At 65.7% G+C, this 115343-nt stretch carries 89 protein-coding genes, 1 pseudogene and 3 riboswitches (2 of these 93 running past the window's edge); of the genes and pseudogenes, 30 read left to right on the top strand and 60 right to left on the bottom strand.

Features of this window, described 5'->3' with window-relative positions:
• Both MB901379_RS12235 and MB901379_RS12230 read right to left on the bottom strand, forming a co-directional pair.
• Positions 1 to 2248, bottom strand: partial view of a CoA transferase gene (locus MB901379_RS12235; protein WP_158016940.1) — the 5' portion only. It extends 170 nt beyond the left edge of the window; only the first 2248 of its 2418 coding nucleotides appear in the window; its start codon is at positions 2246 to 2248; its stop codon lies beyond the left edge, outside the window.
• Between the two features lie 129 nt (positions 2249 to 2377).
• Positions 2378 to 2887 carry a GNAT family N-acetyltransferase gene (locus tag MB901379_RS12230; RefSeq protein ID WP_158016939.1) on the bottom strand — a complete coding sequence of 170 codons (510 nt, stop codon included), beginning with the start codon at positions 2885 to 2887 and terminating at the stop codon, positions 2378 to 2380.
• Between the two features lie 195 nt (positions 2888 to 3082).
• On the opposite strand from MB901379_RS12230, the gene MB901379_RS12225 reads away from it, so the two are divergent.
• The 4 genes from MB901379_RS12225 to MB901379_RS12210 all read left to right on the top strand — a co-directional run bounded on the left by MB901379_RS12225 (position 3083) and on the right by MB901379_RS12210 (position 8119).
• Positions 3083 to 3931: an SDR family oxidoreductase gene (locus MB901379_RS12225; protein ID WP_232021818.1), complete on the top strand. Its 849-nt coding sequence runs from the start codon at positions 3083 to 3085 to the stop codon at positions 3929 to 3931.
• Positions 3932 to 3977: 46 nt separating this feature from the next.
• Positions 3978 to 6437, top strand: a complete 2460-nt coding sequence (locus MB901379_RS12220; protein WP_158016937.1) for a phosphoketolase family protein — start codon at positions 3978 to 3980, stop codon at positions 6435 to 6437.
• Positions 6438 to 6455: 18 nt separating this feature from the next.
• Positions 6456 to 7121: an MOSC domain-containing protein gene (locus tag MB901379_RS12215; protein WP_158019126.1), complete on the top strand. Its 666-nt coding sequence runs from the start codon at positions 6456 to 6458 to the stop codon at positions 7119 to 7121.
• A 251-nt stretch (positions 7122 to 7372) separates the two neighbouring features.
• Entirely contained in the window at positions 7373 to 8119 is a 747-nt protein-coding gene (locus MB901379_RS12210) for a CPBP family intramembrane glutamic endopeptidase (RefSeq protein ID WP_197717895.1), read from the top strand.
• An 11-nt stretch (positions 8120 to 8130) separates the two neighbouring features.
• On the opposite strand, the gene MB901379_RS12205 is transcribed toward MB901379_RS12210, so the two are convergent.
• From MB901379_RS12205 to modA, 6 genes are all read right to left on the bottom strand, one after another.
• A complete protein-coding gene (locus MB901379_RS12205) occupies positions 8131 to 9159 on the bottom strand; it encodes a zinc-binding alcohol dehydrogenase family protein (protein WP_158019125.1) in 1029 nt (342 codons plus the stop codon).
• A 66-nt stretch (positions 9160 to 9225) separates the two neighbouring features.
• Positions 9226 to 9528, bottom strand: a complete 303-nt coding sequence (locus MB901379_RS12200) for a GlsB/YeaQ/YmgE family stress response membrane protein (RefSeq protein WP_158016935.1) — start codon at positions 9526 to 9528, stop codon at positions 9226 to 9228.
• 156 nt (positions 9529 to 9684) lie between these two features.
• Positions 9685 to 10683, bottom strand: coding sequence for an alanine and proline-rich secreted protein Apa (locus tag MB901379_RS12195; protein WP_158016934.1), 999 nt, complete (start codon positions 10681 to 10683; stop codon positions 9685 to 9687).
• Positions 10684 to 10771: 88 nt separating this feature from the next.
• Positions 10772 to 11908, bottom strand: a complete 1137-nt coding sequence (locus MB901379_RS12190) for a sulfate/molybdate ABC transporter ATP-binding protein (RefSeq protein WP_158019124.1) — start codon at positions 11906 to 11908, stop codon at positions 10772 to 10774.
• A gap of 256 nt (positions 11909 to 12164) precedes the next feature.
• Positions 12165 to 12959 carry an ABC transporter permease gene (locus MB901379_RS12185; protein WP_158016933.1) on the bottom strand — a complete coding sequence of 265 codons (795 nt, stop codon included), beginning with the start codon at positions 12957 to 12959 and terminating at the stop codon, positions 12165 to 12167.
• A gap of 9 nt (positions 12960 to 12968) precedes the next feature.
• Positions 12969 to 13727, bottom strand: a complete 759-nt coding sequence (gene modA / locus MB901379_RS12180) for a molybdate ABC transporter substrate-binding protein (RefSeq protein ID WP_158016932.1) — start codon at positions 13725 to 13727, stop codon at positions 12969 to 12971.
• Between the two features lie 287 nt (positions 13728 to 14014).
• Here modA and MB901379_RS12175 point away from each other — a divergent pair, with 287 nt between their 5' ends.
• From MB901379_RS12175 to MB901379_RS12165, 3 genes are all read left to right on the top strand, one after another.
• Positions 14015 to 14692: an SDR family oxidoreductase gene (locus tag MB901379_RS12175; RefSeq protein ID WP_158016931.1), complete on the top strand. Its 678-nt coding sequence runs from the start codon at positions 14015 to 14017 to the stop codon at positions 14690 to 14692.
• Between the two features lie 49 nt (positions 14693 to 14741).
• Positions 14742 to 15665, top strand: a complete 924-nt coding sequence (locus tag MB901379_RS12170; protein ID WP_158016930.1) for an LLM class F420-dependent oxidoreductase — start codon at positions 14742 to 14744, stop codon at positions 15663 to 15665.
• Between the two features lie 147 nt (positions 15666 to 15812).
• Positions 15813 to 17198 (top strand): NAD(P)/FAD-dependent oxidoreductase, encoded by a 1386-nt coding sequence (locus tag MB901379_RS12165; protein ID WP_158016929.1) that lies wholly within the window; start codon positions 15813 to 15815, stop codon positions 17196 to 17198.
• On the opposite strand, the gene MB901379_RS12160 is transcribed toward MB901379_RS12165, so the two are convergent.
• The 7 genes from MB901379_RS12160 to MB901379_RS12130 are packed head-to-tail and all read right to left on the bottom strand — an operon-like array spanning position 17195 to position 22039.
• The gene (locus MB901379_RS12160; RefSeq protein WP_197717796.1) at positions 17195 to 17872 is read right to left on the bottom strand and encodes an urease accessory protein UreD; all 678 of its coding nucleotides are present in this window, start codon (positions 17870 to 17872) and stop codon (positions 17195 to 17197) included. The two genes, MB901379_RS12165 and MB901379_RS12160, sit on opposite strands and share 4 nt — an antisense overlap.
• A gap of 9 nt (positions 17873 to 17881) precedes the next feature.
• Entirely contained in the window at positions 17882 to 18577 is a 696-nt protein-coding gene (gene ureG, locus MB901379_RS12155) for an urease accessory protein UreG (RefSeq protein ID WP_158016928.1), read from the bottom strand.
• Positions 18578 to 18587: 10 nt separating this feature from the next.
• The gene (locus MB901379_RS12150; protein WP_158016927.1) at positions 18588 to 19223 is read right to left on the bottom strand and encodes an urease accessory protein UreF; all 636 of its coding nucleotides are present in this window, start codon (positions 19221 to 19223) and stop codon (positions 18588 to 18590) included.
• Positions 19223 to 20944, bottom strand: a complete 1722-nt coding sequence (locus tag MB901379_RS12145; RefSeq protein WP_158016926.1) for an urease subunit alpha — start codon at positions 20942 to 20944, stop codon at positions 19223 to 19225. Before MB901379_RS12145 ends, MB901379_RS12150 begins: the two co-directional genes overlap by 1 nt.
• A complete protein-coding gene (locus MB901379_RS12140; protein WP_158016925.1) occupies positions 20944 to 21255 on the bottom strand; it encodes an urease subunit beta in 312 nt (103 codons plus the stop codon). The genes MB901379_RS12145 and MB901379_RS12140 overlap by 1 nt, the downstream gene beginning before the upstream one ends.
• A complete protein-coding gene (locus MB901379_RS12135; protein WP_158016924.1) occupies positions 21252 to 21554 on the bottom strand; it encodes an urease subunit gamma in 303 nt (100 codons plus the stop codon). Before MB901379_RS12135 ends, MB901379_RS12140 begins: the two co-directional genes overlap by 4 nt.
• A 47-nt stretch (positions 21555 to 21601) precedes the next feature.
• Positions 21602 to 22039 (bottom strand): PaaI family thioesterase, encoded by a 438-nt coding sequence (locus MB901379_RS12130; protein WP_158016923.1) that lies wholly within the window; start codon positions 22037 to 22039, stop codon positions 21602 to 21604.
• 421 nt (positions 22040 to 22460) lie between these two features.
• On the opposite strand from MB901379_RS12130, the gene MB901379_RS12125 reads away from it, so the two are divergent.
• The 8 genes from MB901379_RS12125 to MB901379_RS12090 all read left to right on the top strand — a co-directional run bounded on the left by MB901379_RS12125 (position 22461) and on the right by MB901379_RS12090 (position 34342).
• Positions 22461 to 22877 carry a BlaI/MecI/CopY family transcriptional regulator gene (locus MB901379_RS12125; RefSeq protein ID WP_158016922.1) on the top strand — a complete coding sequence of 139 codons (417 nt, stop codon included), beginning with the start codon at positions 22461 to 22463 and terminating at the stop codon, positions 22875 to 22877.
• A 14-nt stretch (positions 22878 to 22891) separates the two neighbouring features.
• The gene (locus MB901379_RS12120; protein ID WP_158016921.1) at positions 22892 to 23842 is read left to right on the top strand and encodes a M56 family metallopeptidase; all 951 of its coding nucleotides are present in this window, start codon (positions 22892 to 22894) and stop codon (positions 23840 to 23842) included.
• 113 nt (positions 23843 to 23955) lie between these two features.
• A complete protein-coding gene (gndA, locus tag MB901379_RS12115; RefSeq protein ID WP_158016920.1) occupies positions 23956 to 25407 on the top strand; it encodes an NADP-dependent phosphogluconate dehydrogenase in 1452 nt (483 codons plus the stop codon).
• A gap of 34 nt (positions 25408 to 25441) precedes the next feature.
• Positions 25442 to 26878, top strand: a complete 1437-nt coding sequence (locus tag MB901379_RS12110) for a GuaB1 family IMP dehydrogenase-related protein (RefSeq protein WP_158016919.1) — start codon at positions 25442 to 25444, stop codon at positions 26876 to 26878.
• A 196-nt stretch (positions 26879 to 27074) separates the two neighbouring features.
• On the top strand, positions 27075 to 28454 hold the full coding sequence (locus MB901379_RS12105) for a hemolysin family protein (protein ID WP_158016918.1): 1380 nt from the start codon (positions 27075 to 27077) through the stop codon (positions 28452 to 28454).
• Positions 28454 to 29503, top strand: a complete 1050-nt coding sequence (locus MB901379_RS12100; RefSeq protein ID WP_158016917.1) for a hemolysin family protein — start codon at positions 28454 to 28456, stop codon at positions 29501 to 29503. The genes MB901379_RS12105 and MB901379_RS12100 overlap by 1 nt, the downstream gene beginning before the upstream one ends.
• Positions 29504 to 29912: 409 nt before the next feature.
• Entirely contained in the window at positions 29913 to 32108 is a 2196-nt protein-coding gene (locus MB901379_RS12095) for a malate synthase G (protein WP_158016916.1), read from the top strand.
• A gap of 50 nt (positions 32109 to 32158) precedes the next feature.
• Positions 32159 to 34342, top strand: coding sequence for a substrate-binding domain-containing protein (locus tag MB901379_RS12090; RefSeq protein ID WP_158016915.1), 2184 nt, complete (start codon positions 32159 to 32161; stop codon positions 34340 to 34342).
• 81 nt (positions 34343 to 34423) lie between these two features.
• On the opposite strand, the pseudogene MB901379_RS23990 reads toward MB901379_RS12090, so the two are convergent.
• Positions 34424 to 34594, bottom strand: a pseudogene (locus MB901379_RS23990) (alpha/beta hydrolase); the annotation flags it as partial.
• 48 nt (positions 34595 to 34642) lie between these two features.
• Between MB901379_RS23990 and MB901379_RS12085 the strand changes: the two are divergent.
• The 3 genes from MB901379_RS12085 to MB901379_RS12075 all read left to right on the top strand — a co-directional run bounded on the left by MB901379_RS12085 (position 34643) and on the right by MB901379_RS12075 (position 38499).
• Positions 34643 to 35515 carry a haloalkane dehalogenase gene (locus MB901379_RS12085; protein ID WP_408632291.1) on the top strand — a complete coding sequence of 291 codons (873 nt, stop codon included), beginning with the start codon at positions 34643 to 34645 and terminating at the stop codon, positions 35513 to 35515.
• A gap of 4 nt (positions 35516 to 35519) precedes the next feature.
• A complete protein-coding gene (locus tag MB901379_RS12080; protein WP_158016914.1) occupies positions 35520 to 36572 on the top strand; it encodes a DNA polymerase IV in 1053 nt (350 codons plus the stop codon).
• 361 nt (positions 36573 to 36933) lie between these two features.
• Positions 36934 to 38499 (top strand): PE family protein, encoded by a 1566-nt coding sequence (locus tag MB901379_RS12075; RefSeq protein ID WP_158016913.1) that lies wholly within the window; start codon positions 36934 to 36936, stop codon positions 38497 to 38499.
• Positions 38500 to 38521: 22 nt separating this feature from the next.
• On the opposite strand, the gene gcvP is transcribed toward MB901379_RS12075, so the two are convergent.
• The 12 genes from gcvP to MB901379_RS12015 form a co-directional block, all read right to left on the bottom strand.
• The gene (gene gcvP / locus MB901379_RS12070) at positions 38522 to 41347 is read right to left on the bottom strand and encodes an aminomethyl-transferring glycine dehydrogenase (protein ID WP_158016912.1); all 2826 of its coding nucleotides are present in this window, start codon (positions 41345 to 41347) and stop codon (positions 38522 to 38524) included.
• A gap of 64 nt (positions 41348 to 41411) precedes the next feature.
• Positions 41412 to 41537, bottom strand: a riboswitch (glycine riboswitch).
• Positions 41538 to 41636, bottom strand: a riboswitch (glycine riboswitch).
• 42 nt (positions 41637 to 41678) lie between these two features.
• Positions 41679 to 42299 (bottom strand): MerR family transcriptional regulator, encoded by a 621-nt coding sequence (locus MB901379_RS12065; protein WP_197717795.1) that lies wholly within the window; start codon positions 42297 to 42299, stop codon positions 41679 to 41681.
• A gap of 287 nt (positions 42300 to 42586) precedes the next feature.
• Complete coding sequence (locus MB901379_RS12060; RefSeq protein WP_158016910.1) at positions 42587 to 43081, bottom strand: bifunctional nuclease family protein; 495 nt, start codon at positions 43079 to 43081, stop codon at positions 42587 to 42589.
• Positions 43082 to 43195: 114 nt separating this feature from the next.
• The gene (gene ftsR / locus MB901379_RS12055) at positions 43196 to 43951 is read right to left on the bottom strand and encodes a transcriptional regulator FtsR (protein ID WP_158016909.1); all 756 of its coding nucleotides are present in this window, start codon (positions 43949 to 43951) and stop codon (positions 43196 to 43198) included.
• Positions 43948 to 44424 carry a glycogen accumulation regulator GarA gene (gene garA / locus MB901379_RS12050; RefSeq protein ID WP_408632378.1) on the bottom strand — a complete coding sequence of 159 codons (477 nt, stop codon included), beginning with the start codon at positions 44422 to 44424 and terminating at the stop codon, positions 43948 to 43950. The genes ftsR and garA overlap by 4 nt, the downstream gene beginning before the upstream one ends.
• A 274-nt stretch (positions 44425 to 44698) precedes the next feature.
• Positions 44699 to 45097, bottom strand: a complete 399-nt coding sequence (gene gcvH / locus MB901379_RS12045) for a glycine cleavage system protein GcvH (RefSeq protein ID WP_158016907.1) — start codon at positions 45095 to 45097, stop codon at positions 44699 to 44701.
• Between the two features lie 55 nt (positions 45098 to 45152).
• Positions 45153 to 45917: a DUF881 domain-containing protein gene (locus tag MB901379_RS12040; RefSeq protein ID WP_232022116.1), complete on the bottom strand. Its 765-nt coding sequence runs from the start codon at positions 45915 to 45917 to the stop codon at positions 45153 to 45155.
• 133 nt (positions 45918 to 46050) lie between these two features.
• Positions 46051 to 46383: a small basic family protein gene (locus tag MB901379_RS12035; RefSeq protein ID WP_085158732.1), complete on the bottom strand. Its 333-nt coding sequence runs from the start codon at positions 46381 to 46383 to the stop codon at positions 46051 to 46053.
• 61 nt (positions 46384 to 46444) lie between these two features.
• Entirely contained in the window at positions 46445 to 47365 is a 921-nt protein-coding gene (locus MB901379_RS12030) for a DUF881 domain-containing protein (protein ID WP_158016905.1), read from the bottom strand.
• Positions 47358 to 47987, bottom strand: a complete 630-nt coding sequence (locus MB901379_RS12025) for a CDP-alcohol phosphatidyltransferase family protein (protein ID WP_158016904.1) — start codon at positions 47985 to 47987, stop codon at positions 47358 to 47360. Before MB901379_RS12025 ends, MB901379_RS12030 begins: the two co-directional genes overlap by 8 nt.
• A 104-nt stretch (positions 47988 to 48091) precedes the next feature.
• Complete coding sequence (secA2, locus tag MB901379_RS12020) at positions 48092 to 50428, bottom strand: accessory Sec system translocase SecA2 (RefSeq protein WP_158016903.1); 2337 nt, start codon at positions 50426 to 50428, stop codon at positions 48092 to 48094.
• Positions 50429 to 50532: 104 nt separating this feature from the next.
• The gene (locus MB901379_RS12015) at positions 50533 to 52185 is read right to left on the bottom strand and encodes an acetolactate synthase (protein ID WP_158016902.1); all 1653 of its coding nucleotides are present in this window, start codon (positions 52183 to 52185) and stop codon (positions 50533 to 50535) included.
• 94 nt (positions 52186 to 52279) lie between these two features.
• On the opposite strand from MB901379_RS12015, the gene MB901379_RS12010 reads away from it, so the two are divergent.
• From MB901379_RS12010 to MB901379_RS12000, 3 genes are all read left to right on the top strand, one after another.
• The gene (locus MB901379_RS12010) at positions 52280 to 54199 is read left to right on the top strand and encodes an ABC transporter ATP-binding protein/permease (protein ID WP_158016901.1); all 1920 of its coding nucleotides are present in this window, start codon (positions 52280 to 52282) and stop codon (positions 54197 to 54199) included.
• Positions 54200 to 54816: 617 nt separating this feature from the next.
• A complete protein-coding gene (locus MB901379_RS12005; protein ID WP_158016900.1) occupies positions 54817 to 57417 on the top strand; it encodes a PE family protein in 2601 nt (866 codons plus the stop codon).
• 689 nt (positions 57418 to 58106) lie between these two features.
• Positions 58107 to 60794, top strand: coding sequence for a PE family protein (locus MB901379_RS12000; protein WP_158016899.1), 2688 nt, complete (start codon positions 58107 to 58109; stop codon positions 60792 to 60794).
• Positions 60795 to 60910: 116 nt separating this feature from the next.
• Here the strand turns inward: MB901379_RS12000 and MB901379_RS11995 are convergent, their stop codons facing one another.
• The 4 genes from MB901379_RS11995 to MB901379_RS11980 form a co-directional block, all read right to left on the bottom strand.
• Complete coding sequence (locus MB901379_RS11995) at positions 60911 to 62386, bottom strand: FAD-binding protein (RefSeq protein ID WP_158016898.1); 1476 nt, start codon at positions 62384 to 62386, stop codon at positions 60911 to 60913.
• A complete protein-coding gene (locus MB901379_RS11990) occupies positions 62383 to 62883 on the bottom strand; it encodes a VOC family protein (protein ID WP_158016897.1) in 501 nt (166 codons plus the stop codon). The genes MB901379_RS11995 and MB901379_RS11990 overlap by 4 nt, the downstream gene beginning before the upstream one ends.
• Before the next feature lie 197 nt (positions 62884 to 63080).
• Entirely contained in the window at positions 63081 to 63749 is a 669-nt protein-coding gene (locus MB901379_RS11985) for an Rv1815 family serine proteinase (protein ID WP_158016896.1), read from the bottom strand.
• 120 nt (positions 63750 to 63869) lie between these two features.
• Positions 63870 to 64853 (bottom strand): sterol desaturase family protein, encoded by a 984-nt coding sequence (locus MB901379_RS11980; RefSeq protein WP_197717794.1) that lies wholly within the window; start codon positions 64851 to 64853, stop codon positions 63870 to 63872.
• Between the two features lie 66 nt (positions 64854 to 64919).
• Between MB901379_RS11980 and MB901379_RS11975 the strand changes: the two genes are divergently transcribed.
• Positions 64920 to 65828: an alpha/beta hydrolase fold domain-containing protein gene (locus MB901379_RS11975; RefSeq protein ID WP_158016895.1), complete on the top strand. Its 909-nt coding sequence runs from the start codon at positions 64920 to 64922 to the stop codon at positions 65826 to 65828.
• Complete coding sequence (locus tag MB901379_RS11970; protein ID WP_158016894.1) at positions 65825 to 67024, top strand: NAD(P)/FAD-dependent oxidoreductase; 1200 nt, start codon at positions 65825 to 65827, stop codon at positions 67022 to 67024. Before MB901379_RS11975 ends, MB901379_RS11970 begins: the two co-directional genes overlap by 4 nt.
• 20 nt (positions 67025 to 67044) lie before the next feature.
• Here MB901379_RS11970 and MB901379_RS11965 read toward each other — a convergent pair whose 3' ends face one another.
• The 22 genes from MB901379_RS11965 to MB901379_RS11860 form a co-directional block, all read right to left on the bottom strand.
• Complete coding sequence (locus tag MB901379_RS11965; RefSeq protein ID WP_158016893.1) at positions 67045 to 67773, bottom strand: MgtC/SapB family protein; 729 nt, start codon at positions 67771 to 67773, stop codon at positions 67045 to 67047.
• A gap of 138 nt (positions 67774 to 67911) precedes the next feature.
• Positions 67912 to 68229, bottom strand: a complete 318-nt coding sequence (locus tag MB901379_RS11960; protein ID WP_158016892.1) for a DUF732 domain-containing protein — start codon at positions 68227 to 68229, stop codon at positions 67912 to 67914.
• A gap of 350 nt (positions 68230 to 68579) precedes the next feature.
• Positions 68580 to 69986 (bottom strand): PPE family protein, encoded by a 1407-nt coding sequence (locus MB901379_RS11955; protein ID WP_158016891.1) that lies wholly within the window; start codon positions 69984 to 69986, stop codon positions 68580 to 68582.
• Positions 69987 to 70073: 87 nt separating this feature from the next.
• Complete coding sequence (locus MB901379_RS11950) at positions 70074 to 71354, bottom strand: PPE family protein (RefSeq protein ID WP_158016890.1); 1281 nt, start codon at positions 71352 to 71354, stop codon at positions 70074 to 70076.
• A 1224-nt stretch (positions 71355 to 72578) separates the two neighbouring features.
• Positions 72579 to 73787 carry a PPE family protein gene (locus MB901379_RS11945; protein ID WP_158016889.1) on the bottom strand — a complete coding sequence of 403 codons (1209 nt, stop codon included), beginning with the start codon at positions 73785 to 73787 and terminating at the stop codon, positions 72579 to 72581.
• 557 nt (positions 73788 to 74344) lie between these two features.
• A riboswitch (M-box (ykoK) riboswitch) is annotated at positions 74345 to 74519 on the bottom strand.
• A gap of 167 nt (positions 74520 to 74686) precedes the next feature.
• Complete coding sequence (locus MB901379_RS11940) at positions 74687 to 75910, bottom strand: PPE family protein (protein WP_158016888.1); 1224 nt, start codon at positions 75908 to 75910, stop codon at positions 74687 to 74689.
• A gap of 111 nt (positions 75911 to 76021) precedes the next feature.
• A complete protein-coding gene (locus MB901379_RS11935) occupies positions 76022 to 77290 on the bottom strand; it encodes a PPE family protein (protein WP_158016887.1) in 1269 nt (422 codons plus the stop codon).
• An 842-nt stretch (positions 77291 to 78132) separates the two neighbouring features.
• The gene (gene eccA5 / locus MB901379_RS11930) at positions 78133 to 79965 is read right to left on the bottom strand and encodes a type VII secretion system ESX-5 AAA family ATPase EccA5 (protein WP_158016886.1); all 1833 of its coding nucleotides are present in this window, start codon (positions 79963 to 79965) and stop codon (positions 78133 to 78135) included.
• Positions 79962 to 81173, bottom strand: a complete 1212-nt coding sequence (eccE, locus tag MB901379_RS11925; protein ID WP_158016885.1) for a type VII secretion protein EccE — start codon at positions 81171 to 81173, stop codon at positions 79962 to 79964. The genes eccA5 and eccE overlap by 4 nt, the downstream gene beginning before the upstream one ends.
• Positions 81170 to 82918 (bottom strand): type VII secretion-associated serine protease mycosin, encoded by a 1749-nt coding sequence (gene mycP, locus MB901379_RS11920; RefSeq protein WP_158016884.1) that lies wholly within the window; start codon positions 82916 to 82918, stop codon positions 81170 to 81172. The genes eccE and mycP overlap by 4 nt, the downstream gene beginning before the upstream one ends.
• A complete protein-coding gene (gene eccD / locus MB901379_RS11915) occupies positions 82896 to 84410 on the bottom strand; it encodes a type VII secretion integral membrane protein EccD (protein WP_158016883.1) in 1515 nt (504 codons plus the stop codon). Before eccD ends, mycP begins: the two co-directional genes overlap by 23 nt.
• A 270-nt stretch (positions 84411 to 84680) precedes the next feature.
• A complete protein-coding gene (locus MB901379_RS11910; protein WP_158016882.1) occupies positions 84681 to 85583 on the bottom strand; it encodes an ESX secretion-associated protein EspG in 903 nt (300 codons plus the stop codon).
• Between the two features lie 107 nt (positions 85584 to 85690).
• The gene (esxN, locus tag MB901379_RS11905; RefSeq protein ID WP_158016881.1) at positions 85691 to 85975 is read right to left on the bottom strand and encodes an effector; all 285 of its coding nucleotides are present in this window, start codon (positions 85973 to 85975) and stop codon (positions 85691 to 85693) included.
• Between the two features lie 50 nt (positions 85976 to 86025).
• A complete protein-coding gene (locus tag MB901379_RS11900) occupies positions 86026 to 86322 on the bottom strand; it encodes a WXG100 family type VII secretion target (protein ID WP_158016880.1) in 297 nt (98 codons plus the stop codon).
• Positions 86323 to 86676: 354 nt separating this feature from the next.
• Positions 86677 to 86976: a type VII secretion system ESX-5 target PE19 gene (locus MB901379_RS11895; protein ID WP_012394388.1), complete on the bottom strand. Its 300-nt coding sequence runs from the start codon at positions 86974 to 86976 to the stop codon at positions 86677 to 86679.
• A 411-nt stretch (positions 86977 to 87387) separates the two neighbouring features.
• Positions 87388 to 88602 carry a PPE family protein gene (locus MB901379_RS11890; RefSeq protein ID WP_158016879.1) on the bottom strand — a complete coding sequence of 405 codons (1215 nt, stop codon included), beginning with the start codon at positions 88600 to 88602 and terminating at the stop codon, positions 87388 to 87390.
• Positions 88603 to 89011: 409 nt separating this feature from the next.
• Positions 89012 to 90187, bottom strand: a complete 1176-nt coding sequence (locus MB901379_RS11885; protein WP_158016878.1) for a PPE family protein — start codon at positions 90185 to 90187, stop codon at positions 89012 to 89014.
• A 674-nt stretch (positions 90188 to 90861) separates the two neighbouring features.
• The gene (locus MB901379_RS11880) at positions 90862 to 91188 is read right to left on the bottom strand and encodes a DUF732 domain-containing protein (RefSeq protein ID WP_158016877.1); all 327 of its coding nucleotides are present in this window, start codon (positions 91186 to 91188) and stop codon (positions 90862 to 90864) included.
• Positions 91189 to 91246: 58 nt separating this feature from the next.
• Positions 91247 to 92467: a PPE family protein gene (locus tag MB901379_RS11875; RefSeq protein ID WP_158016876.1), complete on the bottom strand. Its 1221-nt coding sequence runs from the start codon at positions 92465 to 92467 to the stop codon at positions 91247 to 91249.
• Positions 92468 to 92478: 11 nt separating this feature from the next.
• On the bottom strand, positions 92479 to 92778 hold the full coding sequence (locus tag MB901379_RS11870) for a PE family protein (RefSeq protein ID WP_158016875.1): 300 nt from the start codon (positions 92776 to 92778) through the stop codon (positions 92479 to 92481).
• Between the two features lie 178 nt (positions 92779 to 92956).
• Positions 92957 to 94219: a PPE family protein gene (locus MB901379_RS11865; protein WP_158016874.1), complete on the bottom strand. Its 1263-nt coding sequence runs from the start codon at positions 94217 to 94219 to the stop codon at positions 92957 to 92959.
• Positions 94220 to 94757: 538 nt separating this feature from the next.
• The gene (locus MB901379_RS11860; RefSeq protein ID WP_158016873.1) at positions 94758 to 94952 is read right to left on the bottom strand and encodes a ferredoxin; all 195 of its coding nucleotides are present in this window, start codon (positions 94950 to 94952) and stop codon (positions 94758 to 94760) included.
• A 249-nt stretch (positions 94953 to 95201) separates the two neighbouring features.
• On the opposite strand from MB901379_RS11860, the gene MB901379_RS11855 reads away from it, so the two are divergent.
• The gene (locus tag MB901379_RS11855) at positions 95202 to 96377 is read left to right on the top strand and encodes a cytochrome P450 (RefSeq protein ID WP_158016872.1); all 1176 of its coding nucleotides are present in this window, start codon (positions 95202 to 95204) and stop codon (positions 96375 to 96377) included.
• Between the two features lie 43 nt (positions 96378 to 96420).
• Here the strand turns inward: MB901379_RS11855 and eccCa are convergent, their stop codons facing one another.
• Positions 96421 to 100596: a type VII secretion protein EccCa gene (eccCa, locus tag MB901379_RS11850; protein WP_158016871.1), complete on the bottom strand. Its 4176-nt coding sequence runs from the start codon at positions 100594 to 100596 to the stop codon at positions 96421 to 96423.
• The gene (eccB, locus tag MB901379_RS11845; protein ID WP_158016870.1) at positions 100593 to 102113 is read right to left on the bottom strand and encodes a type VII secretion protein EccB; all 1521 of its coding nucleotides are present in this window, start codon (positions 102111 to 102113) and stop codon (positions 100593 to 100595) included. The genes eccCa and eccB overlap by 4 nt, the downstream gene beginning before the upstream one ends.
• A 325-nt stretch (positions 102114 to 102438) precedes the next feature.
• On the opposite strand from eccB, the gene malQ reads away from it, so the two are divergent.
• From malQ to MB901379_RS11825, 4 genes are all read left to right on the top strand, one after another.
• Positions 102439 to 104613, top strand: coding sequence for a 4-alpha-glucanotransferase (malQ, locus tag MB901379_RS11840; protein ID WP_158016869.1), 2175 nt, complete (start codon positions 102439 to 102441; stop codon positions 104611 to 104613).
• A 25-nt stretch (positions 104614 to 104638) separates the two neighbouring features.
• Complete coding sequence (locus MB901379_RS11835; protein ID WP_158016868.1) at positions 104639 to 105562, top strand: LLM class F420-dependent oxidoreductase; 924 nt, start codon at positions 104639 to 104641, stop codon at positions 105560 to 105562.
• A gap of 17 nt (positions 105563 to 105579) precedes the next feature.
• Positions 105580 to 106068: a nuclear transport factor 2 family protein gene (locus MB901379_RS11830; protein WP_158016867.1), complete on the top strand. Its 489-nt coding sequence runs from the start codon at positions 105580 to 105582 to the stop codon at positions 106066 to 106068.
• 142 nt (positions 106069 to 106210) lie between these two features.
• On the top strand, positions 106211 to 106417 hold the full coding sequence (locus MB901379_RS11825; RefSeq protein ID WP_232022057.1) for a LapA family protein: 207 nt from the start codon (positions 106211 to 106213) through the stop codon (positions 106415 to 106417).
• A gap of 44 nt (positions 106418 to 106461) precedes the next feature.
• Here the strand turns inward: MB901379_RS11825 and MB901379_RS11820 are convergent, their stop codons facing one another.
• Both MB901379_RS11820 and MB901379_RS11815 read right to left on the bottom strand, forming a co-directional pair.
• The gene (locus MB901379_RS11820; protein ID WP_158016866.1) at positions 106462 to 106890 is read right to left on the bottom strand and encodes a type II toxin-antitoxin system Rv0910 family toxin; all 429 of its coding nucleotides are present in this window, start codon (positions 106888 to 106890) and stop codon (positions 106462 to 106464) included.
• A gap of 150 nt (positions 106891 to 107040) precedes the next feature.
• The gene (locus tag MB901379_RS11815; protein ID WP_158016865.1) at positions 107041 to 107625 is read right to left on the bottom strand and encodes a hypothetical protein; all 585 of its coding nucleotides are present in this window, start codon (positions 107623 to 107625) and stop codon (positions 107041 to 107043) included.
• Positions 107626 to 107846: 221 nt separating this feature from the next.
• On the opposite strand from MB901379_RS11815, the gene MB901379_RS11810 reads away from it, so the two are divergent.
• Together MB901379_RS11810 and MB901379_RS11805 are read left to right on the top strand one after the other, a co-directional pair.
• Positions 107847 to 109670, top strand: coding sequence for a DUF4407 domain-containing protein (locus MB901379_RS11810; protein WP_158016864.1), 1824 nt, complete (start codon positions 107847 to 107849; stop codon positions 109668 to 109670).
• Between the two features lie 70 nt (positions 109671 to 109740).
• Positions 109741 to 110190 (top strand): DUF6941 family protein, encoded by a 450-nt coding sequence (locus tag MB901379_RS11805; RefSeq protein WP_158016863.1) that lies wholly within the window; start codon positions 109741 to 109743, stop codon positions 110188 to 110190.
• A 128-nt stretch (positions 110191 to 110318) separates the two neighbouring features.
• Here the strand turns inward: MB901379_RS11805 and MB901379_RS11800 are convergent, their stop codons facing one another.
• Positions 110319 to 111533, bottom strand: coding sequence for a cytochrome P450 (locus MB901379_RS11800; protein WP_158016862.1), 1215 nt, complete (start codon positions 111531 to 111533; stop codon positions 110319 to 110321).
• A 230-nt stretch (positions 111534 to 111763) separates the two neighbouring features.
• Positions 111764 to 115343, bottom strand: the 3' portion of a protein-coding gene (locus MB901379_RS11795) for a PE family protein (protein WP_158016861.1). 698 nt of this gene lie beyond the right edge of the window; the window shows 3580 of its 4278 coding nt (coding positions 699-4278); its start codon lies off the right edge, out of view — the gene reads right to left on this strand; its stop codon occupies positions 111764 to 111766.

Genomic DNA, 115343 nt, shown 5'->3' with positions numbered 1-115343 from the left:
GCGCCGGACCGGTCTCGGTTGGCAGCGGATGGTCGATGAGCGGATGCGTCATCTCATCCAGCACGTTTCGCTCGACCAACTGGGGGTCTTCTAGGAGGTCTGCCGGCCGGTTCATCGGTCCGGCCGGAACGCCCGCGGCTTGCAGTGTTTGGGCCGCCTGCGCGGGGGTGCGCGTGCTGGTCCACGCCGACACCCGGGCCACCAACTCCGCGCGATTGGCCACACGCTGCTCCCCGGCGCCGAAGCGGGGGTCGTCAGCCAATTCTGGCTGGCCAATCGCCTTTGCCGCGCAACGCCAATCCCCATCAGATCCGATCGACACGACGCACCATTCGTCGTCGCCGGAACAGGGAAAGACGCCATGCACGCTGGTGTCGTTGCGGATCGGGGCAATTTCGGCCGCCAACGCAGCCTCGGTGACGAAGAGGGTATCCAACTGGTTGACCACCACCTCGGCCTGGGAGATGTGGACGTGGGCTCCATGACCACTTCGATCGCGGCGAATCAACGCGGCGAGCGCTAGCACCGCGGCGATGCGCCCAACGACATGATCGGGAAAGATCGTCAGCGAATCGTAGAACGCATGCCTGGCGTTGTCCGGGTGCGCTTCGGCGGAGGTCCACAGTCGGGTGACACCGGTGGCGGCGCGGACCAACGGTCCGTAACCCATTCGGGCGCTCCACGGTCCCCTGTTGCCGAACGCACTGCTGCCGGCCAGTATGAGCCGAGGATTCACGGTATGGAGCACGTCGTAGGGAAACCCGAGGGAGGTCAGGGTTCCCGGTTTGAAATTGGCGAAGACGGCGTCGGCCTCCCCCACCAGTCGTTCGAAGACTTGTTTGCCGGTCGCGCTGCGCAGGTCCAGGCCCAGTCCCAGATGGTTGCGATGGGTGCGAGCAAAGGAATCGCTGATAGCCTCGCCGACTCCGGCTTGCCGCAGTCCGTCCGGGTAGTCGGCACTTTCCACCTTGATGACTTCTGCGCCCAAGTCGCCGAACAACCTGCTCAGCTCGCCACCGGCCACGATGATGCCCAGATCCAGGATTCGCAGCCCGGCCAGCGGGTAGCCTCCGACCGGGCGCGTTGGGGCCGGCGGACCCGCAGGTTGGGCCAGCCAGCGCGGCTCGTCTCGCCCGGCCGCGGGTGCGGGCATCCGAAAGCCGCAACGCTGCCCGTCGACGACGAAGTAGCCCGTCGGAACCGTCGTATGCACTCCGGGGACCAGCTCGGCTTCGGTGATGGCGCCCACCGTCTGGAAGTGCTCGGAGGCCAGGATCCGGGCCGGTGTCAACACCGCCGCGATCGGAACCCCGAAGGCCTGGCCTGTGGTCACCAAATCCTTCATGGTCTGTGCGGCGAACAACGCCTCGACAAACCCGCTGATCTGTGGCCATGCGGCAAGACGTGCGCCGATCACGTCGTATGTGGGGTCCTGCAACGCTTCCGGCTCGCCTAGCCAACGGCGCAGGCCACGCCACTGTCGCGGCGCCATCACACACAACCGGACATAACCGTCCTTGCACGGGTAGATCGGGTAGGCGTCCTGGTTTCGCGGGCGGCCCCGCCATTGCCCGGTGCTGCGCCGCCCGGCAGCGACCTGCCCGTGTGACCCGAAGGCCGGGTCGAGCGCCATGACCACCGCATCGAATCTGGAGAAGTCGATGTAGTCGCCAGCGCCGCAACGTAATCGGTTGTAGTAGGCGACGAGTAGGGCCCAAGCGGCCTGCACCGCGGCGGTCGCCGAGGCGATGCCGGTCGGGGGAAGTACCGGCGTTCCGACGGCCGGACCCGATCGCGACAGCGCACCGGACATTGCATACAGCACGGCATCGGTGGCGCGCCACGATGACCGGGGACCCGTTGCACCAAAGTCGGTGATCGACATGGCCACCAGGTGGGGGTAGCGATCGGTGAGATCGGCGCACGATGTCCCGTAGGCGGCGGTTTGGCCGGCGACACCGCCGTCGACGACGATGTCGGCAGCCTCGGTGAGGTCGAAAAACCGTTGCCGATCGTGCTCGTCGAGCGGGTCGAGCACCGCGCTGCGTTTGTTGGCGTTGTGCACGGCGAACGCGATGCTGGCACCGGCCAGCGTGGGCTGCGCTTGGCGTCCTGGGCTGCCCCCGGGGGGTTCTATCTTGAGGACGTCGGCGCCCAGGTCGGCCAGCAGCCGGGTCACGGTATCGATGTCCGGCGAGCCATCGGACAGGTCGAGCACGCGTACGGCATCGAGCAACCGTTCGGGCATTGGCACACCGTACTAGCCGCTTCTGCGAAAACCCTGCCGGTGAGGGTGCGGCAGGTGTTCTGGCCGCCGGGCGCTGGCCCAGCAGCAATCGGCGGCCGCATGGGTCGCCGGACAAACCGTGGATTACCGCTAGACGGGTGTGCGCCGATAGCGCACTTGCGTCGTCGGCGCTCCGCCGATGAACTCCGTGCGGTGTGTTCCGTCGCACCGCCACCCGTCGTGTTCGTAGAACTTGCGGGCGCCGGCATTTCCCTTCAGGACCCAAAGTGCGGCGCTGGTGACTCCCACGCGCCGCAGCCGCTCCCGGGCCGCGGTGATGAGCAGCCGGCCAACCCCGGTACCCAGGTAGGTTGGGTCGACGTACAGGGCGATCAGCTCACCGAAATTTGTCAGGTCTTGATCCCGACACAGACCCGTCGTAGCCAGCCCGCAGATGGTCGAACCGTCGACTGCGACCAGGGTGGACGGCAGGTGAAGTCCCATCCGCCCGAAGGTGTATCTGCGGGCCCAAACGCGGGGTTCGAGGCTGTCGAGGTAGTCCTGAGGGAGTAGTCCGCGGTATGCCGACTGCCAGGATCGGACGTGGACCCTGGCCACCGCAATCGCGTCCGCTGGGACGGCCGCCCGCACCTCCGCCATCGTTGCAGTATCGACGCGATTCGGCCGTCCTGCCCATCCCGCCCGGCCCGATGTCGCGGCAGGAGATGCGTCATGCTCGTTGCGCGGCCCGACGTCGGGTGCTGTGCTTAGCAAATCGGATGGTCCGGCTCGATGTTCGGTCCGCGCCGGATCGGCGCTGTTGGTGATGTTTTCTTGGCAACCGGAGGGACGCAAGTGGCAGACAACGCATCTATCGGAGTCAGGGTCCGGGGCAAGGTCATCGTGATTACCGGTGGTGCGCGCGGAATCGGGTTAGCCACCGCCACTGCATTGCACAAGTTGGGTGCCAAGGTTGCCATCGGCGACATCGACGAGGCGAAAGTCAAGGAGTCCGGGGCCGATCTCGGTCTTGATGTGTACGGCAAACTCGATGTCACCGACCGGGATTCGTTTGCGGAGTTCCTCGACCAGGTCGAACGGCAATTGGGCCCGATCGACGTGCTGGTCAACAATGCGGGCATCATGCCGGTCGGCCGAATCGTCGACGAGCCGGACGCCGTCACCCGGCGCATTCTGGACATCAATGTCTACGGGGTCATACTGGGCAGCAAGCTGGCCGCGCAACGTATGGTGCCCCGCGGCCAAGGGCACGTCATCAACGTCGCCTCACTGGCCGGCGAGCTCTATGCCGTTGGTTTGGCCACCTATTGCGCCAGCAAGCACGCGGTAGTTGCGTTCACCGATTCGGCCAGGCTGGAATACCGCCCCGCCGGGGTCAAGTTTTCCATGGTGCTGCCGACATTCGTCAACACCGAGCTCACCGCGGGCACCGCCGGAGCCAAGGGATTCAGGAACGCGGAGCCGACTGATATCGCTGAGGCCATCGTCAAACTGGTGGCCCGTCCCAAGCCGCGGGTACGGGTCACGAGGGCGGCCGGCGCGATGGTGGTGTCGCAGAAGTTCATTCCTCGCTGGGTGGCCGAGGGCCTGAACCGGATGGTCGGGGGCGAGCATGTCTTCACCGATGGCATCGACGTCGAGCAGCGCCGTGCCTACGAGGCGCGAGCGCGTGGCGAAGAGTGAGCCGCGTGCGCGGCGGTGTTCATCCGAGGTGTGCACAATCGGCTAGGTGAGCGCAGAAAGCCAGACCACCACCGAAGCCTCGGTTCGCCACCCCCTTTCCGACGATGAACTGGCCCTCATCGATGCCTATTGGCGTGCCGCCAACTATCTTTCGGTCGGCCAGATCTACCTGCTGGATAACCCGCTGCTGACCGAGCCGCTGGCGCCGCAGCATGTCAAGCCCCGCTTGTTGGGGCACTGGGGCACTACGCCGGGACTGAACCTGCTTTACGCGCACCTGAACCGGGTAATCCGTGGCCGCGACGCCAACGTCATCTACGTCACCGGGCCCGGCCACGGCGGTCCCGGCTTGGTAGCCAACGCCTACCTCGAAGGCACCTACAGCGAGGTGTACACCAGCATTACCGAAGATGCCGCGGGATTGCGGCGGCTGTTTCGCCAGTTTTCTTTCCCCGGCGGCATTCCCAGCCATGTGGCGGCGCAGACTCCAGGTTCCATCCATGAAGGCGGCGAACTCGGATACGCGCTGGTGCACGCGTTCGGTGCCGCGTTTGACAACCCTGATCTGGTGGTTGCCTGTGTGATCGGCGATGGTGAGGCCGAGACGGGACCATTGGCGGCCAGCTGGCACTCGAACAAATTTCTTAACCCGGCCATCGACGGGGCGGTGCTGCCAATCCTGCATCTCAACGGATACAAGATCGCCAACCCGACGGTGCTGGCCCGCATCCCGCAGGTGGAGCTGGAATCGCTGCTACGCGGCTACGGCTATCGTCCGATCACGGTAACTGGGGACGATCCGGTCAGCGTGCACCAGCAATTGGCCGGTGCGCTGGATGATGCGTTCGATGACATCGCCGCGATTCAGCAGGGCGCCCGCAACGGCAAACGTGTTGACCGACCGGTGTGGCCAGTGATCGTGTTGCGCACGCCCAAGGGCTGGACCGGACCGAAGGTGGTCGACGACAAGAAGGTCGAGGGCACTTGGCGATCGCATCAGGTTCCGCTGGCCGACACCTACGTCAATGCCGAGCATCGCGGCCAGTTAGAGGCATGGTTGCGCGGCTACCGGCCCAACGAGCTTTTCGACGCCAACGGCACGCTGCGGGCCGAATTGCGGGCGCTGGCTCCCCACGGCAATCGGCGGATGAGCGCCAACCCGCACGCCAACGGCGGACTCTTGCTGCGCGACCTCGAATTGCCCGACTTCCGCGATTACGCGGTGCCGGTGCACTACCCCGCCACCGAAATCCATGAGGCCACTCGGGTACTCGGGACGTTTTTGCGGGACGTGATTCGGCACAACCCGGATCGGTTCCGGCTCATGGGTCCGGACGAAACTGCGTCGAACCGGCTCAGCGCGGTATTCGAAGTGACCGGTCGGACCTGGCTATCCGAGACCACGACCGACGACGACCACCTCAGCCCCGATGGCCGGGTGATGGAGGTGCTGTCCGAGCATCTATGCCAAGGCTGGCTGGAGGGGTACCTGCTGACCGGACGGCATGGCATGTTCGACTGCTACGAGGCGTTCGTGCACATCGTCGACTCGATGTTCAACCAGCACACAAAATGGCTGTCGACCAGCCGGGAACTGCCCTGGCGGCGGCCGATCGCCTCGCTGAATTACCTGCTGAGTTCCCATGTGTGGCGCCAGGATCACAATGGCGCATCCCATCAAGACCCTGGATTCGTCGACCTGGTGGCCAACAAGCGCCCTGAGGTGGTGCGGGTATATCTGCCTCCCGACGCCAACACGCTGCTTTCGGTTGCCGACCATTGCCTGCGCAGCCGCGACTATGTCAACGTCATCGTCGCCGGCAAGCAACCCGCACTGGCCTACCTGACCATGGACGAGGCGATCGCGCACTGCACCCGGGGACTTGGCATTTGGCAGTGGGCGGGCACGGCCAGTGGTCAGCCGGATGTGGTGCTGGCGTGCGCCGGAGACATCCCGACGCTGGAGACTCTGGCGGCCGCCGACATCCTGCGGCGTGAGCTGCCCCAGTTGGCGGTGCGAGTCGTCAACGTGGTCGATATCATGCGGCTGCAGCCGGAGTCGGAACACCCCCATGGCCTGCCGGATCGGGAGTTTGATGCGTTGTTCACCCGCGACAAACCGGTCATCTTCGCCTACCACGGCTATCCATGGTTGATTCACCGGCTGGCTTACCGTCGCGCCAACCACGCCCGCATGCATGTCCGCGGGTTTAAGGAGCGCGGCACCACCACGACACCGTTCGACATGGTGATGCTCAACGATTTGGATCGCTTCCATCTGGTCATGGATGTCATCGACCGGGTAGACGGGCTGGCCAGCCGGGCGGCGTTGCTACGCCAGCGGATGGCTGATGCCCGCCTCGCCGCGCGGCGCTACACGCGGGAGCACGGCGAGGACGACCCGCACATCGCGGAATGGACGTGGCAGTCGAGCGAACGCACGCCGTCAGGGCAACAAGGCGAACGACGCCCAACCGACTCTTCGGAAGGCAACGACACGCTCTAGCCTGTGCGGGTGGCGAATGTGGTGTCGGTCAATGTTGCTCGTGTCCAAGCAAACCCTGATCCGCGCGCGCAGTCGAAGCTGACGGGCATCGACAAAGTAGCGGCAACTGGAGAGGTCATGGTGCGTGCACCGGGCCCGATGTGCGCCGGTCTGGGCAGCGGACTGGTGGGCGACACGATCGGCAACCAGAGTGTGCATGGCGGTGATGACCAGGCCGTTTATGCCTATGCCCGAGAAGACTTAGACGCGTGGGAAGTTCAACTTCAACGCGCTCTTACCAACGGAATCTTCGGGGAGAACCTGACCACCCTGGGCGTCGACGTGACCGAGGCGCGGATCGGCGAACGGTGGAGCATCGGCACCGACGGACTGGTGCTGGAAGTCTCTGCGCCCCGGACGCCGTGTCGGACGTTTTCAGCGTTCTTGACGTTGGCCCATTGGATCAAGACCTTCACCGAAGCGGGTAAACCCGGTGCCTATCTACGGGTGATCTCACCGGGAACGGTGCGCGCGGGCGATACGGTCACCATCGACCATCGCCCCGACCACGACGTGACCATCGGGCTGGCATTTCGCGCCCGAATGTCGCAACCGGAGCTGCTCCCGCAACTGCTGGTGGCCGAAGCCCTGCCGGCCGACTTCAAAGCCGACGTGCGCCGCCGGCTAGCCCCGCGCGAGGGCTAGCGCAGCGTGATCCGGACCGGGGGACCAAACCCCGCGCGCTGCCCAACCGGCCGGCCGGTGGCGGTCGCCTTGCGGTAACCGGTGCTGCGCCTGGTTGGTGTGCGGCCGAGAGAGCGGCCCGGTTCCGCCGGCACGCCAGCGGCGCCGAGGAGCAAACCTTGGTGCCCGCTGGGTAGTCGCTGGCAGAACTGGCGAGGTCGAGGTGCGTGCCGCAGGTAGAATCCATCACCATGTGTGACCAAGCGGTTGGTATGGCCGCGCATCCGGACCCGCTGGCGGCGCAGCTGTCCGAACTCCCCCGGTTCCGGATCCATCTCGATGTCGCTGTGGTCGTGGCGATATTGGTGTTGACCAATGTGATCGCGCACTTCACCACCCCGTGGGCAAGCATCGCCACCGTCCCGGTGGCCGCGATCGGTCTGGTGTTGTTGGTGCGCAGTAGGGGTCTGGGCTGGGCGGAACTGGGTCTGGGGCGCGAACACTGGAAGTCCGGGCTGGTCTATGCGCTTGCGGCCGTCGCACTGGTAGTCGCGGTGATCTCGGTGGGTGTCCTGTTGCCGATGACCCGGCCGATGTTCATGAACCACCACTACGCCACGATCTCTGGCGCCGTGATCGCCTCGATGGTGATCATTCCGCTGCAAACCGTTATCCCCGAGGAGCTGGCTTTCCGCGGCGTGCTGCACGGGGCACTGAATCGGGCTTGGGGATTTCGGGGAGTCGCCTTGGCGGGTTCGTTGCTGTTTGGCCTGTGGCACGTCGCGACGTCATTAGGGTTGACAAGCAGCAACGTCGGCTTCACCCGGCTGTTCGGCGGCGGGATCTTCGGGATGATGGCGGGCGTCGCGCTGGCGGTGTTGGCCACGGGCGCCGCCGGGTTCGTCTTCAGCTGGCTGCGTCGGCGCAGTGGGAGCTTGATCGCACCGATCGCCCTGCATTGGTCGCTGAATGGGATGGGCGCCCTGGCCGCCGCCTTGGTCTGGCACCTGTCAACCTGAACCTAGTCGCGTCACGTCAGCAGCACCGCTGCGCCCGCGATGTGGCCGGCCCTGAGGTCGGCCAGCGCACGATCGGCCTGCCCGAGTGGGTATTCCGGGGTGGTGACCTCGATATGGTGTCGGCCCGCGAAATCGAGGAAGGCGCGCGCGTCGCCGCGGGTGTTGGAGGTGACCGACCGAATCTCGCGTTCCTGGAACAGATGACGCTGATAATTCAACACGGGAATGTCGGAGAGGTGGATGCCGGCGATCGCCAAGGTACCGCCACGATCCAGCGCCTCGCACGCCGGCAGCACCAAGTCTCCGACCGGGGCGAACAATATCGCGGCGTCCAGCGGCACCGGCGGCGGATCTGCGGCTCCCTGGGCCGAGGCGGCGCCGAGGTCGAGAGCCAGCTCGCGCGCTTCGGCCCCACGGGTCATCACATGCACCTCGGCGCCCTGGACCAGCGCGACCTGGGCGGTGATGTGGGCGCTGCCGCCGAAGCCGTATAGACCAAGCCGACCACCCGGCGGCAGTTCGGCACGCAGCAATGAGCGATATCCGATGATGCCGGCGCACAGTAGCGGCGCGAGTTCGCTGTCGCGGTAGCCACCGGGCAGGCGATGCGCAAAAGCCGCTGGAACCGTGGCGAATTCGGCATATCCGCCGTCGGCATCCCAACCGGTGTAGCGGGACTTCGGACACAGGTTTTCGGCGCCGTGCACGCAGTACTTGCACACCCCGCAGGTGTGACGCAGCCAGGCGATACCGACCCGGTCTCCGACGTCGAACTCGTCACCGGCGTCGGCGCCCACCTGGATGACCTCCCCCACCACCTCGTGTCCGGGTGTCACCCGCTCACGGTGCACGGGAAGGTCGCCTTCGGTGACGTGTAGGTCGGTACGGCAAACCCCGCAGGCGTGCACCGCAACTAGCAGCTCGGATGGCTCGGGTCGTGGCACCGCGGTGCGGACTTGCTCGAGCGGGCCGGTGCTGACCGGGCCGGGGTGACGTACCTGCCACGCGGTCATCGTCGGGGGTATCGCCGCTGCGGCCATCATTCCATCATGCCGCTAGCGCCGGCCGATCGCCCGATCTGCCACGGCCGCAACGGGTTCCGCCGGCTAGGACCTGCGCTGCACCATCCCGACCAGCCACAGCAGGATTACCGAGCCGAGGATCGCGCTGAACAAGGTGAACCACCAGCCGCCAGCTGCGGTGTCGACGAAGAAACTCAGCAAGAAACCGCCGATCAACGCGCCCACGACACCGATCACGATGTTCATCAGAATGCCAGAGCCAGCGCCCTTGACGATCTTTCCGGCAATCCAACCCGCAATTGCGCCAATGATGATGTAGCCAATCCAGCCCACGCTGGTCAGCGTGGTTGAGCGAGCTAGCAATTCGGTCGCTGCCATGACGTCCATCGGGATCTCCTTGTAATCACCGGCAAAGCCCAACTCCAAATGCTGGACCTTGATTTCGGTATACCCCCTCGATGTAACGATGGGAATGCAATTCTGCGGCGCAAAGCCAATCCCGGCGTGACTGCCGGGGACTGCTGAGCGGATCTGGGCGGCCGGTCAGGCCGGTTGTGTCCGCTGCGGAGCCGGAGTGGCCGTAGGCGTCACGCCCGCGGCCGGGGCCGGGGCCGGGGCCGGTGCGGGGGCAGGTTCCGGTGCGCCCGGCGCGGGAGCCGGCTGCCCGGGTGCGGGCGCCGGTGCCGGCGGTGGGTTCCAGGCTCGAATCGACTCCGCCAGGACCTTCGCCGCGCCCTTGTCCACCGGGTCGTTCGACGTTCCTAGCCACACCACAAACCAGCGCTGAGGAGGGCCGCCGTCGGGCGCACCGGTTGCCGGCGCACCGATTACCCCGGTCCAGATCTGGCCGTTCGGCTTGGCCGGATCACTGAACTTGACTTCGTAATAGGACGCGCTCCCGGACAATCCGTTGGCGTTGAGCGGAATGGTTTCCTGGTTGAGTCGGGTACCGGGATAGGGCATGAAGAATTCGCCCATGTCCGAGCCCAGGCGGACCGCGGCCTTGGGGTTGGTGGGTTCGGCGCTGGCGTAGAGCTTCTGGTCCAACCGGCCCAGCACGATGCGAGTGTCGTTGGCGACCGGTGGTGCCTGCCCGGGCAGTGGCGGCTCCCCAATTGTCTTGCTGAGCAGCGCGGACCCGTAGTCGAGGTGGGAGGCGTCGGACTCCACCCAGCCTGGGGGCAGGACAAAGCTAAATCCGCCGATGGCGTTGGTCACCCGGCCGGGCTCGGGCGCGTTGGGGTCAACCACCGGTGGTGGTGGCGCGTTGGGATCCGCCGGTGGCGGCGGCGGTGGCGCGTTGGGATCCGCCGGTGGTGGCGGCGCCGCGTTCGGATCGGCCGGCGGGGGTGCCGCGTTGGGGTCGGCCGGTTGGGGGTTGGGCGTGGCGGTGGTCGCCGGTGGCGGGGGCGCTGGCTCGGGGTCGGCGCTGGAGGTCGCCGGCAGGGCAATGGTGAAAACGCTGGCACTGCTCACTGTGGCGATCGCCAGCGTTGCCCACAGTCCTTGGCGGCGTCTCGTCTTGGGGTCCACCTGATGCATGGCGACGAACCTACCGTGTTATGGCCGTGAAGCAAGGATGGGCCGCCCAGTGTCTGCGCTGTTCCTAGCGAATTGGCCGAATATCGTCCTACCTGGGCTGCTGGTGGTGCTGGGCCGGGTGCAACGCCACTTCGTGAGCTTTGATGCTGAACCACACTTGCGCCCCGGGCGTCAGCCGCAACTCCGAGGCGGCCTCGATGGTGATGGTCGCGGCCAGGCCCGGCGCACCATCGGGTTGGTCCTGTCCGCGAACCAGCACCGTGCCTCCGCGGGTATGTAGCTCCGCGACCGTCACCTCGACGGCGTTGCGGGGGCTGCCATGCGGTTGGTTGAGATGCACCGCGACCGCGGTCGGCAGGAATACTGCCACCGCGTCCTGGCCCGGGCGGAATTGGCTGCCGAGATCCCTGCCGAGTTCGGAAGTCCCGTGCCAGTGAACGCCGGCCCGGGTGCGCAGCGCGCCGTCGGTGTCGATGGTCCCGCTGACCAGGTTGACTCCCGCGATGCGGGCACCGAAGTGACTGCGGGGTGCGGCGAGTACCTCGGTGACCGGACCGATTTCGGAAATCGTCCCGGACTCGAGGACCAATACCCGATCCGCCAGCGCGAACACATCGAGCAGGTCGTGCGTGACCACAACGGCGGCGTAGCCGCTGCCGGTCACCACGTCGCGCAGCAGCGTTCGGATGGCGGCGGCCGCGGCCACATCGAGCCCGGCAAGTGGCTCGTCGAGCAGCAATGCATTCGGCTCGGCGGCCAACGCTCGCGCAATCGCGACTCGCTGGGCCTGGCCGCCCGACAACTGTCGTGGCCTACGTCCAGCGAGCTGGCTGGCCTCCACCTTGCTCAGCCAGCCCAGGGCCGGCTTGATGCGCCGACCGCGACCGATCCCCAGCATTGGCAAGGCCCGGTGACGGCTCTGTGGGCCGAACGCCACGTTGTCGGCCACGTTCAGGTGCGGGAACAGCAACGGGTTCTGTAGGAGCAGACCGACGCGGCGATCATGGGTCGCGACGTTGATCCCGGCGGCGGTGTCCGTCAACACCCGGTCTCCCAGACGCACCACACCGCTGTCCGGTTGAACCAGGCCGGCGATGACATGGAGGACGGTGGATTTGCCCGCGCCGTTGGGGCCGAGTACGGCCAGCACCTCGCCTGTGGCCACCGAAAACTCGACGTCCACTCCGCGATCGCGGACCAACGCGCGAAGATGCAATGCGCTCACGTTCGACGGTCTCTTGCCCGCCTTGGTGATTCGGCGGGCACCCATGACCGACACCTTGAGTGGCGCCACCGTAGCGAGGACGACAACGGAGCCGCCGGCACTACATCGGGTAGCAGCCGCTGCCGGTGGCAGCGCCGCCCCCCGATCGGCCCTGGCTGGGCCGCACACCGGGCTGCCGCCACCCCCCTGCCATCGGTATCGCTGCGACACCGTCACGCACACCGTCGCGACCCATGGTTGACACCTTAAGGCAGGACTACCTGGCGTCAGCCCCGGTCAACCTGCGAGCGCCCAGACCCAATACCACCAGCGCCGCCACCGCGACGAGCACCAGTGACAGCGCCACCGCCGCATCCGGGTCGTTCACCCGCTGTAGGTAGATCTCCAGCGGCAGGGTGCGAGTCACCCCCTGCCGCGACCCGGCAAACGTCAGTGTTGCGCCGAACTCCCCGAGCGACCGAGCAAATGCCAACACCGCTCCAGACGCCATGCCCGGTAGCAGCAGCGGTATCGTGACTCGCCACCAGACGACGCTGGGCCGGGCACCTAGCGTCGCCGCCACCACCTCGTAGTCGGCCCCCACGGTGCGCGCCGCTCCCTCGAGGGAGATCACCAGGAAGGGCAACGAGACGAATGTCTGGGCCAACACCACTGCCGTCGTACTGAATGCGATGCTGACGCCGGCGGCCTGTAGGTACTGCCCAAGCAAGCCGAGCCGGCCGAACGCGTAGAGCAGCGCGATGCCGCCCACCACCGGCGGCAATACCAGCGGAAGCAGGATCAGCGGCCGCAGCAATCGCACCAAGCGTGCCCGGCTGCGGGCCAAAACCAAGGCCATCGGGACCCCCAGCAGCACGCACAGCAGCGTGCTGGCCGAGGCGGTCTTCAGGCTTAGAAGCAGCGCCGTCGTCGACGAGTTGCTGGTGATCAGCGACCAGAAATTGGGCCAGTCGACCTTGAGCGCAACGGCCAACAGCGGCAACACCACAAGGGCCATGCCGACGGTGGCAAACGCGAAGACCCAGCGGGGCGGATCTGCAGGCCGGCGCATGTCAGCTCATCAGGGCTGGGCAAACCCGGACTGGTCGAGGATCTTGCGTCCCGCCTCAGCGGTCACGATCGCCACGAACTGCTGGGCTAGCGCGGGATGGGATGCCTTCTTCAACACGGCGATGGGGTAGATATTCACCGCGCCGGCGGCCTCGGGAAACCGGACGGTGGTCACCTTGTCTCCGGCGTTCATCGCGTCGGTGACGTAGACCAACGCGGCATCGGCCTGTCCGGTGGTGACCTTGCTGAGCACGTCCGTCACGCTGAGTTCCTCACTGACCGGGCTGAGCTGGATGCCCGTAGCGACTTCGATCCGCCTGGTGGCCGACCCGCACGGCACCGGCTGCTGGCAGATGACCACGCTCAGGTCCGGCCTCGTGAGGTCGCCAACCGACCCGATCTGCTTCGGATTACCCGGGGCGGTGACGATGACCAGGGTGTTGGAGGCAAAGTTCGCGGGGTTCTGGGCCACCAAGCCAGCTTGGGAGACCCTGTCCATTTGCGCGATGTCGGCCGAGGCGAAGACATCCGCCGTCGCCCCCTGGGCCAGCTGAGTCGCCAGCTCCGAGGAACCCGCGAAATCCCACTCGACCCGCACGCCGGGATTGTCTGCCTGGAATCGTTCACCGATCTTGGTGAAGGCCGGCTTCAGCGACGCGGCCGCGAACACCGTGATCGAACGAGACTGTTGGGCCGACCGTGAATTGCACCCGACCAACGTCCAGACCAGCAGCGATCCCAAGCTGGCCAGCATTCCGATCCGACGCATTCGTCAAACCTAGCAGCGGGCCCGGTCGGCCAGCGGCGACCAGAAATCGGTTCCCCACGACGCCCGAATGGTTACTGAAATCGACTACGCGTCGTGACGGCGCGGAGTTTCGCCGAATAGCTACTGTCCAGTAACATGGACCTTGATTGACGCCATAACACGCTGAGATCCCAGGTGACAATCCTGCGGTGTGTGACCATCGGAACGATGCTTAGAACGCGCCGAGCGGACGCATAAGCGCTGGTGAGCTGCCAGGGTCTGGGTTCAACGTTGAACACGAGGAGGTCATGGCAGTGGAGGTGCTGGTCACTGGTGGGGATACCGATCTGGGGCGTACGGTAGCCGAGGGTTTTCGCGACGACGGTCATAAGGTGACCCTCGTGGGGGCCCGCCGTGACGACCTCGAGGTTGTCGCCAAGGAACTCGACGTCGACGCCATTGTCTGCGACACCGTCAACCCCGCCAGCCTCACCGAGGTTCGCGGCTTGTTCCCGCATCACCTGGACACCATCGTCAATGTGCCGGCGCCGTCCTGGGACGCCGGTGATCCACGCACCTACTCGTTGTCGGACACCGCCACCGCCTGGCGCCACGCGCTGGACGCGACCGTGCTCTCAGCGGCGCTGACCGTGCAATGCGTCGGCGATCATCTGCGCTCCGGCGGTTCGATCATCAGCATTGTGGCGGAAAACCCGCCGGCCGGCAGCGTCGACGCTGCCATCAAAGCCGCCCTCGCGAATTGGGTCGGGGGGCAGGCCGAGACGTACGGCACCCGCGGCATCACCGTCAACGCCGTTGCCTGCGGGCGCAGCGTGACCGCCGGCTACGACGGCTTGTCTCGCACCCCGGCACCCATGGCGGCAGAGATTGCCCGGCTGGCACTGTTTCTCACCACCCCCGCCGCTCGTCACATCACCGGCCAGACATTGCACGTGAGCCACGGTGCTCTGGCTCGGTTCTCCTGAACCTGGCTGAAATCTTTACTCCTGTGGACCGGTCGCTACGGTAGATACCGTGGCTATCAGGCTTGGTTTTCAGATTCCTAACTTCTCCTACGGCACGGGTGTGGAGAAGCTCTTTCCGTCGGTGGTTGCGCAGGCGCGCGAGGCCGAGGCCGCCGGCTATGACTCGCTTTTCCTGATGGACCACTTCTACCAACTGCCCATGTTGGGCACGCCGGACCAGCCGATGCTGGAGGCCTACACCGCCCTGGGCGCGCTGGCCACCGCGACGGAGAAGCTGCAACTGGGCACCTTGGTGACCGGCAATACCTACCGCAACCCGAGCCTGCTGGGCAAGGTCATCACGACGTTGGACGTGGTCAGCGCGGGGAGAGCGATTCTCGGTATCGGCGCTGGTTGGTACGAACTCGAACACCGTCAGCTCGGGTTCGAATTCGGTACCTTCACCGACCGGTTCCACCGGCTTGAGGAGGCCCTACAGATCCTTGACCCGATGGTGAAAGGTGAGCGGCCCACCTTCTCCGGGAATTGGTACACCACCGAATCCGCGATGGCTGAGCCCCGCTACCGGGACCGAATCCCCATCATGATCGGCGGCGGCGGCGAAAAGAAGACCTTCGGCATCGCGGCCCGGTGGGCCGACCATCTCAACATCGTCGCAGCGCTGGATGAACTACCCCGAAAAATGGACGCCGTCGCTGCCCGCTGTGAAGAGGCCGAGCGCGATCCGTCGACACTGGAAACCAGCCTGATGTTGACGGTGGTGATCAGCGAGGACGTCAAGCCGGATCAGATTCCCGCCGAGACCAGTAGTCGCATGGTCATGGGTAGCCCCGAACAGATCGCTGAGCAGGTGCAAACCAAAGTGCTCGACGCCGGCGTGGATGGCGTCATCATCAACCTGGCTGCGCACGGCTACACCCCTGGTGTCATCACGACGGCCGCCGAGGCGCTGCGCCCCCTGCTTGGTCAGTAAATCCGGCGTGGGTGGCCCGCTCGTTGTGGGTGTGGCTGATTACACACGCTCGCGCCTGGGTATCTGGGCGGCGGCTTGACTACCCTGAAGAGCGCCAGTAGCTAACTATAGTCGCCCGTCGATGAGCCCCCTCAGGAGCAACGAAACATGAGTCCCCAGCAGGAAACCACAGGTGAGGCGCGTCGAAGGCATCGAGTTGTCATCATCGGTTCCGGGTTCGGCGGACTCAATGCGGCAAAGAAGCTCAAACGGGCCGACGTCGACATCAAGCTGATCGCTCGAACCACCCATCACCTGTTCCAGCCGTTGCTCTACCAAGTGGCCACCGGGATCATCTCGGAAGGCGAAATCGCACCGCCAACCCGCGTGGTGCTGCGCAAACAGCGCAACGTGCAGGTGTTGCTGGGCAATGTCACCCACATCGACCTGGCCAACCGGCGCGTCGTTTCGGAGTTGCTGGGGCATACCTACGAAACCGCCTACGACAGCCTTATCGTTGCCGCCGGGGCCGGCCAGTCCTACTTCGGCAACGACCATTTCGCGGAGTTCGCCCCGGGCATGAAGTCGATCGACGATGCGCTGGAGTTGCGTGGGCGGATTCTCAGCGCATTCGAGCAGGCAGAGCGATCGAGCGATCCTGAACGACGGGCCAAACTGCTGACATTCACCGTCGTTGGGGCGGGTCCCACCGGCGTTGAAATGGCCGGACAGATCGCGGAACTCGCCGAACATACGTTGAAAGGTGCTTTCCGGCATATCGACTCGACCAGGGCGCGGGTGATCTTGCTCGATGCAGCCCCTGCGGTGCTTCCGCCCTTCGGCGAAAAGCTGGGCGAGCGGGCGGCGGCACGGTTGGAAAAGCTCGGGGTGGAGATCCAGTTGGGTGCGATGGTCACCGACGTGGACCGCAACGGCATCACTGTCAAGGACTCCGACGGGACCATTCGGCGCATCGAGTCGGCCTGCAAGGTGTGGTCCGCCGGTGTGCAGGCCAGCCGGCTTGGCCGGGACCTCGCCGAGCAGTCCGCCGTTGAGCTCGACCGGGCCGGCCGGGTTCAGGTGCTGCCCGACTTGTCGGTCCCCGGGCATCCCAACGTGTTCGTCGTCGGTGACATGGCCGCGGTTGAGGGTGTGCCGGGTGTGGCGCAGGGGGCCATTCAGGGCGCAAAGTACGTCGCCAGCACGATCAAGGCCGAACTCGACGGCGCCAACCCCGCAGAACGTGAGCCGTTCGAATACTTCGACAAGGGCTCCATGGCGACGGTCTCGCGGTTCTCTGCGGTAGCGAAGATCGGTCCGCTGGAGTTCAGTGGCTTTATCGCGTGGCTGATCTGGCTGGTGCTGCACCTGGTCTACCTGATCGGGTTCAAGACCAAGATCACCACGCTGCTGTCATGGACGGTGACCTTCCTAAGCACCCGGCGTGGTCAACTGACCATCACCGAGCAGCAGGCCTTCGCCAGAACACGTATCGAACAGCTAGCCGAGCTGGCCGCCGAGGCGCACGGTTCAGCGGCGGTGAAAGCCAGCTAGAGCAAGTTCGGTTGCCACGGCGCCAGGGACGAACCGGTCAACAGATCGGATTGCCAGGTGCTCAGCGTTCCGCCGCCGGCCAACGTCAGCACCGTTGTGCCACATTCCAGCTCGGCGTTGAATGGAGTTGCGGGATAACGCAGCTCGTTGACGGTGGCGCGCGGCGCCGAGATCACGTCGTCGGCCAAGGATCCGGCGCCAAGTTCGACTCGGTGTCGCAATAGCGGGCGGCCGTGCCGGTCCGCACACAGCGATCCTGACCAGAATCCCTCGCGCTCACCGCATCTGCCGATCTGGACGCGTTCACGGAAACGGACCTCAGCGTTGTCGTGCAGCCGCAGGACAACGGCTGACACGTGCCGGGCAGCGGCGGCGACGACCGTGGGCTCGAGGTCCACATCGAGGGTGCCCGTAACGTCGATTTCCCAGTTGGCGTGCGACATCACTGTGTCGGCGCCGGGCAGAGCTACGGCTGCGGCCGCGCTGCGCAGCCGCAACCGTGAGCCCTCCTCAACAATCATTCGGATATCCAAAGTGTCCCCGCCCAGCGGGTTTGCCGCCGCCGACACTAGATAGACCGTGTCGGGCGCGGTGCAACGGGCGGCGACACCGCCCCGACACTCAATGCGGGGCAGCCGTCTCCGCGATGACACCAGCAGGATCTCGGAGTGCACTGCAACGGACTAGCTGTGGGCGGCCAGTTGTGTGCGGACCCAGTCGAGTACCTTGGTGGCGGCCGGGTCCTCGGTGAGCGATTGCAACACGGTGGGTCGTCCGTCGCGCACTGCCTCGGCGTCGCGGGCCATCACCTGCAGGTCGGCGCCGACCAACGGGGCCAGGTCGGTCTTGTTGACCACCAGCAAATCGGAGAAGGTCACGCCGGGCCCGCCCTTGCGCGGCACCTTGTCGCCGCCGGCCACGTCGATCACGAAGATCTGCACGTCTACCAGGCCAGACGAGAACGTTGCGGTGAGGTTGTCGCCACCGGACTCGACCAAAATTAAATCCAGCGATGCGTGCGCGGCGATCAAATCGTCGATCGCGTCCAGGTTCGCGGTGATATCGTCGCGGATCGCTGTGTGCGGGCAGCCGCCGGTCTGCACGGCGGTGATCCGATCGTCTGGCAGCACGGCATGCTTACGTAAGAAATCTGCGTCCTCGGTGGTGTAGATGTCGTTTGTCAGCACCGCCAAGGAAAGCTCGCTTCGCAGTTGCCGGCAAACCGCCGCGACCAATGCTGTTTTCCCGGAGCCCACTGGGCCGCCAACCCCGATTCGCAGCGGCTCGCCTGGCCGTCGGACCCGGCGCGGACGATCGGCGTGGGTGTGCGGGTGACTGTGCGAGTGGGAGTGGCTTTCGGACCGGTTTAGTGTTGACACGAGATACCTTTCAGGAGGCGAACAATGGCCGTTCGCGTGCGGCGTGGCGCTGCGCGAGCGTGTCGAGCAAAGGGTCGGATAGGTCGGCCAGGCCAGCATTGGCCTGGACAGCGGTCGATTCGCACAGCTCGGATAGCCGGAAGGTCAGGACCGCGACGTCGGCGGGATCTAGCGCCAACAGTCGCTGGGCGGCGGTAGCTGAGCTGGTCATTGTCGTGTAGACGATGTGTAGTGCACTGTGCTCAGGCTTGAGCGCAGTGATCGCGCCGATGCGGCCAGCGACCACCGCCAGATGCGGTCGCGGGCCAAGAATGTCCCAACCCGCGTCGGGCCACACCGCGCGGGCAAGCCGAGCCAGCCCGCGTCCCTGGGCGCGCGAGGTGTCTCGGGCCGCGGGGGCCGGTGTGCGTGCATCGGTTTCAAGATCGGCGTCTTCGATAGACAGGTCATTCCGGTGCACCGCCGCCGCGATCGACCCCATCACCAAGCCCTGGCTGCGGATTCGTCGGCGCAGAAACGCTTCCAGGGTGCCCAGATTGGCCACCATACCGCCGGTGACCGCCTCTTCGACGCCGCCGGAGTGCACGTGCGCGCCAGTGGGCAGCCGCGAATCGGCCAGCGTGAGAAGCATGGCGAGCTGGGTCATTAGAACAGGAAATAACGTTGTGCCATTGGAAGTTCGGCGGCCGGCTGCTCGTGCCATACCTCACCGTCGATACGTACGGTGAAGGTATCAGGCTCGACCTGGATGATCGGCAGCGCGTCATTGAGCGGCAAGTCGGCCTTGCCGATCGCCCGGACATTAGCCACCGGAACCAGTGTCCGGTTGACCGCTAGCCGATCGGCGAGGCCCGCATCGATCGATTGTGGTGCGACGAAGTGTACCGAGGTGGCCGCGGCCGTGGACGGCGCGGCGCCGAACATCGGTCGGGCAAAGACGGGTTGGGGTGTCGGTATCGATGCGTTCGCATCACCCATCGCCGCAAAGGCGATCGCACCGCCCTTGAGCACGGCGTGTGGCCGTACTCCGAAAAACGCTGGCTCCCAGATGACCAAGTCCGCCAGCTTGCCCACCTCCACCGATCCGACTTCCTGGTCGAGCCCATGTGCAACCGCCGGACAGATGGTGTACTTGGCAACGTAGCGCCGCACTCGGTTGTTGTCAGCAGAACCGTCGCCGGGCAGCGGCCCGCGGCGGGCCTTCATCACATGCGCGGTCTGCCACGTGCGCATCACGACTTCGCCGACTCGGCCCATGGCCTGCGAGTCGCTGCCGATCATCGAGATCGCGCCCATGTCGTGCAGCAGGTCTTCGGCCGCCATGGTGGATGGGCGGATCCGACTCTCGGCAAAAGCCAAGTCTTCCGGGATCCGCGGGTTGAGATGGTGGCACACCATCAGCATGTCGAGGTGCTCATCGAGAGTGTTGATGGTGTGTGGGCGGGTCGGATTGGTGGAACTGGGCAGCACATTCGGGTGTGCCGCGACCGTGATGATGTCCGGTGCGTGGCCGCCGCCCGCACCCTCGGTGTGGTAGGTGTGGATGGAGCGTCCGGCGATTGCGCCAAGGGTGTTTTCGACAAAACCCATCTCGTTGAGCGTGTCGGTGTGCAGCGCTACCTGAATGCCGGCGGCCTCGGCGACTGTCACGCAGGCATGGATTGCTGCGGGCGTGGAACCCCAATCTTCGTGCAACTTGAAGCCCGCTGCGCCGCAGCGTAATTGTTCCCACAGCGCCTCGGGGTTCACGGTGTTGCCCTTGCCCAGGAGGGCGAAGTTGACCGGCCAGCTGTCCAGCGATTCCAGCATTCGGGCCAAGTGCCATCCGCCGGGGGTGACGGTGGTGGCTTTGGTTCCCTCGGCAGGTCCGGTGCCGCCGCCGATAATCGTGGTGGTGCCCGCCCCCAGGGCCTCGGGCATGAGTTGCGGGCAGATCAGGTGTACGTGGCAATCGATGGCGCCCGCGGTGACGATTCGTCCATTGCCCCCGATGATCTCGGTAGCAGGCCCGACCACCAGGTCGGGGTGGATACCGGCCATGACGTCGGGGTTGCCGGCCTTACCGATGGCGACGATGCGACCATCCCGGATTCCGATATCGGCTTTGACGATTCCCCAATAGTCGATGATGACCGCCCCGGTGATCACCGTGTCGGGCGCACCCTCGGCTCGGGTGGCTCGGCCCTGACCCATCGACTCACGCAATACCTTGCCGCCACCGAATACCGCCTCATCACCGGCCAGTCCCGGTCCCCCACAGCGATCTTCGGTAACTTCCACCAACAGATTGGTGTCCGCTAACCGGATACGGTCGCCGGTGGTGGGGCCATATAACTGCGCATAGCGCTCCCTCGACAGCGCCGTCATCAAATATCCAGCTCTCCGGGCGGATCCAAGGTCAACCCGTGTACCTCGCGACGTCCGCTCAGCGGAACCAACGAGACCAGCTGCGGCACACCCGGTTCGAAGCGGACCGCGGTGGCCGCCGCAATGTCCAGGCGATAGCCGTGCGCGGCAGTACGATCGAACGACAGCGCCGGATTAGCCTGGGAAAAGTGCACGTGACTGCCCACCTGCACCGGACGGTCGCCGGTGTTGACGACCTGGACTTCGAGACGCTGTGCACCCGCGTTGATGTCGATATCCCCACTGCCGTAGAGGATCTCGCCGGGGATCATTGGATCGGGAGATGGACCGTGACCAACTTGGTTCCGTCCGGGAACGTCGCTTCCACTTGCACATCGTCGAGCATCTCCGGGACCCCCTCCATGACGTCATCGCGAGCCAGCACCTCGCACCCGCTGGCCATTAGCTCTGCCACGGTACGGCCATCGCGTGCGCCCTCCAGGACGTGGTCGGAGATCAGCGCAACCGCTTCCGGGTAGTTCAGCCGTAAGCCGCGGGCCCGCCGGCGGCGGGCCAGCTCAGCGGCGTAAGACACGAGCAGGCGTTCCTGCTCGTGCGGCGATAGACGCATGAGGGTCGATCCTGCCACGGCACAGCGATGTTGACATCTTGGCGGCCTCACCCGCCGGCGGGCGGAGGCTCCAAATTCTGCAGCCGCACCTGACCCCGCGCCACCGGGCGACCGGCCTCGTCTGTGATCACAACCAACCACAGTTGTTGCCGATGACCGCGGTGCAGTGGTTCGGCGGTGCCGTACACCATCCCCGACCCGATGGCGCGCAGGAAGTCGGTGTTGTTGTTGACGCCGACCACCGCCCCGCCGCCATGGGCGTTGAGCCATGTGAACGCGGCCATGCTGGCCATGCTCTCCACCATCGAGCAGTACACACCGCCATGGACGAGGCCCATGGGCTGCAGCAGCTTGGGTTTGACCTCGAGTTGCGCTCGAGCGCGATCTGGACTGAGTTCGGTGAACTGTAGACCCAATTCGGTGTCGAACGGCGAGGTGAATATCGGCGGGTTGAACCCGGTGCCCGGGTCCTGGGGCGATGGCACGTTGTTGTGTCTACACCATGAGGGTTGTGTCGACACATGGCGGCCGGCGGCGGATCTGGGCGGCCGCCGGCGACGGAAACCGGATCGGCAACAAAAACGGGCGAGCCCCGTGCAACCAGGCACGGGGCTCGCCGATCGAGTAGACCGGGGGTCACTGCAGCCCTCAGGACTCCGGCACGGTCATTTGTTGCTCGACCGGCTCAAGCATAGGCAAGGCTGCCCTAAGATCGCAAGCATCGAAGAGCACCGTGTTGTTTACCCGTCGGCCTTGCCGATTCCGGGCATGAGCGGTGGCGACTGCCGCCCGACTCGAGGTGTGGTGTGCGCGTGCGTGGCAAACGTCACATTTGGTACGACGGTCGGTAGTAAGCCGGAGTAGTGTGGTTGGCAAAGATACAGAGCCGATGGAGCTGAACAAATTATGGCCAAGCTGACGCGGCTGGGGGATCTGGAACGCGCCGTGATGGATCACCTGTGGTCCATGACGGAACCTCAGACCGTTCGCCAGGTCCACGAAGCGTTGTCGGTGCGACGCGATCTGGCGTACACGACCGTGATGACCGTGCTGCAACGGTTGGCCAAGAAAAATCTGGTCTCTCAGATCCGTGACGATCGGGCCCACCGCTACGCACCTGTGCATGGTCGCGACGAACTGGTCGCCGGATTGATGGTCGATGCGCTGGCCCAGGCCGAGGATTCCGGTGACCGACAGGCCGCCTTGGTGCACTTCGTGGAGCGTGTCGGTGCCGACGAGGCGGACGCACTTCGGCGGGCCCTCGCCGAATTGGAAGCGAGCCACCGCATTCCGCCATCTACTGGCGCTGCGGCGGACGACTGAGGGAGACTGGCAGCGTGTCCGCGCTGGCCTTCACCATCCTCGCGGTGCTGTTGGCCGGTCCGACGCCGGCCTTACTGGCACGAGCGAAGTGGCCGATGCGCGCCCCGCGCGCCGCGATGGTGCTCTGGCAGGCGATCGCGCTAGCCGCCGTCCTGTCGGCCTTCAGCGCCGGTATTGCGATCGCCAGCCGGTTGGTCATGCCGGGGACCGATGGCCGGCCGACAGCGGGCATCGTGGACGCGGAAAGCCGGCTGGGCTGGGCGCTGTGGGCGGCATACCTCGCTGTCCTGATGCTCACGGTGCTGGTCGGGGTGCGGCTGATGGTCGCGGTGGTGCGGGTGGCCATCGCCACGCGTCGCCGGCGAGCCCACCACCGCATGGTGGTAGACCTGGTCGGAATCGGACACGACGTGGCGCACGGCCAGCCCGGCACCATGGCTCGCGATCTACGTGTCCTGGAGGTCGCGCAACCACTTGCTTACTGCCTGCCAGGAGTGCGCAGTCGCGTCGTGGTTAGCGAGGGAACACTGAACACGCTGACCGACAACGAAGTGGCGGCGATCCTCACCCACGAGCGTGCTCACCTACGCGCCCGCCACGACCTGGTATTGGAGGCGTTCACCGCCGTGCACGCGGCGTTTCCGCGGTTGGTCCGCAGCGCCAACGCCCTGCGCGGGGTGCAATTGCTCGTCGAACTGCTGGCCGACGACGCGGCCGTGCGCGCGGCCGGGCGCGCGCCGTTGGCCCGGGCTCTGGTCGCCTGCGCATCGGGTCGGGCGCCGGTGGGTGCGCTGGCCGCTGGGGGCCCCAGCACGGTGCTACGGGTGCGGCGCCTGTCGGGCCGTGGAAACAGCATGGCGGTATCGCTGTCCGCGTACCTGGCCGCGGCCGCGGTGCTGGTGGTGCCCACTATCGCCCTGGCCGTGCCGTGGCTGACGGAGCTGCAGCGGCTGTTCGGCCTCTGACGCCGGAGCACAACACCTTTGGCGCGTCGCCAGGCCACTGTGCCACAGTGTGTCGGACTAGCTTTGGCAGGAGTCTTCCCAACTGGAGGGTAGGTCCCACGGAAAGGCAGGACATGAGTTCGTCGGAATCGAGCACCGCCAGCGCGCAGATCGGTGTCACCGGCCTGGCCGTGATGGGTTCGAACATTGCCCGCAACTTCGCTCGGCACGGATATACCGTGGCGCTGCACAATCGATCCGTTGCCAAGACCGATGCGCTGCTGAAAGAGCACGGGCCGGAGGGAAAGTTCGTGCGCAGCGAAACAATCGCGGAGTTCCTCGCCGCGTTGCAGCGCCCGCGCCGGGTGCTGATCATGGTCAAGGCGGGCGACCCCACCGATGCGGTAATCAACGAGCTTGCCGACGCCATGGAACCGGGCGACATCATTATCGACGGCGGCAATGCGCTTTATACCGACACTATTCGCCGCGAGAAAGCGATGCGCGAGCGTGGCCTGCACTTTGTCGGCGCCGGCATCTCTGGCGGCGAAGAGGGCGCGCTGAACGGGCCGTCGATCATGCCCGGAGGGCCCGCTGAATCCTATAAATCGCTGGGGCCGCTGCTCGAGGAGATTTCCGCGCATGTCGACGGTGTGCCGTGTTGCATCCACATCGGCCCCGACGGATCCGGTCACTTCGTCAAGATGGTGCACAACGGCATCGAATACTCCGACATGCAGCTCATCGGCGAGGCCTATCAGCTGCTGCGTGACGGGCTGGGTTTGACCGCACCGCAGATCGCCGACGTGTTCACCGAGTGGAACACCGGCGAGTTGGATAGTTATCTGGTCGAAATCACCGCCGAGGTGTTGCGACAAACGGACGCCAAAACCGGAAAGCCGCTTGTCGACGTCATTCTCGACCAAGCCGAGCAAAAGGGCACCGGGCGCTGGACGGTGAAGTCCGCCCTGGACCTCGGCGTACCCGTCACCGGCATTGCCGAGGCGGTGTTCGCCCGCGCGCTGTCGGGATCGGTGGAGCAGCGTGCGGCCGCTCGCGGGCTGGCGTCCGGGCGGCTCGGCGATAAACCCGCCGACCCCGACACCTTCACCGAGAACGTGCGGCGGGCCTTGTACGCATCGAAGATCGTGGCCTACGCCCAGGGTTTCAACCAGATTCAGGCGGGTAGCGCCGAATTCGGGTGGGACATCACACCGGGCGACCTGGCCACCATTTGGCGCGGTGGCTGCATCATTCGGGCAAAGTTCCTCAACCGCATCAAGGAAGCGTTCGACGCGGAACCCAATCTGGCCAGCCTGCTGGTGGCGCCGTATTTCCGCAGCGCGGTTGAGTCCGCGATCGACAGTTGGCGACGCGTGGTGTCCACCGCGGCTCAGCTGGGTATACCCACCCCAGGCTTCTCGTCGGCCCTGTCGTACTACGACGGGTTACGCACCGAGCGACTGCCTGCCGCACTCACGCAGGCCCAGCGCGACTTCTTCGGCGCGCACACCTACGGGCGGATCGATGGGCCAGGCAAGTTCCACACCTTGTGGAGTGCAGACCGCAGCGAGGTGCCGGCCTAGCCGGGTTAGCAAAGGGCTTCAACAAAGGCGAGCCATGAGATTTCTAGACGGGCACCGGCCCGGGTACGACCTGACCTACAGCGATGTGTTCATCGTGCCGAATCGCTCCGAGGTCGCGTCGCGGTTCGACGTTGACCTGTCCACCGCCGACGGCTCCGGGACCACCATTCCGGTGGTCGTTGCCAACATGAGCGCGGTGGCTGGGCGCCGGATGGCCGAAACGGTGGCTCGCCGTGGCGGCATCGTGATGCTGCCGCAGGATCTGCCTATCCCCGCGGTGCAGCAGACCGTCGAGTTCGTCAAGAGCCGCCACCTGGTGCTCGACACCCCAGTGACGCTGTTGCCGGAGGATTCCGTGTCCGACGCAATGGCGCTCATCCATAAGCGCGCGCACGGGGTTGCGGTCGTGGTATTCGAGGGTCGCCCGATTGGTGTGGTCGGTGAGTCGTCTTGCGTGGGCGTGGACCGTTTCACCCGGGTGCGCGATATCGCGGCGTCGGACTTTGTGACCGCGCCGGTAGGCACCGACCCGCGCAAGATCTTCGACCTGCTTGAGCACGCCCCAATCGACGTTGCGGTGGTAACCAGCGCCGATGGGACGCTGGCCGGAGTGCTCAGCCGCACTGGCGCCATTCGCGCGGGCATCTACACGCCGGCCACCGACAGCGTCGGTCGGCTGCGCGTGGGTGCTGCGATCGGGATCAATGGCGACGTGGCGGCCAAGGCCCGCGCTCTGGTCGAGGTCGGCGTCGACGTGCTGGTCATCGATACCGCGCATGGGCACCAGGTCAAGACGCTGGACGCGATTGAGGCGGTTTCGTCCCTGGACTTGGGGGTCCCGCTGGCAGCAGGCAACGTGGTCTCGGCCGAGGGGACGCGTGACCTGCTCGGCGCCGGGGCGAGCATCGTCAAGGTCGGTGTTGGCCCCGGCGCCATGTGCACCACTCAAATGATGACCGGCGTCGGCCGTCCTCAGTTCTCCGCCGTGGTCGAATGTTCCTCTGCAGCTAAGGAACTCGGCGGGCACGTATGGGCCGACGGGGGGATCCGCCATCCGCGTGACGTGGCATTGGCGCTGGCAGCTGGAGCGTCGAACGTCATGATCGGATCGTGGTTCGCCGGCACCTACGAATCCCCCGGTGACCTGATGCGCGACCGTGAAGACCGGCCGTACAAGGAGAGCTACGGCATGGCGTCCAAGCGGGCGGTGGTCGCCCGTACCACCACCGACAGCGCATTCGACCGCGCGCGCAAGTCTCTATTCGAGGAAGGCATCTCGACCTCGCGGATGGGTCTTGACCCCGACCGGGGCGGTGTTGAGGACCTGATCGACCACATCACCTCGGGTGTGCGCAGCACCTGCACCTACGTCGGTGCCGCGAACCTCGCCGAGCTGCATGAGCGGGCCGTGATCGGTGTGCAGTCAGCGGCGGGCTTCGCCGAGGGCCATCCCCTGCCCGCCGGCTGGTGAGAACCACCACAGGCGCAGGACTATTCGTGGGGGGCAGTTTCGCTACCATATTGACTTCAATCCCGCAGCGCCGGGCTGTGCGATCGAGCGAAAGGGATGACGTGCCGCAGGCACCCGGCGGGGCCGTTGACTTCCGGGGCGGACGGTCCCCCGCAGTCGCGTCGGGCGCTCCGGCCTCACGACAGCCGAGGCGCCCATGATTGTGTCCGGCACCGCCGCGAGCGTGCTGGCCATCTTGGCGCTCACCCTGGGCACCGCGGTTTTCGTGGGAGCCGAATTCTCGCTGACCGCCCTCGATCGCAGCACCGTCGAAGCCAATGCCCGAAGTGGCGACAGCAGGGACCGTTTCATTCGACGCGCGCAGCGCAGGCTGTCGTTTCAATTGTCGGGAGCTCAGCTGGGGATCTCGATCACGACGTTGGTGACCGGCTACCTCACCGAACCGCTCGTTGATGCGTTGCCCCATCCGGCGCTGACCGCGATCGGAATATCGGATCGGATGTCGGACGCGATTACGGTCTTTCTGGCGTTGGTTGTCGTGACGTCGCTGTCGATGGTGTTTGGCGAACTGGTCCCGAAGTACCTCGCCGTGGCGCGCCCGCTGCAGACCGCCCGCGCAGTAGTGCTGCCCCAGTGGCTGTTTTCGGTGCTCCTCACCCCAGCTATCCGAGCCACCAACGGGGCCGCGAACTGGATCATGCGTCAACTCGGCATCGAGCCGGCCGAGGAGCTGCGGTCGGCCCGTACCCCACAGGAGCTGGTGTCGCTGGTGCGTGCTTCGGCGCGCCGTGGTTCCCTCGATGACGCCACCGCGTCACTGATGCGCCGGTCGTTGCAGTTCGGCACCCTGACGGCCGAGGAGCTGATGACCCCACGATCGAAAATTGTGGCGCTGCAAACCGACGACACCATCGCCGACCTCGTCGCGGCGGTCGCCGCATCCGGATTCTCCCGGTTTCCGGTCGTCCGCGGTGATCTCGACGAGACCGTCGGCATCGTGCACGTCAAGCAGGCGTTCCACGTTCCGCAGGCGGACCGGGCCCGCACCTTGCTGACTACGGTCGCCAAACCGGTCGCCGTGGTGCCGTCGACGCTGGACGGAGACGCGGTGATGGCCGAGATCCGTGCCAGTGATCTGCAGACCGCGATGGTCGTCGATGAGTATGGCGGCACAGCAGGGATAGTCACCCTCGAGGATCTGATCGAGGAAATCGTCGGCGACGTCCGCGATGAACACGACGATGCGACCCCCGACGTGGTCGCGGCTGGTACCGGATGGCGGGTGTCGGGTCTGCTCCGCATCGACGAGGTTGCGTCGGCAATCGGCTATCGAGCTCCCGAAGGGCCATACGAGACGATCGGCGGTCTGGTATTGCGCGAACTCGGACATATCCCGCAGGCAGGCGAAATGGTCGATCTTCCCGCGTTGGACGAAGATCGGTTGCCGGCGGAGTCCGCGCACTGGCGGGCCGCCGTGGTGCGCATGGACGGCCGTCGGATCGACCTACTCGAGCTGACTGACCTGAGCGATCGCCCGGATGGCCAGGAAGAATCCGGTACCGGACGGGACCGCTGATGAATCCGCTGCTGGCTTTGCTGCTGGCCTTGCTGTTGATCCTCGCCAACGCCTTTTTCGTCGGAGCCGAGTTCGCATTGATCTCCGCCCGTCGTGACCGGCTCGAAGCATTGGCCGAGCAGGGCAGGGCGAGCGCGGTCACGGTGATCCGGGCCGGCGAACAGCTGCCGTCGATGTTGGCCGGCGCCCAACTGGGCGTCACGGTCGCCTCGATCTTGCTCGGCCGCATTGCCGAGCCGGCCGGCGCCCAAGTGCTGCAGGGATTGTTCGGCCTGACCGGCATCGATCCACGGCTGCTGCACACGCTGTCGTTTGTCGTTGCGCTGGCCATTGTGGTGACTCTGCATGTGCTGCTGGGCGAGATGGTGCCCAAGAACATCGCCCTGGCCGGTCCGGAGCGGACTGCGATGTTGTTGGTGCCGGCGTACCTGCCCTATGTGCGCGCCGCGCGTCCGGTGATCGTGCTGTACAACAAGTGCGCCAACACCATCCTGCGGATGCTCGGGGTAGAGCCCAAGGACGAACTCGATATCACCGTTTCCACGGTCGAGCTGTCCGAGATGATCGCCGAATCGGTATCCGAAGGCCTGCTGGATTCCGAGGAGCACACTCGGCTGACTCGCGCACTGCGGATTCGTACCCGAGTCATCGCCGACGTCGCGGTGTCGTTGTCCGACATCCAGGCCGTGCCGGTTGCCGCAGCGGGCTCGGGTCCCACGATCGTAGCCATCGAGGAGGCATTGGCGCAGACCGGTTATTCGCGGTTTCCGGTGCAGGAGCCAGACGGCAAGCTCATTGGCTATCTGCATATCAAAGACGTGCTGGCGTTGGGCGACAATCCGCAGGCCGTCATCGATCTGGCGGTGGTTCGGCCGCTGCCGCGGCTGCCGAAATCGCTGCCGCTGCCCGATGCCTTGTCGCGTATGCGCCGCAGCAACAGCCACCTGGCGTTGGTGACCGGCGACGACGGCGCCGTCGTGGGGATGGTGGCACTGGAGGATTTGGTGGAAGACCTGGTCGGCACTATGCGGGAAGGGCAGGACAGCTGACGCCCGGGCCGAGTACCCGCCAATCTCCGGGGGCGTCAAATGGTCGCTGCCCGCCGCTGTTGGCGGTGGTGTCGGTGGTGAGGCCGGGGTCGTTGGGGACCGCTGGGCTCGCGGGCCTGGCAACTCCGGTGAGCCGGTGGCGCGCCTGCGCGCGCCGATCGGGTGGGGCGGCTTCGACGGAGCTAACTCACGCCGCGGTCACCCGGCCGGTCGGCTTAGCCCGTATGATCTCAGCGGCTGCGGCAACACATCGGTACCAGCTGAGTTGCCAGAGTGCGACCGCCTAGCGCCGGGCGCCACCGCGCGTGGCCCAGCTAAGCCATTGTGACCTGCAGCTGTGTGTCGCCGAATGCGGTTATCGAGCTGTCGGCCGGTAGTCTGAGCTAATTGCCAGTGAGGGAGGAAATAAATGACGGATCGTGTGTCGGCGGGCAACTTGCGCATCGCTCGGGTGCTCTACGACTTCGTGAACAACGAGGCGCTACCCGGCACCGACATCGACCCGGACAGCTTCTGGGCAGGCGTGGACAAGGTGGTCACCGACCTCACCCCGCAGAATCAGGATCTGCTGAAAGTCCGCGACGACCTGCAGGCCCAGATCGACAAGTGGCATCGGCATCGTGTGATCGAGCCGCTGGATGCGGAGGCTTACCGGCAATTCCTCGCCGAAATCGGGTACCTGCTGCCCGAGCCCGATGATTTCACCATCGGCACGTCCGGGGTCGACGATGAAATCACCACCACCGCCGGCCCGCAACTGGTGGTGCCGATCCTCAATGCGCGGTTCGCCCTGAATGCGGCCAACGCCCGCTGGGGCTCCCTCTATGACGCGCTGTACGGCACCGACGTCATCCCGGAAAGTGACGGCGCCGAGAGAAGCGGTGGCTACAACAAGGTGCGCGGCGACAAGGTGATCGCCTATGCACGGAGATTCCTCGACGGCAGTGTGCCGTTGGCGGACGGTTCCTACACCGATGTCACCGGTTTCGCGGTGCAGGACGGCCAGCTGGTGGTGTCGCTGGCGGACTCGTCCACCGCCCTGGCCGATCCGGGCCAGTTCGCGGGCTATACGGGCACGGCGGAACGCCCGAACTCGGTGCTGTTGGCCAACCACGGGCTGCACATCGAGATCCTGATCGACCCCGAATCGCAGATCGGCGCCACCGACCGCGCCGGTATCAAGGACGTGATCCTCGAGTCCGCGATCACCACGATCATGGACTTCGAGGACTCGGTGGCCGCGGTCGACGCTGACGACAAGGTGCTCGGCTACCGAAACTGGCTTGGCCTGAACCGGGGCGACCTGACCGAGGAGGTCACCAAGGACGACAAGACTTTCACTCGGGTGCTCAATGCCGACCGCACCTACACGGCCCCGCATGGTGGTGAGCTGACGCTGCCCGGACGCAGCCTGTTGTTCGTCCGCAACGTGGGCCATCTGATGACCAACGACGCGATCGTTTTCGACGCTGACGGCTCCGACGGCCCCGCGGTGTTCGAGGGCATCATGGATGCGTTGTTCACCGGTCTGATCGCGATCCATGGCCTCAGGACGGGCGAAGGCAACGGGCCACTGACCAACAGCCGCACCGGATCCATCTACATCGTGAAACCCAAGATGCACGGGCCGACCGAGGTGGCCTTCACCTGCGAACTGTTTAGCCGTGTCGAAGACGTGCTCGGGTTGCCGCAGGGCACCATGAAGGTCGGCATCATGGACGAAGAGCGACGTACGACGCTGAATTTGAAGGCGTGCATCAAGGCCGCCGCCGACCGGGTGGTGTTCATCAACACCGGGTTCCTGGACCGCACCGGAGACGAGATCCACACCTCGATGGAGGCCGGTCCGATGATCCGCAAGGGTGCGATGAAGAACACCACCTGGATCAAGGCCTACGAGGACGCCAACGTGGACACCGGGCTTGCCGCCGGCTTCACCGGCAAGGCGCAGATCGGCAAGGGCATGTGGGCGATGACCGAACTGATGGCCGACATGGTTGAGCAGAAGATCGCCCAGCCCAAGGCGGGCGCCACCACCGCATGGGTCCCGTCGCCGACGGCCGCCACTCTGCACGCCATGCACTACCACCAGGTGGACGTGTTCGCGGTGCAAGAAGAGCTGCGGGGCAAGACCCGCACGACCATCGACGAGTTGCTGACCATCCCCCTGGCCAAGGAACTGGCCTGGGCTCCCGAGGAGATCCGCGAGGAAGTCGACAACAACTGCCAGTCCATCCTGGGCTATGTGGTGCGCTGGATCGACCAGGGCGTCGGCTGTTCCAAGGTGCCCGACATACACAATGTGGCGCTCATGGAGGACCGCGCCACCCTGCGGATTTCCAGCCAGCTGCTGGCCAACTGGCTGCGCCACGGCGTGATCACCAGTGAGGACGTGCGCGCCAGCCTGGAGCGGATGGCGCCGTTGGTGGACAAGCAAAACGTCGGAGACCCGGCATACCAGCCGATGGCACCCAACTTCGATGACAGCATCGCTTTCCTGGCCGCGCAGGAGCTGATCTTGTCCGGCACGCAGCAGCCCAACGGCTACACCGAGCCGATTCTGCATCGTCGTCGTCGCGAAGCAAAGGCGCGTTTAGGTGGCTGATCCCCGATTGCCGTGGGGTGATATCCGATGGAGAGGACGCAGACACCGGAATGGGTAGGCACAGCAAGCCCGACCCCGAGGATTCCGCGGATGAACCGTCTGACGAAAATGCTGCGGAGCACCAGTTCTGGGGCGACGAAGTAGCCGACCGCCCCGGTGGTCGGCATCCCGAAGGCGATCAAGCGGAGCAGTCGACCGCGCCGCCGGTCGGCGAGCACCAGAGCGACTACGGCTACCCATGGCCGGACCAGCAAAGCGATTTCCCGCCGCGCGCTGATGATCGGGCCGCAACGGACGAGTTCGCCGGGGAAGGCCATTACTGGACCGAAAGCCAAGACGCCGACGACGATCCCTACCCGGCCGTCGAGGACTACTCGGTACCCGAGGCAGACGAATACCCCGATTTCGGTTCCCATCTCCGCGGCCCAGAGCCGACGGCGTCCGGCTCGCCGGGGACTCCCCCGCCGCCGTTCAGTGTCGGCGGCCAACGGGGGCTTCGCGATTGGCGGGGCGGCCACCGTAGCGCCGGAGGACGGCGTGGCGTCAGCGTCGGCGTGATCGTGGCACTGATCACGGTCGTGGTGGTGGTTGGCGGCGTGATCGTGTGGCGTTTCTTCGGCGACGTGCTGTCCAACCGATCGCAAACCGCGGCGGCGCGTTGCGTAGGCGGCAAGGATACCGTCGCCGTCCTTGCCGACCCGTCAATCGCGGACCGAGTCAACAAATTCGCCGAGAGCTACAACGCATCGGCCGGTCCGATTGGCGACCGGTGTGTGGCCGTGACTGTTAGGGCTGCCGATGCCGACGCCGTGCTCAATGGCTTTATCGGCAAGTGGCCGTCGCAGCTGGGTGGCCGGCCAGGTTTGTGGATCCCGGGTAGTTCCGTGTCGGCGGCGCGGCTGGCCCAAGCGACCGGAAAACAATCCATCAGCGATAGCCGGTCATTGGTGACCTCACCGGTGGTGCTCGCCGTCCGGCCCGAACTCGCTCCGGCGCTGGCCAAGCAGACCTGGGCGGCGCTTCCCGGCTTGCAAACCGATCCCAACTCGATGGGCGCCCTGAACCTGCCAACGTGGGGGTCGCTGCGTCTAGCCCTGCCCATCGGCGGCAACGGTGACGCCGCGTTTTTGGCTGGCGAAGCCATTGCCGCGGCGTCGGCGCCCGCGGGAGCAGCACCAACCGCAGGAATCAGCGCGGTGCGCACGCTGGTGGCCGCACAGCCCAAGCTGGCCAACCCATCGCCGACCGAAGCGATGAATGCCCTGCTCAAGGCCAGCGATGTCGCGGCCGCTCCGGTCCATGCCGTAGTCACCACCGAACAGCAAGTGTTTCAGCGTGCCCAATCGCTGCCGGATGCCAAGAAATCACTGAGCTCGTGGCTGCCGCCCGGGCCGGTGGCCGTCGCCGATTATCCAACGGTGTTGCTCAGCGGTTCGTGGCTATCGCAGGAACAGACCACGGCGGCCAGCGCCTTCGCCCGCTACATGCACAAGCCCGAACAGTTGGCAGTGCTGGCCGAGGCGGGCTTTCGGGTTAGCGACGTCAAACCCCCAGACAGTCCCGTCATCGGCTTCCCGACGTTGCCTGCCGCATTGTCGATCGGTGACGATGCGATCCGGGCCACGCTCGCCGACGCCATGGCCACACCGTCGCTCGGAGTGGCCGCGACGATCATGCTCGACCAGTCGTTGCCCACCGACGACGATGGCAAGACTCGGCTGGCCAACGTCGTTGCCGCGCTGCAAAACCGGATAAAGTCGCTTCCGCCCAACGCCGCCGTCGGCCTGTGGACATTCGACGGGCACGAGGGCCGCAGCGAGGTGTCGACCGGACCGCTGGCCGACCCCGTCAACGGGCAGCCCCGTTCGGCGGCCCTGCTGGCCGCACTCGATAAGCAGTATTCGTCGAATGGCGGTGCGGTGTCGTTCACCACACTGCGCATGATCTATCAGGATATGCAAGCCAACTTCCGTGCCGGCCAAGCAAATTCGATTCTGGTGATTACCGCGGGGCCGCACACCGACCAAACCTTGGACGGGCCGGGCCTGCAGGAATTCATCCGCACCAGCACGGACCCTGCCAAGCCCATCGCGGTCAACGTCATCGATTTCGGCGCCGACCCAGACCGGGCCACTTGGGAAGCGGTCGCGCAACTCAGCGGCGGTAGCTACCAGAACCTGTCGACGTCGGCGACCCCCGAGCTCGCGACCGCCGTCGACATCTTCTTGAGCTGAGCCCTCCGGGCGCCGTTGGCCGGCTAGCGCACGAGCAGTGCGAGCGCCGCGTCGGCAACTGCATTGGGGTCCTCCACGTGGAGGAATCACTGCCCAAGAGTCGAAGGAACTGGACGGATAGCCGTGCAGCAGCAGGATAGTCGGCACTCGCCCCGATCCGGACCGCACGAACACCTTTTGCGTTGACTTGCCCGTCGAGAGATGCGGCCAGCGGCCACCGCTACGCCAATCTCGCACACTCGGTGATGTCACACTTCGGACATACCATCGTGAACACCGTCGAAGGAGGGTAACGCCGGTATGAGCCCCTACATCAACCCCGAGTTCAAGCCGAATCCGCACCTGTACCCGTTTGAATCACGCTGGTTCGACAGTTCGCGGGGCCGCATGCACTACATCGATGAGGGGGCCGGTCCGCCGATCCTACTGTGCCACGGCAACCCCACCTGGAGCTTCTTGTACCGCAACATCGTGTTGGCGCTGCGTGACCACTTCCGCTGCATCGCACCGGATTATCTAGGTTTCGGGTTGTCGGAACGCCCAGTCGGATTCGGATACACCATCGAGGAGCACGTCGGGGTGGTCGGTGAGTTCGTCGATCACCTCGGCCTAGATGGTTACCTAACCATGGGTCAGGACTGGGGTGGGCCGATCAGCATGGCGGTCGCGGTGCAACGCACCGAACGGGTGCGCGGCATCGTGTTGGGCAACACCTGGTTCTGGCCCGCGGACGCGCTGGTGATGAAGGCATTCAGCAAGGTGATGGCCAGCCCGCCCCTGCAGTACGCAATACTTCAGCGAAATTTTTTCGTCCAGAGATTGATCCCGGCAGGCACGGCGCACCGGCCCAGTGGCGTGGTGATGCGGCACTACTCCGCCGTGCAGCCCACGCCGGCGGCCAGGGCGGGGGTAGCCGTGATGCCCAAGCAGATCTTGGCTGCCCGTCCCCTGCTGGCACGACTCGCCGGTGAGGTGCCGGCCAAGCTGGGAGCCAAGCCGGCCCTGTTGGTGTGGGGAATGAAGGACTTCGCCTTCCGGCCCGGCCAGATGATTCCCCGCATGCGTACGACGTTTCCCGATCACGTCCTGGTCGAGTTGCCCACGGCGAAGCACTTCATCCAGGAGGACGAACCCGAGGAGATCGCCGCGGCGATCATGCGGCGGTTCGGCTGAGCCTGTGACCACGCCGCGATGGGTGCTCCATGTTGACCTCGACCAGTTCCTGGCATCGGTTGAACTCCGCCGCCGTCCCGAACTGGCGGGTTCGCCGGTGATCGTTGGGGGTAGCGGTGATCCCAGCGAGCCGCGCAAGGTGGTGACGTGTGCCTCATATGAGGCCCGGGAGTTCGGTGTTCGTGCCGGTATGCCCTTGCGGACGGCGGCCCGCCGGTGCCCGGACGCCGTCTTCTTGCCGTCCGACCCCGGCGCCTACGAGGAGGCGTCCGAACAGGTGATGGCCTTGCTGCGCGACCTGGGACATCCGGTCGAGGTGTGGGGCTGGGATGAGGCCTATATCGGGCTGACTGACCAACCCGATGCCCCCCTTGATCCCACTGCCGTAGCCGAACACATCCGCACCGTCATCTTCACCGAAGCCGGGCTGTCCTGCTCGGTCGGCGTCAGCGACAACAAACAACGGGCCAAGCTAGCCACCGGACTGGCCAAGCCGGCCGGAATATTTCAGCTCACCGACGCAAACTGGATGTCGGTGATGGCCGATCGGCCGGTTGACGCGCTCTGGAGTGTTGGGCCGAAGACCGCGAAAAGACTTGCGAACATCGGAATTTGCACGGTTCGTCAACTGGCGCAGGCCGACGTCGAGCAGCTGACATCGACATTCGGCCCGCGCACCGGATTGTGGCTGCTGTTGCTGGCTCGCGGTGGTGGAGACACCGATATCAGCGCCGAGCCCTGGGTGCCGCGCTCCCGCAGCCACGTCATCACGTTTCCGCGCGATCTCACCGATCGTGCCGAAATGGAATTGGCGGTAGCACAATTAGCGCGGCGCACGTTGGCTGACGTGGTGGCTTCGGCGCGGATTGTCAGCCGAGTGGCGGTCACCGTGCGGACCTCGACGTTCTACACGCGCACCAAGATCCGCAAGCTGGATACACCCACCACCGACTCCGATGTGATCACCACTGCGGCACTGCACGTGCTGAGTCTGTTTGAGCTGGACCGGCCGGTCCGATTACTGGGCGTTCGCCTAGAGTTGACCGAGGTCACATAGCAGTTGTTCCCGCCCAGTCGGGTCCGGTGCCGACAAACTTGCCAAGTTAGTACAATCCCCATTTATTCCGTGCGCAATGAATTGGATTCCAACCACTGGTGACGCGCCGATCTGAATGAATAGTAAATTCACCGGAATACGAATTAAGAAATTGGGTATGTGCAATCGATTTGGGCGGGACATCCCGTAGAGTTCCGGTTCAACACCGTTTGCTTCGAAGGCAATTCGGCGCTACCGGCGTTGCGTCTTCGGCCGGGAGGTGCGGTGGGGATCTGAGTTGGCACCGTGTCTTTGGCGCTGTGTAGCTGGCGCTCGGATCGCGTGACTCTTTGTTCGTACGTAATGGGTGAGAGGAATCGTGATGTCGTTTGTAGTTACAGTGCCGGAAATGGTGACGGCGGCAGCAACGGATTTGGCGAACATTGGCTCGACGATGAGTGCGGCTAATGCGGCGATGGCGATTCCCACGACCGGGATATTGGCGGCAGGCGCCGACGAGGTCTCGGCGGCGATCGCGGCGCTGTTCGGTGCCCATGCTCAGGCCTATCAAGCCCTGAGCGCGCAGGCCGCGATGTTTCACGAGCAGTTCGTGCGAGCGATGAGCGCGGGCGCGGGGGCCTATGCCAGTGCCGAAGCCGCCAACGCCTCGCCGATGCAGACCGTGCTTGACGGGGTGAACGGGCAAACCATGGCGATATTCGGGCGTCCGTTGATCGGCGACGGCGCCAACGGCGCACCGGGCCAGGCCGGCGGGGATGGCGGGTTGTTGTTCGGTAACGGCGGTAACGGCGGCGGCGGCCTAGCCGGCCAACCGGGTGGGGCCGGCGGGGCCGCGGGGCTGATCGGCAACGGCGGCAACGGCGGCGCCGGCGGTTCGGGGTCGAACGGACTGGTTGGCGGCAACGGCGGCGCTGGTGGGTGGCTGATCGGCAACGGCGGCAACGGCGGAGTCGGTGGCGTCGGCTCCGCCGCCTTAGGCAACGGCGGGGTCGGGGGTGCCGGCGGCGCAGCTGCGGGGCTGTTCGGCAACGGGGGCATCGGCGGGGCCGGTGGGAGCGCCGAAGGCCTCAGCGGCGGCGCCGGCGGCGTCGGCGGCATCGGCGGCAGGATATACGGTGACGGCGGTGCCGGCGGGTTCGGCGGGATCGGCGCCGCCGACCCCAACGCGGCCGGTGGGGCCGGCGGGGCCGGCGGATCCGCTGTCGGGTGGTTCGGTCAGGGCGGGGCGGGGGGCGCCGGCGGGCCGGTAGTGCCCACCGCGGCCCTGGGCGGGTTCGGTGGGGCAGGTGGTGCCGGCGGCCATGGCGGACAACTGTGGGGCGACGGTGGCGCCGGCGGGCTTGGTGCATTCGGTATGCACGGCGGCGGTTCCGGCGGTTCCGGCGGCAATGCGGGAATGGTCGGTAACGGTGGCGGTGGCGGCACCGCTCTGGGCCTCGGCCACGGTGGCAACGGAGGCACCGGCGGCACGCTGATCGGCGACGGTGGCGCGGGCGGCGGCGCGACCATATCGGCCGCCGGTCACGGCGGTGATGCCGTGGGCCTCATCGGTAGCGGTGGCGCGGGCGGCGTCGGTGGGTCCTCCCCTGGCGGCGGCACCGGTGGGACTGGCGGGGATGGCGGCCACGGCGCCAAGCTGTTGGGCAACGGCGGCGCCGGTGGGGCCGGCGGAGCGGCCGGGGGCGGACTCGGCAACGGTGGCAACGGTGGCAATGGCGGGGACGCCGCGCTGTTCGGCAACGGCGGCGCCGGCGGTGATGCGGGCGAGTCCGGGAGCAGCCGGAACTTCGGCAACGGCGGTAACGGCGGTGACGCACAGTTGATCGGCAACGGCGGCAATGGCGGGCGCGGCGGCGTTAACGGGGCCGGGGGCAGCGGCGGCAACGGCGGGACGGTGGCCGGCGCGCCCGGGACTGACGGGGCCTAGCCGGCCCCGCTACGGTTTGCCGTTAGGCGAACGCCTCCACCGGCGGGCACGAGCAGATCAAGTTGCGGTCACCGTAGGCCCCGTCGATACGGCGCGTCGCCGGCCAGACCTTGGGCCGGAACGCAGCACCGAGCGGGTAGGCGGCCTCTTCGCGGGTGTACGGGTGATCCCAGTCGGCGACCAACAGCGACTCGGCGGTGTGCGGCGCACCGCGCAGTGGATTGTCGTCGGCTGGCCACTGCCCGGATCCCACCCGGTCGATTTCGCGGCGGATGCTGATCATCGCGTCGCAGAATGCGTCGACTTCGGCGAGACTTTCGCTCTCGGTCGGCTCCACCATGAGCGTGCCGGCCACCGGAAAACTCATGGTCGGAGCGTGAAAGCCGTAGTCTGCCAACCGTTTCGCGACATCGTCGACGGTCACGCCGGTGGACTTGGTGATGCCGCGCAGGTCCAGGATGCATTCGTGAGCGACCATGCCGTTCTCGCCGGTGTACAGCACCGGGAAGTATTCGTCGAGCCGCCGGGCAATGTAGTTGGCCGACGTGATCGCGGTCTGCGACGCCGTCCGCAGGCCGTCGGCGCCCATCATCCGGATGTAGGCCCACGTGATAGGCAAAATCGACGCCGACCCGTAGGGCGCCGACGCCACCGGATACCCCTGTGGCAGCTCCGGGGCGAACGGATGGCCCGGCAGAAACTGAGACAGATGGGAACGCACCGCCACCGGCCCCACTCCCGGACCGCCGCCGCCGTGTGGGATGCAGAAGGTCTTGTGCAGGTTCAGGTGACTCACATCGCCGCCGAACTTGCCGGGCCGGGCCAGGCCGACCAGCGCGTTGAGGTTGGCGCCGTCCACGTACACCTGGCCGCCGGCATCGTGCACGGCCGCGCAGATCTCGGCGATGTCGTGCTCGTACACGCCGTGCGTGGACGGGTAGGTGATCATCAACGCCGACAGCCGATCGGCGTGGTCGCTGATCTTGGCGCGCAGATCATGGAGATCGACGTCGCCGTTGTCATGACAACCCACCACGACCACCCGCATCCCGGCCAGCGCGGCCGAAGCCGCGTTGGTGCCGTGCGCGCTGGACGGGATCAGGCAGATGTCGCGTTGCGGCTCTCCCCTGCTGGCGTGGTACTCGTGAATCGCCAACAGCCCGGCGTATTCGCCCTGCGAACCCGCGTTGGGCTGCAGCGAGACCGCGTCGTAGCCGGTAATGGCCGTCAACCAGCTTTCCAGGTCGGCGATGAGCCGCCGCAGCCCCGGCGTATCCGATGCCGGCGCGAACGGATGCTGGCGTCCGAATTCCGGCCAGGTGATTGACTCCATCTCGGTAGCGGCGTTGAGCTTCATGGTGCACGAACCGAGCGGAATCATGCTGCGGTCCAACGCAATATCTTTGTCCGCCAGCGCGCGCAGGTACCGCATCATCGATGTCTCGGTGCGGTACTGGGTGAACGCAGGATGGGTCAAGAACTCCGAAGTGCGCGTGGCGATGTCGGCGCTGGCCGGTGCGGCGGCCGACACCCCGAAGGCATCCAGCACAATGGCCACCTGGGTGTCGGTGGTGACCTCGTCGCAGGCCACCGACACATGGTCGGCATCGACTCGCCACACGTTGACGCCACTGGCCTTGGCCGCCGCCAACACCTCGTCGGCACGCCCCGGCACCCGCGCCAGCACGGTATCGAAAAACCTGTCATGCACCACCGCGTCGCCCAGCGCGCCGGCGATGGTCTCGGCATGACCATGCACTCGTCGTGCAATGCCGACCAGCCCATCGGCGCCGTGATAGCTGGCATACATTGCGGCCATTACCGCAAGCAGCACCTGGGCGGTGCAAATATTGCTGGTTGCCTTGTCCCGACGGATATGTTGCTCACGGGTCTGCAGCGCTAGCCGGTAGGCCGAATTGCCGTCGCTGTCGACCGACACACCGACCAGTCGTCCGGGTAGCTGACGGGCGTGCTTGGCGTGCACGGACAGATAGCCGGCGTGCGGGCCGCCGAAACCCATTGGGACACCGAAACGCTGGGTGGTACCGAATGCGACATCGGCGCCAATCTCCCCCGGCGGCGCAACCAGGGTCAGGGCCAACAGGTCGGCGCCGATGGCCACCAGCGCGCCGCGGTCGTGGGCCTGCTCCACCAGCTGGGTCCAGTCGGTGAGCCGGCCGCTGGCTCCGGGCAGCTGGGCGATGACGCCGAAAAATTCACCCTCGGGCAGCCCATCCCGCAGATCGGCGGTGACGATCTCGATACCCAACGGCTTCGCGCGGGTGGCCAACACCACCGCGGTTTGCTCAAACACGTCGACGTCAACGGCCAGCCGCTTTGCCGGGCCGCGGGTTGCGCGCTGCATCAGGGTCATGGCCTCAGCTGCGGCGGTGCCTTCGTCGAGCATCGATGCGTTCGCGATCTCTAGGCCGGTGAGATCGGTCACCATGGTTTGGAAATTCAGTAAGGCTTCCAACCGACCCTGACTGATTTCGGGCTGGTAGGGCGTATACGCCGTGTACCAGGCGGGGTTTTCCAGGATGTTCCGCAGCAGAACCGGTGGGGTGATGGTGTCGTAGTAGCCCTGCCCGATCATCGACACGGCCACCGTGTTGGCGTTGGCCAGCGCACGCAGCTCGGCCAACGCCTCCGCCTCGCTAGCGGCCGGCGGGAGTCGGTCCAGGCCCGGTGCGGTGCCGGCGTCGGCGAGTTTGTCCAGGATGCCCTTCGGCACCGCCTTGGCGGCCAGGTCGTCGAGAGTATCGACGCCGATGACCGCAAGCATCGTCGCGACAGCCTGGGGGTCCAAGCCTATGTGGCGGTCTGCGAACGTGGAATTATCGGACACGGTGAACTCCTGACTGGGCACCAAGTGGCCTGCTAGAGGCCCTACAAGGCAGAAGGACTAGGGACCCTCTCCCTCTGTCTCTACCCGTACGTCAGGCGCCTGAGAGATTCGGCGCCGGGAGCTAGCCGGCACCTTTCCCCATCGGCGGGTGAGGACCGCTGCCGGTCACCACCGCTTTCCAGAGGCATCATGATCTCGCGCGGTCCCGGGTGCCTGAGAGGTTGGCGGAGAGGTCTTGCTCCTTCGGCGTCTGTAGCTGGCGGCTACAGCACTCTCCCGCGCGGGGTGATGCGGCGTCCAGTTTACTCGGCCCGCCGTGGGCCGCGCGCGTTCAGCCGATCTTGCGGTCGCGATGCTTGCGCCGCGATGCCAGTTCGTCTTCCGGTGCGGCGATCGATTCGCCGCCGTCAGCGCGTTCACCGTGGAAGTCCGCGATGACGCCGGTCAGCTCACGCATCGCGCCCGAGACGGCGATACCGAATACGCCCTGACCACCCTGGAGCAGATCGACGACTTCCTCTGCCGATGTGCACTCGTACACCGTCGTGCCGTCGGAGAACAAGGTGATGTTGGCCAGGTCCTGCACACCGCGTTGACGCAAGTGGTCGACGGCAACCCGAATGTTGTGCAGCGAGATGCCGGTGTCAAGCAATCGCTTGACGATCTTGAGAACCAAAATGTCCTTGAACGAGTAGAGCCGTTGGCTTCCGGAACCTGCCGCACTGCGGATCGACGGAACAACCAGCGAGGTGCGTGCCCAGTAGTCGAGTTGACGGTAGGTGATGCCGGCGATCTGACAGGCGCTCGGCCCGCGGTAGCCCACCAGCTCGTCGGGCACCGAATCATCGGGGAACAGCCCCGGCTGCACCGGCGCGTTCGCCGGCTCGCCGTTGGTTGTGTTGGTTGCGTGGCTCGCCAGATCCAGCTGTTCTTGACGTGGCTGCTCGCTCACGGTGCTTCCTCTCGCCGATCGCGCTCTTGTCACTAGCTGCGTCAATGGCTGCCGCTGCAACCACGTTTGCTCAGGCCCGAGTGCTTGAGAGCATACGCTGTTGGACCAAATCGGTCCGCCAGTTGGTCATCAAGTCGCCATCAAAGTATGGCCGGTGGGTGGCGTCGCGGGCGCTATCCGGCAGGCGTGTCGAGGTCGCATTCTGCGAGATGAGACCTGTCCGTAACGTTGGTGGCCCCGACGACATGCCGGTGGGGCCCCGCGCCGGGGATGCACCCGTGCGAAGCCTAGGTGGCCTTGAAATCGTCGGGTGACACGCTGTCGAGGAACTCTTTGAACTTCTCCACCTCGTCCTCGCGGACAGCGCTGCCGGTGTCTTCGTCGCCCTCGTCCGGAATCAGCAGACCGGCCTGGGCCAGCACCGCTTCCTCGACGTAGATGGGAACCCCGACGCGCAGCGCGATCGCCACCGAGTCGGAGGGACGAGCCGAAACCTTGACGTTGCGGTCGAAGATCAGATCGGCGTAGAAGGTGCCTTCCTGAAGGTCGACGATGCGCACTTCTTTCAGTGAATGCCCGAGCGCGGCAATGACATCCCTGATCAGATCATGCGTCAACGGTCGGGGCGGCTCGACGCCCTGTTGCTCCAACGCAATGGCTGCGGCCTCGGACTGTCCGATCCAGATTGGCAGATACCGGTCGCCGTTGGCCTCGCGCAGTAACAGCACCGGCTGGTTCTGCGGTTGCTCGACGCGAATGCCGACAACACGTACTTCGCCCATCTGTGTCCGCCCTCCGCACATGCCGCCGTGTCAGACCGTCGCTTGGAGCGACGACACGGTGCTGGCATAGCCGCCGAAGTCGTCGACACCAAGCGATTGGAGAAAGTCTAATCCTCAGCGGTGCAATACGTCGCGTACTGCCGACTTGATCAACGAGGTGTGCAAAGTTATGGCGAGCGCGGCGACCTCACGCGCCAAGTCGTCGGCCCGGTCACGCGCGCCGGTTTTGTCGGCCTTGACGAGCGGGCCGGCGATCTGGGCGATGAGGTCGGACTGACGGTCTGCTGCCGACCGGAAGGCACGCAGGTGCCGGGGCTCCACGCCGTAGTCGGCCAGCGCCCGAGCACATTGCAGGATTACCACGGCGTGTTCGTCGAAGAAACCGCCCGGTCCGGTGGTGATCACCCCCGCCTTTACCAGAGCGGTCAGTAGCTCATCGTCGACTCCGGAGCGTTCCAGCAGGTCTTCTCGGCTGAGCCGAATGCGGGTGGGCGATACCGACGCCGGGTCAGCACTGGCGTCGGATCCTGCTGTCCCAGTGCCGCTACCGGCGAGCGATACCAATCGCGGTACGCCGTAAGGAGATCCGACGGCCGGTAACTCGCCGTCAGGCAGGGCGTCAAGCTGCGCCCTGATGACCTTCAGCGGTAGGTAATGATCACGCTGAGCAGTGAGAATGAAGCGTAGCCGCGCACAGTCGTACGCGGTGAACCTCCGGTAACCAGATGCGGCGCGTTGCGGCGTCACCAGCCCCTCGGCCTCCAGGAAACGGATCTTGGAGATCGTGATGTCGGGATAGTCCGGTCGCAGCAGGTCCAAGACCGCCCCGATCGACATCCCGGCCAGCGCGGGGCTATCGGGTGCGCTCACTGGCCTCCGGTGCCCCCATCTTCACCCTGCCTGGGCCCGGTCAAGAAGACCAGGCGGAACTTGCCGATCTGAACCTCGTCGCCGTTTGCCAGAACGGCCGAGTCCACCGGCTCGCGGTTGACATAGGTGCCATTGAGGCTCCCCACGTCAACGACACTGAACTCGTTGCCTTCCAACCGGAATTCGGCGTGGCGCCGACTCACGGTCACATCATCGAGGAAGATGTCGCTGTCGGGATGGCGGCCCGCAGAGGTGATTGGCTGATCGAGCAGGAAGCGTGAACCTGCATTCGGTCCCCGTTTGACAACCAGCAACGCCGAGCCTGCCGGAAGCCCCTCCACCCCGGATACCGAACTCTCGGAACCCGCCTGTGCGGGAGCGTCCAATTCGTTGAGGAAGTCGGCGCGGAAGACCGAAGTCGTCTCCACGGTAACTTCGTCAGAAGTCTGGTCCCTGTCTCTTGCTGCGTCCATGTCCGTCACCCGCTGCTCCTCACTCGCCGCCGTGGCGTTGTCTGCCGGGCCGGTCGGCCGGTTTCCGTCTCTGTACTACCTTCAAGCTCGGTACTACCTTCAATAACGTTTCTTACCTGCTAACGCCGATGTCTCGACCGTACCGCGCAAAGTTCGGGTTCGGTCGGCAACGTGCCCACCACTGCAGGATCGTAAGCCCGAAACGTCGGCTTCTCTACGTTCGGGGCGCGGTCGGAATACAACCACGCAACGTTGGCAGGGACCTTAGCAATCGTCATTCGGTGACTGTGCCGCGGTAGGCCTCAGCGTCGAGCAGCGCCGCCAGGGCCGCCTCCAGCGCGGCCGGACTTTCGACCTGAAGGTCGAGCAGCCAGCCGGCCCCGTACGGATCCGAGTTCACCAGCTGCGGAGTGCCTTCCAGATCGCCGTTGACCGCGGTCACCTTGCCCGACAGCGGGGCATAGAGGTCCGAGACGGATTTCGTCGATTCCACCTCGCCGAACGCCTCCCCGGCGGTCACCTCGGCGCCGACGTCGGGCAACTGGACGAACACGACGTCGCCCATCGCCGACTGCGCGAAGTCGGTAATCCCGATCCGCAGACTATCGTCTGCGGTGCGGCGAACCCACTCGTGTTCGGCGGTGTAATGCAGATCCGGTGGGATATCGCTCACGGTAATCCTGTTCTGTTGGGTTTCGGTGAAGGCCGGTTGGCGTCGGTTGGGGTTCTCACTTAACGGGCTGAGCGTATTGGTGCGGTTTTGGTTGCCGCAAGGCGGTCACGTCTACCCGGTCCGCCTGCTGCACCGACATTCTGCCGCCGACACGTTTGATGCTGTCCTGGGCACCACCGGGAATGTTCATCGCCGCAGCTAACGTCGGCGGATCACCAATCGCCAGAATCGAATAGGGCGGAGCCAACGACTTGGCGTCGACGATCAGCGCGCCGGGACTGCCGACGACCCAGGTATCCACTCCTACCCGCACCGACTGCTGCGCATCGCTGATCTGGATCGCCTCGGCTCCGGCGGCGCGCAACTCGTTGACCACGTCAAGCATCGCTTCGGGCGCCACCCCTGGTCCGGGGTCATCGATCGTCACGATGACACCGGGCCCGGTGGCACCCACGGCACCGACCAGGATGGACAATGCGGCCAATCTGGCCTGGGCGCTTTCGATAGCGGCCTGATCGTTATTCCCGGACGCCTGCAACGCGTTCAGGGTGTTTTGTAGGTCGGCCACTTCGGTGTTGAGCGTGGCCTCGCGTTGCCGCAACGAATCCAGCAGCACCAACAGGTCGGCGGGACGCGCCGTTTCCAGCGAATCGCCGGACTCGGTCTGGCGAACCTGGGTCACAATGGCGACCCCCAAAACCAGGCATAGCAAGATCGCCAGCGTCCCGAACAGCACCCGGGACCGACCACCTCGCACCGACGTGGATACCCCCCGTTGTCGCAGGCGCCCGACCCTGGGGCGGGGATGATCGGCGGGCAGCTCGTGGCGACCTCGACCCGTCGGCTCGGGAGTCTTGGGCTCGGCCTTGGAGCGCCCGTGCTCGGTTGGCGCGCCATCGTTTTCGTCGTTGACGCCATCGAAATGGCCCTGGTTCACCCTGACCTCGTCTCCGTCATGCCCCGAACAGCCGGCGCCGCAGCGCCGCCGTATTGCCGAAGATGCGTATGCCCAGCACAACGATGATCGCCGTGGACAACTGCGTACCAACGCCCAATTGGTCGCCGACGTAGACGATCAGCGCCGCCACCAACACGTTGAACACGAATGACACCACAAAGACCTTGGGGTCGAAGATCCGCTCGAGGTAGGCGCGCAACCCGCCGAACACGGCATCAAGCGCGGCAACCACCGCGATCGGCAGGTACGGCTGGATGACCTCGGGCACGCTGGGGTGAAAGACCAAGCCGAGCACAATCCCCACGGCAAGGGCCGCGATACCGATCATGCTTTCCGGATTCCGATCTGCGTCGTTCCCATCGGGAGAACTCTCAGCAGCACTTCGCTCACTAGGGCCCAATCTGTTTGGCGAACTTGACATCTCGGTTCGATCCCGCCGGCAGCGCCAGACCGTCGCCAACGTCTACCCGGACGCCCACACCATAGGAGATCTCCAACAGCTTGAGACGACGCATACCTGGGCTTCGGTCGAAGACGTCTTGCATCGCGTGTGGCGGTCCGACCGCGAGGATTGTATAAGGGCTGCTGATCGGATTGTTGTCCACAAGGATCGCTCCCCCCGCCTGCCGGATGGTCACATTGGGTCCGATCCGGGAGTCATCGACCGAAATCGCCTCCGCGCCGCTGGCCCACAACGAGTTGACCACGAGCTGCAGGTCTCGGTCGAGAATGATTTGTTGGCTGCCGCTGACTCGCTGCTTGGACGCGTCGGAAAGGTTGGGGCTCACACCCGGGTCAGTGACGGTAACGGTCAACCCCGGCCCGATGACCGGGGTGCTGGCGCCCGCCAAGCTGAGTGCGTCGAGACCCGTCAGCAGCCGCTGGCCTTCGGCGTCGTCGGCAAGCGCGAGCCGCCGGACGTCGTCGACTTGGGCCGACAGCGCGGTGCGTTGTCGCGCCAACTTGGCCGCGGCGGCCTGCGTGGAACGCACGCTCGTGGTGAGCAGCTGCTGGGCGGCATGCACGCCGGGGGCTACCGAGCGGGCCTGCGCGACCGCGGCCGCGAATACCGCCGCGACCAGGGTCGCGGCCAACGCTTGCCACAGCCACCCGAACGCGCGAGCTCGGCCACCCCGGGGCTCTGCGGTTTGAGCACGCCTGGCGGCGGCCGCAGCGTATCCGGGATCGAGATGTTCCGATAGCAGCGCACGCAACAGCGACGGCACCGGAATGCGTTCGGGCCGTGGGGCGTGGGCGCGGTATCCGGCGTCGGGGTCATAACCACCGAGCAGCCGGCCTGACTCAGCCACGGTCACCCGCTCTACCGGCGACCGGCTGCTCAGTGCGGTGTTTGAGCTTGGGCATGCGACGCACCACCATCGTCATCTGCACCACATACAGCACAAATGCCCACAGATATGCGTACATGCCCCAGATCAGAAATGCCCAACCGCAGGCCTCGAGTACGTGGCTCCACAATGAATTCCACTGCCCCAACAACAGCACCGGGAACCCGACCATCAGTGCAAACGTCGCCGCTTTGCCGACGTAGGTGACTGGAAGCGCCGATAGCCCGCGGCTCCACAGCAGCGGCAAGGTCAGGGCCAGCGCGGCGTCGCGGGCCAGCAATGTCACCACGAACCACCACGGCACGATGCCGCTCAGCCCCAACACGATAGGCACGGTGATCATGTAGAGCCGATCGACGGCTGGGTCCAGCAGTACGCCTAACCGTGACGACTGGTTGAGCAGCCGCGCGATCTTGCCGTCGGCCCAGTCGGACACCCCGCTGAACACCAAGATCGCCACCGCCCAACCATTCGCATGAGCGACCAGCATCACGTAGACGAACACCGGGATCAGCCCCAGGCGGATGACGCTCAGCGCGTTGGGCACCGTCAGTACCCGATTCTGTGCGACCACCGGCTCCATGAGCGGTGACCTTAGCCCGGCGACGATACGGTCCGGTAAACAGACCGGTGCGGGGTCCTTCCGGCCGCCCTCCGGCGAAGAGCGCAGCGGACGATCGGGCCGGCTCAGCGGAAAACGCCGGGCAGGCTCAGCGTGGACAGGGTGTCATCCGACAGCGGGTTGTCGTTGACCATGTAGGTCCACGTCGAGGTGGGCCGGGCCAGTTTGGACAAATCCAGTCCCGGCTCGTCTTCGAGGACGTTCGCGGTTTCGAAGGTCTGCTGAGCCGCCTCGATCGCATCGGCGGCCAGCGAGGCGAACGCGTCTACCGCCATCCGGTGGAACTCATCGAGCGGGTTCTGCCGACCCAGCGCCCGCAAGTGGATGCTCTCGCGGATGTCGGCCAGATACGCCAGGTGATCGGCCCAGCCACGGTCGAGGTGATACAGCATGATCAGCCGGCAGATTTTCTCCAGACGATCCTCGGATAGTTCCTCGGACAACTCCTTGTACCGCTGCGGTGCCAGTTCGGCGAGTTCCGCACGCGCGGTTGGGGTACGCAACAAGGCGTCTCGTCGGTCGACGATGATGGCACGTTGCTGAGCGATCAACTGGTTGTACCGCCAAGTGTTTGCGTGCACGTCCAACATCCGGCCCTCGGCGACGCGCTGGGCGTGGTCGAGCAGCCCGGCGGCCTTCGGGCTGACAATCCGGCCGTCCTCGTCGGTTTCGGTGGGCAGCTTGTTCTGGTCGAGGTTGGCCGCCACCACATCGTCTTCCCAACTGGAAAAGAAAACCGACGAACCTGGATCCCCCTGGCGGCCCGCCCGCCCGCGCAATTGGTTGTCCAAGCGCTCGGTGTGATGGCGACCGGTGCCGACCACGTGGAGGCCGCCCAGCTCGGCGACCCGATCGTGGTCGGCCTCGTCGGAACCACCCAGCCGGATATCGGTGCCGCGCCCAGCCATCTGGGTTGACACCGTGACGGCGTCGAACTTGCCGGCCTCGGCGATCACGCCGGCCTCTTCGGCATCGTTTTTGGCGTTGAGCACCACCGCGGGAATGTTGCGGCGCAGCAGTCGCTCGTGCAACTCCTCGGACTCGGCAACGTCGCGAGTGCCGACCAACACCGGCTGGCCAGTCTCGTGCACCTCGGCGATGTGGTCGACGATCGCGTCATTTTTGGCCGCGGCCGTGATGTACACCCGGTCGGATTGGTCCTCACGAATGTTGGGAGTATTCGGGGGTATCGGCGAGACACCGAGCTTGTAGAACTGGCGTAGCTGCTCGCCGGCGGCCAGCGCGGTACCCGTCATGCCACATACGGTCGCGTAGCGGTTGATCAGCGCCTGCACGGTAATGGTGTCGAGCACCTCGCCGGTCTCGGTGGTCTCGATGCCTTCCTTGGCCTCCACGGCGGCCTGCAGCCCGTCCGGCCAGCGCTGCAGCTGCGCGATGCGCCCGCGCGATGAGTTGATCAGATGGACCGCGTCGTCGCGGACGATGTAGTGCACATCGCGCTGCAGCAGCACATGCGCATGCAGGGCGACGTTGACCTCGGTGAGCGTGGTACCGACGTGTTCCTCCGAGTACAGGTCAATGCCGCCCAGCGCCTTTTCGACTTTGCGTGCTCCCGCCTCGGTCAGATGGACATTGCGGCTGTCGGCGTCGGTGGCGAAGAACTCGTCGGCGTCCTTGTCGCTGACCAATTCACCGACCAGTTTGATGATCTCGAGCCGCGGTGTCTCGCGGTGGGTGGTTCCGGCCAGCACCAGCGGCACCAACGCCTCGTCGACCAGGACGGAGTCGGCTTCATCGATGAGCGCAACATCCGGATTGGGCGACACCAAGTCGTCGACGTCGGTCACCAATTGATCGCGCAGCACGTCGAAGCCGATTTCGTTTACCGAGGCGTAGGTGACGTCGCTGTCATAGGCCGCCCTGCGGGCTTCGCTGGTCGACTCCCCGGTTATCCAGCCCACCGTGAGGCCCATCGCTTCCAACAGCGGGGCCATCCATTCCGCGTCGCGGCGGGCCAGGTAGTCGTTGATGGTCACCACGTGGACATGCCGTCCGGCCAGCGCATACCCGGCGGCGGCGATCGCGCCGGCGAGGGTCTTGCCCTCGCCGGTTGCCATCTCGATCACATCACCGGCGAGCATGCGCAGCGCACCGAGCAGCTGCACGTCAAACGGCCGCAGCTCGGTGGTGCGCTCGGCTGCCTCTCGGGCGATCGCGAGGAACTGCGGAATGTCGGCCGAGTCTGCTAGATCGTCGAGGTTGAGCAGTCCCGCCGCCTTACGCAACTTTTCGTCACTAAGGTCGGCGGCTTCGCCGTCGTAGTCCGCTGAAGCGGTCACCTGAGCCAGGGACCGGTTTTGGTTCTTTTCCGTACTGGCGCCGAGCAGCCGCCAGAATCGGCCGCTCAGGCGGCTGGCCTGAGCGCGGGTGGTCTTGGGCACAGCCCAACGGTACGCGACCCCGGCAGGGTGTGAGCGCGTGCGTGTTTCGGCTGCGACAGGTTGGCCGCCGGCGTGCGTATGCCCGCGTGCGCGGGCCCGACAAGTCAGGCGAGGTTGGATCTGCGCGGGTAGGCGATGCTGGGGTCGGTGAGGACGTTGATCACCGAGGGCAGACCACTGGCGAAGGCGCGTTCCAGCGCCGGACGAAGCTCCACGGGAGCCGCCACCAACTCGCCGTGGCCACCCAACGCCCGCGCCACCTCGTCATAGCGGGTCCCCGGTCGCAGCTCGGCCACCACCGAATACCCGTACAGCGCCTCCATCGGATGTTTCTCCAAGCCCCAGATCCCGTTGTTGCCGACCACCGACACCACCGGAATGTTATGCCGCACCAGGGTGTCCCATTCCATCCCGCTGAACCCGAATGCACCGTCGCCTTGCAACAGCACAACCTGACGTTCGGGTCGCGCCAGCTTTGCTGCCAGGGCGTAGCCGGGACCGGAACCAAGGCAGCCGAACGGGCCGCTGTCCAACCAACAGCCCGGCCGATAGCTATCGATCACTCGGCCTGCGTAGGAGCCGAAATCGCCGGCGTCGATAACGACGATGGCATCGCGGTCCAGCAGCGGCGCCAGTTCGGCGTACACCCGCATCGGATGCAGCGGGACGCGGTCGTCTGCCAGCTCGGCCTTCTCGAGAGCGCGCGCCGCCGTCTCGGCCGTCCGAAGTTCTTCCACCCAGCCCCGCTGGTTGTTTCCAGCCGATCCGACCAGGGCAGCCAGGATTGCGGCCAGATCTCCGTAGAGGCCGGCCGCAAGCTGCCGCGGATGCGGGCGTTCGGGTTGCACACGGTCAACCACGACGAGCTGCGTCTGCGGTCCGAACACGGACCCGAATCCCAGCCGAAAATCCATGGGCACGCCGACGATCAGCGCGACATCGGCTTCCCGCAGCGCTGTTGACCGGGCCCGAGAGAACGCCAGCGGGTGGTCGGCGGGCACCGCCCCACGGGCCATTCCGTTCATCAGCACCGGGATTCGGCGCTCCTCGGCAAGCCGCAACAGCGCGTCCTCGGCCTGTCCCCACCAGACGTTGGTGCCGGCCATGATGACCGGGCGCTGGGCCTGGGACAGCAATTCGGCCGCCCGCTGGAGATTCCGGCCGTCGGGGGCCGGTGTGGGCGGCCGCTGTGCCAGGGCGCCTGGCCGGCCGTCATCTTCCGACATCGAAAACACGTGATCCATTGGAAAATCGATGAAAGCCACGCCGGACGGGGCACTCACCGCGGCTCGCAGCGCCTCGTCAATGAGCCTGCCCGCGTCCTGGGCGGACTGTGCGGTGGCGGCAAAGCGGGTCAGCGGCGCGACAAAAGGTACGTGGTCGATCTCCTGCAGGGAGCCCATCCCCCACCGCGATGCCGGTGCCCGACCACCCAGGATCACCAAGGGCGACTGGTTCTGCTGCGCGGCGGCCATCGCGCTCATCCCGTTGGTGACGCCTGGACCTGCGGTCAATGCGGCCACGCCGGGCACCCTGGTCACCTTCGACCAGCCTTCCGCGGCGAAGGCTGCGGTCTGCTCGTGGCGGGTGTCGATCAACCGGATGCCTTCCTCGCGGCAGCCGTCATAGACCGAAAACAAGTGGCCGCCCGACAGGGTGAAGACGGTGTCGATACCGCTGGCCTTGAGCCTGCGGGCGATTAGCCGGCCGGCATGAATGGTCGCAGCGGCGGTGACCTCGATGCTCGTATCCCTCATATTCGGAAAGCCTAGCTAGCTCCTTCGGGTACCTTCGCCGAAGGATTTCTGTTGCGCAATACGCCAAACACCTCGACCGTGAGGAGTATCGACCTTGGGTCCGACGCCGTTTTCGCCCTCCATCGACTGGTCCAGGGCAATCGTGGATTCCCTGTTCTGGGTCGGTAAGGCCTGGGCCATCAGTGCCGTATGCTTGATCGTCGCGCTGGTTTTGTTCAAATATTTGACGCCGTGGGGCCAGCAATTCTGGCGCATCACTGCCCAGTACTTCATCGGTCCCAACAGCATTCGGGTGTGGTTGATGCTCGGCGTGCTGTTGTTCTCGGTGGTGCTAGCCGTGCGCCTGAACGTGTTGTTCAGCTATCAGGGCAACGACATGTACACCGCCTTGCAGAAGGCGTTCCAGGGCACCGCGGCCGGCGATGACGCGGTGAGACGTTCGGGCGTTCGCGGATTTTGGATGTCCATCGGGGTTTTCAGCGTTATGGCCGTGATACACGTGGCCCGGGTGATGGCCGATATTTATCTGACACAGCGCTTTATTATCGCTTGGCGGGTGTGGTTGACCGACCACCTCACCAAGGACTGGCTCACCGGCAAGGCCTACTACCGGGATTTGTTTATCGACGAAACGATCGACAACCCCGACCAGCGTATCCAGCAGGACATCGATATTTTCACCGCAGGAACCGGTGGCGGCCCGAATCAGCCGTCCAACGGGACGGCTAGCACGCTGCTGTTTGGGGCCGTGCAATCGATCATCTCGGTGATTTCGTTTACCGCCATCCTGTGGAACCTGTCCGGGACGCTCACGCTTTTTGGCGTGTCCTTCCCGCGCGCCATGTTCTGGACCGTGCTGATCTACGTCTTGGTGGCGACCATCATCTCCTTCGTCATCGGACGTCCACTGATTTGGCTCAGCTTCCGCAACGAAAAGCTCAATGCCGCTTTCCGTTACGCGCTGGTGCGGTTGCGGGATGCCGCCGAGGCGGTGGGCTTCTATCGCGGTGAGCGGATGGAGGGTGCGCAGTTGGCGAGGCTGTTCCGGCCGGTCATTCTCAACTACCGTCGTTATGTTCGGCGCAGTATCGCGTTCAATGGCTGGAACTTGTCGGTGAGTCAGACAATCGTTCCCTTGCCGTGGGTGATCCAGGCGCCTCGACTGTTCACCGGACAGATCGATTTCGGCGATGTGGGCCAGACGGCGACCGCCTTCGGCAACATCCACGATTCGTTGTCGTTCTTCCGCAACAACTACGACGCGTTTGCGTCTTTCCGGGCCGCGATCATCCGGTTGCACGGTCTGGTGGACGCCAATGAAAAGGGCCGCGCGCTACCGGCGGTGTTGACCCGGGCGAGTAACGACGAGTCCGTTGAGCTGACCGATGTCGAGGTTCGTACCCCCGCCGGCGACCGGCTGATAGATCCGCTCGATGTGCGGCTCGCCCGTGGTGACTCGTTGGTGATCACCGGGCGTTCAGGATCGGGTAAGACCACGCTGTTACGCAGCCTGGCGGAATTGTGGCCGTACGCCACGGGAACCTTGAGTCGCCCGGATGGCGACAACGACACGATGTTCTTATCGCAGTTGCCCTATGTGCCGTTGGGCACGCTGCGAGGCGTGGTGTGCTACCCGAATTCGCCCGACGACATTGCGGACGAGACCGTGCGGGACACGCTGACAAAGGTTGCGCTTGCTCCGTTGTGCGACCGACTCGACGAAGAACGCGACTGGGCCAAAGTGCTCTCCCCCGGTGAGCAACAGCGGGTTGCCTTTGCCCGCATCCTGTTGACCAAACCCAAAGCGGTCTTCCTCGACGAAAGCACGTCGGCGCTGGATACCGGCCTAGAGTTCGCGCTGTACGAGCTGCTGCGCAGCGAACTGCCGGACTGCATTGTGGTCAGCGTCAGTCATCGACCCGCGCTCGAGCGGCTGCACGACCAACAGCTCGAATTGCTTGGCGGCGGCCCGTGGCGGCTGCACCCGGTGGAAAAGGAACCCGCACAGGTCTAGCTGGCCGGCGCGGGCACTGGCCGACCGGCGGAGTGCTGGCGGCCGGAGCCGATGAGGTGTCGGTTGTGGTGTATGCGCATTGTTCCGTCGCCGCACGCACCAACCTCGGTGATCGGCCATAGCCAGTGACGGACACTGCCAATCGCGATTGGAGTTCGGGTGTCCGTAACCGGAATTATTCGCCGCCCTACGAATTGCTGCCGACTCTGATGCCGAATCCCGTTTAATCGGTTATCGACGTGAGGGGCTTCCTGGACCTTTGCGATTCACATGAATTGCGGATGACCGGCCGGTCGCCGCAATGGGATCTCGGGAATGCACCAGCACTCATCAATGCGTTTGGTATGCCGTGTTTTTTGGGGCAGTGCGTCGTGTCGCGGCGCCGTGTCCGAGCATGTCAGACCCCGACATAGGGCGCCCGAACGGGTGACTCGATAGCTGCTAATTAGCGCGCCGACGACACTACGATAATTCAGTCGGAAGTGAATTTATCTCCGCGCTCGATTTGAATCGAATTGGTGTATTGGCGCGTACGGTGGTGTCTCAATAGGGCGAAGGTGTATTTGGCCTGTCTGGTCGTGGGTATTTGTTGGGTTTGTTGGTGGGAGGAGTGTGGGATGTCGTTTGTGGTGGCGGTGCCGGAGATGGTGGCGGCGGCGGTGTCGGATGTGGCTGGTGTTGGGGCGATGATCGATGCGGCGAATGCGGCGGCGGCTGGGGCGACGGTGGGGATTGCGGCTGCTGGTGGGGATGAGGTGTCGGCGGCGATTGCGGCGTTGTTTTCCGGGCATGCGCAGGCCTATCAGCGGGTCGGTGCTGAGGTGGCGGTGTTTCATGCGCGGTTTGAGCAGGCGTTGTCGGTGGGTGCGCGGGCGTATTCGGGTGCTGAGGCGGCTAATGCGGCGTTGTTGCAGGATCCGTTGCAGGGCTTGGTTGCTGCGGTTAATGGGTCTGTTGAGCAGTGGACTGGGCGTCCGTTGGTTGGCAATGGTGCTAACGGTGCGCCGGGGTCGGGGGCCGATGGGGCTGCGGGTGGGTGGTTGTTGGGTGATGGTGGGGCTGGTGGGTCGGGGGCTGTGGGTCAGGCCGGTGGTAATGGTGGGGCGGCCGGGTTGATCGGTGGTGGGGGTGCCGGTGGCGCCGGCGGCAACTCGCCATCGGGCGACGGCGGTGCCGGTGGGACCGGCGGTGCCGGTGGTTGGTTGTGGGGCGACGGCGGCGCTGGTGGGACCGGCGGTGCCGGTCAATTTGCCGCTGGCGGCAGCGCGATCGGCGGGGCCGGCGGGGCCGGCGGCGCTGGTGGGTTGTTCGGTGCGGGCGGGCACGGCGGCGCCGGCGGGAGCGGTTTTGCCGCCGATGGGTTGGGTGGTGCCGGCGGAGCCGGCGGGGATGGCGGCGCCGGTGGGGCGTTGGGCGGGCTAGTCGGTGCCGGCGGCGGGCTTGGTGGCGCCGGCGGGGCCGGTGACACCGACGGTGGTGCCGGTGGCGCCGGCGGCATTGGGGGTCTGGTGGGCGGCCGGGGTGGGTCCGGTGGTGCGGGCGGGTTCGGCGACCTCGGCAATGCGGGGCGGGGCGGTGCCGGCGGTGATGCAGGTCTCTTGTTCGGCGCCGGCGGCGCTGGTGGGGCCGGTGGAACCAGCATCGCCGGCCTTGGCGGGGCGGGCGGTGCCGGTGGCGACGCCGGGGCACTGTTCTCCAGCGGTGGTGCCGGTGGAAACGGCGGCTACGGGGCCACCGACGGCGGCGCCGGCGGGGCCGGCGGCAATGCGGGCTGGGTGGGCAACGGTGGGATCGGTGGCTTTGGCGGCTTCGGCCAGACCGTACACGGCGGCGCCGGCGGGTCGGGCGGCGCCGGTGGTCAGCTGATTGGCAACGGCGGTGCCGGCGGGTCGGGCGGGGACAGTGTCGCAATCAGCGGGGTTGGCGGTGCCGGTGGAAATGGGGTGCTAATCGGTAATGGCGGCAATGGCGGTATTGGCGGCGCCGGTCCGACGCCAGGCGGAGACGGATCCGGCGGAACCAGTGGCCTACTGCTGGGCCTGGATGGGTTCAACCCCCCAGCCAGCAACTCACCCCTCCATGACCTGCAACAACAGGCGATCGCAGCGATCAACGCGCCGTCCCAGGCACTCACTGGACGCCCGCTGATCGGCAACGGCACTCCGGGGGCGGCCGGCAGCGGGGTCGACGGCACGGCGGGCGGCTGGCTACTCGGTGACGGCGGGGCCGGCGGATCGGCAGCGGCAGATACAGCCCTGCCCGGTGGGGCAGGCGGGGACGCCGGGCTGATCGGCACCGGCGGCACCGGTGGAGCAGGCGGGGTCTCGCTCATCGGTGATGGCGGGGCCGGCGGGTCCGGTGGAGTCGGCGGATGGCTGCTTGGCGACGGCGGGGTTGGCGGGGCGGGCGGGTTTTCCGCGGCCGGCGCGGGCGGTGCCGGTGGGTCCGGCGGTGCGGGTGGACTGCTGGGCGCCGGTGGGCCCGGCGGCGTCGGCGGAGCCGGCTTTGGTGCAACAGGTGGGGCCGGCGGGCCCGGCGGATCTGGTGGGCTGTTGAGCGGGTTGGCTGGCGCTGGCGGAGGTGACGGCGGGACCGGTGGATTTGGTTCCGGCAACGGAGGACATGGTGGAACCGGCGGTGCCGCGGGCCTATTCGGCGTCGGTGGTGCCGGTGGGAGCGGAGGAGTCAACAAATTCTCCGGGTTCGCCGGGGGCGCCGGCGGCGCCGGCGGAGACGCCGGCTTGCTGCTCGGCAGCGGCGGGGTCGGTGGGGTCGGCGGAACCGGATTCAAGGGCGACGGTGGCATGGGTGGGATGGGCGGCGCGGCCGGTCTGCTGCTCTCCGATGGCGGGTCAGGAGGGTTCGGCGGACTCGGTGCCAACGGTGGGGGTGCGGGCGGGCCCGGCGGCAAGGCGGGGATGCTCGGCTACGGCGGGAGTGGCGGCGCCGGCGGAGTCGGTCTTATCGACGGCGGCGGCGCCGGTGGGTCGGGGGGTAGCGGTGGACAGCTACTGGGCGGCGGCGGATCCGGCGGCCAGGGCGGAGTTGGCGAAGCCGGCGGCAAAGGAGGCGACGGTGGGGACGGCGGCAACGCTGTGTTGGTCGGCACTGGGGGTAACGGTGGCAATGCCGGGGCTGGATCACCCGTCGGAATCCCCGGCACCGGTGGCAACGCCGGGTTTCTGCTGGGGGCCAACGGGATTGACGGGTTGACCTAGTCGGGTTTGGCGCGGCGGTGGGCCAAACGCTGAGGTCATGGTCTACGACGCGGAGATCGCCAGCCACTCGCGAGATGAGTTGCGCATCTCTCCCGTCGGCCATCTCGGGACGTGAGCAGCAGGAACCCAACGAGAGCGCGTGGCTTGGGTTTACTTGTTGAATTCGAATTTAACGGCAGCGGGTTGAATATTCTGTGAGCGATGAATTGGTGCGGATCGTGGCCCGCTGCGATGCGGTCATTGAAGTTATCGCGAACCGCGCGCCGCGTAGATATTTGCAATTCGATGAATTGTGACTTTTCCGATCCGACGGTGCTAGGCGTGAGGGTCGCGCGTTGTGCCGCCAGTACCGTGTCGGTGCCGACCTGACCGATAGCCGTGGCCTCGGTTTGGTAGAAAAACCTGTCCAACAAGCTACTTCGTAGCTTGCGTCGACCGCAAGCCGTCAGCGGCAGTGCGAACGATGAGGATTCCGAGGCCCGCATCGGCGTTTGCGCCCCAGGTGATTTCGCCCGTGTCTGCACCGTCCCGGAGTCAATATGAATTCAATCGATTGAGAATTAAAAGATTCTGTGATTTGAATCGAATTGGCGTATTGGCGCGTACGGTGGTGTCCCAATAGGGCGAAGGTGTATTTGGCCTGTCTGGTCGTGGGTATTTGTTGGGTTTGTTGGTGGGAGGAGTGTGGGATGTCGTTTGTGGTGGCGGTGCCGGAGATGGTGGCGGCGGCGGTGTCGGATGTGGCTGGTGTTGGGGCGATGATCGATGCGGCGAATGCGGCGGCGGCTGGGGCGACGGTGGGGATTGCGGCTGCTGGTGGGGATGAGGTGTCGGCGGCGATTGCGGCGTTGTTTTCCGGGCATGCGCAGGCCTATCAGCGGGTCGGTGCTGAGGTGGCGGTGTTTCATGCGCGGTTTGAGCAGGCGTTGTCGGTGGGTGCGCGGGCGTATTCGGGTGCTGAGGCGGCTAATGCGGCGTTGTTGCAGGATCCGTTGCAGGGCTTGGTTACTGCGGTTAATGGGTCTGTTGAGCAGTGGACTGGGCGTCCGTTGGTTGGCAATGGTGCTAACGGTGCGCCGGGGTCGGGGGCCGATGGGGCTGCGGGTGGGTGGTTGTTGGGTGATGGTGGGGCTGGTGGGTCGGGGGCTGTGGGTCAGGCCGGTGGTAATGGTGGGGCGGCCGGGTTGATCGGTGGTGGGGGTGCCGGTGGCGCCGGCGGCAACTCGCCATTGGGTGACGGCAGGCCCGGCGGAACCGGTGGCACTGGCGGGGCCGGTGGCCTGCTGTTTGGCGCTGGTGGTGTCGGCGGTGCCGGCGGGGCGAGCTTTGTTTCCGGTGGTGTCGGAGGCGCGGGTGGCGCGGGCGGACTGTTCGGTGCCGGCGGGATCGGCGGGGTTGGCGGGTCGGGCAACGTCGGCGGCGCCGGTGGGGCTGGAGGAGACGGCGGTCTGCTGGCCGGATTGCTCGGTGCCGGTGGCGGTGACGGCGGCACCGGGGGCCTCGGCGCCCGAGGCGGCGACGGTGGCGCCGGCGGGTCTGGTGGCCTGGTCACCGGCCCAGGTGGATCGGGCGGGGCCGGCGGTACGGGCGCCGCCTTGGGCGGGGCCGGCGGCGCTGGCGGCAACGCTGGCCTGCTGTTCGGGGCGGGGGGCGCCGGTGGGGGCGGCGGATACTCCTTCAACGGTGACGGGGGCGCCGGAGGTAATGGCGGCAATGCCGGGCTGATGTTGTCCAGCGGTGGGTCTGGCGGGGCGGGCGGAACCGGGTCCATCGACGGCGGTGCCGGCGGGGCCGGCGGGGACGCCGGCTGGCTGGGCGGCGGTGGCGCCGGCGGCGCCGGCGGCTTCGGGGAGGTAAACCAAGGCGGTGCCGGCGGGCGGGGCGGTGTTGGCGGACAGCTGCTGGGTAATGGTGGGGCCGGCGGTGCCGGCGGACAGGGGTCCGATGACGGTGGCGCCGGCGGAGCCGGGGGCAACGGTGTGCTGATTGGCAATGGCGGCAATGGCGGTGTCGGCGGGGCCGGCCCCACCGCGGGTGGTGACGGCGCCGGAGGGACCAGCGGGTTGCTGTTGGGTGCCGATGGCTTCAACGCCCCGGTCAGCACCTCGCCGGTGCACACGCTTCAACAACAAGCTCTGGCTGCGGTCAATGCCCCCGTTCAGGAACTGACCGGGCGTCCGCTGATCGGCAACGGCGCTCCCGCGGCGGCCGGTAGCGGGGCCGCCGGAGCGGCGGGTGGGTGGCTGCTGGGGGACGGTGGGGCTGGTGGATCCGCCGCTGCCAGCACCGGCCTGCCGGGTGGTGCCGGTGGCGACGCCGGGTTGATCGGTGCCGGTGGAGCCGGTGGGGCCGGCGGGTTCTCTGCGATCATCGGTGGCCCCGGCGTGCCCGGTGCAGTCGGCGGTGCCGGCGGGGCGGGCGGCTGGCTCCTCGGGGACGGTGGCGCCGGCGGGGCCGGCGGATTCTCAGCGTTTGGCGACGGCGGCGATGGTGGCGCTGGCGGCGCCGGCGGCCTGCTCGGCGCCGGTGGAGTTGGCGGAACCGGTGGTGCAAGCACCAGCCTCGGTCTCGGCGGGACTGGCGGTGAGGGTGGGGCCGGCGGGGCCGGCGGGCTCTTGGGTGGGTTGTTTGGGTCCGGCGGCGGTGACGGCGGTGGGGGCGGGTTTAGTGGGGGCAGTGATGGCGCCGGCGGGGCCGGCGGGACTGGCGGGAATGCCGGCCTGCTAGGTGGCCCCGGCGGGGCCGGCGGGACCGGCGGCGATGGGCTTGCCAACCTGGCGCTGAACGCCAACGGTGGTGCCGGGGGTGCTGGCGGTAACGCCGGGTTGTTGTTTGGCTCCGGTGGGGCCGGCGGCGCGGGAGGCACCGGCGGCGTCGGCTCCAGCGGTGGCGTCGGAGGCGCTGGTGGGCATGGTGGCAACGCTGGGTTGCTGTTCTCCGATGCCGGCGCCGGCGGATTTGGCGGCTTCGGCGGCACTGGCGGCGGAAGCGGCGGGGCCGGCGGCGCCGCCGGCTGGTTCGGCGCGGGTGGTGCCGGCGGTGCCGGTGGAGGCTCGAATGGAGACGGCGGTGACGGCGGGGCCGGCGGGGCCGGAGCGCAACTGTTCGGCAACGGAGGCGCCGGCGGAGCCGGCGGGGATGGCAGGCTGCTCGGGAGTGTCGGCATCGGCGGTACTGGTGGCAAGGGCGGCGATGCCGTACTGATTGGCGACGGTGGTAACGGTGGTAACGGCGGCTTGGGTACACCCTCGGGCGGCGCCGGGGCCGGGGGCACCGGCGGATTGCTGCTTGGCGAGAACGGGATTGATGGCGGGTTCGCCCCGCCGGCGACGCAAATCGTGTTGCTCGGCGGAAGTCTGCCGTCGCCGGAGGCCTAGGTTCCCGGCGGCCCGCCCGCACCGACGGGACAGGGCGTCCCGATTTCCAGCCGGCGCACCTACCTCATCACCGGCTCGCCGGCAGGGTCAGAACACGTGCAGCGGTTCGCGCTGGCTCAGGCGTCAGTGCCCAACGCCGCGGCCGCGTGTGCTCCGGCGAGCCGGCCGAAGAACGAGCCCTCCCCCAGCTGGGTACCGCTGGCGTAGCCCTTGCCGTCTTGAGCGATGTTGGAGGCGCATGCTCCGACCGCGTACAAACCAGGCACCACCGTGCCGTCGGCGCGCCGCACTTGCCCGTTCACCGAGGTGGCCAGCCCGCCGACGGTGAATCCGGCGTACATCGCCTTGCCCAACGACATGTCGAAGGCGCCCCACGGCCCGTGGTCCTGCGGCGCCAAAAATTCGGGCTGCTTGTGAAAGTCGGGATCCTCGCCAAAGGCGGCATAGCTGTTGTAACGCTCCAGAGTGGCGGCCAGGTTGCCCCGCGGAATGCCAAGTGCCGCTTCCATTTCAGCGACTGTCTCCCAGCCGTCGATCAACGGGACCAGCGGCATTTTCGGGTGCTCAAGATGGGCCTCGTCGACGATCAAATACGCCGCGCTGTCGGGCTGGTCCATGATGAATCCCGCGGTCCTGGAGTGGTAGGAGTCCTCGGCGACGAACCGTTGTCCGAGTTTGTTGACGATGATCCCGGTGAGCAGGATCGACGGCGGGTATGGCGGAGCAGTAATGAAGATCTGATCCATGTGCTCGGTGGCGCCCCCGGCCGAGACACCCATCCGGATGCCAAGACCGTCGTCGTAGGTGTTGCCGAGTACGAATGGCTTCTCCGCCAATTTCGGGGTGTACTTGGCGACCATCTCCGGGTTCATCACGAATCCCCCGGCCGCGATGATCACCGACTTCGCCTTGATTGCACCGGTTTCGGCGAACCGCTTCCACACCACGCCGGTCACCGTGCCCAACGGATCGACAATGAGTTCGGTCGCACCCGTCTCATAGCGGATTTGCACCCCGAGGCTAGCGGCCCGCTTGAGCAGTAGGTCGATCACCATGCTGGCACCGCCGGTGTCACCGGGAACCGGCACCTTGTGGCCGCGCGGTGCGGGGACGGCCTTTTCGAGGAACGGCCAGACCTTCTCGTTGCCGGTGTACATGAGTCCTTCGGTGTTCGGCTGAATCACCGCCTTGCCCGGGAAGTAGCTTCGCTCGAATTGAAAGCCGAGGTCTTCGAGCCAGTTGAAGTGTTCGACACTGGCGTCGCAGTAGGCGCGAATCTTGGCGTGATCGGGCCGACGCGACACCGCGACCAGATACTTGTACATCTCGTCGGGTGAGTCGGGATGGCCGGTGGCCTGTTGCACGGCGGTCCCGCCGCCCAGATAGAAATGCCCCCCGGCCAACGATGTGGTACCGCCCGCCGTGGCGGCACGTTCGAGCACCAGCACCCGCGCTCCGGCCCCTCTTTGCTGGGCCGCGCTTACCGCCGCGCAGCCGCCGGCAATACCGAATCCGATCACCACCACGTCGACGTCGTCCGACCAGGAGGTGACCGTGCTCGCGTCGACGGTCGCTGGGATGTCGGTGTTCACCGTTGCTCCTGTTTGATGTAGTCGTAAAACGCCTTGATCTCTGGGGAGAAGTACGCGATCTCCACAAAGGGAACCCCCGCGTGTGGCGCCGCCACATAGGCGAACTGGATGCCACCGGGCATCACCCCGCGCTGCACCACCGTGGCGCCGTGCTGTGCTGCCGCAGCTACGGCGGTCTCGAACCGCTCTGGGGTTTCGGCTTCCATACAGACGTGGTGCAAGCCCGGACCGGAGGCCCGCAAATAATCACTATAGATATTCTCTCCGCGGACCGGTGAGATCAGCTCCAACTGCATGTCACCGAGATAGCTCAGTGAGATGCTCGCGATGAAATCGGCCGGCTTGCCGCGATAGCTGCAGGTATCCGCCGCAAAGTGCACATCGGGTATCCGTACCCACTTCCGAACGCCTAACAAGCCGGTGAGAGCCGTTTCGGTGGCATCCAGATCCTGGGTAACCCATGCGATCTGTGTTGGCGCCTGAGCGGAAAAGTTCATCGTCTCGCAGGATAACTCAGCCTTCTGAACGCAGAAAGGGTCAGGAGTAACCTTTGCCGTCATGGCCAGCTGTCGGCCCCGCGAGGCCGAGTGAACACGTTCTAGTTCTCCAGCAAGCGCGCAACCCGACGACGATCCGTGCGCCCCGGCCGAACCCGTTCGGACCCCAAATCGATTGGGTTGGACCACCCCGGTGTCTAACCGAGGAAGGGCGCTCCGAGATCTTGGTGGATCTGATCGAGGGTGGTGCGCCAGGACACCGCGGCCGGGAAATCCCCCCACACACTGTTGAAGATGCCGACAAGTTGTCCGGGACCGCCACCGGCCAGATACACCGGTCCGCCCGAATCGCCCCGCTGGCTGGTCACCCCCCCGGTCATGGTGAACCACCCGTTGTTGACGCTCTCGACGGTCCCGCAGGTCTCACCCGTGCTGATACCGAAGTGGCAGACCGGCTGACCCGGCGCAAGCGCCAAGCCGGGCGATGACGTCAGCGCTCGGCCACCCGGCAAAATGTTGCTCAATCTGACATCGTCGACCAGCGCAATGGCCTCGTAGTCATCGATGGATTGGTCGGTCGCCACGGTGGAACCGTTGGGTGTGTTGTCGCGAAACGATTGAAGATGGCCGATGACATTGTTCGCGCGGTCGGTGACTGCTCCCTGGCCTCGACAGTGGCCCGCCGAGAAAGCCATGTGCATCGCGGGGTCGACATACGCCAGGGTGCAGACGTGGATGTCTTGGTGGATTTCCATGCCCGGGAAAACCAGTGGCGGCTCGGCGCGGGCGGTAGGTGCCCACACGCAGGCTAGGGCGGCGACGGTCGCCGATGTGACAATCGCGCGCAGTGGCAGGCGGCCCACCATGGACTCCATCCTTCGTGGCCAGCTCAACAGCCGACCGCAGCTTGAGGTTACGGCGTTTCCCACCCTGACGCATGGCTTTTCGTCGTGGGCGCCGCCGCCGTTACATGGCCCAGCGCGCCGCTAGCGGGACGCGGCCACCGGGACGGCATCATGAGGGGGCGCGGTCGTGGACGGGTGCGGTTGCCAACCCGGCGGTCCGAAGACGTAACCGAGCCGGTCACGCAGGCGCGTGGCCGACCGCCAGTCGCGCGCAATCGCCACGTATTCACGGGTCTGCAGCTGCCAGATGTTGAACGTGTCGACCGGCTTGGTCAGCCCGTAATGCGGACGCGTGATCTCCGCCTGGAAACTGCGAAATAGCCGATCCCAAATGATCAGGATGCCCCCGTAGTTCCTGTCCAAGTACATTTGGTCCATCCCGTGGTGCACCCGATGATGCGACGGAGTGTTGAAAATGAACTCGAACCATCGCGGCAGCTTGGTGATCCGCTCGGTGTGTACCCAGAACTGGTAGATGAGGCTCACCGAGAAACCAAAGAACACCATCCAGGGCGGCAACCCGATGAGCGGCAATGGCACCCACATGAGCACCTCGCCGCTGTTGTTCCACTTCTGGCGCAACGCGGTGGCGAAGTTGAAGTATTCGCTGGAGTGGTGAGCTTGGTGAGTTGCCCAGATCAGCCGGACACGGTGGGCCATCCGGTGGTAGGTGTAATAGAGCAGGTCGACTCCCACGATCGCAATCACCCACGTGTACCAGCGGTTCGGCGACAGGTGCCACGGGGCGACAAAGGCGTAGAGGGCCGCGTAGCCCAGCAGAGCCAGGGGCTTCCACCCAGCGGTGGTGGCCAGGGACACCAGGCCCATCGAGATGCTGGCCACCGAATCGCGCCTGTGGTATGCGCCGGTCGCCGGCCGCGACCTGCGGGCGATCTGTGTGGTCGGTGTCTTCGCCGTAGTTGTTGCAGCTGCCTCGGTCGTCTCCAGTTTGCGAGCGGCGGTCCATTCGAGAACCAGCAAAAACAGAAAAAATGGAATGGCGAACAGCACCGGATCCCGCATTTCCGCAGGCAACGCGGCCAAGAAGCCTGTGACGGCGCTCACCTTAGACAGCCTACTGATAACCCGCGTGCTGGCCTACCGTCCCGACACCGTACACGCTAGGACCTGATGGACCGCTCGACTCGAAAACCAACATTCACCCAGCGGCTGCTCCGTGCCACGGGCGTCCGCAAGAGGCTGTTCCCGCCGGCGAAGCTGGATCGCTGGGCCCGGCATCCGCGGCCACCGTACAGCGGTCGGCCTCCCAGGCGGGTGCTGAAGAAGATCGCCGTCACCCGGGCAGACCTTGACGGCCGCCCGGTCTACGAGATCAGCCCGCGGCTGGGCGATCGCCAACCGACCGGACACTTGTTGTATCTGCACGGCGGCGCGTACGTGTTGGACCTGCTCCCCTATTTCCACTGGCCGGCAATTGCCAGGCTGGCGAACACCTTGGCGCGAACCATGACGGTGCCGATCTACCCCATCGCTCCCGAGCATAGCTACCGCGAGGTATTCCCTTTCCTGCTTCAGGTATATCGGCGGGTCCTGCAGACCCGAGACCCCAGTTCGATTGCGTTCATGGGCGATTCGGCGGGTGGGGGGATGGCATTTGCACTGTGCCATGCGGTGCGCGACGCGGGGCTTCCGCCGCCCACCGACGCGTTGCTGCTCTCGCCCTGGATGCACGCGGCGCTACCGGATCCCGCCGTACCGGCGGTCGCCAAAGTCGACCCCTTTCTCAACCCCGACGATCTGCGGGCGGCGGGCATCCGTTATGCCGGCGGTGATCCGTTGGACACAACCCTGGTAAGTCCGAGCATGGGACCGCTGGTCGGGTTGCCCCGCCTGACGGTTTTCACCGGCACCCACGATGTGCTCAATCCCGATGCCCGCGCGTTCCGCAGGCGGGCACAAGCAGAAGGCCTGGACGTCGGATGGTACGAACTCGAGGGGGGTTTACACGCGTGGATGCTCCTGCCCGGCCGTCAGGCGGCGGCGGCGTTGGCCGAGATGCGTCGGGTGCTGACAGGTTGATCCGGGTCCTGGTGATTGGCTCCGGTTTCGCGGGGCTGTGGGCCGCACTCGGCGCCGCCCGACGACTCGAAGAGCTCGCCGTCCCGCCGGGGACGGTCGCCATCACGGTGTTGAGCGCCAAACCGTTTCATGACATCAGGGTTCGCAACTACGAGGCCGACCTGACCGAGTGCCGCATCCCCCTGGCCGACGTGCTGGACCCCGTCGGTGTCGGGCACATCACCGCAGAGGTTGTGGGAATCGACTCCGACGCAAAAACTGTCACCACGTCATGCGGCCGAACATATGGCTATGACCGGTTGGTGCTCGCATCGGGCAGTCGGCTGATCAAGCCAGACCTACCAGGATTGGCCGAATTCGGATTCGATGTCGATAGCTACGACGCCGCGCTCCGACTGCAACACCATCTGCAAAGCCTGGCCACTGGTCCGCCGACCATCGCAGCGGCCACCGTCGCGGTGGTCGGTGCCGGGCTGACCGGAATCGAGACCGCATGCGAGCTGCCGAGTAGGCTCGAAGCATTGTTCGCCGGGCGGGCCGGCACGCCCCGAGTGGTGCTGGTTGACCACAATCGGTGGGTCGGTTCCGATATGGGTGCCGCAGCGCGGCCGGTGATCGAACAAGCCTTGTCCGACAACGGTGTTCAGACCCGCACCGGGGTCAGCGTAGCCGCGGTCAGTGCGGCCGGGGTGTTGCTGTCATCGGGTGAGCGGCTCGAGGCGGGAACCGTGGTGTGGTGCGCTGGAATGCGGGCCAGCTCGCTCACACAACAATTGGCGGTACGCCGCGATCGACTGGGCCGGATCGAGGTCGACGACTACCTGCGGGCGACTGGAGTGCCCGCCATATTCGCTGCCGGCGACGTGGCTGCGGCGCGGATGGATGACCAGCACATGTCGGTGATGTCCTGCCAGCACGGGCGGCCAATGGGCCGCTATGCCGGGTACAACGTCATCAGCGATCTGTTCGATGAACCGATGCTTGCTCTTCGGATCCCTTGGTATGTAACAGTTCTCGATCTTGGTCCGGCGGGCGCGGTGTACACCGAGGGATGGGATCGGGTGGTGGTGTCGTGTGGCGCACAGGCCAAGGCCACCAAGCAAACCATTAACACACGACGCATCTACCCACCGCTGACTCGTAGCCGCGGCGACTTGTTGGCGGCCGCCGCGCCGGACCTGCAGTCTCGTCCCTAGACACCTCGATTGGACCGCAGTCAATCGGACTGCGAAGCCGGCAACAACGGATCGGCCTGATCGCCGGTGTACCAATGCACCGCGTAAATGCCGGGTTGCAAAGATAACTCGGCCACCAAGCGTTCCAGTTTGGCCGGGGTATGGCCGTTCATCAGGACGTGGGCGGTCAACGTGATGTTGTCGTCGCTGGCCTGTCCGGTGTGAATACCACGCAGGATAATGTCGTTGCGCGCGGTGTGTTGCACGATTTGGGCGCGTGCATACTTCGCCGACTTGGGCCGGCAGAGGATTTGTACCCGGTAGGGTTCTAGGCCCTCGTCTTCCTCGACCGCGCCATCGTGATCGATCAGTCGGCCCAACGGACGCCCGAGCACATGGATGGCGACGACGGTGCCGGTGGCGATCAGGGCGAACACCAGATGTCCGGAGGCGGCCAGTACGCCGACCGCAGCAGAGCACCACAGCGTGGCGGCAGTATTGAGGCCGCGGACATTGAATCCTTCGCGCAGAATCACTCCACCGCCGAGAAACCCGATTCCCGAAACGACATAGGAGGCAACCCGAGTCGGGCTGCTGTCTTCGGTGGCCGCGGCGTAGAGCACAAACAGGGTCGCTCCGGTGGCCACCAGCGCATTGGTGCGGAGCCCGGCCATGCGGGCCCGCCATTGCCGTTCCAGGCCGATGAGGGCGCCGCAGCCCATCCCCACTGCGAGCCGGAGCGCGAAGTCGGCGATGCTCAGGTTCTGCACTGCACCGCCCCCCTTTCCGACCGGCTAGACGGCGACCGCAGCTAACCACACGCGGGTTAACGGCAGGTGACAGGCGAACCGGTTGTATTGCGGCGCCTCCCGGGACGGGGGAATCGCGCCTGGCTTTGTGGTAGTGAATCAGGCCTGGTTGAGGTGGTGAGGACAATAAAACTTCGCCGCGAGCATGGCGAACTGGGACGCGGCCTCCATGTTGAAGCCAGGATTGTGGGTCTTTACGTCATGCACTAGCTCTAGGCCGGATTCGCCACCATCCAGGCACCAGCACACCGCTTTGGCGGATCCGATGGCTTGACCCGGGTCTGAATAGGTGATGCCGGCTTGTTGCAGAGCGGACAGGAAGCCGGCGTCGTCACCGTTCTCGTCCGGGTGGGCATACGCGGGCGCGGCCAAGCCGATCATGGCACACGCCCCCAGTAGCGCTAATACCGCTTTCATAGCTAACCATTCTCCCCTTCCGCGGCAACTTTGCCAGCTGTCGCATGGTGGCCGAAGCCGGCTCTCCGAAGGTGTTGCCGCCCGAACCGGTGACCGTTGTCGACGGGTGCCGTGACGGCGCGGAGCCACTCGTCGGCGATACCCGGCGCCATTCCGTTTGATGGCCTGAATACGTTGTCCAGCATCGGAACTAGTGACGAGCCGCGGCGAAGACCAGCGCGCATTCCGACGGACGTCGCCGATCTCAACGTCGCCACCGTGGGGGTTACCGAGACGAAGTTGGTTGCCAAATCGGACATGTCAGACATATCGATCCACCACTCGTTGTTCTGCTGAGTTGCGCCGGGGCGCTAGCCGCGCTGCGCATCCGAAGGTACGACTTTGGCTTTGTCACCTTTGGACAAGTGCACGGCATGGATGCCGGGTTTCTTTGCCAGTTGTTCCAGCAGGCTGTCCAGGCCCTCCTGATCCACGCTGTGGTGCTGAACGCTCTCGGGTTTCTCCGATATCTGTGCGACCAGACGCTTCAGTTTTTCCGGTGACGTGGCGTCCTTGAGGTCTTTGAGCGGGGCAAGACGCCCGCGGACGCCGGCGCGCTTATATGCGTCCGGCGCCGCCGCGCCGAAGGCACTGCCGAGCATGCCCGCGACCGCCATCGAACTCAGCAAGCTCCCTTCGCCGAGCGCTGCCGCGGGGACAGCTTCCGGCCCGGCGGCGGACAGGGCAGCAGCTACGGTCCGGATGGTGGGCGTGGCGGCGGCCCAGCTCGGCGGAACCGTCAATTTCCCGACCAGGGTGCCTCGTCCCCAGTGGACCGTCGGCCCGTCCGGCGATATCGCATTGAAAAGTGTGCCCTGGCCCCAGTGCGGACCGAGCCCCAGCCCACCCCCCAGCGCGTCCTTCGGGAGCGGGCCCAGCCCCGGGTGCGGAGCAAACTTGAGGAATTGGGAGGCCGGGAAGTTGATCAGCAGCCCGATGTCGTTGAAACCAGTGGTAAAGCCCAGCGGGGTTTTGATGGCGTTATACAAGCTCACATAGGTCGCCGCCCCGGTTGGCCCAAACAGACCGTTCAGCAGCGCTGTGACGGCGGCCGTATAGCCGGTGCTGAGGTCGGCCCCCAACTGCAGTAACCAGGAGATGGGGCCACTTGCCAGCAGATCTTGCACGGTAGCGGCCGGCGAACTGGCGGCGGCCTGGCCCACCGTCACGGCTTGACTGGCCACGCCGGTCGCGTTGACGACTTGCGGTGGCTCCGCAAACGGTGTCACCTCGCTGGCGGCCGCCGACGAGCTGGCGTAGCTGTCCATCGCGGTGGCGTCTTGTGCCCACATCTCGCCGTACTGCGCCTCGGTTGCGGCGATCGCCGCGGTATTTTGACCAAACAGATTGGTGGCCACCAGCATTGCCAATTGCGCGCGGTTGGCCGCGATCTCGACGGGTGGCACATGGGCGGCAAAGGCGGCCTCGTAGGCGGTTGCCGCCGCGGTGGCTTGTGCCGCCGCCTCGGCGGCTTGGGCTGCGGTGGCGCTCATCCACGTCGCATATGGCGCCGCCGCAGCGGCCATCGCCAGCGAGGAAGGACCGATCCACGGCCCGCTCGCCAGGCCTTCGATCACCGACGAATACGAGGCGGCCGTCGCCTGCAATTCGGCGGCTACCGCGTCCCAGGCCGCCGCGGCGGCCAGCATCGGTCCCGATCCGGCACCGGTGTACATCCGGCCCGAGTTGATCTCCGGCGGAAACGCTGCGTAGAACATGTCGGTACCCCTTACCTGGTCTTCTGCGCCGGTGTCGCCCGCGCCGGACGGGTGTCTGTGTGCTGGTGATTCATGGCGGGCACCGCCTTACTCGTCCAGGGCCGGGATCACGATGATCGTGGCCGCGGCGGGGTCGGCCTCGGCGACAACACCGCCCAGTGAGCTCGCGGCCGCACCGCCGCTCGACGAACCGAAGGTACTGGCGCCCAGGGCACGTCCGGCGAGGCCGGACAGTGCCATTTGGCCAAAGACACCCGCTTCGCCCGGTACCGCGGCTGCTGGTGCGGCTGCCAGGCTGGCAGGCGTAATCGAGGAGACCAACCTCATCGCGGGAGCGGCCTGGGTCCAGCCTTGCGGTACGGACATGCTTCCGACGAGGGCCGCACGCCCCATCGCCCCCGATACCGATCCCGGCGCCGACGCCGACGTCAGGCCGACGCCGCCCGGACTCAGCTCCGGGGCCAACGGCGCCAACGCCCCGGTAATGGCCTTTGGGGTGAAGAAGGCGTCCAGGCCCTGCGCATTTTGCGCGTAGGCATAGACCTGCCCGAACGACAGGAACGGGCCACCCGGTATCGAACTGATCCCCTGCAGCGAGAACGGCCCGGTCAAGGTGGCCATGATGGTGTTCCAGTTCGCCAGGTCGGTCGCCAGCCACGGTGGCAGGGAAACCTCCGGCAGGATCGATGCCGCGCTCGGCACCGCGCTGGTGGTTGCCAGGCTTTGTAGCGCATTGGGTACCGAGGTGATCAGCCCGGCCAGCTGCGAGGTGATGTCCGAGCTGGCGGCGGTGCCGCTGGCCTGAGCCACCGCGGCCGACTGAGCGGCGCCCGCTGCCGGATTCGTGGTTTGCGGTGGCTCGGTAAAGGGTGTCAACGCTGAGGCGGTGGCCGACGACCCGGCGTACGCATACATCGCCGCGGCGTCTTGGGCCCACATTTCCAGGTAGTGAGCTTCGGTGGCCGCGATGGCGGGGGTGTTCTGCCCGAAGATGTTGGTGGCGATCAGCGTCATGAGCAACGCGCGGTTGGCCGCGATGACGGGTGGCGGCACCGTGGCCGCAAACGCCGTCTCGTACGCGCCGGCGGCGAGTTTCGCCTGCGTGGCAACCTGCTCGGCCTGAGCACCTGTGGTATTCATCCAGGTCACGTATGGTGCGGCCGCTGCCGCCATGGTGATCGAAGACGCGCCTGTCCACGGCGCTACGGTCAAGCCCGCGATCGTGGAACCATATGAAGCCGCCATGGACTGCAACTCCGCAGCCAGTTCGTCCCAGGCCGCGGCCGCGGCCAGCATCGGCGCCGCACCTGGACCCACATACATCCGCCCCGAGTTGATCTCCGGCGGAAGCGCCCCAAAATCAATCATTGCCACCTCCGGTTTAGCTGACCGCCAGGGTAATCACGCCCCGGCAGTCCCGCACGTAAGCCAGCCCCAGTCTTACCGAACTCATGAAACACCCCATCAACTGCTCTGCGATTGATTCACCGCGTTTGACGGCAATCGATCCACGCTCCCCCCGTCTGGAACTTCCGCAAGGTCATTGATTACCCCCGATTTGGGTGCCCTAACCCGAATACACTCGCCATCTTGCGCAACAGATATTTGCGTTGCGTTCCCGCCACGTAATCGCAACGTTAACACTAAATCTCACCGACCCGATGGCCTCTGTGAGACCCGAGCATAGCAATCTCCTTTCCAGGTAACAGACCTAGTCGTAGGGCATGTTGTCTCGCCTAGGCAAACTACTATGGAGATTTGTCAGCGGACATTAATTCGGCAACCGTTAAAGCGGATTTTCCCTCTCGAACACGATGCAGCAAAGGTGTGCTGACCCCGCAATCAACTATTGATCGGTGCGCTATTGCCAACGTGAATTATATTCAAAACTATCCGCGATATTCCGCTTATATCCGGGCGCATTAACCGCTGACCACACCCCGCTTCCGCTATTGGACTAATGTGCGATATTTGCCGTAGGATAACGCTGTGCATGCCCTCCTGGATTTCTCCTTGACGGCGAAAGCCTGATCGCTAAACGTGGCCAACATGGGTAACCGGATCCGGTGGGCGGGCCCCAAACACAGCAACGCCGGTGCGGTCGGACATGGCCGAATTTCAGGTGACGCCAACGACGCGGTGGATGCCGGCCGTGTTGCTGTGCGGATCGCCGTTCCGTGGGTCACTCAGCAGCCGGCCGGACCTCGCTTGGATGTCTAACTTCTGATACGTCACGGACACCTCCCACCCCAGGAAACTTCTGCGCGGCGAACAACCTGCGATGCCTCGGTCCCGGCCCACACGGCCGCCTGGTGGGCACTTCCGTGGAGGGGCGCAAAGCTGGGCGACACGGGCCGTTCTCCTTACGTTAAGGGGAAGGTTACTCATGGCGTCCGGCAAACGTACGCAGAAATCGCTGTTACTCGACTTACTGATTCCTGAAAGCTTGCTGGAAACCAGCTAGGCAGCGGTATCGGAGCGACGTGCCGGTAAGGCGGATCGACTGGTGGAGTGCCTGCAAGCAAACCTTTCGCACACCGGTCCGCAGCGGCGCAGTTGGCAGAACACGGCACTGCCGGCGGCGTCCCGGTGCTATCCCGCCGCGGGTGGTCGTGCGACGAAGCTGGGACGAAAGCCGTACTGGGGCACGGCACGTCCAAAGGGTTGCCCGGTCATACTGGCGAACGGCACTCCCGGCAATCCGGCGGCGCCGGCCGGCGGTGGTGCGACCATCGGTGTGCCGCCCAACGCTGAGCCCAGGGGGTTGGGCAACGGCGCGCCCGCGATCCAGCTGGGTGGCACCGACAGCTTGCCGACTGCGGCCGCGTTTCCCGCTGCCGCGGCCAGACCACCCCCCATTCCGCCCGTGGACGCAAGCGGATGCGTGAGCGCGCCGCCCAGCCCACCGGTGCCGGCGACTACCGCATCGTCAGCCGCATCCGCGACCGCCGCGCCGCCCAACATGCCGAGGAATGGAGTGACCATGTTGCTCGGCAGCAGAAACCCAGTTGAAGCAAGGGTGTTCCAGATGTTGGCGTTGGGCCCAAATTCCTCCCACAACTTTTCCAGCCAGGAAGTTCCGTCCCCCGCCAGCAGGCTGCTGAGCAGCCCCACTGGTCCCGAAGAGGACGAGTTCGACGACGCGAGTCCCGCCAATATGCTGGGCACCGCCGAAATCAACTGAGCCAGCGTCGATTGTTGAGTACCGGCCGCCTGACCGCTGGCTTGGGTGACCGCTGCTGCTTGCGCAACCAGCCGGGAAGGATTGTTGGCCTGCATCGGCTGGACAAACTCGCTCAACCGGGTGGCGACCGCGCAGGAGCCGGCGTAGGCATACATGGCCATCGCATCTTGGGCCCACATTTCGGCGTACAGCGCCTCGGTAGCTGCGATCGCCGGCGAGTTTTGCCCCAGGACGTTGGTCGCGATCAGTGTCAGCAGTTGAGCGCGATTGGCCGCGATTGCTGCCGGGGGCACCGTCGCGGCGAAGGCGACTTCGTAGGCCGCCGCGGCGGCCTCTGCTTGTACGCCTGTCTGCTCGGCCTGCACCGCCGTGGTGCTCATCCAGGCCACGTAAGGTGTGGCCGCAGCTGCCATGGATGCTGATGCGGGGCCGTACCATTCTTCGCCCGTCAACGCTGCGAGCACCGAACCATATGACATTGCGGTGACACGTAATTCGGCAGCCAACCCTTTCCAGGCTGATGCGGCTGCCAGCATGGGGTCTGAGCCAGGTCCCGAATACATACGCGCCGAATTGATTTCGGGCGGCATCGATGCGAAATCCATAGCGGCGGTCATGGTTGTCTCTTTCTCTAGCTGGCTGAGCTAGCGCCGGCGGCCTCGGTGACCGCAGGTGCGAAACCGTCTTCGCACCTGATGTCGCCACAACCGAGTTCCAAGCCGTCTTCGCCGGGGTGCACACCGCGTTGAGCCCTGAATTGTGTTGCTGTCGAGGCTGATACCTCGTTAGCTACTTCGTTGGCTTTGTCGGGCGTGGCCACCAACGTCGAGGTCCAACGCAAGCGAGTCGCAGGCCTACCGATTGTTTCTGGATCCGTGATCGCAAATGGCATGGGAATTCTCCTGACGTAGGACTCGACCGCCACTGATGTCGCTGTTTTGGCACGTGCGGTACCTACACGCCCGCGAGTGGCGGAGACGTGGTAGAAAATCGCCGGTGTGGTGTCAGATTCCGAAAACAGCGCTGGGAGTGTCGGATCGGAACGAACTGCTCATCGATCTCGCATACGAACTATCGCCGGGACTCAATTCGCTCTCACCTCCTCAGGGCCGGGGCACGCGGGGATGCCAGGACGCGACACACGCAGGAGTAACGCCCAACAGAACGGCCAGGCGCGGCACCCCTCTCGTCAGAGCTTTGGCACCACACGGCGTATCCGGCTATCGGAGCCGGAAGCCACTTGGGCTCAACCCTTAAGCCGGGAAGAGCTGTCCTGACCCGGGGCGTCTTTCGACGTTCGAGGTCAGTGGCCTATATCCGTGCAGACGCCTCACCTAGCGAGGTGCATGCATGGGTCATCGTGGCACCCGTAGCGTTGTGAGTCAACCCAACTCACCCGGTATGGGGCATCCCATCGCGGGCATGTTGTGGTGATCGTCTAATCGGCCGCCCGCACCGCAGATTAACGGGCAAACCCGGGCTGCCAGTCCAACATTGGCCGGCTGGTCGGTCACAGCTAACCACCCGCCGGTGGGCGCGGCATGATCGTCAGGCGGAAGCCGTATCGGGGGCCGGTGCCGAAGTTACGGGCGTAAAGTCCTGCGCCCGGCGCGCCCGGCACGCCGTGGGTCGCGGCACCGACCTCCGGCGCAGCGGCGCCAAGCGACGCATCGCCCGGCAGCGTGGTGGCGACATGATCCGCTACCTCGCTAGCCGCGGCCCAACTGGGCGGAACGGACAGTCGGCCAACCAGCGTGGCCTGGTTTGCACCGGCCGCAACTTTGCCCACGCCCGACTGTGGGATCGTCAGCCTGGTCCACACCGCGTCGCCGGAGTCGGAGCCCATGAGCGGAACTGCGACCCCCGGGGCGGCGTCGAGAGTCAGTGCGTTGACGTCGGCAATTGCGGCGGTGGCCGCGGGGAGCACCAGTCCTGGAGCCACATACCCGGCTGAGACAAAGCCGTTTGTCAACGACGAATTGAAGAAGATCCCGTAGGGGTTCCCATCGTTGCCGTCCAAGAAATTCAGGATGTCGGCAAGCAGTCCCGACCCCGGAATGGCGTCAAGTGGTGACGACGCCGCTGGTGATGCGAACCCTTGCAGACTCGCCGGCACGGCGGACATGAGTTGTGGCAGTTCGCTTTGCGCGAGACTACCTACCGCAGGACCGGCGGCTTGGGTGACAGCCGCGGCTTGGCCCGCCAGCCCGGACGGCTCGCTGACTTGCGCCGGTTCGGCAAACGACGCCAGCGTTGCCGCTTCCGCAGCGGCGGCTGCATAGGCGTACATTGCCGTCGCATCCTGAGCCCACATCTCGGCGTATTCCGCCTCGGTAGCCGCGATCGCGGGTGTGTTGATGCCCAGAAAATTGGTGGCCACAAGCGCCACCAATCGGGCTCGGTTCGCGGCAACCACACCCGGTGGCACCGTCATGGTGAACGCGACCTCGAACGCCGCTGCTGCATCGGCGGCCTGACTGGCGGTCTGCTCGGCTTGCAGGCCTGTGATGCGCAGCCACGTCACGTATGGGGCGACCGAGGCCGCCATAGCCGCCGACGCTGGCCCCAACCAGCCCTCGCTGAGCAGCGCAGAGACGATCGATTCGTATGCCGTTGCGGTCAAATGCATTTCCGCACCAACCGCATCCCAGGCCGTCATGGCAGCCAGCATTGGCGCCGAGCCTGGGCCCGAATACATGCGCAGGGAGTTGACTTCCGGCGGCAACGCCCCGAAATCCATCGCCAGCAAGACTGTTGCCTGCCCGTCAATCCGCCCGAGATGTGTTGCGGGCTTGGATAGTCGAGAACGAACCGGAAACGATCGCCAGTGTCACCGTGATCTCCGTCCCCATCATCCGGCGGCCGGTGGCCGTCCCATGATCGTCGGCCGAAAACCGTATCGTGGAGCGTTGCCAAAGCCATGCCCGTAGATGCCGGGCGCTGGCATGCCAGGCATACCGGGCACCACCGCGGCCGCTTCGGGCACCGCGGCCGTGCTGGTCCAGCCGCCACCAGGTGCCGCAGCGCCCGCGTGGTTGGCCACCGCGGTGGCCTCAATCCACGTCTGGGGAACAGACATTCGCCCGACCAATGCCGCTTGGTTGGTGCCCGCCGACACCCCGCCCCCAGCTAACCTGGCCGCAGTTTCTTCGCCCAGAATCGGCAGGCTTTCCGGGTTGGCCGGCGACACTGGGGGCAGCCAGGTGGCGTTCCCCTCGCCGGAGCCCATGGGCGGTACCGCGGCGCCTTCTTCTGCACCCAGGGCCACCGCGTTGATATCGGCCATTGCCGCCCAGACGGCGGGGCCGACGACGGCGGGGTTGACATATCCGGCCGAGACGAACCCGTTGGTCAGATTCGAGTTCAGGAATATCCCGTAGGGGTTTCCGTCGTTGCCGTCCAGGAAATTCAAAATGTCGGCTAGCAGGCCGGCCCCAGGAATGGCGTCAATTGGCGACGCCGCCGGCGACGCGAGACCTTGCAGGCTCGCCGGCACCGCGGACATCAGCGCAGGCAACTCCGTCTGGGCGAGGTTGCCCGTTGCTGTACCCGCGGCTTGAATGACCGCCGTAGCCTGACTGGCTTGCCCGGACGGGTTGGTCGTTTGCGCAGGCTCGGTGAACGGTGTTAGCGCAGCTGCGGTCGCAGAACTGGTGGCATAGCCGTACATCGCCGCCGCATCCTGGGCCCACATCTCGCCGTATGCCGCTTCGGTGGCCGCAATCGCAGGCGTGTTCTGGCCAATCAGATTGGTGGCGACCAGCGCCGTCAATAGGGCGCGGTTGGCCGCCACCTCGGCCGGCGGAACCGTCATGGCGAACGCGGATTCAAATGCACCGGCCGCTGCCGCTGCCTGGCGGGCAGTTTGCTCAGCCTGCATTCCGGTGATCGTCATCCACGTCAGGTACGGGAATATCGCCGCTTCCATCGCTTCTGACGCCGGCCCCAGCCAGCCGTCACTGGTCAGCACCGAGATCACCGTTTCGTAGGAGGCCGCGGTCGCACGTAGCTCTGCGGCCAGCCCGTCCCACGCCGTCACAGCAGCTGCCATCGGTTCCGATCCCGGGCCCGAATACATGCGCAGAGAGTTGATTTCTGGCGGGAGTGCTCCGAAATCCATTGCAACCACCCCTATCCCGTCGCGCTCGAATGGTCAGCCTGCTCGGCGTTTTTGGGGGAAAAGCGGGTGGCACACAGTTCGTGAACAGCCGGTGCAAGCGGGTGCGCTTCTCGAGACAATCGGGCATGCTTGGCGAATTGTATTGTAGCCAAACTAGTTAACGCATCAGGCGGCGATTGCGGCCTTTTCTTATCAAATAACATCGGACTTTCTCCTCTACGGATAGCCCGACCCGGCTTCTGGCTCGGCCGCTGTGGTGGTGTCGGGATGTTGCCGACGGCAGGTGCACAGTCAGTGCACCCGTGCGTTCGGGCACTCGGCGCCAGTCGATTCAGACGGCGGAAATACTGCCATGACCGGATCGGCTAGAAACGGTCACCAACCTCACAAAACCACTGTCAATTGGTTCAGTCCCGCCCACCTCCCGTCACGCTTCGGCGCCCCCGGGAGTGCCACCGTGGTTGCGCAAGCCCGCGCCGAAGCCCTCCGACGAAATTTGCTAGAGGCGATAGCGCACGGCCTGCATGCTTTGGCATGACACAGCGTATCCGGCGACGGCGCCGAGCGAGGTCGGTTAGCCTCAATCCGCGACCCGCGCGAGCCATCTCAACCGTGAGGGTCCTGCGACGTTCGAGGTCGATTCCGATGTCAAGGCCACTTCCGGGTAGTAAATGTCAGCGGGGAGGGGCTTCCAGCGTCATGGTGCACCGGGGACCAATCCACGGTCAACGCGACTCGCGGGGATAGCGACCGGGAAAGCGGCAGGTACGGCTGCGGTCGTCGATTCCCGAGAAGCATGACCGCCGCGGGTTAGCTGTGCCGGTCTTCGGCAAAGACGAGATCTAGCTCGTCTTCTTCTCCGCCACTGCGGCACCAAGGCCTTCGGCAAGGTCCTCGCGAGTGAGTTCTCGGAAGCGGCGCATTTGGATCTCACTGAATTCGGTCAGCTCGCTGTTCAGCACATCGTCGAGATCCTCGTCGTCGAGGCGGAAACTGCGATGATCCCGCGCCTTTTCGACGACGTTTCGCACAAACCCGGCGTTGCCCAGCATGTCGATGCCCCGGATCAGATCGCCATCCTCGGAATAGCTCTGATCGTTGTAGAACCTGGTGTACGACGGGAATAGCACTTGCGCGGACTCGTCGGTGATGACGTCTTCGTTCTCCTGGCCCATCAACCGGGTCAGCGCGATCAGCTCCTCCGGCGTGTAGCTGAAGAACTCGATCACCGTCGAAAAGCGCCGTCGCAGGCCCTGATTCACCTCGAGCATCTTTTCCATTGCCTTGGCATAGCCCGCGCCGAACACGACCAGCTCGTCGCGATGGTTCTCCATGTACAGCAGCAGGGTGTTGATGATCGCATTGCCGTACGGGTCGCCCTGGGAATAGCCCTTCTCGTGCAGGGTGTGCATCTCATCGAAGAAGACAGCGCCGCCCAGCGCGCCCTCAAGCATTTCCTCGGTGTTCTTCTCCGCATCGGCCATGTACCGGCCCAACAGCTTGGTGCGGCTGGTCTCCACCACCAGCGGCTTGCGTAGCACGGTCAGACCGCACAGTTGCTTGGTGAATGCCCTTGCAACCGAAGTCTTCCCGGTGCCGGGAGGGCCAAGCAACAAGGTGTGCCGGGATGTCACCGGAACGGGGAGTCCCATTTTGGCGCGCGCCAAATTTACCTTGGTGGTCGACTTGATGAGTTTGATTTCCTTTTTGGCCTGCTCCATGCCGAGCATCGCATTGAGTTCGGCGTCCCCCTCCGCCAAGTATTTTGCGGCCATCTCGGCATGGCGAGCGGCTTCCGTCTGGGCCCGGGTAGGCGCGCTATCTGGATCCCAGGGATCTTTTCGGGCCTCAATGGTTTCCGGGTCGGTCAGGACCAGCCGGTAGTTGGGGTTGTCGAGCGCCTCGCGGGCCGGCGTGAACTTGGCATCGCGCGAATACACGCGGCGCAACAGTTCGACGGCTTCCTCCTCGCGGCCGACATGCCGCAGGCACATGCCCTGGGTGTAGAGCGCGATATTGGCCGCGCCCGGGACCCGATCTCCTTCGATGGCTTCCTGTGCCCGCCGGAAGGCCTCTTCGAAGACTCCAAGCGATGCCAGTGCCGTGGTCGCCATCGCCGCGCCCGCGGCCTTGAGCTCTGGGTGACGCCACGGCGTGGCCTCCGGGAATTGGGCAAGCACATCGGGCCAGCGTTTGGTGCGGAAGTACAGCACACCTCGCACATAGCTCACCAGCTCGGCATCGAACGGATGCCGGGGATCGGTGGTGTCGAGCAGGTCAGACGCTTCTTGGTAGCGCTTGGCCTCGGCGAGCACCGCCGCGTAGGCACAGGCCAATGAATCCACACTGGTCACCGCGAGACGCAGAAACAGCCCGTCGGACACCTCGGGGCGGAACTGCAGGTCGGTGACACCGAGGCGGCGTGTTTCCCAACCGAAAGTTCGTACCGCAGCCCACGCGCCGGCGAGTACCTCGATGCTTTGGTCACCGGCCAGTATCCGCGCCAGCCACGCATCGCACATCCCGGGATCCAGCTTGGTTGCGGTGGTGAACATTTGTGCCGCCACCTGCGGATTGTGGCTGGGCTGCAGGCCGTTGACCGAGATGCCCGATGCCAGAAGACCGGCGACCATCGCGTTGCGGGCGTCGTCGGCAGCTGACTGCGCGCGGGTCATGGCCCTGCTGGCGAGCTTGTTGTGTGCTCCTGTATCGGACCCACGGGCAGTTCCAGCTCCTCGTGATCTCTCAGATCGCGAGCGGGGACGACCAATTGGGGGCGGGTCGCCGGAGCCGGCAGACTTGCCCGTACCGCTGCCAACTGGCGCCCGGTGAGGCGGTTGAGGCCAGCGGTTAGCTCCTTGGGTAGGCGTTCGTCGCTGTGGTAGCGCACCCACGCCGATACTTGCGGTCGCCCCGCCCGAGTGGTCAGCCGCACCGTGACCACGGTGGCGCTAACTTCGGAGGCATCCGACAACCACAACTGATCGATGGTTCCCGAATCGATGTTCGATGGCGTTACCCAGAAGCTGGTCGCATAACCATTGAAATGCTTGAGATGACGCCAACCTGGACGACTCCAGGTGGGTTCCAGCTCCGCAAGTACCGCACTATCAACGTCGGCGAACTCATCAGCGGTTAGTGGCCGGGCAGCACAACTCTGACCGTCCAGGTCCTGAGCCAGCCGTTCGGTCGCAGTCACCAACGTCGCGGCCAACGAATCGCGACACGCTATCGCGGCCACATTGCGCTGCGGATTCATCCGCAACACCAACCAGGTTCGGCGCCGGTTGGCAGCGGGTTGATCACCCACCACTCCCCACTCCTCGGGGCCCCACTCCTCCAGTGATGCCGATGCCCTGGCGGCCTCGACGCCGCCACGCACCTCTACCGACACGATTTCGACGCTATCCAGCTCAATATCGAATTGACGCAAGCTATCGGCGACCGTGGCCACCGGCACCACCGCCGTCGCCGACATTCGGTGCCGGTGTCGGCCGGACTGGTCGCCTTCACCGCCGTCGACGGCGATCACCGCGACCAACCGGCCCTGATACTCGCGGACCCCGACCGTGTCCCGGCCGAAGCGGCGTTGATGGTCGGCCGCCGGCGTACAGCCGGCACCCAACGCAGTGCCGGGGTCGGCAGACCAATCCCAAAGCCACGCGGCAACGCCGGAGATCACCGTGATGCCGTGATAGGTGACGACCGACAACAAGGTCACCAACACCGCCAGTCCCACCCCAACCCACCAGGCGATGTGCTTCTCGCCCTGCCAGGATGCCGGACAATGGCTGGCCACAATCAAGATGAGAACGTCAACCAAGAAGACTGTCGTTAACCGCGGCCACGACAAAGCCAACCCGAACCTACTCTGAGCTTTCATCGCCGCTTCCGTGATCTCCGCATCAGTGTTGCAGTACCGAACACCGCACCGCCTATCAGTAGTGCTCCGGTTAATCCACCGGCAGCCACCCATATTGGCACCATATTGCGCTCCGCGGGCGGCTTCGGCAGCTCCAGCGGTGCCGACAATTGCTTCGGTGGTTTGACCGGTCCTTCGGGCACATCCCATGTCAGTGCGGCCACCGGGTCCACCACACCGTAGCCGACCTGGTTGTCCACTCCCCGGGCGGGCGGCCTGGCAGTGTGAATCAACCGATTCTTGATCTGATATGCCGACAGCTCGGGGAACTTGGCCCGGACAAGGGCAACCACACCGGACACTATCGCGGCCGAGAAGCTAGTCCCGGCCGGCACCAACAACGTGTTGTCTGGACCGTCGATCGCGTTGATCAAGCCGTCGTCGCGAGGCGACAGCCCGATGACGTCGGTGCCCGGCGCGGAGATCGACACCCACGGCCCCGCGATACTCATCTTGCTCATCGGTTGACCATCAGAGTCGACCGCGCCGACGGTGAGTACATAGTCGTGGAACCACGAGGGAGTAACCACCGTGGTGACCGCATTCCAGTCACGAGGGTCGTCGGGCGCCAACGGGTCAAAGATCGGGTTTTGCTTGCAATCCTTCTTGCTGCTGTCGCCGGCCGCCGCCACAATCACCACGTTCTTGTCGACGGCCGCATAGTGGATCGCGGCGCCCAACGCGTTCTGGTCGATCACATTGCGGGCGCTCATGCACGTCACATCCGAGATGTTGATTACCTGAGCTCCCATGTTGGCAGCATGCACGATCGCGCGTGCCATCGTCTGGACGTTGTCGATCTTTTGCTGTGTCTGGGGATCCTCGTCGCCGGTGTACGGGTCCTTCAGTCCGAACGCCTGGCTTGTTTGGCGGATGGAAATCAATTCGACATCCGGTGCAATGCCGCTGAACGCATCGGGCGCCGGTGCGGGTGTCGGCTCGAGCGGGCGGGGAGTGCCGGGGTGATCGACGCCGATCACCTGCCGGCCACCGGAGTAACTGGGTATCGTCACCGTGCCGCCGCCGCGGTGACCCGAGGGAGCCGGACCGGGAGCCGGCGGCGGCAATGGACCAGGTGCCGGCTCGCCCGGCGGAGCCCCTTCCTCCGGCGGTGGCGCCGGAACCACCGTCACCGTTTGCGGCGGTACCGGTGACAGCGTCACGGTCTGGGGCGGCGGTGGCTTCTCCGTCGTGGGAATGGTCACCGGCCGACGCGGTACCGCCGGCGGGGGCAACGCCCCGCTGGCCGGGGCGGCGCCGATCATCGACGCCACGATGGTGCCGTGCGCGTCGCAATCCTGTAACCCGTCACCGCCGGCCATCACATAGTCACCGCCGGGGATCAGGTGCGGGAATCTCGGGTGCGGCGTCACACCGGTGTCGATGACTGCGACTTTCACACCAGCACCGCGGCCAAATTGCCACGCCTCTTTCAGGTTGAGCATGTCCATGTATCTCGGCTGCAACTGAAAATCGGTGCCGGGTATCACCCCGACCTCGGTGCAGTATGAGGTCTGCTTCATCGGCGAGACCGGTCCGGGCGGACCGTCCGGCGGCAATGCCGCCAGATCGATTGTCGGCGGCGAAATTGCGTAGGCCGGCGGCAAACCAGCTAATGCGCCCGAGGCAAGCAAGGTCGCGGCGAAGGTCGCGCTCAACGCGCGACCACGCCGCGACCTGCTGCTAGCGGTACCTAATCGCTGCATAGACGTTCATCAACCACAATGCCAGCGGGAAGATCGGCATCAGGCAGAGGTATTCGACCCATTCCACGAACTTACGGAACAACGGGCTATAGATGGTGTTCGGCACCACGGCCGCGGCGGTCAGGCCCGCTGCAGGCAGCAGCACCAGGAGCGCCGCAACAATCGAAACGGACAACGGTGACGACAACACCAGAGCATACCGAACGGCCACGGCGGCGACGATGATCACGGCGGTGCCCGCCAGCGTGATCGCCTGCCACCGGTCGACATAGGAACGGCCGCGCAACATCAGGAAACCCGCGGTGAATCCAGCAAGGATCAGCGGAAGCCAGCGCTCATGGGTGTGTGGATTGCACAGCGAAGTCAGCGACACCACCATCAGAACACCCAGCCCGACAAGCAAGCCGCTCAAGAACGAGCGGGCCCGTTCGGCTTGCAAGAGCACGTCGCGCACGGACGCGGGCCCTTCCAGGGTCGCCGGGCCGCCTCCGGACCGCACCACTGTGGTGGGCAGATCTGGACGAGCCTCGAAAACCCAGCGACTGGTAGCCGACGGGAACACCGGCAGCCGGATTCCTGACAGCCGCCGCGACAGGGCGGGTGCGGCATGGTAGAGCACGACGCAGACCAGCACCATGCTGGCAAACAACGTGACCGCGCTGGTGGCAGCCACCATCCGGGACAGGCTGGCGATTGTCGTCAGCCCACTGATGGTGATGATTGCGGTATAGATTCCCAGCCGACGGCCGGTGAACCGTAGCGCCAGGGTGGCGCCGACCGTCAAGACGCCGAAACCCAACACAGCTTGCGGGGACCCGACCGGTCCCGGCGGTGCCGCCGCGGCCGCTACGGTCAGCGGGGCCAGACCGCACATAAGCATTAGATCGGCGACACGGCGATCGGCATCCGATTCCGCGCGCATCAACAGCAACATGGCCACCGTGAACACCATCACGGTGATCACCGAGGCGAAGATCGTGGTCAACCACGTGTTGTGGTGCCACCGCCACCAGCCGAGCACTCCCGACGCAAGAATCACGCCTGTCGCCACCATGGAGGCCCCGACCTGCACGGCAACCATCGGGTCGATTGAGGCGAACCGCTTGCTGAGATTGGAGGCAACCGCGGTGGAGATGTGCTCGATGACCTGCGATCGATGTTCGCTATCGGGAATGAAGCGGATCCACAACCGGTCGCCGTCGTAGACGTCTTGTTCAGTTAGTGAATGGGCGGCGCGCAACGGCGACCCATCGACCAGACATAGCGCCCACCTGCCGCGCCCGGTGGCTTCCAGCGGTGTCTCGCCGAGTTCCTTGAGTCGGCTGTTGACCACCTTTAGCAGCGGGTCGGTCATCACCGAAACCGGAGCGTTGGCGTCGAGCAGCACACCAATCTGGACACCCTCGCCGGCCATGATGCCGACGACGACTCCCCGCGGCGACGATACGCCCTCTAGATCAGACTGAGGCGCGTCAGCTACTACTGCGGTCATCGTCCTGTACCCCCTGCGGTGGCGAATGTGTTGCCGGGTGACTGCAGCCGCATACGGGGCTGTGTCGGTGTAGCCACCGAGGCGCCGTAGCCCGCTTTGATTTGCGGCTCGACTAACTCCAAATTCATTTGCCTCGCCTTGCGACTAATGGTTGTGGTTGATGTTACTTTTCAGTTTTGTTGCTGATTGTAGAGCAGTATGACGCGTTCGCATCTTGATCGCATTTTATGCTCAATAACTTTGTTGCACTCCGGATTTCGTAAGCGGTTATCAAACTCTGCTGTGCGTTTTCCACTCGCCATATGGCAACGTGTCCAGCACCGTCTTCACCCCGACTTGCACCAGCTGTGGGGTGGCCGGACAGATTGCCAGCCAGGCCTCCCCCGAACCGGCTGTCCGTGCTTGCTGGTATAGCGCAATCCGCCCCCCCGATCCGTCTTTGAGCGACAACACCGACGCGCTGGGCCCCTTGGCGTCGTCGCGATACTGCCGCGCATATACCGCGACTTCGGCGGCGGGATCCGAGAGGGCCTGTCCAAGTGCCGCCACCGTGGAAGCGCTGATACCCATGCGCCGTAGGTCGCCACCGGAGAACACATTGAAGCCAGATTCCTGCCAGGATTTGGTTGCCTCCAGCATCTCCTCCAGCGGGACGTTGACCGCGTTGATCGCGGCGGCGTCGGCGTGGTGAATGGACTCGAGGCCATCGATCACCAGCGCAGCGATCGATGCGCTGTCAGTGACGGAGACGTCGTCCACGGTGATGTCGTTGCCTACCCGGACCGCCGATACCCAGTGTTGGCCGCGGCGGGCCAGCACCACGCGGAATTCGTTGTCAGGTATGTCGCGTGAGCCTGGTGGCTGATTCTCGTCGTCGACCACCCCGTACAGCAGCTTGCCGCGCGACAGCAGGGCGACCACCTCGAGGTCAGGGGCGGCGAGCACCCTCATCCGGGTAGCCACCTGCTCGTTGACCGTGTCGCCGACGACGATGCCCTGCTCTCGCATGATCGCCATTCCCGGATGCTCATTGAGCCAATCATTCGAGTCGGTGGATACATATGGCCGGCACCGCAGCTCGGGCGCAACGTGCCGGATATCCAGCAGCGCCTGGAGCATCCAGAAGCCGTCCACGTTGACGGTGATATCGGTGCGCGTGCTCTGTTGATCCATCCCTATCCTCAAAAGTCCTTGTGATCGCGAATGATCGCGGTGCTTGTGACTGCAGGACACGGCAGCACACCGACTACTTGGTGTGCTGCCGCGCCTGAAGTTCGGTTTTAGGCCCAGCTAGAGCCGACGGCGCTGTCGGTCTGCGCCATGTTGTTGCCGGCGGCTTGAACCTTCTGGCCGTGGGCGTTGGCCTGCTCGTAGATTACCTGGAAATTACGGCCCAACTGGGTGATGAACTCCTGGCAAGCCACCGAACCGGCGCCACCCCAAAAGTCACCGGCAGCCAGCACATCGCGAACGATGGCCTGGTGCTCGGCCTCGAGCGAGGCGGCCTGGGCGCGGATGAGAGCGCCGTGGGCGTCGACATCCCCGAACTGGTAGTTAATCGTCATGTTGATGTTCTCCTAACCTGAGAAAGCGTACGCAGCTGTGGCTTTGGGCGCTAGCTGCCGAGGATCTGCTGAGAGGCCTGCTCTTGCGTCTCGTAGTGGTTGGCGTCCCGGACCAGCCCGTCGCGCACCCCATGCAGCATGTTCACAATGTTGCGGAAGGCGGTGTTCATCTGGCCCATGGTGTCTAGCGAGGTCGCCGAGGCCAGGCCGCTCCAGCCCGCACCGGCGATGTTTTGGGAGGACGCCCACATCCGGCGAGCCTCGTCTTCCACCGTCTGAGCGTGCATTTCGAAACGGCCCGCCATGTCCCGCATCGCGTGCGGGTCGGTCATAAAGCGTGCGGTCATGCTTTTGGTCTCCTTCTGACTAGGTATGTGACTAAATATGTGTGACTGAAGTAGCTAGATCATCTGTTGTTGGCGGCGCGCTGGCCGATCAGCTGCGCGCGCGCAACCGCCGACCGAGAAACCACGGATGATCCCCCCTTTCCGTCAGCCAGCGGCCACCGGGCTCCGCATTGCGGCACGTGAGACGTTGAACCCGGACCTCGACGTCCGTATCGGCGGGGTGCGTCACGTGATACCCCCGAGCCCTGCCCCGGCCAGATAGGCAGAACCGAAACATTTCCCCCCGTGAGCGGTTCCCGTGAAACTCACGTCAGTCGCTGATCCGTCCCCCGGTTGTCAAACTGTCAGTGCGGGTCAGCCAGCGGCTGCCGCGTTGGCGGCCTCGGTGGCCGCGTAAGAACCGGAGCTTGTTGCCAGGGTGTTAACGAACATTTCGTGGATCGCCGCGGCTTGTGCGCTGACGGCTTGATACATCTGCGCGTGGGCGGCGAACTGCGCCGCGGTCAGCGCCGATACCTCGTCGGCGGCCGCCGGCACTACGCCCGTAGTGGGAGCCGCGGCGGCGGCGTTTTGGGCGCTCATGGTTGTCCCGATACCCTGCAGGTTTGCAGCGGCAGCGGCCAACGCTTCCGGTTGTGTGGTCACGAATGACATCTATGTTTCCTCCCTCGACTATCCCCGGCACCGCTCTAGTGCAGAGACTAGATGACGGCGCGGCGCCAGGTTGCTTTCTGCGACACCTGTTCGCATTTGTTCACGCGATGGCACGGCGAATTCACCTGTTGTAACGACACAGTAACAGCGGACAACGGGGTTTGAACGGCGTTTGTCGTCGCCTCAGCAAACTCACAGACACGCCGGGCACGATGGGGTTGCTGCCGCCGGTCACATTCCGCTGACCAGCAGATTTACCCTGGTGCATCGGCTGCGGGCGAAACCCCGAGCAGTGCACTGGCCAGCGAACCGACCAGCGAACCGATCTACGTGGGAACGCCGATGCCGAATCCGGCCCGATGCGGTCCGGTTGGTCGCGGTCTTGGGCCACCCCTTTGCCCCCTTCGAAGGTCATCCGGCGAAGGGAGGGCGGGCCATGACCGTCGGGCGGAAGCCGTAGCGGGGTCCCGCGCCACCGGCACCGGCACCCGATCCGGCCAACGGCATGCCCCCAAGCAGGTTGGCCGGACCAGCTTCCGGGGCAGCGCTGATGGTGCCGACCGGCAGCGGCGCGGCCCCCGGTTGCATGGCCCCCGGCAGCTGTTCACTCCATACCGGCGGCACCGATAGCTTCCCAATCGAGGCGGCATTGCCCAGTCCCCCCGACACCGGGCCACCGAGGCCCGGCATTCCCTTAGCCGCGTCGCCCAGCGCCGATGCGGCGGCGGGCGCCGCGCCGCCGAGCAATCCCAGGGTCTTCGACGTCTGAACAAAGTTGTTGGCCATGCCGATGCTGAAGTAGGGCAGGCCCTCGGTGTTGTAGATGAAGCTCGCGTAGGGCTGCAACGCGGTCAGCAGACCGGAGATCGAAGTCGGGAACGTGGTCGTCCCGAACAGGATCTGCCACAGCCACGACAGCGGCCCCTGCGACGACTGCAGGAAGGCGATCTCGGTTCCGACGGAGCTGGTCAGCGGAGCCGCCAGGTTCCCCAGCGTGGTGGGCAGCGCGGACAGTAGCTGTCGCAGTGTCTCCTGGGCTGCGCCGGCGGAGACGCCGGCGGCCGTGGCAACCGCCGCAGCCTGCCCGGTCTGCGCCGAAGGGCTGGTGATCGCGGGCGGCTCGGTGAACGGTGTGACCGTCGACGCCGTGGCGGAACTGGCCGCATAGCCATACATGGCCGCGGCGTCTTGGGCCCACATCTGCCCGTATTGGGCCTCGGTCGCCGCAATCGCCGACGTGTTCTGTCCGAAAACGTTCGTCGATATCAACCGGACCAGTTCGGCCCGGTTGGCCGCGATGAGCGGCGGGGGCACCACCGCCGCAAACGCGGCCTCAAAGGCCGCCGCGGCCGTCCTTGCCTGGGCAGCCGCCTCCTCGGCCTGGTTCGCTGCCGCGCTCATCCACACTACAAACGGTGTGACCGCCTCAACCATTGCCGCCGATGCCGGACCCAGCCACTCTTCGCCACCGAGTTGAGTGATCACCTTGTCATAGCCCACCGCGACCGAATTCAGCTCGGCCGCCAGCCCATTCCAGGCAGTCGCTGCAGCAACCATTGGCGCTGACCCCGGTCCCGAATACATCCGCCCGGAATTAATTTCCGGCGGCAACGCACCAAAATCCATCGAGCTGACCTTTAGCCGTCCCTAAATCGCCGATTTCGAGGGCCACGTAATTTCGCTTGAATTTGCGGAGTTGGTGACCCACCGAAATCACCCGCCAATGACGTTAGGCGCTTTGGGTCGATGGCGCTGCCGGCAACGTAGGCACCCGATCGGGACGGCCGAATACCGTCAGCAATCGATCGCGACAACGCGACCCCACCAAGCGTGCCGCATGCAGCCCTTATCTCTGCAGATTTCCGTGTGTTACCTGCGCCAATGCCTGGCACGGCGGATGCAACCTGCGCCCTGGACGGGTGGCGGCGGGTGGGTCGCACTGACAATGAGAAACGGCGTGGCCGCGTCCACTCCGATAAAATCCTGTCGCGGAAAAGCCCAAACCGCGGCGGGGCGCCAGCCGCGCCCGGAGCCGCTATCCGGCCGAGGGCGGCCGGGTCACGACGCTGCAGCGGAAGCCGTATTTGTGCACAAAGCCACCCGCGCTACGCCGCCCGGCACCGGCCCAGGGAATACTGCGCACAAGTCCTTCCGTGGGCGCACCCGGGACTTCGCCGATACCGGCAACCGACGCGGCTTGGCCAGTTTCATTCGCCAGCGCCGGAACGGCGGTGGTCCAGCTCGGTGGCACTGACAGCGCACCAATCGCGTCGGCGCGGGCCAAACTGGCCGACACTGCCGCGGGACTACCGCCCACCGCGGCGAACTGCGGGGTTGGATACCAGGCTCCACTCGAACCCGCCGTGGTTCCGCCCGGGCCGAACGTCAACTGTTGCGCGATCGAAACCAGCGATTGCGACATACCCAGCCCGTAGTACAGGTTTGCCCATAGCCGAACCAAGGTGGTCCGCTCCGCGGGTGACAAGGTGGCGAGCTCGGTCAATACACCCTTGAGCCAGGCGATCGGCGAGCCCGACGTGGCCACTGATGACGCGAAATGTTGAACTGCTTGGGGCGCAGCGGCGATCGGCTGTGGAATCGACACCGCGGCGGTGCGTGACGCGTTGCCCGTCAACGTCGCGGCGGCCTGCGCGACCGCCTCTGCTTGCTGGGTAAGCCCACCGCCATCGGTGGTCTGCGGCGGCTCGGTGAACGGTGTCAGCGTTGAGGCCAACGCCGATGACGCGGCATATCCGTACATCGCTGCCGCGTCCTGCGCCCACATCTCGGCGTACTGTGCCTCGGTCGCTGCGATCGCGGGCGTGTTCTGGCCGAAAAAGTTTGTCGCGGTCAGCGAAATCAGCTGCGCACGGTTGGCGGCGATCACCGCCGGTGGCACTGTCATCGCGAATGCGGCCTCGTAGGCAGCTGCTGCCGCGCGGGCCTGACTAGCGGTCTGTTCAGCCACCTCGGCGGTCACGTCGAGCCAGGTCACATAGGGCGTGACCGCTGCGGTCATGAACATCGACGCCGGACCGATCCAGCTGGTATTGGCTAGCTCGGAAACCACCAATCCATAGCCAGCGGCCGCCAGATTCAGCTCCGATGCGAGTTGATCCCACCCCGTGGCTGCGGCCAGCATCGGCGCCGACCCCGCGCCGGCGTACATGCGAGCCGAGTTGACCTCCGGCGGTAGCTTCCCGAAATCCATTCGGCGTCAACCGTCTAACGCCCAACCAGCGGAGCCGCTCCCCCGCCGTGGAACAACAACCACAACCCGCATCTTCGGCCGCCGTGTAGCAAACGACATGCGGGTTCCTCTCGACAATCATGCCCGGAGAGACCGGGGGCACGCTCGAGTGTGAGGCTATGCCGCCGAGGCGTTGGGGTGCCCTACTCGGTGCCACGCATGGCCGCCGTTGAGTCGCACCATCCGACCGCGACGACGGCGGGGTATGCCGGGCGCCCCTCCCTGGTAGTCGACCGGGGCGCGCAAGCATGACCTGCGCAAATATCGCAGCCAACGGAAGCGGAACCGGCGAACGGCGCCGCTGTGCCGTGGATGTCGGATCATCGCTCAACAGGTTGTGAGGCCGGTGGCGGGTTAAAAATCCGGTCGCGGATAATCTCACGGGTTTTCGGTGCCCGGACCAGTGTTGGCCCACGCGAATTCCCGTGGTTGGGCCGGTGCCATCGTCGATATGCCGCGTTGGGTGAGTGTCCTCGCGCCTGGGGTGAGGTGCCATGCCGATCGTGGGGAACCCCGCACGGTATCGGCCGGCAGCGGTATCGCAGGGGCCGCCAAAGGTCGTCCGCGGCAAACTGACTGCGGTGAGAACTCGCTAAAAGTGTTGCAACAGTTTCTATTTGGCTACGGCTGCGCCATCAGTGATGGAGCTCGCTCTCCTCGGGCCGGTATTGCGGGCAGTACGCGTCAATGGCCGCACCGACGAAGTAGCCGGAATGATAGCTAGGCATAGAACTGCTGTTTAGCACGTCATACGCGACTTGGGTGGCGGTCATGCCACTCGCCAGCTTCTGGCACACGACGTGCCCAGCCAGGATCGCATGTGAGGGGGAAACGTGGTCGGTAATGCCCTCGGATTGCAGCTCTGCCAGGAACTTGTCGTCATTGCTGTCGGCATGAGCGGTCGCGACCGATCCCAGGGGGGCAAGTAGTGCGAAGGCCGTAACCAATATGCGGATCAACATGTTAGGTGCTCCCTTGATGTGACACTCCTTGCTGACGTCTCTTGTGTTGGGTCTGCGGCTAGCCGGCGGGCAGCGGGCGGGCCATGACGGTCGGTTTGAATCCATACTTGGGCCCTGATCCGAGCCCGCGCCCGGCGCCCGTTCCGGCCACGGGCATGCCCCCCACCACATTTGCCGCCCCGGCATCGGGTGCGGTGATGGGTTCACTGATCGCCTGAACGGCCGGGCGCACCGCCGACGCCACCGTCGCTCCTGGCCACGATGCCGGAACGGCCAGCGATCCGACGTGGGCACCGCTGCCCAACCCCGCCGCCACCTGGCTGCCGGCACCGGCGCCGGCGCCGAGGATCCCGCCGATCCCGGGAGGTGTCGGGATGGCGGCCGCGGCGGCGGGTGCCGCGGTGTTCAGTAGTCCCGCTGTCTTGGCCATCTGGATACCGAAGTTGCCCATACCAACACTGAAATACGGCAGACCCTCGGTGTTATAGAAGAAGCTCGCGTAGTTCGAGTAGCCCTGCATGAAGGTGCCCAGGTTGTTGGGCAGCACGGTTTGACCGGTCAGGAGGAACCAGATCTCGGTCAGGATCGGATTGCTTGCCCCGATCTGTGACACCAAGCTCGACGTGCCGGCGGGTGTGGCGAGTTGTCCTAGTTGGCTGGTGATCTGGTTGAGGTAACCCTGGACCGTGGCGGCCGGGCCGGCCTGCGCCGCGGTGACTGCGGCAGCCTGGGAGGCCGTGCCTGCCTGGTTGGCGATCTCCGGAGCATTGCTGAACGCCTCGACCTTGGTGGCCGCCGCGGACGACCCGGCATAGCTGTACATCGCCGAGGAGTCTTGTGCCCACATTTCCGCGTATTGGGCTTCCAGCTGCGCGATCACGCCGTTATTCAGGCCGAACAGGTTGGTCTGCAGCGCCTGGGCCAGCTCGGCGCGGTTGGCCGCGATCAACGGCGGGGGTACCACCGATGCGAACGCCGTGTCAAAAGCCGCGGCAGCCGCCCTTGCCTGGATGGCGGCCTGCTCGGCCTGGGCAGCCGTCGCCGTCATCCAGGTGACATACGGTTGGACGGCCTGCACCATCGTCCCCGAAGCGGGGCCCAGCCATTCTTCGCTCGCCAGCTGGGTAAGAACGGTGATGTAGCCCTGCGCCGTCGAAGCGAGCTCCGCGGCCAGCGCGTTCCAGGCCGAGGCCGCGGCCACCATGGAGGATGATCCCGGCCCGGAGTACATCATCGTGGACGTGACCTCGGGCGGTAACGTGCCAAAATCTATCGCCATGTTCTGACTCCTTAGCCGGCCGCGGCCGCGTTGGCCGCCTCGGTCGCCGCGTACGACCCTGAGCTGATGCCCAGGGTGTTGACGAACATTTCGTGAATTGCCGCGGCCTGAGCGCTGACGGCCTGATACATCTGAGCGTGCGCGGCAAACTGCGCGGCGGTCAGCGCTGAAACCTCATCGGCGGCTGCCGGCACCACGCCCGTCGTGGGCGCCGCGGCCGCCGCATTCTGAGCGCTCATCGTCGCACCGATCCCCTGTAGGGTGCTCGCCGCGGCCGCCAGCGCCTCTGGTTGTGTGGTCACAAACGACATGTGATCTCCTCCTCAATAACCTTTGGGCTCGACGACAGTCCGGAGTGATTGCCGAGGTTGCCCATAAGGCTAGTTCGTTCGCGGTTCGCAGCGCCCCATCGCTGCGAATTACTTGCTGTCGGACGATTGCTATTCATTTGTTGGGCACTTCCATGCGCTGATCGGGCGTGGCATGGCGCTATCCGGCGGACGGCGGACGGGTGAGCACGTTGTAGCGGAATCCGTAGCGGACGCCCAGATAGCCCGAGCGCTGGGTGCCACGCGATGCGAGCGGGACTCCTCCGCGCAGCGCAGCGTTGAGTCCATTGGCGGGGTTCGCTTCACTCGGCGAGGTCGTGAAGTCGGCACTCATTACTTTCGTGGCGGCCTGCTCCACGGCGCCGGGCGGGCTGCCCCAACTTGACGGCACCGAAAGCCCGCCGATCTTGGTGGATGATGCAAAGCTTGCTGCGCCATGCCAATTCCAGCCACCCGCACCAAGGGCGGCGAATTCCGGTGTCGGATACCAGGCACCACCCGCGCCGGCGGTGGTACCAAGACCGGTTTGCAGCTGCTGGGCCATGCTCCAACCAAAGTTGCCTAGGCCCACTCCGAAATAGGCTTGCAGTGTCTGTCGCAAAGCGTTGTACATACCGGGGTACAGCCCGGCCCAGTTGTTATCCGGGGTGGGCAGCCCATATGTCAGGAAGTTCTGCACGTTTGTCTTGATGATCTCCCACACCGTGGGTGACGACGCGGCCGACGGCGACAACGAGGACGACATTGAAGACAACGCGAGTTGCTGGACGCCCTGGGGCGCACCGGCTGCGGAAAGCAGTTGTGGGATCGTGGCCGTGATGGTCTGAGCGGAGTCACCTATCGGCGTGGCCGCGGCTTGGGCAACAGCCGCAGATTGGCCGCCGACGTCGCCCGGGTTCGCGGTACTTGATGGTGACGTGAAGCGGGTCAACTCCGTGGCGAGCGCAGACGCGCCAGCATATCCGTACATGGCGGTGGCGTCCTGGGCCCACATCTCCAGGTACTGCGCTTCGGTAGCCGCAATCGCGGGGGTGTTTTGCCCAAAGAAATTTGTGGCGATCAACGTCATCAACAACACGCGGTTGGCGGCGATCACTGGGGGCGGCACCGTGATCGTAAACGCGGTCTCGAAGGCGGCCGCGGCCGCGCGAGCCTGGCTGGCGGCCTCCTCCGTCTGGGCAGCCGCGGCACCGAGCCAGCTGACATACGGCGCGACCGCCGAAATCATCGACCGTGACGCCGGGCCGAGCCAGGGCGCGCTGGTCAACTCGGTAATCACCGAACTGTAACCAGTTGCGGCAGTGGCTAGTTCAGCGGCCAGTCCATCCCATGCCGAAGCTGCAGCCATCAACGGCCCCGATCCGGGACCGGTGTACATCCGGCCCGAATTGATCTCGGGCGGCAACGCCCCGAAGTCAAACACCCACCCCTCCTAAAGCCGCCGGCGATCGCCTTCGCGATCCGGTTGCGGCGTAGGCACCCGGTAGCAGCTCACTGGAGTAGCGATCGGTCCCAAAACCACCACCTTTGGACTCGGACCAAGTGGCCGGGGCCGCCGTGCACACTGCTACGTTGCCGCGAACGGGTCCAGCTCGTTGACCCGTTCCGTTCCTCGAGACTCGTCGCGGTGTGCGAGGAAAGTGCCAAGGAAACGTCGTCGAGGCACTAGTGATATTGTCGCCGGCCACCGCGACGGCCACGTACGATTGTGGATCATCTGCGAATCCGCATACAGCCTCGGGAATTCCGCATCGTAGCACCGTCATGCAAGTACTGCCACGTTGCAGAAACGTTGCATAGGAAACACATTAGATGACCCGTCTGGCTGACGGCGCGAGGGATGCCAACTATTCATTTTTCGCAAACCAAGGTTAATTAACCGTTAAACAAAAGGTTCGTACTGTTTACCGCGACTTTGGAAACCGGGCGTTGCGAGTGGCGCGTCAGCGGATCGGGTTTCGTCAGTTTTCTTCAAGGAAGAGCGCCATCTCAGGGCAGGCCGCGACGCCATCGCGGATTACCTGTGCGTCCTCGGGCCGCACCTCGTGGTCTTCGAGGATCGAATAACCTGAGTCGTCAATTGGGAACAAGTCTGGATCGACGGCGTAGCACTGGGCGTGACCGACGCATTTCGAGCGCTCGAGACGAATCTTCACGGGGCTCCTCCCTCAACCCGCCGTGGCAGGCGTCAGCTGGGACCAGACAGATCGATAGGTAGATTAGCTTGCCGATCAGCCTGAAACGACCCTCCGCCAACCCCGCCGCCAAGCCGGCCGGGCCCTGTTCCGCGTCGGATCGGGTCGGCTTGGTGGCCATCTGCCAGGCGTGCGATATTGGCCGTGTCGTTAAAGCTTGGCTGGGTTGGCGATCCGCGTGCAGAACGGACAGACGGAAGACGTGAGCGAATGAGTACCGCCAGCGAAGGGCAGGCCGGCGGATTTTACCTACCGCGGCTTGAATACTCGACGTTGCCGCTTGCCGCCGACCGCGGGGTCGGCTGGAAGGCGCTGCGCGATGCCGGGCCAGTGGTGTTCATGAATGGCTACTACTACCTGACCCGGCGCGAGGATGTGCTCTCAGCGTTACGCAATCCCAAGGTGTTCTCGTCGCGAGTGCTACAGCCGCCGGGCAGTCCGCTGCCCGTGGTCCCGCTGGCGTTCGACCCTCCGGAGCACACTCGCTACCGAAAGATTCTGCAGCCCTACTTCAGCCCGCATGCGTTGAACAAGTCCCGGCCCGTCCTGGAACGCCACGCGACCGACATGATCGCGAGCATTGCCCAGCTGGGCGAGTGCGAGGCGATGGCAGATTTTGCGCGCCTGTATCCCTACCAGGTGTTCCTCGACCTTTACGGGCTGCCACTACAGGATCGCGACCGTGTGATCGCCTGGAAAGATGCGATCATCGGCGACAAACCCTTTCTCACCCGGGACGAACTCGAGTCGGGGCAGCTCGAACTGTTCGAATACCTGGTCAACGCGATTCAACAGCGCCGCGAAAGCCCAGGTTCGGACCTGCTGTCGCAGGTAATGACCGGCCCGGGCGAATTCACCGACCTCGAGTTGCTGGGCATGAGCCACTTGTTGATTCTCGCGGGACTGGACACGGTGACGGCGGCGATCGGATTTTCGCTCTTCGAACTGGCCCGCAGACCGCACCTGCGCGCGGAGCTTCGCAACGATCCGAAACAAATCAGGGTTTTCATCGAAGAGATCGTGCGCTTGGAGCCGTCAGCACCGGTGGCGCCCCGGATTACCACCGAATTCGTCAATGTCGGCGGCATGACGTTACCGCCGGGCTCACAGGTGCGGTTGTGCATGGCCGCAGTCAACCGGGACGGCAGCGACACGATGTCCACCAATGACCTGGTCATGGATGGAAAAGTGCACCGGCACTGGGGATTCGGCGGCGGACCGCACCGCTGCCTAGGTTCCCATCTGGCGCGCATAGAACTGACCGTGATCGTCGCAGAATGGCTCAGGCAAATCCCGGACTTCGAACTGCCTGCAGGCTATACCCCCGAAATCGCTTTCCCGTCAAAGACGTTCGCGCTCAAATCGCTGCCACTGCACTGGGCGTGATCCGGTCCGAACCGGTCACACCCAGCGCAGTGCAAACGATAATCTACCGACGCACCTCGGTGAGAGCCACCTGCACGAACACGCCGGTATCCTCGGCCATCAACAGGCCTCGACCACGGGGCAGCGGACCACCCTTCATCTTGCCGCGGATGAAGCCCTCGTCGGGGTCGGCGTCCATGACCAGCAGCGGCGCATTTGCTTGATGCAGTGCCCGCAGCATCGGGTCGCTGCCGGCCGAAGACCAACCACCGAAGGTGCGCGTGACGATCACGTGTAGACCGACGTCGGCGGCCCTGGTGACCCAGGGCGCAGCCTTGTGTAACGGGGAATCGAATCCGGGTGGCAGCTGCTGGATGTCGTCGACGATCAAGAAAATCTCCGGTCCGCTCCACCACGACCGCGACAACAACTCTTCGGCTGTCAACCCGGGCGGCGGCTCACGGCCGGCCAAAACGGCGGCCAACTCGCCCATCATTGCCTGTACACCGTCGAGGTTGTAGGCGAACTTCTCCACGTAGTCGGTACCCAGCGCGGTCAGCAACTGGCGGCGCGGGTCAACCAACCACACCTGCGCAGATGGGCTCCCGGCCGGAGGCTCGGGTGCGCTGCTGGTGCCCGGCGCATACAGCCGCCCGATCTCGGACATGATGGTGGCCAGCGTGGTGGTACGCCCACATTCGCGCCGACCGGTCACCATCAAATGGCCATTCTCGGCGAAGTTGAGGTAGACCGGTTGCAGGTCCAACTCCGATATCGCCCAAGCGATCCCACCTGCACCAACGCCTTGGCGAGTGTCTCGGGCGGCCAATTGGCGTACCTGGTCCACGCCGAAGCTAGCCGGCAGGCGACGCACCGGGGGCGCCTGAGCGGTGGTGAGTCGGCTGACCGCCGCAACCACACTGTCGCACTCGAACACGTTGTCGGGGGTACTGCCCAGCGCGGGGCGAGCCACCAATGTGTGCAGGCCGGCCTGTGGGTCGCTGTCGAGTCGGACATAGTTGACGGCGACCATGCCGCGCCCCGGTTTCACCGGAACTTCCTTGGCGAACCGCGAGCGCACCAGCTTGGCGTCCTCCACTGCGGCCAGACGCAGCTCGACGCGGGAACCGAACCCACTACGCACCGGCGGCCGCAGTTCAGATTCGCGATCCGCGGTGACCACCACGTGGACCCCGAACGAGGGGCCCTGGTTGATGATCACGTTCACCTGCTCGATGAGCACCTCGTTTTCTTCGGCCAGCGCCCGGTAGTTGTCGATCACCAGGTACACATCGCCGAAGCCGTCGTCGGGCACCGGCCCGGCCTCCCCACCGAACTTGCGGCGCCGGAACATCTCCATCGAGGCGATTCCGTACTCGAGGAAGCTACGTTTGCGCTCGCGCACCAGCGCCAGCAATTCGGCTACGGTTCGGCGCACACCGTAGGGATCTGTGGGCCCGGCCACCTCACCCACGTGGGGTAGGCGGGCAACCGTGGTCAAGGCGGTGCTGCTGTATGCCAGGCAGTAGAACTGCACCTGATCGGGGGTGTGGGTCAACGCGGCCGAGCAGATCAGCGTCTGCAGCGCATTGGTCTTGCCCGCGCCTCCGGCGCCCAAAATCAGCACGTTGGCGCCCGGCCCCGATGTGTCGACTGTCCACGGCGGCTGGTCGTGCTTGAACGGCCGGTCAATGATGCCGATCGGGAACACCAAGTTCCGGGCGGACCCATAGTCCTTCTGCCACGGGTGTCCGAGGAATCGGTTGACCAAGTCGTCGATGGCGACGGGTTGGGTCAGCGGAGGCTGCCACAGCCGGTACGGCTCGAAATTGATCCTGCGCAGTTGCTCGATGATGACCGTGCCGACCTTCGGAGTCCGGATTCCTTCCTCTTCCTCCTCTTCGGCTTCGGCCTGCTCCGCCTCGACAACTTCGCCGTTGGCGTGGGCGACCACCTTGTCGATCTCCGGTCCCCCGACACTCACTTCCAGCGGGGTAAATGAGTTGGTAAAGAGTTGCGGGCGAATGTAGTCGATGCTGTGCGCCAACGCCGGCGCTTCTTCGCCGTCGATGGTGACTCCCGGCTGGTAGTAGTCCCGCCAGAGGAACTCGGCCTGGAACCGGATGATGTCCTCGAGGCTCTTGCGGAAGTAGCCCAGCCCGGCTTGTGCCGGCAGGTTCACCGCATTCGGCACGCCAGCGGCCTGTGCCGCCCCCGCGGTCCGTGCCTTCAGCACCAGGCGATAGCCCATGTTTTCCATCAGTTTTTCGGCGCGGCTCTCAATCGTCTGAGACGCCATCATCAGGTGGATCCAGTAGGCACGGCCCTGCCTGCCGATCGAGTCGAGGACGTCGACCGCGGTGGGCATGATCCGGAACCACTCATAGAACTCGTCGATAACCACGACGAGCATCGGCAACGGCGGCATGTCCTGGCCGCGCGCCCGCATCCGAGCACGCACCGAGTTGTATTCCTTGGCGTCGTCGACGCCCGCGTTGTCGCACACCGCCTTGCGGCGCGCAATCTCACCCCACAGCGCGTCGAGGAAGCGTTCCATCAGCGCCTGGTCCTCTTCGAGGTCGGTGATGATCCGCGACACGTGCGGCACTCCTGCGAATGGCTTGACCGCCGAACCACCCTTGAGGTCGGCCAGCACGAATTGGAGTTCCTCCGGCGGGTGGCCCAGCATGAGCGATTCGATCACGGTCCGCACCAGGGTCGACTTACCGGAACCAGTGGTCCCCGACATGACCCCGTGCGGACCGTCGCCACCTTCGTCAAGCGACTTCATGTCCAAGAACAGCAGCTCGCCGTTGTCGGAGCGGTTACCGAATGGCGCTCGCAACCGCGACCGGCCCATCGTGTCGGTTCGGCTGCCCCACAATGCGTCGAAGTCGATGTTCCCCGGCTCGTCGATTCCGTAGTAGGACAAGATGTCTCGGGCGCCGATGTGGGCCACCCGCTGCCCGATTTCCTCGTATGCCTCAGCGAGGCGCCATTGAGCCAACTTCTGGGAGAATTCCTCCGCCTCGGCAATGCTCATCTGGTCGGTGAGAGCGAAGAACCAGCCGTTGTCGTCGATCACCATCCAGGTGTCGCGGTCGCGAGGCAGCGCCTCGATGACACCGTTCTTGTCGAACTCCAGCTTCCGCTCGGGAACGCTGGTCCACATCGGGGAACCGGTCAGGTCGAAGAAGGTCACACCGTCGATGCCCTCGGCGCTGATCACGTATTCCCACTGCGGGTCATCGACGTCGCAGATGATCACGTGGTGCGGCGTGGGCGTTTGCGCCGACGAGCTCGCGTGCCGAGGCGTGAAAGATCCTCGTCCGGCGAACAGTTCGGCCTGCTCGGCGGCGAACTCACGAACCGAGCTGTAGACCATCCGTGCATTGCCCGCGGCGTCGAACCGCCGTGAATCACCGAAATGCGGAAGCCATTTCACCCAATCCCATTCGTCCAAGTCCGAGCTGACGACGACCAGCTGCACATGGTCAGGTCCGTGGGAGAACGTCAGCTGGCAGATGATCGCGCGCATCAACCCCAGTACCTGATCGCGCTCTCCGACCAGCGCGTACCAGGGTTCGACAAGGAGGGAAATCATCTTTGGCAGGTTGTAGACAACGCTCTGGTAGCGCCCGAACTCCTGAAGCGCCTTGCCCGTCACCGGCTCCAGCTCGATATCGGTCGGCATGTTCTGGGGCTCGCCCCAGGTCACCTCGGGGCGCGTCATTCCGACGCCGACTCGCACGACCCCAAAATTCAGGTCCTTGCCATCGGGTTTGCGCTCCCACATGCGGGCCGATCCGACGGCGGCCGTCAGCGTGCTTGGGGCCGGATGGAACCACCGGTAGTTGGCGTCCATGCTGTCCGCCGACTCCTGAGCGGTCTCCCGCAGCATGTCCAGCATCAGCATGAACTGGGCACGCATCGCGTCCAACTTCGGGCGGCTCATTTGCTGCTGTCCACCGGCGCCCATGCCGCGGAACATCATCATGAAGATGCCGACCATCATGAACAGGGGGAAGATCGAGCCGACACCGCCGAAAACGTGTGAACCGCTGGCAAAGACCATGGCCACCATGCCGCCAAGCAGCCCGACCACGACGACGCCGACCACAATCAACCACCACGGCTTCCCCTCTGGCGGGGGGATGCTCAACGGCGTCGGCAGGACGATGTTCTCGGGCTTGATTACCGGGGCCTTTTCCGGTGTCGGCCGCGCAAATCCGCGTTTCACTTGGGTACCACCAACTCTGCAGGGCTCATATCCATGGGTAGCGTGTCATGCTCCACCAACGCGTCGGCTCGCGACAGCGTCGGGCCTTGTGGCAACAGCCGCAACACCACCCACGGTGCCGGGCTGGGTGTCAGGCCTAATCCCAACGCTTCGCGCGCCTCCTTGGTGTCTTCCACCCCGAAACGCGCGCCCGCATCGGTGAGCCACCACAACGATTCGGTCGTTTGAGCGGCCGGGTTGTTGCCGGTGACGGCCACGAAGTTGGCATATTCGGGACCGAAGTAGACCTGGTCGGCTTCCCGGCCACTCATGTCGGCCTTCACCAAGTCAACCACCTTGTTCATGTCCTGCGGCTTGACCGGAATGGTGGGCCCGGAAATCACCTGCACCCGGGACCGGTTCTCACCCGCAGTCCGTTCCCACCACCAGCATGTGGACGGATTTTCCCGAATGTCCAGCACGTTCAGCGGGTCGTCGGGATAGGCAGACAGATCCAGCCTGTTCACCACCGGCATCTTGGCCAGGGCCGAGGGTTGCACCGTTATCGGCTTGGTATTCCCCGGGCGGCCGGCATTCTGCAAAATCTGGGCGACCAAGGGCGGCAATGTCTGGACCCCGTCGATCAAGACCAGCGAATACTGTTGCGGCCCGCTGATTTGCGGCGTGACCAGGATCGTCCCCACCGGGCCCGGCGCACCCGGGAAGGTCGCCTGAGACCCTGCGTCGGGCACTTCCGGCACCAGCAGTTCGGGACCAACCGGCAACGCGTCGTAGAGCGCGTGGCTCATTGGCCGGGCCTGACTGACCTGTTCGGGTGTCAGCCCCAGCGGCAGCAGCACCGAGCGATCCTTGGCGTCGATGCGGGAGCGACGTCCCTCCCGAATAACCCACGCATCACCGCCGTAGCTCAGCACCACCGCGTCGGATCCCTTCAACACCCGCCGGTGGCCGGTGAGATCGGGAGTGCCGTCGATCACGGTCACCGTCACCCCATGCGGGGAGGCGACACCCGACGATGTGGACACGGTGTCGCAAACCAGCCACGACGAGGTGGCCGGGCTCTTGGGCGAGAACTGGGACGGCGCGCCGGGGATACCCACCAGCGGTCCGTGCGGCATGGAGGCGATCTGGCTGCCCCGAACCAGATGAGGGTTTGCCGGACGCCCGGTGATCAGCCGCGCCGATGCCAGGTTCAACGCCGGGTATAACCGGTCCCCCACCCGTACGAAGAGCGCGCCCGAGTCGCGGTCAGCGATGATGGGAGAGTCGTTTATTTGACCTGACGGACTGATCAACGACCAGAGCAGCGCACCAAGGCAGATCACCAGCGAGGCAGACACCGACGCAACCACCGCGAGCGTCTGACGTCGGCCGGGTTCGATCTCCATGCGAACACGCCACCGGGTCAATGCCATCGCGGTTCGGCGGGCCAAGAACTGATAGCCCGTTACCTGCGTCCGCGTAGACAACCCCAGGCCGTACCCCGACCCCCGTTGTCCGCGGCCCTGTTCAGCCACGTTAGATCACCTTCCGGTCTGTTTGCGAACGCCTGAATATTGACCTATTCATCGGGCGACACGCTAATCACGGTGACAACCGTAGGGCACCGAAACCGACCGCGCTATGCGAAGTCGACCGCGCTGGATCCCCCAAGTATTCGCCATGTCTTTCCCTGCATGGTAGCGGCGAATCGGTGAGTCGGCGCGGCGAATCGTGCATGCCCGCGGGCACGCCCCTGACCTGCGACGCACCGGCTCAATGCAGTCGGTGTCGGGGGGATCCACCCGAGCCCGGTCGCCCTGCCCGCCGCACCACGCGCGGGTGGGACGCAAGATGGGCGACATGACTGAGCTCGCGCCCTCGTTGGTCGACCTTGCCCGGCGGTCCGGTATCGCCACCGAATACCGGGACTGGAGCGGCCAGGAAGTGCTCGTCAGCGAGGCCACCCTGGTGGCGGTTTTGGCCGCCCTCGGTGTTCCAGCGCGCACCGAGCAAGAGCGCAACACGGCCCTGGCCGCGCACCTGCGCGCGTATTGGGCCCGCTCGTTGCCGAGCACCATTGTCGCCCGCGCGGGCGCACAGACGCGGTTTTGGGCACACGTAACCCACGGCGCCGAAGCCGACGTGTGGTTACACCTCGAAGACGGCACGTTACGGGGCGGGGTGGTGCAGACCGACAACTTCACCCCGCCTTTCGATCTGGACGGACGTTGGATAGGCGAAGCCAGCTTCATGCTGCCCACCGACCTGCCGCTCGGCTATCACCGCGTGCACCTACGGTCTGGCGACCATGAGACCAGTGCCGCCCTTATCGTTACCCCGGGCTGGCTCGGCCTGCCGGAAAAGCTCGGCTCCCGCCGAGCCTGGGGCCTGGCAACCCAGCTCTACAGCGTGCGGTCGCAACAGTCGTGGGGTGTCGGTGACCTAACTGACTTGGCTGACCTGGCGCTCTGGTCGGCCTACCAGCACGGTGCCGACTATGTCCTGGTCAATCCGCTGCACGCCGCGGCACCGACAACACCCATGGAGCCCTCCCCCTATCTGCCTACATCTCGGCGCTTCGTCAATCCGCTTTATCTGCGCGTCCAGGCCATTCCCGAATTCGTCGATCTACCCAAACGCGGCCGGGTGCGCCAGCTGCACGCAGACCTGCAACGCCAGACTGACCAGCTCGACATCATCGACCGTGACAGCGCGTGGGTGGCCAAACGCGCAGCGCTCAAGCTGATCCACCGGGTACCGCGGGCCGCCGGGCGCGACCTGGCGTACGCCGCCTTCCGCGCCCGCGAAGGTCGAGCCCTCGACGACTTCGCCACCTGGTGCGTACTGGCCGAGAAATACGGCGGCGACTGGCATCGATGGCCGAAGTCGTTGCGGCATCCCGACGCCCCCGGCGTCGCCGATTTCGCCGAAAAGCACGAAGACGCGATCGATTTCCACCGCTGGCTGCAGTGGCAACTCGACGAGCAGCTCGCCGCCGCGCAGACGCGGGCGACGCAAGCCGGGATGTCGTTGGGTGTCATGCATGACTTGGCCGTCGGGGTCCACCCGAACGGGGCCGATGCGTGGGCGCTGCAGGACGTGCTGGCGCTGGGGGTGACCGCGGGCGCACCACCGGACGAGTTCAATCAACTCGGTCAGGATTGGTCGCAGCCGCCTTGGCGGCCGGACCGGCTCGAAGAGCACGGATACCGTCCCTTCCGAGCACTTATCCGGGCGATACTGCGGCATGCGGGCGGGGTTCGAATCGACCACATCATCGGGTTATTCCGGCTGTGGTGGATCCCGGAGGGAGAGCCGCCCACGCAGGGCACCTATGTGCGCTACGACCACGAGGCGATGGTCGGCATTGTCGCGCTGGAAGCCCACCGAGCCGGGGCCGTCGTGGTCGGTGAGGACCTGGGCACCGTCGAGCCGTGGGTCCGCGACTACTTACTATTGCGCGGCTTGCTGGGTACCTCGATCCTGTGGTTCGAGCTGGACCGCGACGGCAGCGGCGGCCCGCTGCCCGCCGAGCGCTGGCGCGAGTATTGCTTGTCCTCGGTAACCACCCACGACCTACCACCCACCGCCGGCTACCTGGCCGGCGACCATGTGCGGCTGCGCGAGGCGCTCGGCTTGCTAACCCGGCCCGCGCAGTCCGAACTCCAGGCTGCTCAGGCCGAACTGGCCGCATGGTTGGCCGAGTTGCGCCGGGTCGGCCTGCTGATGGACGGTCCAGACGCGGATCGGGAGACCGGGGTCGATCCGGAAAACGACGCCGAGCAGACCATCTTGGCGCTCTACCGATATCTGGGCCGAACACCCTCGCGCTTGTTGGCGGTGGCTCTGCCCGATGCGGTCGGCGACCGGCGGATACAAAACCAGCCCGGAACCACGGATGAGTACCCGAACTGGCGGGTTCCGCTGACCGGGCCCGACGGCCGCCGGGTGTTACTCGAAGACATCTTCACCGATCGCCGGGTAGCTAGCCTGCTCGACGCGGTGCACGCCCAGACGGCCCGTGCCACCAGCTGACCGGCGCCTGTTAGCTTCGGTTGCCATGGAGATCCCGCTGAAGGTGGAGGCAAAGGCGGGGGCAAAGGCGGGGGCAAAGGTCGGCATCATTGCGCCGGTGGCCAGCGGCGTCACCGCGGATCCGGACTGGATGACCGCCTTCGCGCTACATCTCGAGGCATGCGGCTTTGAATCGATCATCGTCGTCGAACACACAATCCTGGTGACCCAGTACGACAGCGTGTATCCGTATGACCGTTCCGGGGGCGTCGGGTTGGCAGCCGACTGCCCGATCCCCGATCCGCTCGATCTGCTTGGCTTCCTGGCCGGACGAACGACGCGGCTTGGGTTGGCCACCGGGGTCTTAGTGCTGCCCAACCACCACCCGGTCGTGCTGGCCAAACGGGCGGCCAGCGTTGATGTCCTCTCCGGCGGCAGGCTTCGGCTATGTGTGGGGGTGGGATGGCTTCGAGAAGAGGTCGAAGCGTGTGGGGCGGAGTTCGACAGTCGCGGACGCCGGGCAGACGAACAATTGATCGTGCTGCGGGCCCTATGGGCCGACCGACCCGAAGGCGTGTCCCACCATGGCGAGTTCTTCAACTTCGACAACGCCATGTGTTATCCCAAACCGGTTGCGCGACTCCCGATTCACATCGGCGGTCATAGCCGTGCGGCGGCACGGCGGGCCGGACGTTATGGCGACGGTTTCCAGCCCCTTGGCGTGACCGGCGCCGAACTCGAGTCGTTGATCGCGTTGATGCGCGCCGAGGCCATAGCGGCTGGCCGCGATCCGAAAGCGATCGAAGTCTCCCTGGGACACCTGGTGACCAAGATCGACAGCGAACGTGCGGGCCACTTGATCGACCAGGGCGCTGACCGGATCGTGCTGGCCATGCCGCCGGTCTCGGAGATTGATCAGGCTCACGACATCGTGTCGGACTGTGCTCAGCGGCTGGCGTCGGTCTTGTGACGCACCGCGACCGGCCGATGACCTTCCCGCTGTCCGCCCGGCCTGCGCTCAGCGATCTGGTGCACCGGTATGCGGCGCACATTGATGATCGTCAATTTGATTCCGCGGCAGCACTTTTCACGTCTACAGCGGAACTGAGGCTGCCTGACCCGCCCGCCGCGCTCGAGCCCGTTCACACGCACCGGGGGCACCGAGCCATCGCCGCGGCCGTCGCCGCCGTCGCCCACACTGTGCGTACCGAGCATGCGATCGTCGGCGAAGTCTATGACGAGCCTTTCGACCACGATTACGACGACGGCGTGCGCTCTGACCTGGCCTGCGGGCGGATCACCTGTATCGCCCACCATTGGACCCAACGTTCCGCTGAACTGGTCGACGTGGTCTGGCATCTGCGTTACGACGACGAGTATCAGCTGGCCGATGGGGGCTGGCGCATCCGTAGTCGGGCGTTGACGATCAACGCCATTGAGGTTCGACCGGTACGCCGATTGTTGCGGCGCGATTGAGCCATCGCAAAGTTGTTTGCTCCCAGCGTATTGCGGGTAGTTCCAAAAGGTGCTTACCAGCCCCATAGGCGGTCCGGCCCGATGGGTGGCAAGGAGTAGCCCTCTCTCGATCGATTCGCCTGGACCAAGTGAGCTGGAGCGGGTGCCAGGACTCGTGGTGGTCGCCGGCGTCGCATTGGCCTTCGTTGTCTCGATGGCCACCGTGGCCATCGGCCAGGTGGGGGTCGGAATCGCTGCCGCCATCGTCGGGTTGTTTGTCTCTGGCGGCGGCCTGTCCTGGCTTACCATGCAGCGCAGGCGAATTCGTGAAGCCGAGTGGCATGCCAGTTGGGGCGGTGCCCGCCGCTGAAAGCAGTCCGAGAGTCGGTCAGGCTAGCGCCGGGACTCCGGGGATCAGTGCAAAGCAGCGAGGTTGTCCACCGAGCGCCGCACCTCAGAGCGCAACACCTTGGCGACGAGGCGTCCGATCGGGCCACTGAGCAGGCCGCCCGTCAAGTCGGCGGTGAGATGAAACCTCGATCCCGGGTGGTTGGCGGCGACGGTGGTCGCCACCGAGATCCGCACTCCGCCTCGACCACGCCCCCGCAATTTGATTGACTTCGGTTCGTCGTAATCGGTGACGGTCCAGTGGATCACTTTGCGGAAGCCTTTGACCTTGATCAGCGATGATGCCTGGGTTCCCTGGTCGACCGTCGACGGCACCGTGCCGCGCCATCCACCGAAGATGGTCATCCATTCGTCGAACCGATTCAGGTTGGAGGCGATCTTCCAGGCGGATGCGGGTGGCAGCTTGGATGAAGTGCAGACCTGCACACGCGCCATGTCTAACCCGTTTTCCTACTCGATGTTTGCTCACTCTGCGTTCGGGCTTAGATACCCGTCGGCCGCGGGGGGATAAACCCCTGCTGGGCCGCGCGAGACGTGCCATCCGGTGAAAACCGGGTAGGGGAAGTACCTGGATGTACCCCGCTTCTACTCGTGGTCCGGTTGCGGCTGGCCTCCGGCCCAGGCGGAGTCCAGCTGCGTGGCGACATCGATAACCTGCGCGGCCTGCGACTGTGGGGTGTCAATTTCCTCAGCGACGTACTGCGCAATAAATCGGCGGATCTCGCCGTCAACGCCGGCGAGGATGCGTAGCACCTCGCCGCGGATGGACTTCGATGACACGTTGACGGTGATGTCGGATGGCCGTGGTTTGGCGACGTCCACTATCAGCAGTAGCGGGTTGGCCGCGCGCGCAGTAGCACGCAGCGCGATGTCCCCGGCGACAACAAAGCGTTGCTTGTCCAGCCGCAAATCCAGGAGGAGGTCGATTGACAGCGGAATGTGGATCACAAAGGTGATGAGGTCGCCCAGCTTCCGCGTCACCCGGGGCTCGCGGATCTTGACATTTGCGCTGACCTTGGCGATTCCTCCGGGCCCCTGCGCGATCGGCTCCATGGCGAACTCGCTGCCAGCGATCTCCGCGAATGCCGCCGCGACTCGGTCCGGGGTAACTGCAACCTCGAAGAATCGGCGGCCGAATTCTTCGTAGGTGACATAGTCGTGATTTTGCATAGGTTTATACCGTCTCATGTCACCCGCCGGAACGGCCGCTGATCCGCTCGCGTCGCACTAATTTCGCGGTCAATGCGGGGCCAGAGCGGTCTGCGCCGTCGACAGTGCGGTCCGCGACATGTGCCGGTGCATTGTGAACAACGCCACAAGCGGCCACTTCAATTCGGTGTGTCGGGCGGCCGCCTGCCACGCTTGGAGTACCTGGAGGTGTTTGGAGTCTCATGTGCGCCTACGAAAATGCTGAGCAGCGCTCGGCCGCATCGCGGTTCGAGGCGCTGCTCACCTGGCTTGGTGGCGGACACTGGCATGAGTTGGGCGAGCGTCATGAACGATCCACACATGCGGTCACCGGTGCGGTAGTGGCGTTCGGCACCCTGTTGGCCTGGCTCTTAGCCGCGCTGGCGGTGAACGAGGGGGCGGGCTGGCCGGCGTGGGGCGTCATCGCCGGGACCCTTGTGTTCGGCCTGCTGGTCGGGGCGGTGACCCGCGGTACCGCCGGCGGGGTAGACCGGAAGTGGTCGGGCCTTGTGGCCCGCGCCGCCATCGCCCTGGCCGTTGGCGTCGTCGTCGGTGAGCTTGCTGCGCTGGTCGTGTTTTCCGGATCAATCAATCGGCATCTCGATGAAGGCGCTCTGCGCAACGCCGAATCGGCGCCGGCAGTCGCCCAGGCGTCAACATCCCTTCAACAGGACCGGGTAGCGCGCGCTTCGTTGGACAACGCGGTCGAACAGGCGCGCGGTCGCCTGGACCAGGCCCTGGTGGTCGCACGATGCGAATACCATCCGACGCCGGGTTGCCCGCAAACCAGGATCACCGGCGTTCCCGGTCGGGGTCCCGAAACACGCACGGCCAATGAGTTTCTCGCCGATGCGCAGCGCGAGCTGGACCGCGTGTTGGCGGCGCGCGATCGTCAGGCCCCCGCCCTGGACGCCCAGGTGGCCAGTGACGAGCAACGCCTGACCGAAGCACGCCACACGGCAGTTGCCGATGCGGGCCGTGGCTTGGGCGCCCGCTGGGTCGCCATGAATGAGCTGACTTTGGCCAGCGCGGGCGCGCTGGCGCTGCGGTTCCTGACAATCGCGTTCTGCGCGCTGGTATACCTGCTACCGCTGATTCTGCGGGTGTGGCGCGGTGAGACAACCCACGACCGCCACGCGATGGCGCGCGCCGAACGTGAACGCGCGGAACTAGAGGCCGACACCGCGATCGCGATCAAGCGGGCCCAGGTGCGTAGCGCCGCCGAAATCATGTGGGCCGAGCATCAACTGACCCAGACCCGGCTAGCCATCGAGGCCCAGGCCGAAATCGACCGTGAACAGCAACGTCGCCGTGTCATCGAAGCGCTCGAAGCCCCGGTGCGCGCGTCGGTACAGCGTGCCGTCGATCCAGTGGAGGAACAGATGTATCTGCCGATCGCCGCCGAAGCAGAGGCCGCCAGCCGAGCGGTTGCCGAATTGCCCGCCGGATCGGAGAGGACCACTGCTGAGCAACCCGACCACCTTCCCGTGCAGGCGGAAACGGGGGGCACGGTGCAACCGCGCGAGGAGGAGAGCGGCACCGGGCTGATCCCGTCGATTCCGGACGCCACCAAAGCCGCGGCGCGCTGGATTCGTCCGCTGGTGCCCCCGTTCGTCGCGCGTGTCATCGACAACACGACCCAGCCGCTTCGGACCGCACGCCAGGTGTTCGAAGAAGTCGAGGAAATCGCCTTTTCCTTCAAGCGCACTCGCAAAGTGACGGTCAATTCCGAAAGTTCGGACACCGGCGAGCAACCGACGCTGCAGTCCGTGGCCGCTGATGCGGCCGAGGGCAACCGGATCGCATCGTCACGCGGCGAGCAATCGGGCGGGCCCCAGAGCGGAAACTACGATCGGCTCGATACCTATGATCGCCATCCCTCACTGGGGCAGGCGCAACCCCACGACCTTGCCGGATTGCCGGTTGGCTCGACGGCAAATGAAGGCCAGCGCGAGCTGGTTGGCCGGGACGAGCCGCGCGAGCTGCGTTCCCCTGAGGGGCCGCGCCAGCTGCCGCCCGGGAAGTAGATCCAGGCCGGCAGACTGGGAGCAGGACTGGATTTCGTGGATTTCGTGACCAGAATGACAAAGTGACGATATGAAGGTCAGCCTGTTCTTGGCGGACGCCGCGCATGCCGACGCGCAATCAGGAAAGGTCCATGCGCTGGGGATCGGGTGGCGGCAGTGCCAAACTCCCACTCCCCCTTTCGCATTGGTCCTTTTTCTGGACATTGACTGGGATGAAACCAACAGGCAGCACAATCTGAAATGCCAATTGTTGACTACCGACGGCGAGCTGGTTGTCGTGCCCGGGCCGCACGGGCCGCAGCGGATCCTGTTCGAAGCATCGGCCGAGGCGGGCCGTGCCCCCGGGGCAATCCACGGTACCTCGGTGCGAATGCCGCTCACTCTGAACATTCCGGCCGGAATTCCCTTGGAGCCAGGAATTTACGAATGGCGGGTGGAGGTGGAAGGCTACCGGCAAGCGACGGCGGTCGAGGCGTTCGTCGTGACCGGCGGGGGTCTTCCGCAAGCTACTTTCGATTGACGTTCGATCGTTAGATCGAGGGTGTGACAACTAGTTTCGCTATGCCTGCGCTGCTGCGCGGTGATTCTCCGGGCTTTCGAATACGTTGCCAGGCAGCCAAGCCGCCGTCGTGCGGCGCTGCCATGACGTCATCGAACTGCTAGTTCGAGATGTTCCAGGCGTCGCACCAACATGCTCGGTAACCAGCGTCCGACATCGTCGACCTCGATCGTTGAAGTCTGCTCGAGCAGGATCCTCAGGACAATCTGCGCTTCCATCCGCGCCAGCGCGGCGCCCACGCAGAAGTGGGCCCCTTTGCCGAAGCTGAGGTGACCCCTGCCTCCCGGACGGTCCAGCCGGAACTCGTCGGGCATTGGGAATTGGGCCGGATCCCGGTTGGCCGCCCCCCACAACAGCAGCAGGTGAGAATCCGCGGGCAGTTCGACCCCGCTCAACGTGGTGTCGTGGCGTACGTGCCGGTAGTGGGCGCGAAATGGCGGCTCATAGCGCAGGGTCTCTTCGAGGAATGTTCCGAGTAGCCCGGGCTGATCGCGGACTTGTTGCTGAATGTCCGGACGATGTGCCAACATCCAGGCCGCACTGCCCAGCAGGGACGACGTGGACTCACCGCCGGCCGCGAACAGGGTGACCATCATGACCTGGGCGGTGAGGGTGTCCACTTCCCCGGAGGCGCACGCGGCGGCCAATTCGCCGACCAGGTTATTTTGTGGATCGGCCGCGGCCCGGTCGAACTGTTCGGTGATGTAGCCGGTGAGGTCCATCACTGCGACACCGGCCGCGGCGAGCAGTTCTTCATCGACCATGCCCTCAAGCAGTTGGGTGGCCGCGTATCCCCATTGCACCAACTGGGCGATATCGGCATCCGGCAAGCCGATCAGTTCAGCCACGACCATCATCGGTAGTCGGTTCGCCAGTGCCCCCATCCATTCGATGCGGCCATCCTGCAGACCGGACCACCAGAGCCGGTCCGCCGCCGCGGTCGCAAACTGTTCGATGGCGCGGATGCGCTTGCCCGCCAGGTGGCGTACCAAGAGTTTGCGGTGCAGGGCGTGGGCGGGGTCGTCGGCGGTTGCCAGCACATGAGTGGGTCCGCCGAGTGGATCCATCTCGAACGGCTTGACGGTGCCGTCGGCGGTGTAGGTGATCGTGGCGGTCAGGTTGGAGGAGAAGTCCTCCGGACGGGCGATGGCGTCGTTGACCGCATCCCAACTGCACACCGCAAAAAACTCGGAATCATTGATGCGGTGGACCGGACCCGCGGCGCGCATGCGCTCATACATCGGATACGGATCTTGCAGGGATTCGGTGGCAAAGAACGGGATGGCATCGCTCGCGACTGTCATTTCTCTAGCCTGACGGCGGGATAACTGCACGTCAACGGCACCGAGTAAGGTTGGGACGGGTGCCTTTTGGGGCGGCCGGCAGTTGTCTCACCGGGTATGCCGGACCTGCGGATACCCGAAGATGTTGGACCACGATTGTCTCAACATAAGACTTCGATGCAAAAAATCTCGGGTCGAGTGGCCACCCATCCCGAGTCCACAGCCGGTTCACTGGCCCCACCGCCGCGATTTCAGGGGTTGCCCCCAGAACCGCCGCTACCTCCGGCTCCGCCTGTCCCACCGGTGGTGGGATTCGGACTTCCGGAAGGAAGGTTGCCGGGACTGCCCGCCTGGCCACTGCCAACGACACTAATCGTGCCGCTGCCGGGGCCACCCTGCCCGCCGTGCCCGCCGGCGCCGCCGGTGCCACCCACGCCGGTGCCAAGGGGCGGGACAAGCTTGTTATTGCCGCCGCTGCCGCCCTTGCCGCCGCTGCCGCCATTGCCGCCGAAACCGTCACTGCCGGTGCCGCCAACGCCGCCGTCGCCACCTTTGCCGCCGTTACCGGGGGCGTCCACCAGTGTGTTGTCGCCGCCTTTGCCACCAATACCGCCATCACCGCCCTTGCCGCCGGTTTGGCTGCCGGTGCCGCCGGTCCCGCCTTTGCCGCCATTGCCGCCGTCGGGGTTGCCTCCGCCGTTGCTGTCGCCGCCGTTACCGCCGGTGCCACCGGTGCCGCCAACGGTACCGGCGCCGCCCGTGCCGCCGGTACCGCCGTCGCCACCGTGCGCGAAGGACAGGCCGCCGACATTGCCATTGCCGCCGGCACCGCCGGTGCCGCCGGTGCCGCCATTACCGTCGGCCCCGGACGCGCCGGCGGTACCGGTAACGGAGCCAGCGCCGCCGACCCCGCCATCACCTCCGACGCCGCCGGCGCCGCCATCCCCGCCTTGACCGCCGTTGCCCGCGGTCGGATTGCCCGACACGGCGGCGGCGCCGGTACCGCCGGCGCCGCCCTTGCCGCCGGTTCCACCGGCACCGCCTGCACCCCCGTTGCCACCGACTCCCTGGCTGCCGTCGTTGTACCCGGTCGCCAACGCGTGGCCGCCGGCTCCGCCGTTACCACCCTGGCCGCCGGCCCCACCGGCGGCGCCGTCCCAGCCTTCCTCGCCGGTGCCGCCCGCGCCGTTGTTGCTGCCGACGACGCCGTCGGTGCCGGAGATGCCATTGAGGCCATTGCCCCCGGTACCGCCCCTGGCGCCTAAGCCGCCAGCACCGCCGTTGCCGCCGTCTCCGCCCAGTGAGCCACCATCACCGCCCACACCACCGACGCCACCGTTACCGCCGGCGCCGCCCTTGCCGAGCAGTTGTGTGTTATTGGCGCCCGGTGAGCCGTTGCCGCCGGCGCCACCGGTGCCACCTTTGCCGACGGACCCGGCGGCTCCGCCGTCGCCGCCGGCGCCTCCATTGGTGCCGTTGGTGCCGGTGGTGCCGCCGGGTGCACTTGCGTCATCGCCGCGGCCGCCGTTGCCACCGTCACCGCCGCTGCTCCCGATGCTTCCGGCTTTGCCGCCCTCGGCCTGGCCCCCGGAGCCGGTGCCGCCCGCTCCTCCTTGGCCGCCCACGCCGCGGTCGCCACCGTCGCCCCCGTCGCCGCCTCGACCGTTACCGCCGTTGGCAAACGAGCCCTTGGCACCATTGCCGCCGCTACCAGCGTTGCCGCCGGTGCCGCCATCGCCACCCACTCCGCCCTTGCCGGTGTCGCCGCTGTGAAAGCCCTTAGCCACCGCGGCCGAGCTGGCGCTGCCGCCGGCCCCGCCGTCACCGCCGTTGCCGCCGCTACCCCCCTGGCCGCCGTTGCCACCGTCGGTGCCAGCGGTGCCGGCGGCCGTCGCATTGACGCCGTCAAGGCCTTTGCCGCCGGTACCGCCGGTACCACCGATCCCGCCGTCACCGCCATTTCCGCCGCTACCTGCCAGGGCGCCGCCGGCACCGCCGACGCCCCCGGCACCGCCGGCGCCCCCGGTGTGTCCGGTACCGGCTGCCATCTGCCCGACCTGGTCGGACCCGCTGGCACCGGCTTTACCCGCTCCGCCGTTACCACCATTGCCGCCGTTGCCGTATCGGCCACCGGATCCGCCGTTCCCGCCGTCGCCACCGTCGGTGCCGGCAGCAACGGCGTCGGCACCCTTACCGCCGGCACCGCCGTTGCCGCCGCTGGCGTGAGTCGCTCCGGCCTGGCCGTTCTGGCCGTCGATCAAGCCGGTGCCGCCGGTTCCGGCCTTGCCGCCACTGCCGGAATTGCCGCCGTTACCGCCGTTGCCGCCGTGACCATCAGCACTGCCAGCAAATGTCCCGGCGGCCCCTTTACCGCCGTCACCAGCTACGGCTCCAGCACCGCCGTCACCGCCGTTACCGCCATTGCCCTCGACGCCGCCGGAGTATCCGGCCGCCTGCGCCTGACCGCCCATCCCGCCGTTGCCGCCGGCCCCGCCGTCCCCGCCGTCCCCGCCGTTGCCGCCGTTGGTGCCGCTGGAGCCGGCCATTGCAGCGTCGACGCCGCCGGCCCCCGCGCCGCCGTTGCCGCCGTTACCGCCGTTGCCACCGGTGCCGCCGGTGCCGCCGGTGCCGGCCATGGCTCCCCCCATACCGCCGTTGCCGCCGTCACCACCACTACCGCCGCCTTGTCCGTCGGCACCCGAAGCTCCCGGTGTCACCTGCGCGCTGCGGTCCAGACCCCGGAGACCGTTGCCGCCGTCACCGCCCCTGCCGCCGTCGCCGTAGAGCCCGCCGCTGCCACCTTGACCGCCATGACCGCCATTGGCGCCGGCACTGGTCGCATCGGCGCCCCGGCCGCCGGTGCCGCCCGCGCCGCCGCTGGTGTCGATCGCTCCGGTCACGCCCGCGGCACCCGTCGTGGAACCGTTGCCGCCAGCCCCACCGGCCCCGCCAGAGCCGGGATCGCCGCCGTTGCCGCCGTGGCCACCCAGACCGCTACCAAATTTGGAGAATGTGCCCATGGCGCCATCTCCGCCGTTGCCGGCGGCCCCGCCGACGCCACCGTCACCCCCGGCACCGCCAGCACCTTGACCGCCCAGGAAGCCGATCAGGCCACCCTTGCCGCCGATACCGCCGGCCCCGCCGACACCACCGTTGCCACCGTTGCCGGCGTCGCCGCCGGCACTGCCCAGTGCGACCCCGTCGGCCCCGGCCCCACCGGCCCCGCCGGTTCCGCCGACACCGCCGTGGCCGCCGGCGCCGCCAGCGCCGATCAACCAGCCGCCGTTCCCGCCGGCACCGCCATTGCCGGCATCACCGCCGAGCCCGCCAGTATCGCCCGTGCCACCCACTGCGCCGGCACCGCCGTGTCCACCCGCGCCACCGTGTCCACCCGCCCCCCACAACCCAGCGGTACCACCCGTACCGCCATGGCCACCGGTGCCCCCGGTGCCGGCCGCCGGGCCGCTACCGCCCGCTCCGCCAGCACCACCGTTGCCATACACCCGCCCGCCGAGGCCGCCATCGCCGCCGATGCCACCGTTGCCGGAACCGTCACTGGTACCGCCCAAACCACCGACTCCGCCGGTTCCGAACAGCCGGGCATTGCCACCGACACCGCCGGCACCGCCGTCTTGGCCGCCGGCACCACCCACACCTCCCGCGGCACCGTTGCCAATCAACCCTGCAGCGCCGCCCGCCCCACCGGAACCGCCGTGACCCATGGCGGACGTTCCGCCGGTGCCGCCGATCCCGCCGGGACCGGACAGCAACCCGGCGTTTCCGCCGGCTCCGCCGACGCCCCCGTCCAGGCCGATGCCTTGCCCGCCGGCC

Source organism: Mycobacterium basiliense (assembly GCF_900292015.1).
Lineage (GTDB): Bacteria > Actinomycetota > Actinomycetes > Mycobacteriales > Mycobacteriaceae > Mycobacterium > Mycobacterium basiliense.
The sequence above is the reverse complement of the archived record's forward strand: the minus strand, read 5'-3'. Positions and strand labels throughout refer to the sequence as shown.

Coding starts and splice junctions, on each gene's coding strand:
- MB901379_RS12230 (WP_158016939.1), bottom strand. CDS start 2,887: ATGGCGGAGGTGCGGGCGGCCGTCCCAGCGGACGCGATTGCGGTGGCC.
- MB901379_RS12210 (WP_197717895.1), top strand. CDS start 7,373: ATGGCCGCGCATCCGGACCCGCTGGCGGCGCAGCTGTCCGAACTCCCC.
- MB901379_RS12205 (WP_158019125.1), bottom strand. CDS start 9,159: ATGGCCGCAGCGGCGATACCCCCGACGATGACCGCGTGGCAGGTACGT.
- MB901379_RS12200 (WP_158016935.1), bottom strand. CDS start 9,528: ATGGACGTCATGGCAGCGACCGAATTGCTAGCTCGCTCAACCACGCTG.
- MB901379_RS12195 (WP_158016934.1), bottom strand. CDS start 10,683: ATGCATCAGGTGGACCCCAAGACGAGACGCCGCCAAGGACTGTGGGCA.
- MB901379_RS12185 (WP_158016933.1), bottom strand. CDS start 12,959: ATGCGCCGGCCTGCAGATCCGCCCCGCTGGGTCTTCGCGTTTGCCACC.
- modA (WP_158016932.1), bottom strand. CDS start 13,727: ATGCGTCGGATCGGAATGCTGGCCAGCTTGGGATCGCTGCTGGTCTGG.
- MB901379_RS12175 (WP_158016931.1), top strand. CDS start 14,015: ATGGCAGTGGAGGTGCTGGTCACTGGTGGGGATACCGATCTGGGGCGT.
- MB901379_RS12165 (WP_158016929.1), top strand. CDS start 15,813: ATGAGTCCCCAGCAGGAAACCACAGGTGAGGCGCGTCGAAGGCATCGA.
- MB901379_RS12150 (WP_158016927.1), bottom strand. CDS start 19,223: ATGACCCAGCTCGCCATGCTTCTCACGCTGGCCGATTCGCGGCTGCCC.
- MB901379_RS12145 (WP_158016926.1), bottom strand. CDS start 20,944: ATGACGGCGCTGTCGAGGGAGCGCTATGCGCAGTTATATGGCCCCACC.
- MB901379_RS12140 (WP_158016925.1), bottom strand. CDS start 21,255: ATGATCCCCGGCGAGATCCTCTACGGCAGTGGGGATATCGACATCAAC.
- MB901379_RS12135 (WP_158016924.1), bottom strand. CDS start 21,554: ATGCGTCTATCGCCGCACGAGCAGGAACGCCTGCTCGTGTCTTACGCC.
- MB901379_RS12125 (WP_158016922.1), top strand. CDS start 22,461: ATGGCCAAGCTGACGCGGCTGGGGGATCTGGAACGCGCCGTGATGGAT.
- gndA (WP_158016920.1), top strand. CDS start 23,956: ATGAGTTCGTCGGAATCGAGCACCGCCAGCGCGCAGATCGGTGTCACC.
- MB901379_RS12110 (WP_158016919.1), top strand. CDS start 25,442: ATGAGATTTCTAGACGGGCACCGGCCCGGGTACGACCTGACCTACAGC.
- MB901379_RS12105 (WP_158016918.1), top strand. CDS start 27,075: ATGATTGTGTCCGGCACCGCCGCGAGCGTGCTGGCCATCTTGGCGCTC.
- MB901379_RS12100 (WP_158016917.1), top strand. CDS start 28,454: ATGAATCCGCTGCTGGCTTTGCTGCTGGCCTTGCTGTTGATCCTCGCC.
- MB901379_RS12095 (WP_158016916.1), top strand. CDS start 29,913: ATGACGGATCGTGTGTCGGCGGGCAACTTGCGCATCGCTCGGGTGCTC.
- MB901379_RS12090 (WP_158016915.1), top strand. CDS start 32,159: ATGGGTAGGCACAGCAAGCCCGACCCCGAGGATTCCGCGGATGAACCG.
- MB901379_RS12085 (WP_408632291.1), top strand. CDS start 34,643: ATGAGCCCCTACATCAACCCCGAGTTCAAGCCGAATCCGCACCTGTAC.
- MB901379_RS12075 (WP_158016913.1), top strand. CDS start 36,934: ATGTCGTTTGTAGTTACAGTGCCGGAAATGGTGACGGCGGCAGCAACG.
- MB901379_RS12060 (WP_158016910.1), bottom strand. CDS start 43,081: ATGGGCGAAGTACGTGTTGTCGGCATTCGCGTCGAGCAACCGCAGAAC.
- garA (WP_408632378.1), bottom strand. CDS start 44,424: ATGGACGCAGCAAGAGACAGGGACCAGACTTCTGACGAAGTTACCGTG.
- MB901379_RS12035 (WP_085158732.1), bottom strand. CDS start 46,383: ATGATCGGTATCGCGGCCCTTGCCGTGGGGATTGTGCTCGGCTTGGTC.
- MB901379_RS12025 (WP_158016904.1), bottom strand. CDS start 47,987: ATGGAGCCGGTGGTCGCACAGAATCGGGTACTGACGGTGCCCAACGCG.
- MB901379_RS12015 (WP_158016902.1), bottom strand. CDS start 52,185: ATGAGGGATACGAGCATCGAGGTCACCGCCGCTGCGACCATTCATGCC.
- MB901379_RS12005 (WP_158016900.1), top strand. CDS start 54,817: ATGTCGTTTGTGGTGGCGGTGCCGGAGATGGTGGCGGCGGCGGTGTCG.
- MB901379_RS12000 (WP_158016899.1), top strand. CDS start 58,107: ATGTCGTTTGTGGTGGCGGTGCCGGAGATGGTGGCGGCGGCGGTGTCG.
- MB901379_RS11990 (WP_158016897.1), bottom strand. CDS start 62,883: ATGAACTTTTCCGCTCAGGCGCCAACACAGATCGCATGGGTTACCCAG.
- MB901379_RS11985 (WP_158016896.1), bottom strand. CDS start 63,749: ATGGTGGGCCGCCTGCCACTGCGCGCGATTGTCACATCGGCGACCGTC.
- MB901379_RS11975 (WP_158016895.1), top strand. CDS start 64,920: ATGGACCGCTCGACTCGAAAACCAACATTCACCCAGCGGCTGCTCCGT.
- MB901379_RS11960 (WP_158016892.1), bottom strand. CDS start 68,229: ATGAAAGCGGTATTAGCGCTACTGGGGGCGTGTGCCATGATCGGCTTG.
- MB901379_RS11955 (WP_158016891.1), bottom strand. CDS start 69,986: ATGTTCTACGCAGCGTTTCCGCCGGAGATCAACTCGGGCCGGATGTAC.
- MB901379_RS11950 (WP_158016890.1), bottom strand. CDS start 71,354: ATGATTGATTTTGGGGCGCTTCCGCCGGAGATCAACTCGGGGCGGATG.
- MB901379_RS11945 (WP_158016889.1), bottom strand. CDS start 73,787: ATGACCGCCGCTATGGATTTCGCATCGATGCCGCCCGAAATCAATTCG.
- MB901379_RS11940 (WP_158016888.1), bottom strand. CDS start 75,910: ATGGATTTCGGGGCGTTGCCGCCGGAAGTCAACTCCCTGCGCATGTAT.
- MB901379_RS11935 (WP_158016887.1), bottom strand. CDS start 77,290: ATGGATTTCGGAGCACTCCCGCCAGAAATCAACTCTCTGCGCATGTAT.
- eccA5 (WP_158016886.1), bottom strand. CDS start 79,965: ATGACCCGCGCGCAGTCAGCTGCCGACGACGCCCGCAACGCGATGGTC.
- eccE (WP_158016885.1), bottom strand. CDS start 81,173: ATGAAAGCTCAGAGTAGGTTCGGGTTGGCTTTGTCGTGGCCGCGGTTA.
- mycP (WP_158016884.1), bottom strand. CDS start 82,918: ATGCAGCGATTAGGTACCGCTAGCAGCAGGTCGCGGCGTGGTCGCGCG.
- eccD (WP_158016883.1), bottom strand. CDS start 84,410: ATGACCGCAGTAGTAGCTGACGCGCCTCAGTCTGATCTAGAGGGCGTA.
- MB901379_RS11910 (WP_158016882.1), bottom strand. CDS start 85,583: ATGGATCAACAGAGCACGCGCACCGATATCACCGTCAACGTGGACGGC.
- esxN (WP_158016881.1), bottom strand. CDS start 85,975: ATGACGATTAACTACCAGTTCGGGGATGTCGACGCCCACGGCGCTCTC.
- MB901379_RS11900 (WP_158016880.1), bottom strand. CDS start 86,322: ATGACCGCACGCTTTATGACCGACCCGCACGCGATGCGGGACATGGCG.
- MB901379_RS11895 (WP_012394388.1), bottom strand. CDS start 86,976: ATGTCATTCGTGACCACACAACCGGAAGCGTTGGCCGCTGCCGCTGCA.
- MB901379_RS11890 (WP_158016879.1), bottom strand. CDS start 88,602: ATGGATTTTGGTGCGTTGCCGCCGGAAATTAATTCCGGGCGGATGTAT.
- MB901379_RS11885 (WP_158016878.1), bottom strand. CDS start 90,187: ATGGATTTCGGGAAGCTACCGCCGGAGGTCAACTCGGCTCGCATGTAC.
- MB901379_RS11880 (WP_158016877.1), bottom strand. CDS start 91,188: ATGTTGATCCGCATATTGGTTACGGCCTTCGCACTACTTGCCCCCCTG.
- MB901379_RS11875 (WP_158016876.1), bottom strand. CDS start 92,467: ATGGCGATAGATTTTGGCACGTTACCGCCCGAGGTCACGTCCACGATG.
- MB901379_RS11870 (WP_158016875.1), bottom strand. CDS start 92,778: ATGTCGTTTGTGACCACACAACCAGAGGCGCTGGCGGCCGCGGCGAGC.
- MB901379_RS11855 (WP_158016872.1), top strand. CDS start 95,202: ATGAGTACCGCCAGCGAAGGGCAGGCCGGCGGATTTTACCTACCGCGG.
- malQ (WP_158016869.1), top strand. CDS start 102,439: ATGACTGAGCTCGCGCCCTCGTTGGTCGACCTTGCCCGGCGGTCCGGT.
- MB901379_RS11835 (WP_158016868.1), top strand. CDS start 104,639: ATGGAGATCCCGCTGAAGGTGGAGGCAAAGGCGGGGGCAAAGGCGGGG.
- MB901379_RS11830 (WP_158016867.1), top strand. CDS start 105,580: ATGACCTTCCCGCTGTCCGCCCGGCCTGCGCTCAGCGATCTGGTGCAC.
- MB901379_RS11820 (WP_158016866.1), bottom strand. CDS start 106,890: ATGGCGCGTGTGCAGGTCTGCACTTCATCCAAGCTGCCACCCGCATCC.
- MB901379_RS11815 (WP_158016865.1), bottom strand. CDS start 107,625: ATGCAAAATCACGACTATGTCACCTACGAAGAATTCGGCCGCCGATTC.
- MB901379_RS11810 (WP_158016864.1), top strand. CDS start 107,847: ATGTGCGCCTACGAAAATGCTGAGCAGCGCTCGGCCGCATCGCGGTTC.
- MB901379_RS11805 (WP_158016863.1), top strand. CDS start 109,741: ATGAAGGTCAGCCTGTTCTTGGCGGACGCCGCGCATGCCGACGCGCAA.
- MB901379_RS11800 (WP_158016862.1), bottom strand. CDS start 111,533: ATGACAGTCGCGAGCGATGCCATCCCGTTCTTTGCCACCGAATCCCTG.